General features: G+C 72.1%; 102 protein-coding genes, 4 tRNA genes and 1 riboswitch (1 of these 107 running past the window's edge). Of the genes, 55 read left to right on the top strand and 51 right to left on the bottom strand.

What is annotated here, in order from left to right; translation table 11 throughout:
- Together AB0398_RS08995 and AB0398_RS08990 are read left to right on the top strand one after the other, a co-directional pair.
- A protein-coding gene (locus tag AB0398_RS08995) for a transglycosylase domain-containing protein (protein ID WP_366373194.1) crosses the window boundary here: on the top strand, positions 1-567 show its 3' portion. The gene continues 2193 nt to the left of window position 1, outside the view; 567 of the gene's 2760 nt are visible here — the last part of the coding sequence; its start codon lies beyond the left edge, outside the window; its stop codon occupies positions 565-567.
- Positions 568-738: 171 nt separating this feature from the next.
- Complete coding sequence (locus AB0398_RS08990; protein ID WP_366373193.1) at positions 739-2244, top strand: glycosyltransferase 87 family protein; 1506 nt, start codon at positions 739-741, stop codon at positions 2242-2244.
- Positions 2245-2289: 45 nt separating this feature from the next.
- Here AB0398_RS08990 and AB0398_RS08985 read toward each other — a convergent pair whose 3' ends face one another.
- The 3 genes from AB0398_RS08985 to AB0398_RS08975 form a co-directional block, all read right to left on the bottom strand.
- Positions 2290-3321: an alanine racemase gene (locus AB0398_RS08985; RefSeq protein ID WP_366373192.1), complete on the bottom strand. Its 1032-nt coding sequence runs from the start codon at positions 3319-3321 to the stop codon at positions 2290-2292.
- Between the two features lie 110 nt (positions 3322-3431).
- Entirely contained in the window at positions 3432-4550 is a 1119-nt protein-coding gene (locus AB0398_RS08980; RefSeq protein ID WP_366373191.1) for a peptidoglycan bridge formation glycyltransferase FemA/FemB family protein, read from the bottom strand.
- A 221-nt stretch (positions 4551-4771) separates the two neighbouring features.
- Positions 4772-5086, bottom strand: a complete 315-nt coding sequence (locus AB0398_RS08975) for a hypothetical protein (protein ID WP_366373190.1) — start codon at positions 5084-5086, stop codon at positions 4772-4774.
- 295 nt (positions 5087-5381) lie between these two features.
- Between AB0398_RS08975 and rpsF the strand changes: the two genes are divergently transcribed.
- The 4 genes from rpsF to rplI all read left to right on the top strand — a co-directional run bounded on the left by rpsF (position 5382) and on the right by rplI (position 7102).
- Positions 5382-5672 carry a 30S ribosomal protein S6 gene (gene rpsF, locus AB0398_RS08970; RefSeq protein WP_015034882.1) on the top strand — a complete coding sequence of 97 codons (291 nt, stop codon included), beginning with the start codon at positions 5382-5384 and terminating at the stop codon, positions 5670-5672.
- Positions 5673-5746: 74 nt separating this feature from the next.
- Positions 5747-6343, top strand: a complete 597-nt coding sequence (locus AB0398_RS08965; protein WP_366373189.1) for a single-stranded DNA-binding protein — start codon at positions 5747-5749, stop codon at positions 6341-6343.
- Positions 6344-6400: 57 nt separating this feature from the next.
- Positions 6401-6637, top strand: coding sequence for a 30S ribosomal protein S18 (rpsR, locus tag AB0398_RS08960; protein ID WP_005315025.1), 237 nt, complete (start codon positions 6401-6403; stop codon positions 6635-6637).
- 18 nt (positions 6638-6655) lie between these two features.
- The gene (gene rplI / locus AB0398_RS08955; protein WP_053640001.1) at positions 6656-7102 is read left to right on the top strand and encodes a 50S ribosomal protein L9; all 447 of its coding nucleotides are present in this window, start codon (positions 6656-6658) and stop codon (positions 7100-7102) included.
- Positions 7103-7246: 144 nt separating this feature from the next.
- Here the strand turns inward: rplI and AB0398_RS08950 are convergent, their stop codons facing one another.
- Positions 7247-8584: an MATE family efflux transporter gene (locus AB0398_RS08950; RefSeq protein ID WP_366373188.1), complete on the bottom strand. Its 1338-nt coding sequence runs from the start codon at positions 8582-8584 to the stop codon at positions 7247-7249.
- Between the two features lie 439 nt (positions 8585-9023).
- Here AB0398_RS08950 and dnaB point away from each other — a divergent pair, with 439 nt between their 5' ends.
- Positions 9024-10484: a replicative DNA helicase gene (dnaB, locus tag AB0398_RS08945; protein WP_063885203.1), complete on the top strand. Its 1461-nt coding sequence runs from the start codon at positions 9024-9026 to the stop codon at positions 10482-10484.
- Between the two features lie 81 nt (positions 10485-10565).
- Positions 10566-11948 (top strand): serine hydrolase domain-containing protein, encoded by a 1383-nt coding sequence (locus AB0398_RS08940; RefSeq protein ID WP_366373187.1) that lies wholly within the window; start codon positions 10566-10568, stop codon positions 11946-11948.
- A gap of 69 nt (positions 11949-12017) precedes the next feature.
- Here AB0398_RS08940 and AB0398_RS08935 read toward each other — a convergent pair whose 3' ends face one another.
- The 3 genes from AB0398_RS08935 to AB0398_RS08925 all read right to left on the bottom strand — a co-directional run bounded on the left by AB0398_RS08935 (position 12018) and on the right by AB0398_RS08925 (position 14099).
- Positions 12018-12470: a GNAT family N-acetyltransferase gene (locus AB0398_RS08935; RefSeq protein WP_366373186.1), complete on the bottom strand. Its 453-nt coding sequence runs from the start codon at positions 12468-12470 to the stop codon at positions 12018-12020.
- A 71-nt stretch (positions 12471-12541) separates the two neighbouring features.
- Positions 12542-13000: a MarR family transcriptional regulator gene (locus AB0398_RS08930; RefSeq protein ID WP_366373185.1), complete on the bottom strand. Its 459-nt coding sequence runs from the start codon at positions 12998-13000 to the stop codon at positions 12542-12544.
- Positions 13001-13235: 235 nt separating this feature from the next.
- Positions 13236-14099, bottom strand: coding sequence for a GNAT family N-acetyltransferase (locus AB0398_RS08925; protein ID WP_366373183.1), 864 nt, complete (start codon positions 14097-14099; stop codon positions 13236-13238).
- A gap of 101 nt (positions 14100-14200) precedes the next feature.
- Here AB0398_RS08925 and AB0398_RS08920 point away from each other — a divergent pair, with 101 nt between their 5' ends.
- Entirely contained in the window at positions 14201-15577 is a 1377-nt protein-coding gene (locus AB0398_RS08920; RefSeq protein WP_366373182.1) for a globin domain-containing protein, read from the top strand.
- Between the two features lie 72 nt (positions 15578-15649).
- Here AB0398_RS08920 and AB0398_RS08915 read toward each other — a convergent pair whose 3' ends face one another.
- The 4 genes from AB0398_RS08915 to AB0398_RS08900 all read right to left on the bottom strand — a co-directional run bounded on the left by AB0398_RS08915 (position 15650) and on the right by AB0398_RS08900 (position 18875).
- A complete protein-coding gene (locus AB0398_RS08915) occupies positions 15650-16129 on the bottom strand; it encodes an NUDIX hydrolase (RefSeq protein WP_030206841.1) in 480 nt (159 codons plus the stop codon).
- 53 nt (positions 16130-16182) lie between these two features.
- Positions 16183-17079: a LysR family transcriptional regulator gene (locus AB0398_RS08910; protein ID WP_366373181.1), complete on the bottom strand. Its 897-nt coding sequence runs from the start codon at positions 17077-17079 to the stop codon at positions 16183-16185.
- Between the two features lie 236 nt (positions 17080-17315).
- A complete protein-coding gene (locus tag AB0398_RS08905) occupies positions 17316-18497 on the bottom strand; it encodes a cystathionine gamma-lyase (protein ID WP_366373180.1) in 1182 nt (393 codons plus the stop codon).
- The gene (locus tag AB0398_RS08900) at positions 18498-18875 is read right to left on the bottom strand and encodes a phage holin family protein (protein WP_366373179.1); all 378 of its coding nucleotides are present in this window, start codon (positions 18873-18875) and stop codon (positions 18498-18500) included.
- Between the two features lie 50 nt (positions 18876-18925).
- On the opposite strand from AB0398_RS08900, the gene AB0398_RS08895 reads away from it, so the two are divergent.
- The 4 genes from AB0398_RS08895 to AB0398_RS08880 all read left to right on the top strand — a co-directional run bounded on the left by AB0398_RS08895 (position 18926) and on the right by AB0398_RS08880 (position 21386).
- Positions 18926-19243 carry a cupin domain-containing protein gene (locus AB0398_RS08895; protein ID WP_030206848.1) on the top strand — a complete coding sequence of 106 codons (318 nt, stop codon included), beginning with the start codon at positions 18926-18928 and terminating at the stop codon, positions 19241-19243.
- Positions 19244-19450: 207 nt separating this feature from the next.
- Positions 19451-19669: a DUF5326 family protein gene (locus tag AB0398_RS08890; RefSeq protein ID WP_366373178.1), complete on the top strand. Its 219-nt coding sequence runs from the start codon at positions 19451-19453 to the stop codon at positions 19667-19669.
- A gap of 367 nt (positions 19670-20036) precedes the next feature.
- The gene (locus tag AB0398_RS08885; protein WP_366373177.1) at positions 20037-20807 is read left to right on the top strand and encodes a helix-turn-helix domain-containing protein; all 771 of its coding nucleotides are present in this window, start codon (positions 20037-20039) and stop codon (positions 20805-20807) included.
- Between the two features lie 138 nt (positions 20808-20945).
- Entirely contained in the window at positions 20946-21386 is a 441-nt protein-coding gene (locus tag AB0398_RS08880) for an SsgA family sporulation/cell division regulator (protein WP_053640100.1), read from the top strand.
- Between the two features lie 191 nt (positions 21387-21577).
- On the opposite strand, the gene AB0398_RS08875 is transcribed toward AB0398_RS08880, so the two are convergent.
- Positions 21578-23002, bottom strand: a complete 1425-nt coding sequence (locus AB0398_RS08875) for a YibE/F family protein (protein WP_366373176.1) — start codon at positions 23000-23002, stop codon at positions 21578-21580.
- Positions 23003-23073: 71 nt separating this feature from the next.
- A riboswitch (TPP riboswitch) is annotated at positions 23074-23220 on the top strand.
- Between AB0398_RS08875 and thiC the strand changes: the two genes are divergently transcribed.
- Positions 23214-25016 (top strand): phosphomethylpyrimidine synthase ThiC, encoded by a 1803-nt coding sequence (gene thiC, locus AB0398_RS08870; protein WP_366373175.1) that lies wholly within the window; start codon positions 23214-23216, stop codon positions 25014-25016. Its footprint overlaps the riboswitch before it by 7 nt.
- 10 nt (positions 25017-25026) lie before the next feature.
- Here thiC and AB0398_RS08865 read toward each other — a convergent pair whose 3' ends face one another.
- From AB0398_RS08865 to AB0398_RS08850, 4 genes are all read right to left on the bottom strand, one after another.
- A complete protein-coding gene (locus tag AB0398_RS08865; protein ID WP_366373174.1) occupies positions 25027-26130 on the bottom strand; it encodes a hypothetical protein in 1104 nt (367 codons plus the stop codon).
- A 96-nt stretch (positions 26131-26226) separates the two neighbouring features.
- On the bottom strand, positions 26227-26871 hold the full coding sequence (locus AB0398_RS08860) for a hypothetical protein (RefSeq protein ID WP_366373173.1): 645 nt from the start codon (positions 26869-26871) through the stop codon (positions 26227-26229).
- A gap of 173 nt (positions 26872-27044) precedes the next feature.
- Entirely contained in the window at positions 27045-28106 is a 1062-nt protein-coding gene (locus AB0398_RS08855) for a metallophosphoesterase (RefSeq protein WP_366373702.1), read from the bottom strand.
- Between the two features lie 805 nt (positions 28107-28911).
- On the bottom strand, positions 28912-30018 hold the full coding sequence (locus AB0398_RS08850; RefSeq protein WP_366373172.1) for a LacI family DNA-binding transcriptional regulator: 1107 nt from the start codon (positions 30016-30018) through the stop codon (positions 28912-28914).
- A gap of 369 nt (positions 30019-30387) precedes the next feature.
- On the opposite strand from AB0398_RS08850, the gene hisC reads away from it, so the two are divergent.
- The 5 genes from hisC to AB0398_RS08825 all read left to right on the top strand — a co-directional run bounded on the left by hisC (position 30388) and on the right by AB0398_RS08825 (position 39822).
- Positions 30388-31485, top strand: coding sequence for a histidinol-phosphate transaminase (gene hisC / locus AB0398_RS08845; protein WP_366373171.1), 1098 nt, complete (start codon positions 30388-30390; stop codon positions 31483-31485).
- Positions 31486-31850: 365 nt separating this feature from the next.
- A complete protein-coding gene (locus tag AB0398_RS08840; RefSeq protein ID WP_366373170.1) occupies positions 31851-33359 on the top strand; it encodes a cytochrome ubiquinol oxidase subunit I in 1509 nt (502 codons plus the stop codon).
- An 18-nt stretch (positions 33360-33377) separates the two neighbouring features.
- Positions 33378-34382, top strand: a complete 1005-nt coding sequence (gene cydB, locus AB0398_RS08835; RefSeq protein ID WP_366373169.1) for a cytochrome d ubiquinol oxidase subunit II — start codon at positions 33378-33380, stop codon at positions 34380-34382.
- A 26-nt stretch (positions 34383-34408) separates the two neighbouring features.
- On the top strand, positions 34409-38086 hold the full coding sequence (gene cydD, locus AB0398_RS08830) for a thiol reductant ABC exporter subunit CydD (protein WP_366373168.1): 3678 nt from the start codon (positions 34409-34411) through the stop codon (positions 38084-38086).
- 23 nt (positions 38087-38109) lie between these two features.
- Positions 38110-39822: a GAF domain-containing protein gene (locus AB0398_RS08825; protein WP_366373167.1), complete on the top strand. Its 1713-nt coding sequence runs from the start codon at positions 38110-38112 to the stop codon at positions 39820-39822.
- Between the two features lie 69 nt (positions 39823-39891).
- On the opposite strand, the gene AB0398_RS08820 is transcribed toward AB0398_RS08825, so the two are convergent.
- Complete coding sequence (locus AB0398_RS08820; RefSeq protein WP_366373166.1) at positions 39892-40782, bottom strand: Cof-type HAD-IIB family hydrolase; 891 nt, start codon at positions 40780-40782, stop codon at positions 39892-39894.
- Between the two features lie 322 nt (positions 40783-41104).
- Between AB0398_RS08820 and AB0398_RS08815 the strand changes: the two genes are divergently transcribed.
- On the top strand, positions 41105-41377 hold the full coding sequence (locus AB0398_RS08815; protein ID WP_366373165.1) for a hypothetical protein: 273 nt from the start codon (positions 41105-41107) through the stop codon (positions 41375-41377).
- A 48-nt stretch (positions 41378-41425) separates the two neighbouring features.
- Here the strand turns inward: AB0398_RS08815 and AB0398_RS08810 are convergent, their stop codons facing one another.
- The 6 genes from AB0398_RS08810 to AB0398_RS08785 all read right to left on the bottom strand — a co-directional run bounded on the left by AB0398_RS08810 (position 41426) and on the right by AB0398_RS08785 (position 47866).
- The gene (locus AB0398_RS08810) at positions 41426-42322 is read right to left on the bottom strand and encodes an LLM class flavin-dependent oxidoreductase (RefSeq protein WP_366373164.1); all 897 of its coding nucleotides are present in this window, start codon (positions 42320-42322) and stop codon (positions 41426-41428) included.
- 10 nt (positions 42323-42332) lie between these two features.
- On the bottom strand, positions 42333-43205 hold the full coding sequence (locus AB0398_RS08805; RefSeq protein WP_366373163.1) for a DUF72 domain-containing protein: 873 nt from the start codon (positions 43203-43205) through the stop codon (positions 42333-42335).
- 138 nt (positions 43206-43343) lie between these two features.
- Positions 43344-43886 carry an RNA 2'-phosphotransferase gene (locus AB0398_RS08800; RefSeq protein WP_366373700.1) on the bottom strand — a complete coding sequence of 181 codons (543 nt, stop codon included), beginning with the start codon at positions 43884-43886 and terminating at the stop codon, positions 43344-43346.
- Positions 43887-44063: 177 nt separating this feature from the next.
- Positions 44064-44993 carry a MerR family transcriptional regulator gene (locus AB0398_RS08795; protein WP_366373162.1) on the bottom strand — a complete coding sequence of 310 codons (930 nt, stop codon included), beginning with the start codon at positions 44991-44993 and terminating at the stop codon, positions 44064-44066.
- Between the two features lie 237 nt (positions 44994-45230).
- Positions 45231-47021, bottom strand: a complete 1791-nt coding sequence (locus AB0398_RS08790) for an SDR family oxidoreductase (RefSeq protein ID WP_366373161.1) — start codon at positions 47019-47021, stop codon at positions 45231-45233.
- On the bottom strand, positions 47021-47866 hold the full coding sequence (locus tag AB0398_RS08785) for a M24 family metallopeptidase (protein WP_366373160.1): 846 nt from the start codon (positions 47864-47866) through the stop codon (positions 47021-47023). Before AB0398_RS08785 ends, AB0398_RS08790 begins: the two co-directional genes overlap by 1 nt.
- Before the next feature lie 285 nt (positions 47867-48151).
- Between AB0398_RS08785 and AB0398_RS08780 the strand changes: the two genes are divergently transcribed.
- From AB0398_RS08780 to AB0398_RS08765, 4 genes are read left to right on the top strand one after another with little or no spacing between them, the layout of a single operon-like run.
- Positions 48152-49126 carry an ABC transporter ATP-binding protein gene (locus AB0398_RS08780; RefSeq protein ID WP_366373698.1) on the top strand — a complete coding sequence of 325 codons (975 nt, stop codon included), beginning with the start codon at positions 48152-48154 and terminating at the stop codon, positions 49124-49126.
- A complete protein-coding gene (locus AB0398_RS08775) occupies positions 49123-50034 on the top strand; it encodes an ABC transporter permease subunit (protein ID WP_366373159.1) in 912 nt (303 codons plus the stop codon). The genes AB0398_RS08780 and AB0398_RS08775 overlap by 4 nt, the downstream gene beginning before the upstream one ends.
- Positions 50031-50942 (top strand): ABC transporter ATP-binding protein, encoded by a 912-nt coding sequence (locus AB0398_RS08770; RefSeq protein ID WP_366373158.1) that lies wholly within the window; start codon positions 50031-50033, stop codon positions 50940-50942. The genes AB0398_RS08775 and AB0398_RS08770 overlap by 4 nt, the downstream gene beginning before the upstream one ends.
- Positions 50943-50956: 14 nt before the next feature.
- Positions 50957-51676, top strand: coding sequence for an ABC transporter permease (locus AB0398_RS08765; RefSeq protein ID WP_366373157.1), 720 nt, complete (start codon positions 50957-50959; stop codon positions 51674-51676).
- Between the two features lie 159 nt (positions 51677-51835).
- Here AB0398_RS08765 and AB0398_RS08760 read toward each other — a convergent pair whose 3' ends face one another.
- Both AB0398_RS08760 and AB0398_RS08755 read right to left on the bottom strand, forming a co-directional pair.
- Complete coding sequence (locus AB0398_RS08760; RefSeq protein WP_366373156.1) at positions 51836-53176, bottom strand: MFS transporter; 1341 nt, start codon at positions 53174-53176, stop codon at positions 51836-51838.
- On the bottom strand, positions 53173-53853 hold the full coding sequence (locus AB0398_RS08755) for an FCD domain-containing protein (protein ID WP_366373155.1): 681 nt from the start codon (positions 53851-53853) through the stop codon (positions 53173-53175). Before AB0398_RS08755 ends, AB0398_RS08760 begins: the two co-directional genes overlap by 4 nt.
- 123 nt (positions 53854-53976) lie before the next feature.
- On the opposite strand from AB0398_RS08755, the gene lpdA reads away from it, so the two are divergent.
- Together lpdA and AB0398_RS08745 are read left to right on the top strand one after the other, a co-directional pair.
- Positions 53977-55380, top strand: a complete 1404-nt coding sequence (gene lpdA / locus AB0398_RS08750; RefSeq protein WP_366373154.1) for a dihydrolipoyl dehydrogenase — start codon at positions 53977-53979, stop codon at positions 55378-55380.
- Positions 55381-55509: 129 nt separating this feature from the next.
- Entirely contained in the window at positions 55510-56115 is a 606-nt protein-coding gene (locus AB0398_RS08745) for a rhomboid-like protein (protein WP_366373153.1), read from the top strand.
- A gap of 109 nt (positions 56116-56224) precedes the next feature.
- On the opposite strand, the gene AB0398_RS08740 is transcribed toward AB0398_RS08745, so the two are convergent.
- From AB0398_RS08740 to AB0398_RS08700, 9 genes are all read right to left on the bottom strand, one after another.
- Positions 56225-57031: an HAD family hydrolase gene (locus tag AB0398_RS08740; RefSeq protein WP_366373152.1), complete on the bottom strand. Its 807-nt coding sequence runs from the start codon at positions 57029-57031 to the stop codon at positions 56225-56227.
- The gene (serS, locus tag AB0398_RS08735; RefSeq protein ID WP_366373151.1) at positions 57028-58317 is read right to left on the bottom strand and encodes a serine--tRNA ligase; all 1290 of its coding nucleotides are present in this window, start codon (positions 58315-58317) and stop codon (positions 57028-57030) included. The genes AB0398_RS08740 and serS overlap by 4 nt, the downstream gene beginning before the upstream one ends.
- 497 nt (positions 58318-58814) lie before the next feature.
- On the bottom strand, positions 58815-59750 hold the full coding sequence (pheA, locus tag AB0398_RS08730) for a prephenate dehydratase (protein WP_366373150.1): 936 nt from the start codon (positions 59748-59750) through the stop codon (positions 58815-58817).
- A gap of 159 nt (positions 59751-59909) precedes the next feature.
- Positions 59910-61181, bottom strand: coding sequence for an iron uptake transporter deferrochelatase/peroxidase subunit (efeB, locus tag AB0398_RS08725; RefSeq protein ID WP_366373696.1), 1272 nt, complete (start codon positions 61179-61181; stop codon positions 59910-59912).
- A 96-nt stretch (positions 61182-61277) separates the two neighbouring features.
- Positions 61278-63275, bottom strand: a complete 1998-nt coding sequence (locus AB0398_RS08720; RefSeq protein WP_366373149.1) for a copper resistance protein CopC — start codon at positions 63273-63275, stop codon at positions 61278-61280.
- Between the two features lie 89 nt (positions 63276-63364).
- Positions 63365-63832, bottom strand: coding sequence for a copper chaperone PCu(A)C (locus AB0398_RS08715; protein WP_366373148.1), 468 nt, complete (start codon positions 63830-63832; stop codon positions 63365-63367).
- Entirely contained in the window at positions 63829-64566 is a 738-nt protein-coding gene (locus AB0398_RS08710; RefSeq protein ID WP_366373147.1) for an SCO family protein, read from the bottom strand. The genes AB0398_RS08715 and AB0398_RS08710 overlap by 4 nt, the downstream gene beginning before the upstream one ends.
- Positions 64567-64605: 39 nt before the next feature.
- The gene (locus AB0398_RS08705) at positions 64606-65436 is read right to left on the bottom strand and encodes a YcnI family protein (RefSeq protein ID WP_366373146.1); all 831 of its coding nucleotides are present in this window, start codon (positions 65434-65436) and stop codon (positions 64606-64608) included.
- Positions 65437-65555: 119 nt separating this feature from the next.
- Positions 65556-66341: a hypothetical protein gene (locus AB0398_RS08700; protein WP_366373145.1), complete on the bottom strand. Its 786-nt coding sequence runs from the start codon at positions 66339-66341 to the stop codon at positions 65556-65558.
- 228 nt (positions 66342-66569) lie between these two features.
- Here AB0398_RS08700 and AB0398_RS08695 point away from each other — a divergent pair, with 228 nt between their 5' ends.
- Complete coding sequence (locus AB0398_RS08695; RefSeq protein WP_366373144.1) at positions 66570-67040, top strand: ATP-binding protein; 471 nt, start codon at positions 66570-66572, stop codon at positions 67038-67040.
- An 87-nt stretch (positions 67041-67127) separates the two neighbouring features.
- Here the strand turns inward: AB0398_RS08695 and AB0398_RS08690 are convergent, their stop codons facing one another.
- The gene (locus AB0398_RS08690) at positions 67128-68588 is read right to left on the bottom strand and encodes an aminopeptidase P family protein (RefSeq protein WP_366373143.1); all 1461 of its coding nucleotides are present in this window, start codon (positions 68586-68588) and stop codon (positions 67128-67130) included.
- 134 nt (positions 68589-68722) lie between these two features.
- The gene (locus AB0398_RS08685; protein ID WP_366373142.1) at positions 68723-70204 is read right to left on the bottom strand and encodes a PP2C family protein-serine/threonine phosphatase; all 1482 of its coding nucleotides are present in this window, start codon (positions 70202-70204) and stop codon (positions 68723-68725) included.
- A 534-nt stretch (positions 70205-70738) separates the two neighbouring features.
- Between AB0398_RS08685 and AB0398_RS08680 the strand changes: the two genes are divergently transcribed.
- Both AB0398_RS08680 and AB0398_RS08675 read left to right on the top strand, forming a co-directional pair.
- Positions 70739-71479: a bifunctional DNA primase/polymerase gene (locus tag AB0398_RS08680; protein WP_366373141.1), complete on the top strand. Its 741-nt coding sequence runs from the start codon at positions 70739-70741 to the stop codon at positions 71477-71479.
- Positions 71480-71682: 203 nt separating this feature from the next.
- Positions 71683-72315 (top strand): hypothetical protein, encoded by a 633-nt coding sequence (locus tag AB0398_RS08675; protein WP_366373140.1) that lies wholly within the window; start codon positions 71683-71685, stop codon positions 72313-72315.
- A 220-nt stretch (positions 72316-72535) separates the two neighbouring features.
- Here AB0398_RS08675 and AB0398_RS08670 read toward each other — a convergent pair whose 3' ends face one another.
- From AB0398_RS08670 to AB0398_RS08660, 3 genes are all read right to left on the bottom strand, one after another.
- Positions 72536-73513 carry a DUF5926 family protein gene (locus AB0398_RS08670; protein ID WP_366373139.1) on the bottom strand — a complete coding sequence of 326 codons (978 nt, stop codon included), beginning with the start codon at positions 73511-73513 and terminating at the stop codon, positions 72536-72538.
- A 245-nt stretch (positions 73514-73758) separates the two neighbouring features.
- Positions 73759-74361, bottom strand: a complete 603-nt coding sequence (locus AB0398_RS08665) for an ATP-binding protein (protein WP_366373138.1) — start codon at positions 74359-74361, stop codon at positions 73759-73761.
- 108 nt (positions 74362-74469) lie between these two features.
- Entirely contained in the window at positions 74470-75291 is an 822-nt protein-coding gene (locus AB0398_RS08660) for a glycerophosphodiester phosphodiesterase (RefSeq protein WP_366373137.1), read from the bottom strand.
- Positions 75292-75666: 375 nt separating this feature from the next.
- Here AB0398_RS08660 and AB0398_RS08655 point away from each other — a divergent pair, with 375 nt between their 5' ends.
- The gene (locus tag AB0398_RS08655) at positions 75667-77214 is read left to right on the top strand and encodes a trypsin-like peptidase domain-containing protein (protein WP_366373136.1); all 1548 of its coding nucleotides are present in this window, start codon (positions 75667-75669) and stop codon (positions 77212-77214) included.
- Between the two features lie 151 nt (positions 77215-77365).
- Positions 77366-77452 (top strand) — tRNA-Ser (locus AB0398_RS08650).
- A 76-nt stretch (positions 77453-77528) separates the two neighbouring features.
- Here AB0398_RS08650 and AB0398_RS08645 read toward each other — a convergent pair.
- A complete protein-coding gene (locus AB0398_RS08645) occupies positions 77529-78917 on the bottom strand; it encodes a hypothetical protein (RefSeq protein WP_366373135.1) in 1389 nt (462 codons plus the stop codon).
- A 429-nt stretch (positions 78918-79346) separates the two neighbouring features.
- On the opposite strand from AB0398_RS08645, the gene AB0398_RS08640 reads away from it, so the two are divergent.
- From AB0398_RS08640 to AB0398_RS08620, 5 genes are all read left to right on the top strand, one after another.
- Positions 79347-79871, top strand: coding sequence for an O-acetyl-ADP-ribose deacetylase (locus AB0398_RS08640; RefSeq protein ID WP_366373134.1), 525 nt, complete (start codon positions 79347-79349; stop codon positions 79869-79871).
- 314 nt (positions 79872-80185) lie between these two features.
- Complete coding sequence (locus AB0398_RS08635) at positions 80186-80317, top strand: hypothetical protein (RefSeq protein WP_366373133.1); 132 nt, start codon at positions 80186-80188, stop codon at positions 80315-80317.
- 219 nt (positions 80318-80536) lie between these two features.
- Positions 80537-81649, top strand: a complete 1113-nt coding sequence (locus AB0398_RS08630; protein ID WP_366373132.1) for a DUF1906 domain-containing protein — start codon at positions 80537-80539, stop codon at positions 81647-81649.
- A 124-nt stretch (positions 81650-81773) separates the two neighbouring features.
- Positions 81774-82319: a SigE family RNA polymerase sigma factor gene (locus AB0398_RS08625; RefSeq protein WP_366373131.1), complete on the top strand. Its 546-nt coding sequence runs from the start codon at positions 81774-81776 to the stop codon at positions 82317-82319.
- Between the two features lie 147 nt (positions 82320-82466).
- Positions 82467-84119 carry a long-chain fatty acid--CoA ligase gene (locus AB0398_RS08620; RefSeq protein WP_366373130.1) on the top strand — a complete coding sequence of 551 codons (1653 nt, stop codon included), beginning with the start codon at positions 82467-82469 and terminating at the stop codon, positions 84117-84119.
- 63 nt (positions 84120-84182) lie between these two features.
- On the opposite strand, the gene AB0398_RS08615 is transcribed toward AB0398_RS08620, so the two are convergent.
- Both AB0398_RS08615 and AB0398_RS08610 read right to left on the bottom strand, forming a co-directional pair.
- Positions 84183-88007: a PAS domain-containing protein gene (locus AB0398_RS08615; protein ID WP_366373129.1), complete on the bottom strand. Its 3825-nt coding sequence runs from the start codon at positions 88005-88007 to the stop codon at positions 84183-84185.
- Positions 88008-88223: 216 nt separating this feature from the next.
- The gene (locus AB0398_RS08610; protein ID WP_366373128.1) at positions 88224-88652 is read right to left on the bottom strand and encodes an SSI family serine proteinase inhibitor; all 429 of its coding nucleotides are present in this window, start codon (positions 88650-88652) and stop codon (positions 88224-88226) included.
- Between the two features lie 255 nt (positions 88653-88907).
- On the opposite strand from AB0398_RS08610, the gene AB0398_RS08605 reads away from it, so the two are divergent.
- A tRNA-Ser gene (locus AB0398_RS08605) sits at positions 88908-88998 on the top strand.
- 200 nt (positions 88999-89198) lie between these two features.
- Positions 89199-89271 (top strand) — tRNA-Arg (locus AB0398_RS08600).
- A 102-nt stretch (positions 89272-89373) separates the two neighbouring features.
- On the opposite strand, the gene AB0398_RS08595 is transcribed toward AB0398_RS08600, so the two are convergent.
- Entirely contained in the window at positions 89374-90498 is a 1125-nt protein-coding gene (locus AB0398_RS08595) for a LuxR C-terminal-related transcriptional regulator (protein ID WP_366373127.1), read from the bottom strand.
- A gap of 23 nt (positions 90499-90521) precedes the next feature.
- On the opposite strand from AB0398_RS08595, the gene AB0398_RS08590 reads away from it, so the two are divergent.
- The 15 genes from AB0398_RS08590 to AB0398_RS08520 all read left to right on the top strand — a co-directional run bounded on the left by AB0398_RS08590 (position 90522) and on the right by AB0398_RS08520 (position 104855).
- On the top strand, positions 90522-90848 hold the full coding sequence (locus tag AB0398_RS08590) for a hypothetical protein (RefSeq protein WP_366373126.1): 327 nt from the start codon (positions 90522-90524) through the stop codon (positions 90846-90848).
- Positions 90849-90973: 125 nt separating this feature from the next.
- Positions 90974-91123: a hypothetical protein gene (locus tag AB0398_RS08585; protein ID WP_366373125.1), complete on the top strand. Its 150-nt coding sequence runs from the start codon at positions 90974-90976 to the stop codon at positions 91121-91123.
- A gap of 212 nt (positions 91124-91335) precedes the next feature.
- Positions 91336-91938 carry a hypothetical protein gene (locus AB0398_RS08580; protein ID WP_366373124.1) on the top strand — a complete coding sequence of 201 codons (603 nt, stop codon included), beginning with the start codon at positions 91336-91338 and terminating at the stop codon, positions 91936-91938.
- 87 nt (positions 91939-92025) lie between these two features.
- Complete coding sequence (locus AB0398_RS08575; protein ID WP_366373123.1) at positions 92026-92553, top strand: stress protein; 528 nt, start codon at positions 92026-92028, stop codon at positions 92551-92553.
- A 141-nt stretch (positions 92554-92694) separates the two neighbouring features.
- On the top strand, positions 92695-93060 hold the full coding sequence (locus AB0398_RS08570; RefSeq protein ID WP_030204774.1) for a PH domain-containing protein: 366 nt from the start codon (positions 92695-92697) through the stop codon (positions 93058-93060).
- A gap of 128 nt (positions 93061-93188) precedes the next feature.
- On the top strand, positions 93189-94013 hold the full coding sequence (locus AB0398_RS08565) for a BRO family protein (RefSeq protein WP_366373122.1): 825 nt from the start codon (positions 93189-93191) through the stop codon (positions 94011-94013).
- A gap of 65 nt (positions 94014-94078) precedes the next feature.
- Positions 94079-94954: a DUF2797 domain-containing protein gene (locus AB0398_RS08560; RefSeq protein WP_366373121.1), complete on the top strand. Its 876-nt coding sequence runs from the start codon at positions 94079-94081 to the stop codon at positions 94952-94954.
- 142 nt (positions 94955-95096) lie between these two features.
- Entirely contained in the window at positions 95097-95432 is a 336-nt protein-coding gene (locus AB0398_RS08555) for an antibiotic biosynthesis monooxygenase (RefSeq protein ID WP_366373120.1), read from the top strand.
- A complete protein-coding gene (locus AB0398_RS08550) occupies positions 95419-96330 on the top strand; it encodes an amidohydrolase family protein (RefSeq protein WP_366373119.1) in 912 nt (303 codons plus the stop codon). Before AB0398_RS08555 ends, AB0398_RS08550 begins: the two co-directional genes overlap by 14 nt.
- A gap of 126 nt (positions 96331-96456) precedes the next feature.
- Positions 96457-97212 carry a response regulator transcription factor gene (locus tag AB0398_RS08545; RefSeq protein WP_366373118.1) on the top strand — a complete coding sequence of 252 codons (756 nt, stop codon included), beginning with the start codon at positions 96457-96459 and terminating at the stop codon, positions 97210-97212.
- 6 nt (positions 97213-97218) lie between these two features.
- Positions 97219-98733 (top strand): HAMP domain-containing sensor histidine kinase, encoded by a 1515-nt coding sequence (locus AB0398_RS08540; protein ID WP_366373117.1) that lies wholly within the window; start codon positions 97219-97221, stop codon positions 98731-98733.
- A gap of 138 nt (positions 98734-98871) precedes the next feature.
- A complete protein-coding gene (locus AB0398_RS08535; RefSeq protein ID WP_366373116.1) occupies positions 98872-100143 on the top strand; it encodes a bifunctional glycosyltransferase family 2/GtrA family protein in 1272 nt (423 codons plus the stop codon).
- A complete protein-coding gene (locus AB0398_RS08530) occupies positions 100140-102386 on the top strand; it encodes a glycosyltransferase family 39 protein (RefSeq protein WP_366373115.1) in 2247 nt (748 codons plus the stop codon). The genes AB0398_RS08535 and AB0398_RS08530 overlap by 4 nt, the downstream gene beginning before the upstream one ends.
- A gap of 139 nt (positions 102387-102525) precedes the next feature.
- The gene (locus tag AB0398_RS08525) at positions 102526-104055 is read left to right on the top strand and encodes an MFS transporter (protein WP_366373114.1); all 1530 of its coding nucleotides are present in this window, start codon (positions 102526-102528) and stop codon (positions 104053-104055) included.
- A gap of 35 nt (positions 104056-104090) precedes the next feature.
- The gene (locus AB0398_RS08520; protein WP_366373113.1) at positions 104091-104855 is read left to right on the top strand and encodes a TetR/AcrR family transcriptional regulator C-terminal domain-containing protein; all 765 of its coding nucleotides are present in this window, start codon (positions 104091-104093) and stop codon (positions 104853-104855) included.
- Positions 104856-104953: 98 nt separating this feature from the next.
- Here the strand turns inward: AB0398_RS08520 and AB0398_RS08515 are convergent, their stop codons facing one another.
- Together AB0398_RS08515 and AB0398_RS08510 are read right to left on the bottom strand one after the other, a co-directional pair.
- Positions 104954-106612 carry an MDR family MFS transporter gene (locus tag AB0398_RS08515; protein WP_366373112.1) on the bottom strand — a complete coding sequence of 553 codons (1659 nt, stop codon included), beginning with the start codon at positions 106610-106612 and terminating at the stop codon, positions 104954-104956.
- A 15-nt stretch (positions 106613-106627) separates the two neighbouring features.
- Complete coding sequence (locus tag AB0398_RS08510) at positions 106628-107071, bottom strand: MarR family winged helix-turn-helix transcriptional regulator (protein ID WP_366373111.1); 444 nt, start codon at positions 107069-107071, stop codon at positions 106628-106630.
- A 214-nt stretch (positions 107072-107285) separates the two neighbouring features.
- Here AB0398_RS08510 and AB0398_RS08505 point away from each other — a divergent pair, with 214 nt between their 5' ends.
- Complete coding sequence (locus AB0398_RS08505; RefSeq protein WP_366373110.1) at positions 107286-107516, top strand: hypothetical protein; 231 nt, start codon at positions 107286-107288, stop codon at positions 107514-107516.
- 115 nt (positions 107517-107631) lie between these two features.
- Here the strand turns inward: AB0398_RS08505 and AB0398_RS08500 are convergent, their stop codons facing one another.
- On the bottom strand, positions 107632-108285 hold the full coding sequence (locus tag AB0398_RS08500) for a TetR family transcriptional regulator (RefSeq protein WP_366373109.1): 654 nt from the start codon (positions 108283-108285) through the stop codon (positions 107632-107634).
- Positions 108286-108366: 81 nt separating this feature from the next.
- Here AB0398_RS08500 and AB0398_RS08495 point away from each other — a divergent pair, with 81 nt between their 5' ends.
- A complete protein-coding gene (locus AB0398_RS08495) occupies positions 108367-109305 on the top strand; it encodes an oxidoreductase (protein ID WP_366373108.1) in 939 nt (312 codons plus the stop codon).
- Between the two features lie 73 nt (positions 109306-109378).
- Here AB0398_RS08495 and AB0398_RS08490 read toward each other — a convergent pair whose 3' ends face one another.
- From AB0398_RS08490 to AB0398_RS08470, 5 genes are all read right to left on the bottom strand, one after another.
- On the bottom strand, positions 109379-110293 hold the full coding sequence (locus tag AB0398_RS08490) for an RNA polymerase sigma factor SigF (RefSeq protein ID WP_366373107.1): 915 nt from the start codon (positions 110291-110293) through the stop codon (positions 109379-109381).
- Positions 110294-110526: 233 nt separating this feature from the next.
- Positions 110527-111378, bottom strand: coding sequence for an RNA polymerase sigma factor SigF (locus AB0398_RS08485; protein ID WP_366373106.1), 852 nt, complete (start codon positions 111376-111378; stop codon positions 110527-110529).
- Positions 111379-111641: 263 nt separating this feature from the next.
- Positions 111642-111935 carry a Dabb family protein gene (locus AB0398_RS08480; protein ID WP_366373105.1) on the bottom strand — a complete coding sequence of 98 codons (294 nt, stop codon included), beginning with the start codon at positions 111933-111935 and terminating at the stop codon, positions 111642-111644.
- Between the two features lie 9 nt (positions 111936-111944).
- A complete protein-coding gene (locus AB0398_RS08475) occupies positions 111945-112109 on the bottom strand; it encodes a hypothetical protein (protein ID WP_366373104.1) in 165 nt (54 codons plus the stop codon).
- Between the two features lie 420 nt (positions 112110-112529).
- Positions 112530-112614 (bottom strand) — tRNA-Ser (locus tag AB0398_RS08470).
- Between the last annotated feature and the right edge of the window lie 20 nt (positions 112615-112634).

Genomic DNA, 112634 nt, shown 5'->3' with positions numbered 1-112634 from the left:
GTGGGCTACACCGCGCAGCTGGCCACGGCGATCGACATGTACCGCTACGACGACGACGACACGAAGAAGGACCGCAAGTTCGAGAAGATGTACGGCACCGGTGGTCGTGACACGATCCACGGTTCGTCGTTCCCCTCGGAGATCTGGCGCGACTACATGACCGTGGCCGTCAAGGGCGACAAGAAGGTCAAGTTCCCCAAGCCGGGGAACCTGGAGGGCGCCGAGCCCGTCTTCGGCGGCGGCGCGTCGAGCCCGACGCCGACGCCGACGGTGACCGAGTCGCCGACGACCACCCCGACGCCGACCGAGACCGTGACGCCGTCGACGACCCCGCCGACCACCCCGTCGACGACTCCCCCGGCGACCCGGACGCCGAAGCCGGGCAAGACGACGTGCAGCATCTGGAACCCGGACTGCTACAACCCGGGCGATCCGGGCGGCAACACCGGACAGCCCACGGGCACGCCGACGAACACCGGCGACCCGGACCCGACCGACACGCCGACGGACGACGGAGGCGGCAGGCCGGGCGGGAACAGGCCCGGAGGCGGGGCCTGGGTCCCCTAGGGCCCGTCCGACCCCGACCCGCCGGTACAGGCCCCGGGGCCTGTCCGGAAAGTCCCGCCGCCCCGTCCCGGGCGCTCCTCGGGGCCGTCGCGGCCGCTCCGTACCTTCCGTACGGATCCGGCCGCGGCGGCCCCCGCCGTTTTCCCGGGGGCGTACGGCAGGATGTCCCCCATGCCGAGCCTCCAGAAGACGAGCGCGCCGCGGGAGCGCTCGCAGACGGTCATCCCCACCCACCGGGACGAGGTGGCCGCAGCGGGCAGCGAACTGATCGGCGGTCCCTACGGGCGCCGGGCGCTGCCCGGCACCGGACGGCTGTCCCCGGTGCGGGTGGTCGCCCTCGTGGCCATCGGCATGTTCGCCCTGGGCATGGTGCAGAAGCTGCCCTGCTACAACTGGGCCTGGTTCCGGGGGGCGACCTCCCAGTACACCCACGCCTGTTATTCGGACATCCCGCACCTCTTCTCCGGGCGGGGCTTCGCGGAGGGTCTTGTCCCCTACTTCGACCGGCTGCCCGGCGGCATACCGTTCCTGGAGTACCCCGTCCTGACCGGGCTCTTCATGGAGGTCGCGGCCTGGATGACACCGGGCGGCGGCGACCTGACGGAACGCGAGCAGACGTACTGGCTGGTCAACGCCGGCCTGCTGATGGTCTGTGCGGCCGTCCTCGCGGTCTGCGTGGCCCGGACGCACCGCCGGCGCCCCTGGGACGGGCTCCTGGTCGCCCTCGCGCCCTCGCTGGCGCTCACGGCCACGATCAACTGGGACCTGCTCGCCGTCGCGCTGACCGCCGCCGCCGTCCTGATGTGGGCGCGGAGCCGGCCGTCGGCCTTCGGGATCCTGCTGGGCCTGGCCACGGCCGCCAAGCTCTACCCGGTCCTGCTGCTCCTCCCGCTGCTGCTGCTCTGCTGGCGTGCCGGGAAGTGGCGGGCGTACGGGGCCGCGGTGCTCGGTTTCGCGGGGGCCTGGCTGGTCGTGAACCTGCCGGTGATGCTGCTCGCGCCGGAGGGGTGGAAGCAGTTCTACCTCTTCAGCAGGCAGCGGAACGTCGACTTCGGCTCGGTCTGGCTGCTCGTCAGCCAGCGCACGGGCACCACGATCACGCCCGACCGGGCCAACCTGTACGCGCTGCTGCTGATGGGCATGGCCGTGATCGCCCTCGCCTACCTGGCGTTCATGGCCCCCCGCAGGCCCCGCTTCGTCCAGCTGGCCTTCCTGGCCGTCGCCGCGTTCGTCCTCGTCAACAAGGTCTACTCGCCGCAGTACGTGCTGTGGCTGGTCCCGCTGGCGGTGCTCGCCCGGCCGCGCTGGCGCGACTTCCTGATCTGGCAGGCGTGCGAGGTCATGTACTTCCTGGGCGTCTGGACGTACCTGGCGTTCACGATGGGCGGCAACAAGCAGGGCCTGCCGGTCGAGGGCTACCAGTTCGCGATCGTCCTGCACCTGCTCGGCACCCTGTACCTGTGCGCGGTGGTCGTGCGCGACGTCCTGGCGCCCGAGAAGGACCCCGTCCGGCAGGACGGCTCGGACGACCCCTCGGGGGGCGTCCTGGACGGCGCGGAGGACGTCTTCGTGGCGGGCGGCGCGGCGCGGCATCGCGCCCGGCACGCCGCCCCCGCCTCCGAGGAGGCGCAGCGGGTGCGGTGGGGCGCTCCGGAGGAGCAGGGCTCCCGGGGCTGAACGGCCGTCACCGGTCCGGGGCTCCGGGAGCCCCGGACCGGGTGATCAGCGCTCGACGATCCGGTCGAACTGCGTCGTGGTGTGGCGCAGGTGCGCCACGAGCTCGTCGCCGACCCGGGGCTCCTGGGCGTCGGCGGGCACGAACAGGATCGACACCTGCATGTGCGGCGGCTCGGCGAACCAGCGCTGCTTCCCCGCCCACACGAACGGCGACAGGTTCCGGTTGACGGTGGCGAGACCGGCCCGCGCCACGCCCTTGGCGCGCGGCATGACGCCGTGCATCGCCTTGGGCGCCTCCAGGCCCACGCCGTGCGAGGTGCCGCCGGCGACGACGACCAGCCAGCCGTCCGAGGCGGCCTTCTGCTGGCGGTAGCCGAACCGGTCGCCCTTGGAGACCCGGGTCACGTCGAGGACCGCGCCCCGGTACTCCGTGGCCTCGTGGTCGCCCAGCCAGAGCCGGGTGCCGATGCGGGCGCGGAAACGTGTCTGCGGGAACTGCTGCTGGAGCCGGGCCTGCTCCTCGGCCCGCAGGTGACTCACGAACATGGTGTGCAGCGGCAGCCGGGCGTTGCGCAGCCGGTCCATCCAGGCGATGACCTCCTCGACGGCGTCGGTGCCGTCCGGGCGGTCCAGCGGGAGGTGGAGGGCGAAGCCTTCGAGGCGTACGTCCTCGATGGCCGCGTGGAGCTGGTGGAGCTCCTCCTCGCGCACGCCGTGCCGCTTCATCGAGCTCATGCACTCGATCACGACCCGGGCGCCCACCAGGGCGTGGACGCCGTCCACGGAGGACACGGAGCGCACCACCCGGTCGGGCAGCGGAACCGGTTCCTCACCCCGGCGGAAGGGCGTGAGGACCAGCAGGTCGCCGCTGAACCAGTCCTTGATGCTCGCGGCCTCGTACGTGGTGCCCACGGCGAGCATGTCGGCGCCGAACCGGGCCGCCTCGTCCGCGAGCCGCTCGTGCCCGAAGCCGTAGCCGTTGCCCTTGCAGACGGGGATGAGACCGGGGAACTGGTCGATGACCGACTTCTGGTGCGCCCGCCAGCGAGCGGTGTCGACGTACAGGGAGAGCGCCATGGCCGGCCCGGAACCTTTCTGGTGGCTGCGGTGTGTCGCGGTGGTATCGGATGACTACGAGGGTACGGAACCGGGGGCGGCACGTCCTGGGCCGCGCCGCCCCGCGTCGGTCAGCGCCGGGACATGTACATGTCGAGCGCCTTGTGCAGCAGCTTGTTCAGCGGGAAGTCCCACTCGCCGACGTACTCGACGGCCTCGCCGCCCGTGCCGACCTTGAACTGGATGAGGCCGAAGAGGTGGTCGGTCTCGTCGAGCGAGTCCGAGATGCCCCGCAGGTCGTAGACGGTCGCGCCCATCGCGTAGGCGTCGCGCAGCATCCGCCACTGCATCGCGTTCGAGGGCCGGACCTCGCGCCCGATGTTGTCGGAGGCGCCGTAGGAGTACCAGACGTGCCCGCCGACGACGAGCATGGTCGCGGCGGAGAGGTTCACCCCGTTGTGGCGGGCGAAGTAGAGCCGCATGCGGTTGGGGTCCTCGCTGTTGAGGACGGTCCACATGCGCTGGAAGTACGAGAGCGGGCGCGGCCGGAAGTGGTCGCGGACGGCCGTGATCTCGTACAGCCGCTGCCACTCGGCCAGGTCCTCGTAGCCGCCCTGGACGACCTCGACGCCGGCCTTCTCGGCCTTCTTGATGTTGCGGCGCCAGAGCTGGTTGAAGCCCTTGAGGACGTCGTCGAGCGAGCGGTTCGCGAGCGGGACCTGGAAGACGTAGCGGGGCTGCACGTCGCCGAAGCCGGCGCCGCCGTCCTCGCCCTGCTGCCAGCCCATCTTCCGCAGCCGGTCCGCGACCTCGAAGGCGCGCGGCTCGATGTGGCTGGCCTCGACGTCCTTGAGGCGCTTGACGTCCGGGTTCTGGATGCCGGACTTGATGGCGGCCGAGTCCCAGCGGCGGATGACGACCGGCGGGCCCATCTTCACCGAGAAGGCGCCCTGCTGCTTGAGGTGCGCCAGCATCGGCTGCAGCCAGTCGTCGAGGTTGGGCGCGTACCAGTTGATGACCGGGCCCTCGGGCAGGTAGGCCAGGTAGCGCTTGATCTTCGGGAGCTGGCGGTAGAGCACCAGGCCGGCGCCGACGAGCTCGCCGTTCCTGTCGAACCAGCCGAGGTTCTCCGAGCGCCACTCCGTCTTCACGTCAGCCCACGCCGGGACCTGGCAGTGGCTCGCCGCAGGCTGGCTCTGGATGTACGCCAGATGCTGCTCACGGCTGATGGTCCTCAGGGTCAGGCTCATGCGGGGCGCTCCTCGGCAGGTGTGTCCCCATCGGTCAGGGGCTCCGGCTCTCGCGCCGAAGCCTACTGTGACCGGGGAGCGCCCCGTATGTCTGTACGGGCCCTGACGTGCCCGGGGGGTCGCCCGGATCGGCTCCGGTGCGGCCCTCCGGGCCCTTCGGCCCCGACCGGTGGCCCGGGGGCCGGTCGGGGGATCCGGGCCCGGTCGTCGAGGGGCCCGGGTCAGTTGATGACGCCGGTGAAGAGGCCGCCGTGGGCCATGCCGAGGTAGAAGCCGAACGCCGCCGCGCCGAGACCGACGATCAGGAGGAAGCGCTCGCGTGTCGTCGCGGAGATGAACTGGCCGTATCCGCCGGTCAGGATCCCGATCAGACCCGCCCAGGAGCTGAGCAGGTGGAGGCTGTGGAACTGTGCGGTGACGAAGGCGAGGACGCCGAGCACCAGCGTCACGCCGACCAGGGTGTCCTGGAGCGGGTGGGGCTTGCCGTCGGTGGCGAAGAGGGAATGGCCGGGGTCGCGTCGCATTGCCTGTGCCATGGGGCACCTCCTGGCGTGCTTGCCGGAAGGCGGCGCATCCTAGCGCCGCCCACATCCGTTGTGTACAGATTGCGTCCGTTCACCAGGGAATTTCAACCGGAAGCGGTTGTACGGGTACGCTGTACGGTCTGCACCGGTGTCTGCCCTGGTCCCTCCCGGGATCCCGGCGGTGTTCCTCGTCCGACGCGTTCGGCGAGGGGGACTGTCAGTGGCGGCGGATACCGTTGCTCACGCATCACGACCCTCCTGCCACGGAACGACCGTGGCCGCTGAGTCCAAAGGAGGTGGGTTCCACATGCGTCACTACGAGGTGATGGTCATCCTCGACCCCGATCTCGAGGAGCGCGCTGTCTCCCCGCTGATCGAGAACTTCCTCTCCGTCGTCCGTGAGGGCAACGGAAAGGTCGAGAAGGTCGACACCTGGGGCCGTCGTCGTCTCGCCTACGAGATCAAGAAGAAGCCCGAGGGCATCTACTCGGTCATCGACCTGCAGGCCGAGCCTGCGGTCGTCAAGGAGCTCGACCGACAGCTCAACCTGAACGAGTCGGTCCTCCGGACCAAGGTCCTCCGCCCCGAGACCCACTGAGCTTCTAGCTCAGAGGTCATCGGGTTCGAGTAGCAACACAGCAGCCAGAAGCAATCCCGCCGAGAGGTTCCCCCATGGCAGGCGAGACCGTCATCACGGTCGTCGGCAATCTTGTCGACGACCCCGAGCTGCGCTTCACCCCGTCCGGTGCGGCGGTCGCGAAGTTCCGTATCGCGTCCACCCCCCGCACCTTCGACCGCCAGACCAACGAGTGGAAGGACGGCGAGAGCCTCTTCCTCACCTGCTCGGTCTGGCGTCAGGCGGCGGAGAACGTCGCCGAGTCGCTCCAGCGAGGCATGCGCGTCGTCGTGCAGGGCCGGCTGAAGCAGCGGTCCTACGAGGACCGTGAGGGCGTCAAGCGCACGGTCTACGAGCTGGACGTCGAGGAAGTCGGCCCCAGCCTCAAGAACGCCACGGCCAAGGTCACCAAGACCACCGGTCGCGGCGGCCAGGGCGGATACGGCGGCGGTGGCGGCCAGCAGGGCGGCGGCGGTGGCGGCTGGGGTGGAAACTCCGGCGGTGGCCAGCAGGGTGGCGGCGGTGCTCCCGCCGACGACCCGTGGGCGACCGGCGCTCCCTCCGGCGGCGGCCAGCAGGCCGGTGGCAGCGGCGGCGGTGGCGGCTGGGGTGGGAACTCCGGCGGCGGCTACTCGGACGAGCCCCCCTTCTAGGGCATGCCCCGGAAGCAGCTCGTACCCAAAACTTCTTGATCACACAGGAGAAACACCATGGCGAAGCCGCCTGTGCGCAAGCCTAAGAAGAAGGTCTGCGCGTTCTGCAAGGACAAGACCGCGTACGTGGACTACAAGGACACGAACATGCTGCGGAAGTTCATTTCCGACCGCGGCAAGATCCGTGCCCGCCGCGTGACCGGCAACTGCACGCAGCACCAGCGTGACGTCGCCACGGCCGTCAAGAACAGCCGTGAGATGGCGCTGCTGCCCTACACGTCCACCGCGCGATAAGGAAAGGGTGACCGACTAATGAAGATCATCCTGACCCACGAGGTTTCCGGCCTCGGTGCCGCTGGCGACGTCGTCGACGTCAAGGACGGCTACGCTCGCAACTACCTGGTCCCGCGCGGTTTCGCGATCCGCTGGACCAAGGGCGGCGAGAAGGACGTGGCGCAGATCCGCCGCGCCCGCAAGATCCACGAGATCGCGACCATCGAGCAGGCCAACGAGATCAAGGCCCAGCTCGAGGGCACGAAGGTGCGCCTGGCCGTTCGCTCCGGCGACGCCGGCCGTCTCTTCGGCTCCGTGACCCCGGCCGACATCGCCTCGGCGATCAAGACCGCGGGTGGCCCGGACGTCGACAAGCGTCGCGTCGAGCTCGGTTCGCCGATCAAGACCCTGGGCTCGCACCAGGTGTCCGTGCGTCTGCACCCCGAGGTCGCCGCGAAGCTCGGCGTCGAGGTCGTCGCCGCGTAACGCTGCCCCCGGCAGTGCTTGTACATGTACGTGTGCAGGAAGGAAGGGCCGTACCTCGGGGTGCGGCCCTTCCGCCGTTTCACGTGAAACGAGCGGCGCGGAGCCGGAAGCCGGCGGTTGGTCCGACACCGGTTGCCCGGGTGGTCAGCGAGTGGCGCCCGTGACGATCCAGCGGCCCGAGCGGGAGCGGAACCACAGCGTCAGCATCCGGACCGTCATCATCAGCGTCATCGCCCACCACACCGCGGTGAGCCCGCCACCGAGGACCGGGACCAGAAGGGCGACCGGAGCGAAGACGGCGAGGGTCAGCAGCATGGCCCAGGCCAGGAAGGGGCCGTCCCCCGCACCCATCAGGACACCGTCGAGGACGAAGACCACCCCGGCGATCGGCTGTGAGACCGCGACCACGAGCAGGGCCGGGAGCAGGGTGTCCTGGACAGCGGTGTCACCGGTGAAGAGCGGGACGAACAGGGGGCGGGCGACCACCAGGAGCGCGCCGAGCACCACCCCGGAGACCACGCCCCACTGGACCATGCGGCGGCAGACCTGCCGGGCGCCGTCCGGGTCGCCCGCGCCGAGGTAGCGGCCGATGATGGCCTGGCCCGCGATGGCGATCGCGTCCAGGGCGAAGGCCATCAGGCTCCACAGGGACAGGATGATCTGGTGCGCGGCGACCTCCGTGTCCCCCAGCCGGGCCGTGACGGCCGTGGCGATCATCAGGACGGCCCGGAGCGAGAGCGTACGGACGAAGAGCGGGACGCCCGCCCGGGCGGACGCCCGGATGCCGGACGCGTCGGGGCGCAGGGAGGCGCCGTGGCGGCGGGCGCCCCGCACGACCACGGTGAGGTACGCGGCGGCCATGCCGCACTGGGCGATGACCGTGCCCCAGGCGGAGCCCGCGATGCCGAGCCCGGCCCCGTAGACCAGGCCGAGGTTGAGCGCGCCGTTGGCCGCGAAGCCGCCGATCGCCACGTAGAGCGGGGTACGGGTGTCCTGGAGGCCGCGCAGGACGCCGGTGGCGGCCAGGACCACCAGCATGGCGGGGATGCCGAGGCTGGAGATCCGGAGGTAGGTGACGGCGTGGGGGGCGGCGGTGTCGGAGGCGCCGAAGACGCCGACGAGCCAGGGCGCGGTGGGCAGGGTGAGGACGACGACGGCGGCGCCGAGGAGGAGGGCGAGCCAGATGCCGTCCATGCCCTGCCGGAGGGCGGCCGGCAGGTCGCCCGCGCCGACGCGCCGGGCGACGGCCGCCGTGGTGGCATAGGCGAGGAAGACGAAGACGCTGACGGCGGTGGAGAGCAGCGCCGCGGCGATCGCGAGCCCCGCGAGCTGGGGCGTGCCGAGGTGGCCGACGATGGCGCTGTCGACCATGAGGAAGAGCGGCTCGGCGACGAGGGCGCCGAAGGCCGGCAGGGCGAGGGAGACGATCTCGCGGTCGTGCTGACGGCGGACGGCCTTGGAGGTCGGAGGAGCCTGGCTCATGCGAGCAATCTAATCTTCCACAGGTAAGAGATGCAATAGGATTGCGACCCTTACCTGTGGAGGGCGGGGGACTTCACTTGTGGGCCGTTTGTTCTGATCTTGGCCCCGGAGGAAAACTTTTTCTCCCCCACAGCCGGTGGATGGCAAAAGTGCAGGTCATCCGGGTGTTGTGGAGAGCGGTATGAGTTTGTCCACAAGGCTGTCCCCCGCTCTGTGCACAGGATCCGGCAAGTTCTCCACAGCATCTGGGCGTTCACCCACAGGGCCTGTGGATAACCGGATTGGCTGGAGCTCTCCACAGGCCTACCCTGGTCCGTCGCCCGACCTCCTGGAAGCGGTCGTGAAGCCACCCTCTGAACAGGTCCGTGGCGTGAAAGAGTGGCACGGCTAGGTCCGCGGAGCGGACGGAGGAGGTGGCTTGGTGAGCGTTCCCGAGGCCCTGGACGACCCCTGGGCCGACAGCGGACCGAGCGACCGGCTGCCCACCCGTACCCGAGGCGAACGCGGTCGCGGCCGCGGGCGCGACGACCAGCACGAGCGGGGCGGCGAAGGCCCCTGGGACGGCGGACTCTCCGGGTTCGAGCGCGTCCCCCCGCAGGACCTCGACGCCGAGCAGTCCGTCCTCGGCGGCATGCTGCTCTCCAAGGACGCCATCGCGGACGTCGTGGAGATCATCAAGGGCAACGACTTCTACAAGCCCGCGCACGAGACCGTGTACGCGGCGATCCTCGACCTCTACGCCAAGGGCGAGCCGGCCGACCCGATCACGGTCGGCGCCGAACTCACCAAGCGCGGCGAGATCACCCGGGTCGGCGGGGCCTCCTACCTCCACACCCTGGTCCAGTCGGTGCCGACCGCGGCCAACGCCTCGTACTACGCCGAGATCGTCCACGAGCGGGCCGTCCTGCGCCGTCTCGTCGAGGCGGGCACCAAGATCACGCAGATGGGGTACGCGGCCGACGGGGACGTCGACGAGATCGTGAACTCGGCCCAGGCCGAGATCTACGCGGTCACCGAGCAGCGCACCACCGAGGACTACCTGCCGCTCGGCGACATCATGGAGGGGGCGCTCGACGAGATCGAGGCGATCGGCTCCCGCAGCGGCGAGATGACCGGTGTGCCGACCGGCTTCACCGACCTCGACTCGCTGACCAACGGCCTGCACCCCGGTCAGATGATCATCATCGCGGCCCGTCCCGCCATGGGTAAGTCGACGCTCGCCCTGGACTTCGCCCGCGCGGCCTCCATCAAGCACAACCTGCCCAGCGTCATCTTCTCCCTCGAAATGGGCCGCAACGAGATCGCGATGCGCCTGCTGTCGGCCGAGGCCCGGGTCGCGCTCCACCACATGCGCTCCGGCACGATGACCGACGAGGACTGGACGCGCCTGGCCCGCCGGATGCCGGACGTCTCCCAGGCCCCGCTCTACATCGACGACTCGCCGAACCTGTCGATGATGGAGATCCGGGCGAAGTGCCGGCGGCTCAAGCAGCGCAACGGCCTCAAGCTCGTCATCATCGACTACCTCCAGCTCATGCAGTCGGGCGGTTCGAAGCGTCAGGAGAGCCGTCAGCAGGAGGTCTCCGACATGTCGCGAAACCTCAAGCTCCTCGCCAAGGAGCTGGAACTGCCGGTGATCGCGCTCTCCCAGCTGAACCGTGGACCCGAGCAGCGCACCGACAAGAAGCCGATGGTCTCCGACCTGCGCGAGTCCGGCTCGATCGAGCAGGACGCCGACATGGTGATCCTGCTGCACCGCGAGGACGCCTACGAGAAGGAGTCGCCGCGCGCGGGTGAGGCGGACATCATCGTCGGCAAGCACCGAAACGGCCCGACGGCCACGATCACCGTCGCCTTCCAGGGCCACTACTCCCGCTTCGTGGACATGGCCCAGACCTGACGGGCCCTCTCTGCGGTTCGAGCGGCGGGACTGTGGCCCGGGTGGGGCTTGCGGTGGGTGGGATCGCGTTGGATGGGTGTCATGACGACATCTTTCGAAGCTTTGCTGCCCGGGACCGAGCGGGCCCTGCTGCACCGGGTCGCGGTGGCCCAGGCCGAGGGGCGGGCCCCCTCCCTCGTGGGAGCGGTGGTCCGTGACGGGGCGCTGGTGTGGAGCGGTGCGCGCAGCTGCGTGGACGGTCATGTGCCGGACGCCGACACGCAGTTCAGGATCGGCTCGATCACCAAGGTGTTCACCGCCGTCCTGGTGATGCGGCTGCGGGACGAGGGGGTCCTCCGGCTGGACGATCCGCTGGAACTGCACCTCAAGGGGACGGGCGTCGGCGAGGTGACGATCGCTCAACTCCTCGGCCACAGCGGGGGACTCGCGGCCGAGACCCCTGGCGCATGGTGGGAGCGCTCGTCCGCCGCGCTGCGGCCGGAGCTCTCCGACGTCCTGGGGGAGCGGCCCTTCCTCCGGACGCCGGGGCGGCGCCATCACTACTCCAACCCCGGTTACACGCTGCTCGGTTGTCTGGTCGAGGAGCTCCGTGGGCGGCCCTGGGAGGAGGCGCTGCGGCGCGAGATCCTGGAGCCGCTGGGGATGGACCGCACGACGGCCTATCCGGTGGCTCCGCACGCCGGCGGCTGGGCGGTGCACCCCTGGGCCGATGTGATGCTGCCCGAACCGTCCGAGGACCTCGGCCTGATGGCACCGGCGGGCCAGCTCTGGTCCACGGCGGCCGACCTCGCCCGGTTCGCCGCGTTCCTCGCGGAGGGGGACGAGCAGGTGCTCGACGCCGCTTCCGTGGCGGAGATGCGCGCTCCGGCCTCCCCGGGCGGCGAGGGCGAGTGGGAGGGCGGCTACGGGCTCGGGCTCCAGCTCCTCCGCAGGGACGGCCGGACCCTGATCGGTCACACCGGCTCCCTGCCGGGCTTCGTCGCCTGTCTGTGGGTGAGCGTGGAGGACGGCCTCGCCGGGATCGCCCTCTCCAACGCCACTTCGGGGCCGCTGGTGGGCGCCGTGGCCGCCGATCTCGTACGGATCGTGGCGGAGGCGGAGCCGAGGCTCCCGGAGCCGTGGCGCCCCCTTCCCGAGGCGGAGGTCGATGAGGAGCCGCTGTCCCTGACCGGCCCCTGGTACTGGGGCACGTACGTCTATGGGCTGAGGCTCGGTCCCGGGCGCGGTGTGGTGCTCGAACCCCTGCGGGGCGCCGGGCGGCAGGCCAGGTTCCGGGCGCTGCCCGACGGGGGCTGGGTCGGGCTAAACGGTTACTACGAGGGGGAGACGCTCCGGGTGGTGCGGCGCCCCGACGGGAGCGTGAGCCACCTCGACCTCGGCTCCTTCGTCTTCACCCGCGAGCCGTATGAGCCGGGGGACGCGGTGCCGGGAGGCGTGGACGAGGCGGGGTGGCGCGGCCTCTGAGCCACGGTGGATCGCTGTTTCACGTGAAACGCCCGGTTTCACGTGAAACGGCGCTCCAGGGCGGGAGGGTCAGAGCGTCTTCTTGAAGCCCACGTGGGAGTCCTCGAAGCCGAGCCGCTTGTAGAAGCGATGGGCATCGGTGCGGGTGGCGTCGGAGGTCAGCTGGACGAGGCTGCAACCCTGCCGGCCGGACTCCTCGACGGCCCACTCGATGAGCTGCGTCCCGAGGCCGCTGCCGCGCTCGTCGGCGTGGATGCGGACGGCTTCGATGATCGAACGGACGGTCCCACGGCGGGAGAGGCCCGGGATGATCGTCAGCTGGAGGGTGCCGACGACCTTGCCCTCGCGGACGGCCACGACGAGGTGCTGGTTCGGGTCGTTCGCCAGCCGCTCGAAGGCGGCGAGGTACGGGGCCAGGTCGTCGGGGGATTCGCGCTGGGCGCCCAGGGGGTCGTCGGCGAGCATCGCGACGACGGCCGGGAGGTCCTCTGCGGTGGTCGGGCGTATCTCAAGATCACTCATGGGACGCAGGGTACGCCGGGCCGCCTCCGCGCCGGGGCCGGCCCGAGGCCGGTCCGAAGTCGGGCCGGGGCTCAGGCGGGGACGCCCACGCCCTCCACGACCTGGACCAGAGGAGCCAGCTCGGGGTTCTTGGCCGCCTCGTCGAGAGCTTCGCGCAGGGCGCTGTCGTTGGTGGGGCGGGCCTCTTCGAGGAGTTTCAGGCCCTCCTCGGTCACGTCGGTGTAGATGCCGCGCCGGTCGGTGGCGCAGAGGTACCGGGTGAGCAGGCCGCGGTCCTCCAGGCGGGTGACGAGGCGGGTGGTGGCGCTCTGGCTGAGCACGACCGCGTCGGCGACCTGCTTCATCTGGAGGTGGCCGCCGGGGCCGCTGTGCTGGCGGCTGAGGACGTCGAGCAGCGAGTACTCCCGCACGCTCAGGCCGTGACGGGACTCCAGGGCGCGTTCGAGGTGGGACTCGATCCTGCCGTGCAGCAGAGAGAGGGCGCACCAGCGCTGGGAGAGCGCGGTGAGTGCGGGGTCCGTCGCGGTCATGTTCTCTCCTCGGTCTCTCCTCGGCGCCGGGGTGGCTCAGAACCAGGGTAAAGGATGAGGCGCAATAATGAGCGTCTGCAAGTAAATCTGTTCCCGGGCAGCCGGGCAGCCGGGCAGCCGGGCAGCCGGGCAGCAGGCGCCCGGCTGCCCGGAGCCTGTTTCCCGGAGTCGGTTGCCCGGAGCTGAGCAAGGCCGAGCCGCCCGGCTCCGGGCCGCCGCGCCGGAACGCTCCGGACTATCCGGCCGCGACCGTCAGGGGGGCGAAGCGGCGGCGCCAGTCGCCGGGGAGGTCCGGTACGGAGCGGACCATCACCGCGTTCGTGGCGATCGGGTCGAGGCCGTTCTCCTTCGCCCAGCTCAGCAGCGACGTATGGCGCACGTCGATGTCGGTGCGCAGGGGGCGGTCGGTGGCGGTGGCCAGGGAGGCGATCAACGCCTTGGCCGTGGCCGGGTCCCGGGCGATCAGCGGCCCGACGACATGGGTGTCCATGTTGGGCCAGGCCGCCGCGAAGCCCGTGATCCCGCCGTCCTCCTCCGCGACCCGGAGGTGGTCCGCGAAGGCGGGGAGCCGGGCGATCAGAGGGGTGCGGTCGAGACCGAAGACCTCCCTGTCCAGGCGGAGGATCGCCTGGAGGTCCTCCGCCGTCGCCGGGCGGACCGGGACGGCCGGGGCGGGCGCGGTGAAGGTGAAGCGTCCGCGCACCATCTCCGCACGGCTCGCCTGAGTGAAGCCCAACTGTTCGTAGAGGGGCTGTCCGTTCGCCGTGGCGTGCAGGGTGGTCGGGGTGTCCCCCAGCTCCTCCAGGACGTGCCGCATGAGCCGGCGCCCCACCCCTTGGCGTGCGTACCGCTCGGCGACGAGCACCATGCCGATCGCGGCGAGCTCCGGACCGTACGAGGTGACCACGCAGCAGGCGAGCAGCCCCTCGCCCTCGGGGTGGTCGATTCCGTGCCCGTTGCCGGCGGTGAGCAGGAAACCCCACTTGTGTTCTTCGCGGGGCCACTGCCGGTTCTCGGAGAGATCGGCGCAGGCGAGGAGGTCCTTGTGGGTGAGGCGCCGGACGGGGAGCTGTGCGAGGGGGGCGGGAGGAATCGGCATGTCTTTCAGGCTGTCCGACGCGTTGATCTTCCGTCCACCGCTTTACCGGATCCGGACGGTGCCGGAGCCGGGTTTTCATCCCATCCCGTGGCACGCAGGCGATGTTTCACGTGAAACCCGGTTCTGACCGGAGGAAGAAGCGTGGCCCAAAACAGCGGAGCTTAGCCAGAAACCCGGCTCTATGGACCGGAACGCCACTTTCCGTCCCCGAAGGCGGTCGGACCCCTCATGCTGCGTTTACGGAAGCCCGGCCGGACAAGGCGAGGCACATGATGGATGCTCCGACCCCCACGACGGACGTGAAGGACGCGGACGAGCACGAACCCTCGGCGGTGCACGGGCAGGAACCCCCGACACCCCGAGGACCCTCCGCCGACGCGGTTCTCGTCCGCCGCACCCTGGAGGAGATCGCACCGGTGGCCGACCGGGTGACCTCGTACTTCTACGCCCTGCTCTTCGTGCGGAACCCCGAGCTGCGCGACATGTTCCCCGTCGCCATGGACACCCAGCGGGACCGGCTCCTCAAAGCCCTCCTGACGGCGGCCGAGCACATGGACGACGCTCCGGTCCTCACCGCGTACCTGGAGAACCTCGGCAGGGGGCACCGCAAGTACGGCACCCGCTCCCTCCACTACCCGGCCGTCGGTGAGGCCCTCGTCGGAGCCCTCGCCCGGTACGCGACGAGGACCTGGAACGACCGGACCCAGGCGGCCTGGGTGCGCACGTACACGACGATCTCCCAGATCATGATCGACGCGGCGGCGGAGGACGAGCGGTCCGCCCCCGCCTGGTGGCACGCCGAGGTGGTCTCCCACGACCTGCGCACCCCGGACGTCGCCGTCGTCACGCTCCGGCCCGACCGGCCCTACTCCTTCCTCGCCGGGCAGTACACGACGCTGGAGACCCCGTGGTGGCCGCGGATCTGGCGCCACTACTCCTTCGCGTCGGCGCCGCGGCCGGACGGGCTCCTCTCCCTCCACGTCAAGGCCGTCCCGGCCGGCTGGGTGTCCAATGCGCTGGTCCACCGGGCGCGCCCCGGGGACGTACTGAGGCTCGGACCGCCGGGCGGCTCCATGACGGTCGACCACTCCACGGACACCGGGCTGCTCTGCCTGGGCGGTGGCACGGGGATAGCACCGATCAAGGCCCTGGTCGAGGACGTCGCCGAGCACGGGGACCGGCGGCCGGTCGATGTCTTCTACGGGGCGCGCAGCGGTCACGACCTCTACGACATCGACACGATGCTGCGGCTCCAGAAGACCTTCCCGTGGCTCTCCGTCCACCCGGTCACCGAGGCGCAGGGGCGCCTCCCGGACGCCGTCTGCCGCTACGGGCCCTGGGGGGAACGCGATGCCTATCTCTCGGGCCCGCTGGGCATGGTCCGGCGCGGGGTGGACGCGCTGCGGGGCGTGGGAGTCCCCTCGGAGCGCATCCGCCACGACTTCTTGGCCGAGCTGACCCCCGCGGCTTCCGGCTGACTCGGCTCCTGCCGACCCGACCCGATCCGACCTCGGTCAGCCCCTCGCCGACCCGGATCGGACCAGGTCGGGTCAGCCCAGGTCCGGTGCGTGCATCGCGCGGACGCCCTCGATGTTGCCGTCGAGGTAGTGGCGAAGGGAGAGCGGAACGAGGTGCACGGCCGCGATGCCGACCCGGGTGAAGGGCACCCGGACGATCTCGTACTCGCCGACGGGCTCCTCGATCTCGGGTCCGTGCCGCAGGGAGGTGTCCATGGAGCCGAGCCGGCACACGAAGAAGTGCTGGACCTTCACCCCGGAGATCCCGCCGTCGACGATGTGCTCGACGGTGTCGACGAAACAGGGCACCACGTCGGTGATCTTGGCGCCCAGCTCTTCGAGCACCTCGCGGTGCAGGGCTTCGACGACGGTGGAGTCGGTGGGCTCCACGCCCCCGCCGGGCGTGAGCCAGTAGGGATCCATCCCCGGCTTGGTCCGCTTGATGAGGATGAGGTCGTCCCCGTCGAGCAGGATGGCGCGTGCGGTGCGCTTGATCACGGGCCGTTCGGTCATGTGAAGAAAATGGCCCGTGAGGAGGGGGCTGAAACGCGACGGTCCCCTGCGGCTCACCAGTCCCCGGCGGCGTTCAGCAGCGCCTCGTGCGCCCTGGCGAGGTGCGCGAGCGCGAGCGTTCCCGTCCGCACGACCAGGAAGTAGGTCCGCAGCGGGGGCACCGGGGGATCGAGGAGCGCCACGAGCCGGCCCTGCTCCAGGGCCTCCTCGCACAGGTAGCGCGGCAGGACGGCGAGCCCCGACCCGGAGGCGGCGGAGTCCCGTACGGCCCGCAGGTCGGGGGCGATCACGGTGGCGGCGGCGGCCGGCCTGGTCTCGAAGACGCTCGCCCAGTAGCGGGAGACGAACGGCAGCGACTCGTGCACCTCGACCACCGGAAGCTGCTCCAGGATCACGGCGCCCCTGCTCAGGAGTGTCTCGGGGGAGAGCCGGGCGGCCCAGCGCGGGGCCGCGACCAGGACGTGCTCCTCGTCGCAGAGCGGGGTGGAGACGAGCAGGCCGCCGCGCGGGCGCGCGGTGGTGATGGCGAGGTCGTGGTGGCCGGCGGCGAGACCGTCGAGGATCTCCTCCGTGGTGACGGGGAAGGAGGTCCGTACGGCGAGGCCCTGGCCGACCAGCGGGGTGAGGGCGGGCAGCGCGCGGAGTGCGGTGAACTCCGGCGGTCCGGCGACGTGAAGGGTCCGGACGCCGCTCTCCTCGTCGAGTCCGGTCTCGGTGATCTCGACGAGGGCGTCCAGGTGCGGGGCGGCGCGGTGGGCCAGTTCGTCGCCGATGGTGGTCGGGGTGACGCCGCGCGCCCGTCTGAGGAAGAGGGGCCGCCCCAGCTGGCGTTCGAGCGTCCGGATCTGGCTGGTGACCGCGGGCTGGGAGAGGCCCAGGAGGGCCGCGGCCCGGGTGAAGGAGCCGGCCCGGTGCACCGTGACGAACGTCCGTAGTAGGGCAAGATCCATGTCCGCCCCCTCCCGGCCGTGGGGCCGTTCGACTCAGGCGGTCGGCTGACAGCGCCTCAGGACCGTCCAACTATAAATAAGTCGATAGGTCTCTGTCGCTACCGTGATTGGACACTGACGCACAGTCAATTAGCCTTGTGCAGGCGGTTTCCGCACATGGAACCGAGGGCGTTCCGAGCCACGAGGGGGGAGGCTCGGAGCGCCCTGTTCCACACGGGAAGACCTGTACCCGCTGTTCAGCCGGTGGAACCGGTCTCGTCGAGGGCGCGCAGCACATCGGCGATCAGGTCCTCGGGATCCTCGGCGCCGACGGAGAAGCGGATGAAGCCCTCCGCGACCGCGTCCCCGCCCCAGCGCCCGCGCCGCTCCGCCGTGGAGCGCACTCCGCCGAAGCTGGTGGCGTCGTCCACGAGCCGCAGCGCCTCCAGGAACCGGTCGGCCCGCTTCCGGTCCGCCAGTTCGAAGGAGACCACCGGTCCGAAGCGCCGCATCTGCCGGGCGGCCACCGCGTGCGAGGGGTCGCCGGGCAGCCCCGGGTAGCGCAGCCCGGTGACGTCGGCCCGTCCGGCGAGCGTCCGTGCCAGTTCCAGGGCGGTCGAGCACTGGCGGTCGATCCGCAGCTGGAGCGTGGCGAGCGAGCGGTGGGCGAGCCAGGCCTCCATGGGCCCGGGAATGGCTCCGACGATCTTGCGCCAGCGCCGCACCTCGGCGGCCCGCTCGGGATCGCGGCAGCTCACGTGGCCGAGCAGCACGTCGCCGTGGCCGGTCATGCCCTTGGTGTCGCTGGCGACGGAGAAGTCCGCGCCCAGCTCCAGGGGCCGCTGGCCGAGCGGGGTGGCGAGGGTGTTGTCGACGGCGACGAGCGCGCCCGCGGCGTGCGCCTCGCGCACCAGGCGGCGGATGTCGCAGACGTCGAGCCCGGGGTTGGACGGGGTCTCGATCCACAGCAGCCGCGCCCCTTCGAGGACGGCGAGCTGTCCGTCGCCCCCGGTCGGCGCGGTGCGGACCTCGATGCCGTACGCCCGCAGCTGCTCGTGGAGCAGGGGCAGCGCCTGATAGCCGTCGGTCGGGAGCACCACCGCGTCGCCGGACTTCAGCTGGGAGAGGAGGACGGCGGAGATGGCGGCCATGCCGGAGGCGAAGACCAGCGTCTCGACGCCTTCCTCCCCCGGTGCCTCCAGCTCGCCGATCGCCCGCTCCAGATGGGTCCAGGTGGGGTTCTCGTCGCGGCCGTAGGTGTATGGGCCGGTCGGCTCGCCCGGCAGGTGGAAGTGTGCGGCGAACACCGGGCCCGGGAGGGTCGGCTCGTACTTCACCGGCTCGGGCAGTCCGGCCCGCACCGCGCGGGTCCCGTCGCCCAGCGCGGCGGTCCCCCGGTCGGTGCCGGAGGCGTGTTCCTGGTGCGTCACGGTGCTCACTCAGTCCTGTTCGGGGAGCACGACGTTCAGTGCCCAGGAGACGACGGAGATGATCAGGGCGCCCAGGACCGCGGTCCAGAAGCCCTCCACGTGGAAGCTGAGGTCGAGCTTGTCGGCCAGCCAGGAGGTGAGGAGCAGCATCAGGGCGTTCACCACGAGGGTGAACAGGCCGAGCGTCAGGACGAAGAGGGGAAGCGTGAACAGCTGGACGACCGGCTTCACCAGGAAGTTCACCAGGCCGAAGACCAGTGCGACGAGAATGAGGGTCAGGACCTTCCTGCCGGTGCTCTCACCGGTCAGGGTGATGTCCTGGAGGAGCCAGACGGCGACTCCCAGGGCGCCCGCGTTCGCGAGCGTCTTGACTAGGAAATTCATCATGTGTCTGATCGTGGCAGACGTGATCGGGCCGAAGGCAGGGGCGACGGGCGATGAAGGCATTCCGGCTGGACGAACTGGAGGCGGAGCGTGCCGCGAACAAGGGCGCGTACCTCCAGTTCCTGCGGGAGCGGAACATGTCGGTCGGCCTGTACGCGCTGGACGCCGGGGAGCTCGACCCGCAGCAGCCGCACCGCCAGGACGAGGTGTACTTCGTGGTGAGCGGCCGGGCGGCGATCACGGTCGGGACGGAGACGACCCAGGTGGCGCGCGGCAGCGTGGTCTACGTGCCGGCCGGGGTGGAGCACAAGTTCCACCACATCAGCGAGGACCTGCGGGTCATGGTGGTCTTCTCGCCCCCGGAGGGCTGAGCCCCCGGAGGACTGAGCAGGTCCCGGGTCGGGGTTCGCCCCGGGCCCCGGGTCGGGGTTCGAGGGTCCGGCACACCCCTGGCCCCTAGGGGGCGGATCAGGGGAGAGCGGGGGCCCCGCGGCCCCCGACGGCCCTTTCCGACACCTAGCCTGGGGAGTGTTCGGCGCGGAGTGCGCGGGACGGATCTTCGGAAGCGAGGTAGGACGATGGCCGCACGGGAGATGCTCGCGGGAATGCCCTGGTGGGTGAAGTGGGTCGCCATACCCGCCCTCGCCCTGCTCGTCTTCGGCGGACTGATCACCAGCGTCCTGACCTTCGTGATCGGTCTCCTCTTCAAGGTGCTGCTCTTCGTGGCCCTCGTCGCCGGACTGATCTACGTCGTACGGAGGTTCAGCTCCTCCGGCCGGTCGCGCGAGGACTGGTAGCGGAGGCCCGGCGACACGGAACCGCACCGGCAGCCGGGGTCCGACCACCGAGGGCCGACCGGCGGGGGAACCGGCCGCCGACGCCTGACCGCCGAGGGCCGGCCACGGGGGACCGGCCGCCCGGCTCCGATAGCACAAGCTACTCATCGGTATGGCGGCAAGGGAGAGTGTTAGCCCGGGCGAGGGAACGGGCCGGACTGGACGGGTGGGGGTCCAAGGGCTGCCACTACAGTGGAATCTCTCCGCCGCGATGGGGACTACAGGCGTAGACCTCCTTACTGACCAGCGGTTTCCCAGGCCCGGCGGGCGCGGGGGCGGCCCCCGCGGGCGGGTGCGACGCATCCGTCGTCACGCCTGGGGGTGACCTTTGGCCACGGCTACGCAGACCACCGCTCCTACCCTGATCGGCTCGGTGCAGCGCGCGCTGAGACTCCTGGAGGCCGTCGCCTCCCATCCGGACGGCGCCCCGGCGAAACAGCTCGCCCGCGAGACCGGCCTCCAGCTGCCCACCACGTACCACCTGCTCCGCACCCTGACGCACGAGGGCTATCTGCTCCGCGAGAAGGGCGTGTTCGTCCTGGGGGACGCCGCCATCGGTCTGGCCGCCGGCGGAGCTGTGCAGAATCGTCGCATCAAGATCGAGAACTCTCTCGCCCGCTGGCGGGACGAGATCGGCGCCCCGATCTACTTCGCCGTCTACCGGGAGGGAGAGGTCGAGCTCGTCGCCGTCGCCGACACCCCCTCCGCCCCCGCAGTGGAGGAATGGGCCGATTTCCGCGAGACGGCGCACGCCCACGCGATCGGGCAGTGCATTTTGAGCCAACTTGATCCGAAAAGTCGTCAAGACCACCTTGACCGCCACCCGGTGGAATCCATCACCCCGTACACGGTGAGTAACCGGAGCATGCTTTTGGATCGTTTGGGCGGTTTGGGGAGAATGGAGCCCCTGGTGGAGCGTCAGGAATATGCGCTCGGCACGGTCTGTGCCGCAATCCCCCTCACGGTGGGGTCCGCGGCGGCCGCAATGGCCATTTCCCTCCCCCTCCACCAGCAAGAACGGTTGCTCCCAGCGATCGAGCAACTACGCAGCGAGATGGGAAGGCTCTTCAGGTCGCTCGCGTTCTCTATCAGTATCTGAAAAATCACTCCTTGTGATCTGCTAGTGCTTACAGCACGATTACGTCAAGAGGGCCACGGGGGATCATTCCTGGCCGTTTCGGTCACAGCTTTCAGCAGCTGTGTTTACACAACTGCTTCATCTACTGCGGGGTACATGATGCGAGAGTCGGTTCAGGCCGAGGTCCTGATGAGCTTCCTCGTCTCCGAGGAGCTCTCCTTCAAGATCCCGGTCGAACTGCGGTACGAGGCCCGGGACCCCTACGCGGTGCGGATGACGTTCCACCTCCCCGGGGACGCACCCGTGACCTGGGCCTTCGGCCGTGAACTGCTGCTCGACGGGATCAACCGGCCGAGCGGGGACGGCGATGTGCACATCGCCCCGACCGAGCCCGAGCGGCTCTCGGACGTCTCCATCCGGCTCCAGGTCGGCGGTGACCGCGCCCTGTTCCGGGCCAGCGCGCCACCGCTCGTCGCCTTCCTCGACCGTACGGACAAGCTGGTTCCGCTCGGTCAGGAACGGACGCTCGGCGACTTCGAGGACAACCTGGAGGCGGCGCTGGGCCGGATCCTGGCCGAGGAGAACGCCGGCCCGGCCTGAGGAACGAACGCACCGTCACCGAGCCGTCCTGATCCGGACCTTCTGCGTAGCCGACCCCCCGAGCCGGCACGCCGACGGACCGTACGAACGGACCGCGTGCACGGATCGCATGAACGGGCCGCATGTACGGACCGAGTGCAGGGCCGCATGCGCAGGCCGCGTGCACGCACCGTACGAACGGACCGTGCGCGTCACTTGGCGCGGCGGCGGCGTCCGCCCCGCGCGGACGAGGGCTTCCGGCCGCCGGTCCCCGGGCGGTCGACGCCCTCCGCGCGGTCGGCGGAGACCACCAGCGCAGCGAGCGCCGTGGTGACCGGCACGGACGCCACCAGACCGATCGAGCCGACCAGCGTCCGGACGATCTCCTCGGCCACCAGCTCGCTGTTGGCCACCGTCCCCATGCTGCTCTGCGCGATGGAGAAGAGCAGCAGCAGCGGCAGGGCGGCGCCCGCGTAGGCGAGCACCAGCGTGTTCACGACCGAGGCGATGTGGTCGCGGCCGATCCGGATCCCCGCCCGGTACAGGCCGCGCGGCCCCATGCTCGGATCGGCCTGGTGCAGTTCCCAGACGGCCGAGGTCTGGGTGACGGTCACGTCGTCGAGCACACCGAGGGAACCGATGATCACACTGGCCAACAGCAGACCGGACATGTCGATGTCCGGGTAGAGGCCCTTGATCAGGCCGGTGTTGTCGTCGGTGTTGCCGCTGAGCGACGCCCAGCCGATGAAGAGCGAGCCGAGCAGCCCGATGAGCAGCAGCGAGATCAGCGTGCCGAGCACCGCGACCGAGGTGCGGGCCGAGAGGCCGTGGCACATGTAGAGCGCGATCAGCATGATCGCGCTCGACCCGACCACCGCCACCACCAGCGGGTTCGACCCCTGCAGGATCGCGGGCAGGATGAAGAACATCAGCACCAGGAAACTCACGGCGAGCGCGACCAGGGCCATGAGCCCCCGCATCCGCCCGACCGCCACGACCGCGAGGGCGAAGATGCCGGCGAGCACCGCCAACGGCACCTTCCGGTTTACGTCCGTCACCGAGTACTGGAGGTCGTACGGGGCGTCGGGGGCGTACGCCACCACCACGCCCTGCCCCTCCTCCAGCTGGCGCGGTGCGCCCGGCTGCACGATCTCGGTGAACTCGCGTCCCTTGTTCGCTCCTGTCGTGACCTCGATCTTCGCCCTCTTGCAGTCCCCCTGCTGGGCCTCGACCGCCTCGCGCCCCTCCGGTGTCGAGGTGTCCCCGGTCGGTGGGACCTGACCGGCGTTCACGACCTTGCAGTCGACCTGCTCGACGGAGACGACCTTGCCCTGTTCGGTCTGGCGGTCGAAACCGACGCCGGTGCGCTCGTGCGGCGGGGCGCCGCCGGGCCACAGGACCGCGAGCCCGACCAGGACGGCGGTGGCGAAGGGGACCAGGACGGCGGCGATGACCTTGCGCAGGTGCCGGGAGACGGGGGCGGCGGGCCCGTGACTGTGGCTGTGCCCGTGTCCGGCTCCATGACCGGGGCCGTGCCCGGATCCGTGCCCTGCTCCGCCGCCGGATCCATGGCCGTGGGACGGGTCCGGGCCGTGGGAGTGGTCGTGGGGCTCGGGGGTCTGCTGGGGGGAAGTCACCGACCGATCATCGCAAGAACGGCGGGGGCCCACTGTTCAGCACGCCCGGGATGGCGCTAGCGTGGTGACACCTTTGCACACGCGGGAGCTCGGAGCACCGGGCTGAGAGGGCGCTGATCACCGTACGCGCGTACCGATGTACGTACGGGAGGAGGCTGCGCCGACCGCCGAACCTGTTACCGGGTAATGCCGGCGTAGGGAGATCGGTCTCATGACCATTCAGGACGCACGCACGCCTGCCTCCGACCAGAACGACCAGTCCGCCGGGCGCACGCCGGGCTGGCACAAGGGATACGTCCAGGGCTCGCGCCCCGACCTGCGGGTGCCGGTCCGTCAGGTGCACCTCACCAACGGCAGGGACGTCACGCTGTACGACACCTCCGGCCCGTACACCGATCCCACCGTCGACACCGACGTGCGGCGGGGCCTGCCGCCGCTGCGCGAGAACTGGATCATCGCGCGCGGCGACACTGAGGAGTACGCGGGCCGCCCGGCCCGCCCCGAGGACGACGGCATCAAGCACACCTCGCCGCGCGGCGGCGGCCTCAAGAACCTCGACGCGGTCTTCCCCGGCCGCCCCCGCCTGCCGCGCCGGGGCCGCTCCGGCCAGGCGGTGACGCAGCTCGCGTACGCCCGCCGTGGCGAGATCACGCCGGAGATGGAGTACGTCGCGATCCGCGAGAACGTCTCCCCCGAGGTCGTGCGGGAGGAGATCGCGGCGGGCCGGGCCGTGCTCCCGGCGAACGTCAACCACCCGGAGATCGAGCCGATGATCATCGGCAAGCGGTTCCTGGTGAAGGTCAACGCCAACATCGGCAACTCCGCCGTCACCTCCTCCATCGAGGAGGAGGTGGAGAAGATGACCTGGGCGACCAAGTGGGGCGCCGACACGGTCATGGACCTGTCCACCGGCCGCAACATCCACACCACCCGCGAGTGGGTGCTGCGCAACTCCCCCGTGCCGATCGGCACCGTGCCGCTCTACCAGGCCCTGGAGAAGGTCGACGGCAGGGCCGAGGAGCTGAGCTGGGAGATCTACAAGGACACGGTGATCGAGCAGGCCGAGCAGGGCGTGGACTACATGACCGTGCACGCCGGCGTGCTCCTGCCGTACGTGCCGCTCACCGCGCGCCGCAAGACCGGCATCGTCTCGCGCGGCGGCTCGATCATGGCCGCCTGGTGCCTCGCGCACCACCGGGAGAACTTCCTCTACACGCACTTCGAGGAGCTCTGCGAGATCCTGGCGGCGTACGACGTCACGTACTCGCTCGGCGACGGCCTGCGCCCCGGCTCGATCGCCGACGCCAACGACGCCGCCCAGTTCGCGGAGTTGAGGACGCTCGGCGAGCTGAACACGATCGCCAAGCGCCACAACGTGCAGACGATGATCGAGGGCCCGGGACACGTCCCGATGCACAAGATCAAGGAGAACATCGACCTCCAGCAGGAGATCTGCGAGGAGGCGCCGTTCTACACGCTCGGCCCGCTGACCACGGACGTCGCGCCCGCGTACGACCACATCACCTCCGGCATCGGCGCGGCGATGATCGCCTGGTGGGGCACGGCGATGCTCTGCTACGTGACGCCCAAGGAGCACCTGGGCCTGCCCAACCGCGACGACGTGAAGACCGGTGTCATCACGTACAAGATCGCGGCCCACGCGGCGGACCTCGCCAAGGGGCACCCGGGCGCGCAGGAGTGGGACGACGCGCTCTCGGACGCGCGCTTCGAGTTCCGCTGGGAGGACCAGTTCAACCTGGCCCTCGACCCGGACACCGCGCGCGAGTTCCACGACGAGACGCTGCCGGCGGAGCCCGCGAAGACCGCGCACTTCTGCTCGATGTGCGGTCCGAAGTTCTGCTCGATGAAGATCTCCCAGGACATCCGCCGCGAACACGGCGGCACGGAGCAGGAGATCGAGGCCGGCATGGCGGAGAAGTCGAAGGAGTTCGCGGCGGCGGGCAACCGCGTGTACCTGCCGCTCGCGGAGACGGGCGGCGGCTCGGCCGGCTGATCAGGCCGTCTCAGCGGAGGGGGGCCCGCCAGGTCACCAGGCCCGGTCGGCCCGCCTCCGCGAAGCCCACCGCGAACGGCTTGTCGCCGTCGTCCGTCACCAGGTGGACGCTGCACTCCGTCACGCTGTCGCCCGGCGGGACCATCCGGGCGACCCAGTCGGACGGGCAGCCGGGGATCTTCCTGCCGAACCTGTCGAGGGGGAAGGGGGTCTTCCCTCGTATCTGCCGACCGCCCTCGGTGAGCAGGCTGACGTGGCCCGCCTGGTCGGGGTAGAGGTTTTTCGGCCCGGGGTTGGTGTAGGTGACCGACACGTAGTACGGGACGCCGCGCCGCTCGTTCTCGTTGAGGAGGAGGTCCAGGACCGCGAGGTCGGACGCGTTCCCCCGGCGTACGGAGACCAGCGTGGCGGGCAGTTCGAGGATGCCGTCCTCGCGTGCGTCCCACCGGACGCGGACGACGTCGCCCGGCTCCGCCAGGTCGGCGGACGCCGCCTTGAGGCCGCCCTCGACGGGCCAGATGGCGACCGCCCCGCCTTCGTCGAGGTAGCCGTCGGCCTTGTGCGCCAGCGACAGCACGCCGACGCCCTCGGGCAGTACATAGGTCACGCAGGTGTCGTACGAGTCGCCGGGCGCCAGCGTCTTCGGCGCGGTGTCCGCGCAGGGCAGGTCGGCCCCGTCCGATCTGCCGCCGCTGACGTAGACCTTCTCCCCGTGCGTCCAGTCGGTGCCGTTCAGGGCGAGGTCGCTGCTCACCAGGTAGGCGTCGGGGAGCTCCTTCCGGCCGGTGTTGGTGACCCGGAAGGTGAGGTAGTGGGGGACCATGCCCTTCAGCTCCTCGTCCACACGGGCGCCCCGCATGTCCTCCTCCGAGCCCCGGACCAGGCTCTTGACCGTGATCCTGGCCTCGTACGACCGGTGGACGACGTCCCGCGCGCCGGTCCACACGGGCAGGTCCGTCCAGGAGGCGGGTCTCTTCGCGGTCCGCTCCGAGGCGGACCTCTCCGCGGTCGGCTCCACGGTCCCGCCCGCGACCTGCTGCCCCGCGCACCCGGCGAGGAGGGGTATCGACGCCGCGCCCATGGCGGCCTTCCCGATGTAGCTGGACAGGCGCATGGATTCCCTTGGCCGCACGATGATCCGGTTCCACCGGAGGACCGACGCATCGTAGGACGTCACGGCGGGTGCGGAGGCGGCGGGTGGGGCCTCTCGTCAGGGTTCGGAGGGGTTCGTGGCGGCGAGGGCGTTGCGCAGGAAGGGGAGGATGCCGCGTTCGAGGAGGGCGTGGCGCCAGGCCTCGCGGGCGCGCGAGAGTTCGTCGTCCGGAGCGGCGGGCGGGCCGCCCGTGCTCACCTCGACCGGGCTGTTGCGCAGGGCCGTCACGAGGATTCCGACGGCCGCGCAGAGCAGCCCGGCGGCGGCGAGGGAACCGAAGACCAGACCGGCCGTGAGCAGGGTCGCGCCGAACGCCACGGTGGGGGCCAGGGCGTGCAGCACCGCTCCGACCAGCAGGAAGATCACGGCGGCGGCACCCGCGAGGACGGGGACCATGACGGTGAAGATCGCGACGACGCCCGCGCCGGGGCCGGGACGGTCGTACGCGGCCGGGGGACGGGCCCCGACGGCCGCGCGGTTCTGCTCGCGGACCTTCACGAAGTGGTCGTACTCGCTCGCGGCCGCCGAGGTGACGAGCGCCGTCGCGTTCAGCGTCATCGCGCGTAGCTGCGCGACCGTGAGCCGGGTGCCGACCCCGGCGAGTTCCGGACGTGCGTGGGCGGTGCTCAGTGCGTCGTCGAGGACCCGCTCGTACTCGGCGCGGTCCTCGGTCAGCAGGTGCGGAGCCACGTTCATGTGCATCCCCCGATGCTCCGTAGGCCCGTGACGGCCGCGAAAAGGCGGCCGGGCGGGCGGAAACGGAGGAGAGCCTGCTACGGATGCACCCGATGGTATTGCGGCGACGCAGCGGGCTGACAGGGTGTTTCCGGAAATCGCCCTCCCCGGATGCGCAGGGTGATAGGCCGGGCGTCCGGTCAGCCGTTCAGGGGGAGTTGGACCACCAGCAGCTTTCCGGCCATGGTCACTCCACCGTCCATGGCGATCGCGAGCCCGTCGGCGTACACGTGCGGTCCGTGGACGACCGGGCCGCCGCCGTCCTCGCCGTCCTCGGTGCCGACCTGGCCGAGGAGGTACGGGATCGGGCTGTGGCCGTGCACGATCCGGCTGCCGCCGTAGGTGGAGAGCAGTTCCTGGACGGCCTGCGGCCCCCCGTCGTCGCGGAACGCGAAGCGCTTGGTGAACTTCCGGAACACGTCCCAGACCTCGTCCGCGTCGTTCCGGTTGAGGATCTCGTGGACCGTGTCGTTGACGTCCTCGATGGTCTCGCCGTATTCGAGGTACGCGGTGGTGTCCGAGTGCACGAGGAGGTGGTCGTCCTCCCGCACCACGGCGTCGAGCCGGGACATCCACTGGAGGTGGACGTCCTGGAGCCGGTCCATGTCCTGCTTCTGGCCGCCGTTGAGCAGCCAGGCGGCCTGGAAGGTGGCGGTGCCCGCGCCGGAGTTGACCGGGGTGTCGCCGAAGCGCTTGGCGCCGATGAGCAGCAGTTCGTGGTTGCCCATCAGGGCCTTGCAGTAGCCGCCGGCGGCGGCGGCCTCGGCGGAGAGCCGCATGACCAGGTCGATCACGCCGATGCCGTCGGGGCCGCGGTCGGTGAAGTCGCCGAGGAACCAGAGGCGGGCGTTGCCCGCGGCCCAGCCGCCGTTCTCGTCGATGAGCCCCTGGGCGCGGAGGGCCGCGAGGAGTTCGTCGAGGTAGCCGTGGACGTCCCCGACGACGTAGAGGGGGCCGGGTCCGTCGCCGGCCGGGACCTCGCCGGCGGGGGCGGGCACGGGGGAGACCTTCACCTGGACGGTGTCGCCGCGGTTGATGACGGGCAGGTCGCGCTCGGTCGGCGTGTACCCCTCGGGCAGCTCGTCCTCGGGGAACGCGTTCCCGGGGTGACCGGAGGCGGCGGGGGCCGCGGGGGCCGCGGCGGCGGGGTACGGGGGCACGGTGGTGCGGTGACCGAGGTGGAGGGTCGGGTCGGCGGGCATGGGCGCGGGTGCGGGTGCCTGCGGCGGGAGCGGGAGCGGGGGCGCGGGCGGCTGCGGCGCGGCTTCGGCGGCCGGGGGGTGCGTCGGCATCGGCGCCGGAACCTGCGCTGCCTCGGCCGGGGAGGGCGCGACCGAGGGCAGCGGCCCGGCGGCGGCCGGACGCGGGTCCGGAGCCGGGGCCAGCTGTTCGACCGGGGCGGAGTGCGACTCCGGGTGTTCGGCCGGGACGAAGCGCGGTGCCGGGTGTTCGACCGGGGCGGAGCGCGGCTCCGGGGCGGAGCGCGGCTCCGGGGGGGAGTACGGCTCCGGGTGGGCGCCCGGGGCGGAGTGGTGCGCCGGGGCCGGCTGGTGCGCCGGGTGTTCGGCGTGCCCGTGCTCCGTCGGCGCGGACGCCGGCAGCGGCTCTGGGCCCGACGGCTCGACCGCATGGCTCTGTACGGGCACGCGTGCGTACGGCGGTACGCGGAAGTCACGCAATGTCGCCGTGCGTACCACGGGCTCCTGACCGGCCCCCTGAGTCATCGACCCCTCCACCACCGTCGCGATGCCCTGCACATCGCGGACCGGCCTGGTCGGGGTGGTCCGCGGTGTCGTCCGCCCATCATAGGAATGAGCGTCCTCCTGTGTGACGCACCAGGGGTGGTGAATCCGGGTCCACTCCGGGTTCACCGGTCGTTTCGCCCGAATTAGGAAGGTCCGGTCCAGGGTTGGGGCAGGTGCGGTGATCGGTTTGGCCGCTCCCGCCCACGGGCAGGGACGGGAACGGCGTGTTCGAAGACGTCCCTCTCGGGGTCGGTCCTTCGGGTCAGTCCTTCGCGGGCGAGCGCGGCGGACTGACCGTCGTGCGGGGCGGACGGCGCTGTGAGGAGGTGCGGACGATGAGTTCGGTCGGTATCACCTGCTCGACCGGCCCGTCGGTCTCGACCCCCTCGATGGCGTCGATGAGGAGCTGGACGACGGCCGTGCCGATCCGGCGCGGTTTGAGCGAGAGCGTCGTGATGGGCGGTTCGGTGGTGGCGTAGCCGGCCGACTCGCTGCAGCAGACCAGCAGGAGGTCGTCCGGGACGCGCAGGCCGTAGCGGCGCGCGGCCGCGAGGAGGTCGGTTCCGTTGGGGTCGAAGAGGCCGTACACGGCGTCGGGCCGGTCCGGGCGGGCGAGCAGCCGGTCGGCCGCGACGGCGCCCGCGCACGGGTCGTGCGCCGGATAGGCCTCGTAGACGGGATCCTGTCCCACCCGCGCGCACCAGTTGAGGTAGGCGGTGGTGGACAGGCGGGTGTACGTGTCCGTGCTGGTGCCGGTGAGGAGGCCGATGCGGCGGGCGCCGGCGTCGGCGAGGTGGTCGAGCAGGTCGAGTACGGCGGCTTCGTGGTCGTTGTCGACCCAGGCGGTGACCGGGAGGGTGCCGGCGGGGCGCCCGTCGGAGACGACGGGGAGGCCCTGGCGGACCAGTTCGGTGACGACGGGGTCGTGGTCGGAGGGGTCGATGACGACGGTGCCGTCGAGGGCGACGTTCGACCAGACGTCGTGACGGGAGGTGGCGGGGAGGATGACCAGGGCGTAGCCCCGGGCGAGCGCGGCCGACGTGGCCGCCCTGGCCATCTCCGCGAAGTACGCGAATTCGGTGAAGGTGAAAGGTTCATCCCCGTACGTGGTCACGGTCAGGCCGATGAGGCCCGACTTGCCGGTACGGAGCGTTCGGGCCGCCGCGGACGGGCGGTAGCCCAGTCGGTCGGCGACCTCGCGGACGTGGCGGCGGGTGGCGTCGGGGAGCCGGCCCTTCCCGTTGAGCGCGTCGGAGACAGTCGTGATGGAGACCCCGGCGGCGGCGGCCACGTCCCTGATGCCCGCCCGGCCCTGCCGGCTTCCCCGGGTCTGTGCCCGGCTCACCTGGTGCTTCCCTGCTGCTGTCATGGCGAGCCGATAGTAGGGCGATGAGGGGCGGTCGGGACGATCGCATATGCAGATGTTGACAGGCACGTTTCTGCATGATCAAGATCTATTAAATGGCTTTGAATCAAAGGGAGTTGTCTGATTAGACCTGCGGCTTGTGGTTGTTGGGTGGTGTAGGCCTGGCGAGGGGGTGAAGTCTCGTAGAGGTCTCAACTCACCTCTACGGGGGACGCGCGCCACGGCGCCCGCCACCGGCGCGCGCCACCCGGGCGCGCGCCCCCGCTCTCCGTAAGCCGTGTCCCTCCTGTTGTCCACAGCCCATTCGCAGCGGAGGCGAATCCTCTTAAGGTGAGCAGTATTGGCGGTACGGACGGTCGAGGAGGCCACACTGTGAGCGAGACCAGCGGGACGAGCACCGGCAGCCCCAAGCTGCGCGCCGAGCTGGACGGCGTCCCCACCTACAAGCCGGGCAAGCCGGCCGCCGCGGGCGGGCCCGTGGCCTTCAAGCTGTCCTCCAATGAGAACCCCTACCCGCCGCTGCCGGGGGTCCTGGAGAGTGCGCTGGCCGCCGCCCACAACTTCAACCGGTACCCGGACATGGCCTGCACCGGTCTGATGGAGGAGCTGGCCGAGCGCTTCGGCGTGCCGGTCTCGCACCTGGCCACGGGCACCGGCTCGGTCGGGGTCGCGCAGTCGCTGCTCCAGGCGACCTCGGGCCCGGGCGACGAGGTGATCTACGCCTGGCGCTCCTTCGAGGCGTACCCGATCATCACGCAGATCAGCGGGGCCACCTCGGTGCAGGTGCCGCTGACCGACGGCGAGGTGCACGACCTCGACGCGATGGCGGCGGCGATCACCGACCGGACCCGGCTGATCTTCGTCTGCAACCCCAACAACCCCACGGGCACCGCGGTGCGCCGGGCGGAGCTGGAGCGCTTCCTCGACCGGGTGCCCTCCGACGTCCTGGTCGTGCTCGACGAGGCGTACAAGGAGTTCGTGCGGGACCCCGAGATCCCGGACGGCATCGAGCTGTACCGCGACCGGCCCAACGTCGCCGTGCTGCGCACCTTCTCCAAGGCGTACGGCCTGGCCGGGCTGCGGGTCGGCTTCGCGGTCGCCCACGAGCCGGTGGCGGCGGCGCTGCGCAAGACCGCGGTGCCGTTCGGCGTGAGCCAGCTGGCGCAGGACGCGGCGGTGGCCTCGCTGCGGGCCGAGGACGAGCTGCTCGGCCGGGTGGGCTCGCTGGTGGCCGAGCGCGAGCGGGTCCGCGCCGCCCTGGTGGAGCAGGGCTGGACCGTTCCGGACACACAGGCGAACTTCGTCTGGCTGCGGCTCGGCGAGCGGACGGCGGACTTCGCGGCGGCCTGTGAGCGGCACGGCGTCGTGGTGCGCCCGTTCGCCGGCGAGGGCGTGCGCGTCACGATCGGCGAGGGCGAGGCGAACGACCTGTTCATCCAGGCGGCGGAGGGCTTCCGCAAGGAGCTCTGAGCAGAGCCGGGCCGGGCCGACTGGAGCCGAGCCGAGCAGGGCGGAGTCAGGTAGAGCCGGGTAGGGCCGAACCGGACCGGGCCAAGACGGGCAGAGCCGAGGCCGGTAGAGCCGGGCCGGGCAGAGCCGAGCCGGGCCGAGAGGCGTTTCGACGGCCCCCGTGAGCAACCGCTCACGGGGGCCGTTCGCGTGTGAGGAAAGAGACTCCCTGTAAAGGGCCCCCGGAGACAAGTACGGATTTCGTATGAGCCATAATGCTTGTGAATGTGAACGCGTTCACAAGCGCGCCCCGGTTGGTCCCTCTATGAGGTGATTCGCCAGGGCGGACTGCCGATGTGACCACGGCGATGTAAGGAGAAAGCGACGTGGACCTCGCTCTTGCGCCAGAGACCCTGGCGCGCTGGCAGTTCGGTATCACCACCGTCTACCACTTCCTCTTCGTCCCGCTGACGATCTCCCTCGCGGCGCTCACCGCCGGCCTCCAGACCGCCTGGGTGAGGACGGAGAACGAGAAGTACCTCAGGGCGACGAAGTTCTGGGGCAAGCTCTTCCTGATCAACATCGCCATGGGCGTCGTCACCGGCATCGTGCAGGAGTTCCAGTTCGGCATGAACTGGTCCGACTACTCGCGCTTCGTCGGCGACATCTTCGGTGCCCCGCTCGCGTTCGAGGCGCTCATCGCCTTCTTCTTCGAGTCGACCTTCATCGGCCTGTGGATCTTCGGCTGGGACAAGCTGCCGAAGAAGATCCACCTCGCCTGCATGTGGATGGTGTCCATCGGCACCGTCCTCTCCGCGTACTTCATCCTGGCGGCCAACTCCTGGATGCAGCACCCGGTGGGCTACCGCATCAACGAGGAGCGCGGCCGGGCGGAACTCACCGACTTCTGGCTCGTGCTCACCCAGAACACGGCCGTCACCCAGTTCTTCCACACCATCACGGCGGCCTTCCTGGTCGGCGGAGCGTTCATGGTCGGCATCTCCGCCTTCCATCTGGCCCGCAAGAAGCACATCCCCGTGATGCGGACCTCGCTCCGGCTCGGCCTGATCACCCTGATCATCGCCGGACTCGGCACCGCCATCAGCGGCGACCTGCTCGGCAAGGTCATGTTCAAGCAGCAGCCGATGAAGATGGCCGCCGCCGAGGCGCTCTGGGACGGCGAGGCGCCCGCCCCCTTCTCGATCTTCGCCTACGGCGACGTCGACAAGGGCCACAACAAGGTCGCCGTCGAGATCCCCGGCCTGCTGTCCTTCCTCGCGAACGACGACTTCAGCTCGTACGTCCCCGGCATCAACGACGTCAACAAGGCCGAGCAGGAGAAGTACGGCCCCGGCGACTACCGGCCCAACATCCCCGTGGCCTACTGGGGCTTCCGCTGGATGATCGGCTTCGGCATGGCCTCCCTGACCCTGGGGATGATCGGCCTCTGGCTGACCCGGAAGAAGTTCATGCTGGCACCGGGGCTGCGGACGGGCGAGGACGAGGTGCCGAACCTGGTCCTCTTCAAGAGCAAGGCCCTCAGTCCCCGTATCGGCAGGTGGTACTGGATCGTCGCGCTCTGGACGATGCTCTTCCCGCTGATCGCCAACTCCTGGGGCTGGATCTTCACCGAGATGGGCCGTCAGCCGTGGGTCGTCTACGGCGTGCTGCGCACCCGGGACGCGGTCTCCCCCGGCGTCTCCCAGGCCGAGGTCCTCACCTCGATGATCGGCTTCACCCTGCTCTACGCCGTCCTCGCGGTCATCGAGGTCAAGCTCCTCGTCAAGTACGTCAAGGCGGGGCCGCCCGAGCTGACCGACGACGACCTCAACCCGCCCACCAAGATCGGCGGGGACACCCGTGACCCCGACCGGCCCATGGCCTTCTCGTACTGAGGCTCAGGAGACCGAGGCATGGAACTTCACGACGTCTGGTTCGTACTCATCGCCGTCCTCTGGACCGGCTACTTCTTCCTGGAGGGCTTCGACTTCGGGATCGGCATCCTGACCAAGCTGCTGGCGCGCGACCGGCCCGAGAAGCGGGTCCTCATCAACACCATCGGTCCCGTCTGGGACGGCAACGAGGTGTGGCTGCTCACCGCCGGCGGCGCCACCTTCGCCGCGTTCCCCGAGTGGTACGCGACGCTGTTCTCCGGTTTCTACCTGCCGCTGCTGCTCATCCTGGTCTGTCTGATCATCCGGGGCGTGGCCTTCGAGTACCGGGCGAAGCGGCCCGAGGAGAACTGGCAGCGCAACTGGGAGCAGGCCATCTTCTGGACCTCGCTGCTCCCCGCGTTCCTCTGGGGCGTGGCCTTCGGCAACATCGTCCGGGGCGTGAAGATCGACGCGGACATGGAGTACGTGGGCACCTTCTTCGACCTGCTCAACCCGTACGCGCTCCTCGGCGGACTGGTCACGCTCACCCTCTTCACCTTCCACGGCGCGGTCTTCGCCGCGCTGAAGACGGTCGGGGACATCCGGGTACGGGCCCGGGCGCTCGCGCTCAAGCTGGGTCTGGTCACGGCGGTGGTCGCGCTCGTCTTCCTGCTCTGGACCCAGGTCCACACGGGCGGCGCCGCCAGCTTCGTGGCGATGGTGGTCGCCGTGGTGGCGCTCGTCGGCGCGATCGTCGCCATAAGGGCGGGGCGCGAGGGCTGGTCGTTCGCGCTCTCGGGCATCACGATCGCCGCCTCGGTGGCGATGCTCTTCCTGGCGCTCTTCCCGGACGTCATGCCCTCTTCGCTCGACCCCGAGTGGAGCCTTACCGTGACGAACGCTTCGTCGAGCCCGTACACGCTCAAGATCATGACGTGGTGCGCCGCGATCGCGACCCCGCTGGTGCTGCTCTACCAGAGCTGGACCTACTGGGTGTTCCGCAAGCGGATCGGTACGCAGCACATCGCCGACGCCGCCCACTAGGGCCGGCCGGCGCTCAGAGAAGGGGCATGTTTCACGTGAAACCGATCGACCCGCGTCTGCTCCGGTACGCCCGTGCCACCCGTCTCTTCCTGATCGCGGTGGTCGTGCTCGGCCTCGTCGGAGCGGCGCTGGTCGTCGCGCAGGCGATGCTCGTCGCCGAGGTCGTGGTGGGCTCCTTCCAACAGGGCCGGTCGGTTTCCGCCCTGGCCACGCCCCTGCTGCTGCTCGCCGGAGTGGCGGTGGCGCGGGGGCTGGTCTCCTGGCTGACCGAGCTCGCCGCCCACCGGGCGAGCGCGGCGGTCAAGTCCGAACTCCGGGGGCGGCTCCTCGGCCGTGCCGCCGCGCTCGGGCCGGGATGGCTCAGCGGGCAGCGGACCGGTTCGCTGATCGCCCTCGCGACCCGGGGGGTGGACGCGCTCGACGACTACTTCGCCCGCTACCTGCCCCAGTTGGGCCTCGCGGTGGTCGTGCCGGTGGCGGTCCTGGCCCGGATCGTCACCGAGGACTGGGTCTCGGCGGCGATCATCGTCGTCACGCTGCCGCTGATCCCGCTCTTCATGATCCTCATCGGCTGGTACACCCAGGCCCGGATGGACCGGCAGTGGAAACTGCTCTCGCGGCTCTCCGGCCACTTCCTGGACGTAGTGGCCGGCCTCCCCACCCTCAAGATCTTCGGCCGGGCGAAGGCCCAGGCCGAGTCGATCCGCGCGATCACCTCCGAGTACCGGCAGGCGACCATGCGCACGCTGCGGATCGCCTTCCTCTCCTCCTTCGCCCTCGAACTCCTCGCCACCCTGTCGGTCGCCCTCGTCGCCGTGACCATCGGCATGCGGCTCGTCCACGGCGACCTCGACCTCTACACCGGGCTCGTCATCCTGATCCTGGCGCCCGAGGCGTACCTCCCGCTGCGACAGGTGGGGGCGCAGTACCACGCGGCGGCGGAGGGGCTCGCGGCGGCGGAGGAGATCTTCGACGTCCTGGAGCGGCCGGTACGGGATGGGGGAACGGGCGCGGCCCCGGACTCCGTGCGCCTCGCACTGGACGCCGTGACGGTACGGCACGCGGGGCGCGCCGAGCCGTCGCTCGACGCGGCGACGCTGACGGTCGAGCCGGGCGAGACGGTGGCCCTGGTCGGACCGAGCGGTTCGGGCAAGTCGACGCTGCTCGACGTGGTCCTCGGGTTCACCGCCCCGGAGCCGGGCGGCACGGTCCGGGTCGGCGGCGAGGACCTCGCGGGGCTCGACCCGGAGGCGTGGCGGTCACGGATCGCCTGGGTGCCGCAGCGCCCGTACCTCTTCGCGGGGACGATCGCCGAGAACGTACGGCTCGCCCGCCCGGACGCCTCCGACGAGGCGGTACGGAAGGCCCTGCGGGACGCGGGGGCGGACGGGTTCGTCGCGGAGCTGCCGGACGGGACCGAGACCCCGCTCGGCGAGGACGGCGCCGGACTCTCGGCGGGGCAGCGGCAACGGCTCGCGCTCGCCCGCGCGTTCCTGGCCGACCGGCCCCTGCTGCTGCTCGACGAGCCCACGGCCGCGCTCGACGGGGAGACGGAGGCGGGCGTGGTCGACGCGGTCCGACGCCTCGCGGCCGGCCGGACGGTCCTGCTCGTGGTCCACCGCCCGGCGCTGCTCGCGGTGGCGGACCGGGTGGTGAGGCTGGGAACGGACACCGGGACACCGGTGGCGTCGCCGCCGACCGGTGACGCGGCCGGAGCCGGGGCACCCGGCACGGCAGAAGCGGTGGTCTGGTCCGGCACCGCGACCGGTCCGGTCGGTGGGGCCGGGGTGGCCGACGCGGCCGAGACGGTCGCTGCCGCCGCCGACGCCGTGGCTCCGGGCGGTGTGCTGCGGCGGATCCGGGACATGGCCGGGGAGCTCAAGGGGCGCATGGCGCTCGCGCTGCTGCTCGGGAGCCTCGCCCTCGGGTCCGCCGTCGGACTCATGGCCGTCTCCGGCTGGCTCATCTCCCGGGCCTCCGAACAGCCCCCCGTCCTCCATCTGATGATGGCGGTCACCGCCACGCGCGCCTTCGGCATCGGCCGGGCCGTCTTCCGGTACGCCGAGCGGCTCGTCTCGCACGACGCCGTCCTGCGGATGCTCGCCGACCTGCGGGTCTCCGTCTACCGGCGCCTGGAGCGGATCGCCCCGGCCGGACTGCGGCGCACGCGGCGCGGTGACCTGCTCGCCCGGCTCGTCCAGGACGTCGACGCGCTCCAGGACTACTGGCTGCGCTGGCTGCTCCCGGTGGGCGCCGCGCTCGCCGTGGGCATCGGTGCCGTTGCGTTCACCGCCTGGCTGCTGCCCGAGGCCGGGGCCGTCCTCGCCGTGGGCCTGCTGGTCGCGGGGATCGCCGTACCGGCGGCCGGCGGGGCCCTCGCCCGCCGGGCCGAACGGCGGCTCGCCCCCGCGCGCGGCGCCCTGGCGACCTCCGTGGCCGACCTGCTGCGCGGCTGCGCCGAGCTGACGGTGGCCGGCGCGCTGCGGAGCCGTACCGAAAGGGCCCGGGAGGCCGACCGCGTCCTCACCGGCATCGCCTCCCGGCAGGCCGCCGCCACCGCGCTCGGGGCCGGGCTCTCCGCCCTGGTCTGCGGCCTGACGGTCGCGGCCGCCACGTTCGTCGGCGTCCAGGCCGTGCGGGACGGGCGGCTCGACGGGGTGTCCCTCGCCGTGGTCGTCCTGACCCCGCTCGCCGCCTTCGAGGCCGTGACCGGGCTTCCGCTCGCCGTCCAGTACCGGCAGCGGGTCAAGCACAGTGCCGAGCGGGTCTTCGAGGTGCTCGACGCCCCCGTGCCCGTACACGAGCCGCACACGCCCGCCGCTCCCCCGGTGGGTCCGTTCCCCCTCGAACTCTCCGGGGTCTCCGCCCGGTACGCCGGGCAGGAGCGTCCGGCGCTCACCGGCTTCGGGCTCACCCTGGAGGCCGGGCGCCGGGTCGCCGTCGTCGGCGCGTCCGGCTCGGGCAAGACCACGCTCGCCCAGGTGCTGCTGCGGTTCCTGGACGTGGAGCACGGCACGTACCGGCTCGGCGGCGTGCCCGCCGGGGAACTGGACGGGGACGCGGTCCGGCGCCTGGTCGGCCTCTGCGCCCAGGACGCGCACCTCTTCGACAGCTCCGTCCGCGAGAACCTGCGGCTCGCCAGGGTCGGCGCGGACGACGGGGAGCTGCGCGACGCGCTGCGCCGGGCCCGGCTGCTCGACTGGGTGGACGGGCTGCCCGAGGGGCTCGACACCCTCGTGGGCGAGCACGGCGCGCGGCTCTCCGGCGGCCAGCGGCAGCGGCTCGCGCTCGCGCGGGCCCTCCTCGCCGACTTCCCGGTCCTCGTCCTCGACGAACCGGCCGAGCACCTGGACCTCGCCACCGCCGACGCGCTCACCGACGACCTGCTCCGGGCCACCGAGGGCCGCACCACCGTCCTCATCACCCACCGGCTGCACGGCCTCGACGCCGTCGACGAGGTGCTCGTCCTGGACGGGGGCAGGACCGTGCAGCGCGGCTCGTACGCCGAGCTCGCGGCGGAGGACGGGCCGCTGCGCCGGATGCTGGAGCAGGAGCGGGCGACCGACCTGCTGGCGACCGCCGTCACCGCGACCGCCGTCACCGCGACCACTGCCACCGCGACCACTGCCACCGTCATTGCCACTGCCGCCACGACCACCGCCGTCTCCGCCGCGGCGACCAGCGCAGCCGACTTTTCTCGCTAAATAGGACTTACTAGGCTCAAGCCATGACCGCCACCGAGTCCGGCCCCCCGGACCCCCTGGAAGCCGCCACCCGGGCCACCCGCAGCCTCCAGGGGCTCTCCACGGAGCTCACCGCCCGCGTACCGCAGCTCCTGGAGGCCATGCGCTCGGTCGGCACCGGGCTCGAACTCCACTCCACCCTTGACCGCATCTGCGAGACCGCCGCCGAGCTCGCCGACGCCCGGTACGCGGCGATCGGCGTCGTCGACGACGAGGGCGACGGCCTCTCCGACTTCGTCACCTTCGGCGTCGACGAGGACACGGCCCGCCGGATCGGGCGCCGCCCCGACGGCCACGCGGGGCTGCTCGGCGCGCTGATCCGCGATCCGCAGACCATCCGCCTCGCCGACCTCTCGAAGGATCCGCGCGCGGCGGGCTTCCCGCCGGGGCACCCGCCGATGGGGTCCTTCCTCGGCGTCCCCATCCGGGTCCAGGGCGAGATCTTCGGCAATCTGTACCTCGCGGAGAAGCGCGGCGGGGACGGGTTCAACGACTACGACGTGCACATGGTCCGGGTGCTCGCCACCGAGGCGGGCATCGCCATCGGCAACGCCCGTCTGTACGAGGCGGCCCGGCAGCGCGAGCGGTGGATCGACGGCTCGGTCGCCGTCACCACCGCCCTGCTCTCCGGCGGCGACGCCGACGACGCCCTCACGGTCGTCGCCGAGCAGGCCCGCCGGCTCGCCGACGCGGACGCCGGCATCGTGCTGCTCCCCGCCGAGGAGGGCGGCCTGGAGGTCGTCGCCATCTCCTCGCCCCGGTCCACGAAGTGGCTGGGCACGGTGATCCCGCCCGAGAGCGACGTGGTGGAGCTGCTCTTCGAGGGCGAGGCGGTCTTCGTCCCGGACGCCTCCTCGGATCCGCGCATGAACAGCCCGATGACCTCGGTCTACGGGCCGAGCATGATCCTTCCGCTGCAGAGCGGCGGGCGGGTGCTCGGGGCGCTCGCGATGCCGCGCGCACGGGACGGCCGCCCCTTCACGGAGTTGGAGCGGACGCTCGCCACCCAGTTCGCCTCGCAGGCGGCGCTCGCCCTGATGATGGCCGACGCGCAGCGGGACCGGGAGCGCCTCGCCGTGTACGAGGACCGCGACCGGATCGCCCGTGACCTGCACGACCTGGTCATCCAGCGGCTCTTCGCCACCGGCATGATGCTGGAGAGCGCCCAGCGCAGATCGATCGTTCCGGCGGTGCGCGAGGGCGTGGGCAAGGCCGTGGACGAGCTGGACGTGACCATCCAGGAGATCCGCACGGCGATCTTCGCGCTCCAGCAGGGACCCGCCGAGGCCCCGTCGGGGCTGCGCACCCGCGTCCTGCGGGAGATCAACATGGCGGCCGTGCCGCTCGGCTTCAAGCCCGCGCACCGCTTCCTCGGCGCGCTCGACTCGACGGTCGGCGAGCTCACCGGCAAGAACCTCGTCGCCGCGCTGCGCGAGGCGCTGTCCAACGCGTTCCGGCACGCCGACGCGAGCCGGATCGAGGTGGTGGTCGACGCCGGTGTCACCCTGCCCGACGGCTCCGCCGGGGTGCGCCTGTCGGTCGCCGACGACGGCGTCGGCATCCCGGCGGGCGGCCGGCGCAGCGGCCTGCGGAACCTGGCGCGCCGGGCGGAGTCCCTGGGCGGCGCGAGCTGGTGCGGGCCGGGGCTCGGGGAGGACGGCGGAGGGACGACGGTCGTGTGGGAGGCGCCGCTGTAGGACCGGTCGGTCGTGCCCGGTGCGGGGGCGTGACCAGGTCCCGGGGAGGCCCTGTGCGCCAGGCGGGCCCTAGTGCGGGCCCGCGGTTCCGGCGAGGGCCTCGGCGACGAGCTGTTCGATGACGACGGCCACTCCGTCCTCGTTGTTGCCGGTCGTACGGCCCGAGGCGGCGGTGATCACGTCCGGGTGGGCGTTGCCCATCGCGTACGAGCGGCCCGCCCAGGTGAGCATCTCGATGTCGTTCGGCATGTCGCCGAAGGCGACGACCTCCTCGGCCGTGATGCCGCGCTCGGCACAGCACAGGGCGAGCGTGGAGGCCTTGGAGACGCCGAGCCCGCTGATCTCGATGAGGGCGGTCGGGCTGGACCGGGTGAAGGCGGCCCGGTCGCCCGCGGTCGCCCTGGCCACCGCGAGGAACGCGTCGGGGTCCAGCTCCGGGTGCTGGGCGAGCAGCTTGAGCACGGGGGCCGCGGCGCCGGCCTCCTCCTCGAAGAGGAGCTTCTCGGCGGTGGCGACGGTGGCGCCGGGGTCGAGGAAGAAGGGCGGGTAGTGCGGCTCGTAGTGGATGCCGGTGGTGAGCTCCACGGCGAAGGAGGTCCCGGGCGCGGAGGCGCGCAGGGCCTCGACGACGTCGAGGGCGACCGGCCGCTCCAGCGGGCGGACCTCCAGGAAGGTGCCTCCGGAGTGGAGGTCGACGACGGCGGCGCCGTTGGCGCAGATCGCCATGCCGTGCCCGTGGACGTGCGCGCTGACGACGTCCATCCAGCGGGCCGGGCGGCCGGTGACGAAGAAGACCTCGATCCCCGCCCGCTCGGCTGCGGCGAGGGCGGCGACCGTGCGCTCGGAGACGGTCTTGTCGTCGCGGAGCAGCGTGCCGTCGAGGTCGGTGGCGATCAGCCGGGGCGCCGGGACGGAAGGACGCGGAGACCGCGGGGAGCGCGGAGAACGGGGAGAGGTCACCGTCCCATTCTTCCGCACGACGCGCACGGGCGTGCGGGGAGCCGCACATATGAGTGGGAGAAAGGGGGACGGAGGGCCGGATTCGAGCCGTCGGAGGGGTCTTCCGGTCACAGCGACTCGCGCCGGGCCCCGCCCGTCCCGATCCACGGCCTCCCGCCAAGGGAAAGGCTCCCGCTCCCCGTCACCCGCGCGTCCGCCCGGATCACCGTTCCGCGGACGTGCCGCATCCGGCTCGTTCCGACATGGCCGTAAACATCCGTTCGTTTTTACGGGTGGCGGGGAAGACTCCGGAAGGCTGACGGCGTCTCTGAGGGGCGGGGGCATGGTCGCGGGACGGCGGAGCGAGGAGTGCGACTTCTGCGGCGCTCCGTACGGGGTGTGGGTCGCGAGCCTGGGCATGGCCCTCTGTTCCGCGTGCGAGCGGACCGGAGCGGACCGACCCGCTCGCGAGCCGGTCCTGGTGGGCGACATCCTGGCGGGCCTGGCCGATGCCCTGGAACCGCCCGACGACATGGTCCTGCCCGCCGCCCTGGCCCTCACCAAGCTCCCGGCCCTGCCCGCCCAGAAGCGTCGCCCCACCGGGCGGGAGGCCTGACCGGAGGCTCCGATCGGGGCCGACCGACGGGCACGGGGGCGCCGTGCGTCATCCCAGCCGGGACAGGGCCTCCGTGGCGATGGACTCGAAGACGGCCTGGTCGGCGGCGAAGTCGGAGTCCGGAATCGGCCAGTGGACCACGATCTCGGTGAAGCCGAGCTCGCGGTGGCGTCCGGCGAAGTCCACGAAGGCCTCCACGGACTCCAGCGGCCGGTTGCGGTCCGGGGTGAAGCCGGTGAGCAGGATCTTGCCGAGTTCGGCGACGTCCCGCCCGGACTCGGCGCAGGCCTTGCCGAGCCGGTCGATCTGGCCGCGCAGCGCCGCCACCGACTGCTCCGGGGCCCCCTCCTCGTACAGCTTCGGGTCACCGGTCGTCACCCACGCCTGCCCGTACCGCGCGGCCAGCCGCATCCCGCGCGGCCCGGTCGCGGCCACCGCGAACGGCAGCCGGGGCCGCTGGACACAGCCCGGGACGTTCCGCGCCTCGTCCGCCGCGTAGAACGTGCCCCGCTCCGTCACCGCGTCCTTGGTGAGCAGCCGGTCGAGCAGCGCCACGAACTCCCCGAACCGGTCCGCCCGCTCCTTCGGCGTCCACGCCTCCTGTCCGAGCGCGGTGGCGTCGAAGCCGTTGCCGCCCGCGCCGATGCCGAGCGTGATCCGCCCGTCGGAGACGTCGTCCAGGGTGATCAGGTCCTTGGCGAGCGTCACCGGGTGCCGGAAGTTCGGCGAGGTGACGAGCGTGCCGAGCCGGAGCCGCTCGGTGACCGCCGCGGCGGCGGAGAGCGTGGGCACCGCGCCGAACCACGGCCCGTCCCGGAAGGTCCGCCAGGAGAGGTGGTCGTAGGTGTACGCGGTGTGGAAGCCGAGTTCCTCGGCGCGCCGCCACTTGGCGCGGCCTCCCTCGTGCCAGCGGTCGGTCGGCAGGATCACAGTGCTCAGTCGCATGGGGACGACCCTACGAGAGGCCGAGCAGCTGTCGCATCGACTCCGCCGCGCGGACGGCCGCGTCGCCGCAGCAGTTGTTGAAGAGGACGTGGACCTCCCGCGCCCGCCCGGACATCTCGCGGACGCGCGGGACCCACTCCGAGAGTTCGCCGGGCGTGTAGTCGTGGCGGAACCTCTCCTCCTTGGTGCCGGTGCCCCACGCGGTGTTGCGGCCGTGGAAGCGCACCAGGGCGAGGTCCGGGGAGGTGACCCGTACGACCGGGGGCACGGAGGCGGGCAGTGTCTGCGTCATGTCCACGGCCACGGCGGCCGCGTCCAGCTCCGTCAGGAGGGCGGCCGTCGCGTCGGCGTTCTCCCCGTGCCACCAGCCGGGGTTCCGGAACTCCACGGCCACCGGCCATCCGGCGGCGCGCTCGCGGCACCGGCGCAGGAACTCCACCGCCGGCCCTCCCGGTACGAGCCGGTGCGGGAACTGGAACAGCAGCGTCCCCAGGCGCCCGGCCTCGCGCAGCGGTTCGAGGGCCGCGGCGTACCGGTCCCACACCTCGTCGAGCAGCCCGGGGTCGACGCCGTCCCGTCCCCGTTGCCGCGCGAAGGCCGGTCGGAGGTCGGCGGGCAGTGCCTCCTGCCGGGTCGGATGCCCGGTGAGCAGCGAGAACGCCTTCACGTCGAAGCGGAAGCCCTCGGGGGTGCGCTCGGCCCACAGCCGGCTGTTGCGGGTGCTGGGCAGCCCGTAGTACGTGGAGTCGACCTCCACCACCGGGAACCGGGTGGTGTAGTGCCGCAGCCTGCCCTCCGCGTCACGCCGCCCCGTCGGGTACCAGCCGCTGGCCACCAGCGCCTTGTCCGTCCACGAGCAGGTTCCGACCCGGATCTCTCCCATCCGGCCAGTGTTCCCCGGGACCCGTGGCGGATTCGTCCGGCACGCGGGGGTTTCCGCGGGCCCGGAGGCGTTGTCCTCCGGACACGTGGACCTTCGGTCGCGTGGGCCCGGTCGCGTCGCTCTTCGGTGACATCGGGGTCAGGACGGGAGGCGGAGGAACTCCGGCGGGACGGCGTCGGTCAGCCAGACCCCGTTGGCGCTGACGTGGAAGACGTGTCCGGCCCGGTGCATGGCTCCGGCGTCGACGCTCAGGACGACCGGCCGGCCCCGGCGGGCGCCGACCCGGGTCGCGGTCTCCCGGTCGGGGGAGAGGTGCACGTGGTGGCGGGCCATGGGCCGCAGCCCCTCCGCCCGGATCGCGGGAAGCCGGTCCGCGACCGTGCCGTGGTAGAGGTACGCGGGCGGTTCGGCGGCCGGCAGGTCCAGGTCCACCCGCACGGTGTGGCCCTGGCTGGCGCGGATGCGGGTGCCCTCGATCGCGAAGCGCTTCTTGTCGTTGGTCGCGACGACGTGGTCGAGCTCTTCGCGGGTGATCGGGAAGCCGTGCTCGGCGGTGGCCCGGAGCAGCGCGTCGATCTCGGTCCAGCCCTGTGCGTCGAGGACGAGACCGATGCGCTCGGGCTGGTGGCGCAGGTGCTTGGAGAGGTACTTGGAGACCTTCACCGTGCGGCGCTCGTCCATGGGTGGTCGTGGGGTCATCCGGTCAGGATGCCGAAGCCGGTGCCGCCCCGGCCAATGATTTCCGATGATTTTCGCAGGCAGGTTTGATCCACAGCCAAGCCGGGTTATCCACAGGAGAGTTGGTCTTTCTGTGGACAACGAGGCCTTCATTTCAAGGCAATTGGGCGTTTTGTTCAGCTATGTCTTCTCGTGGTGGCTTGAGGTAAGGGCGTCCAACGTCCTCTTGTGGAGCTCCCGTTCCGTCGCCGCCGCGACGAAGGCCGCGACCCCCTCCGCCCCGACCAGGCCCTGTACGGCCCGGACCGTCCCGGCGGGCAGCGCCACCGGGCGCGGCTCGTCGTCCTGCGCGGGCGGCGCCTCCGGAGAGAGGTGGATCTGGAGGTGACGGGTGGCGAACAGACGCATGGCACGCGCCAGTTCGGCGTCCACCGTCTGCTGGGCGAGCGGCCTGAGCCGTCGCACCATCGCCGCGGCCTCGGCCGCGTCCGCGTCCGTCGGCGGCCGGTGCTCCAGATAGCGGGCGAAGACGTACTCGGTCGTGAACTCCAGGAACCGGGAGGCGATGTGCTCGACCTGCCCCCGCAGCTCCTTCAGGTGCCCGGTGATCGCCGGCAACGGCACCCCGGCCGCGTACAGCTCGGCCGCCACCGCCAGCTCCTGGGGGCTCGGTACGAGGTACTCCTCCGTCTCCCGGTCCGGGATCCGCTCCAGGACGCCGAGCTCCACGGCCTCCCGGACGGCCTCCTCGTCCGGTGTGCCGCCGAAGCGGGCGTCCAGCTCCGCGCGCGATATCCGGGTCGCCTCCTCGTCCGTCCACGGCCCGTGGACCTCCGCGACCAGGCCGAGCACCCCGCCGAGCCCCCGGCCGGTGTCCCACGCCTCCAGGAGCTCCTTGATCGAGGCCAGGGTGTAGCCCCGGTCGAGGAGGTCGGCGATCCGCCGGAGCCGCGCGAGGTGCGCGTCCCCGTAGACGTTCGCCCGGCCCCGCCGCTCCGGACGGGGCAGCAGGCCGCGGTCCTGGTAGGCGCGGATCGTCCGGACCGTGGCCCCGCTGAGACGGGCGAGATCCTCGATCCGGTACTCCGGCTGTGCTGACTGCTCGGACAAAACCGCTCCCACCGCCCGCTTCCACCACCCCGCCGCCGCGGGGCCCGTCCTGCGAGGGATCGTACGACCGCCGCTCCCCGCCCTGCGCCGCGCCCGCTCCCGTCCTCCGTCCCCCGTCGGCTCCCTGCGTCGTCCGTCCTTGCCCCCGCCCTCGACGGCCACCCCTCTACGGCTCCCCGTCGGCCACCCCTCGACGGCCCCCGTCGCCCGCCCCTTCTCCCTTTCCCCGTCGGCCTCCTACGCCGGCGGCTGCCACCGCGCGAGGGCCCGCAGCGCTCCCGGGCTCAGCCGGGAGAGGAAGCGGGCGCCCCGGGCCTCAGGGGTCACCGGCACGACGGCCCGGTCGTGCAGGACGGCCCCCAGGATCGCGTCCGCGACCTTCTCCGGCGGGTAGTTCCGCAGCCCGTACAGCCGGGACGCCTTCTTCTGCCGCCGCTTCTCCTCCGCCGCGTCCGACACCCCGGCGAACCGCGTGGTCGCGGTGATGTTGGTGTTGACGATGCCGGGGCATATCGCGGACACCCCGATGCCCTGGTCGGCCAGCTCCGCGCGCAGGCACTCGCTGAGCATCAGCACCGCCGCCTTCGAGGTGCTGTACGCGGGCAGGGCCCGGGAGGGCTGGAAGGCCGCGGCGGAGGCGGTGTTCACGATGTGGCCGCCCTGGCCCCGCGCGACCATCCGCGCCCCGAAGTGCCGGCACCCGTGGATCACGCCCCACAGGTTGACGTCCAGGACGCGCCCCCACTCCTCGCTCGACGTCTCGAAGAAGGAGCCGGCGAGCCCGATGCCCGCGTTGTTGACCAGGACGTCGACGACCCCGTACTCGTCCTCCACCTTGGCGGCCAGTTTCTCCACCGCCTGCTCGTCGGAGACGTCGACCACCTCGCCCCAGGCCTCCTGGGCGCCGATCAGCCGCGCCATCTCCGCCGTCCGGGCGGCCCCCTCGGCGTCCCGGTCCACGGCCACGACCCGGGCGCCGGCCTCCGCGAACGCGAAGGCGGTGGCCCGCCCGATGCCGCTGGCCGCCCCGGTCACCAGGACGAGCTGGCCGCCGAACCGCTCCGCGTACTCCGGCCGCACCCCGCTCTTCGCCGCCGTCGCGACCGGCTTCGACGTCCCGGCCGCCGGCTCCTCGTGGGTCCTGACGAACTCGGCTATCCAGGAGGACAGCTGGTCCGGCCGGGTGCGCGGCACCCAGTGCTTGGCGGGCAGGGTGCGCCGGGTCAGCTCCGGCACCCAGGTGCCCAGGTCGTCGTAGAGCCGGTCGGAGAGGAAGGCGTCGCCGGTCGGCACGATCAGCTGCACGGGCGCGTGCGCGTACGCGTCGGGGCGCGGCCGGGAGAGCCGGGCCCGGACGTTGTCCCGGTAGAGCCAGGCCCCGTGCGCCGCGTCGTCCGGCAGCGAGGACGTCGGGTAGTCGCCGGCCGGGACCTTCTCGACCCGCTCCAGGATCGCCGGCCAGCGCTTGCCGAGCGGACCGCGCCAGGCCAGCTCCGGCAGCACCGGGGTGTGCAGCATGTACACGTACCAGGACTTGGCGCCCTGGCCGAGGAGCTGCCCTATCCGGCGCGGGGTGGGCCGGGTCATCCGCCGCTTGATCCAGTGCCCGAAGTGGTCGAGGGAGGGCCCCGACATCGAGGTGAAGGAGGCGATCCGGCCCTCGGTGCGCGGCACGGTGACGAACTCCCAGGACTGCACGGAGCCCCAGTCGTGGCCGACGAGGTGGACCGGCCGGTCCGGGCTGACGGCGTCGGCGACCGCGAGGAAGTCGTCCGTCAGCTTCTCCAGGGTGAAACCGCCGCGCAGCGGGGCCGGGGCCGTCGACCGGCCGTGGCCCCGGACGTCGTACAGCACCACGTGGAACTCCTCGGCCAGCCGGAGCGCGACCTCCGACCACACCTCCTTGGAGTCCGGGTAGCCGTGCACGAGCAGGACGGTCGGCCGGCCCGTCTCGCCGAGCTCGGCGACGCACAGCTCGATCCCGCCCGTACGGACCCGGCGCTCCCGGGCTCCCTTGAGCTCCGTCATCAGACCGCTCCCTCGTTCCAGCGCCGCACGTGCGGCAGATCGTCGTCCAGCCAGAACGCGCTCTGCTCGGGGTCCCGGGAGTCGGTGACGACCAGGATCTCCTCGAACTTCGCGCCCGTACCCCGGAATCCGAGGTGCGGCTCGACCGCCCACAGCCCGGGCGTGGGCGGGTGGTCGGAGAACTTGTACGGCGACCAGAGCGGCGACCAGCCGTCCCGGTGCCCGTGCAGGGCGTCGCTCGCCAGGCCCTTGAGCGCCTGGGTGCCGAAGCCGAAGAGCGTCGGCGACCAGCGGCGCTCCCCCACCCGGTCGATCTTGTGGGCGATGACGCCGAAGGGGTAGGCCCGGTGCCGGTTCGCGTACCCCTGGCGGACCATGAGCCGGTCCACGTCCTCGTATATCTCACGCAGCGTGCGGCGCTCGCGCACCTCGCGCAGGATCAGCTCGCGGTGGGCCGCCAGGTCGGCGAGCAGCCTGTCGTGCAGGGGATCGAGCCCGAGGCAGCCGCTGTAGCCGATGTCGGCCGTGTACCCCTTGTAGACCGGGGCCATGTCGAGGATGAACGGCATCCCCGGCTCCAGGCGCCGGTTCGTCGGGAAGAACTGGAGCGGGATCCTGAAGTCCACGAAGGCCGTGCGGTCCCCGAACCAGGCGAACGGCCGGTGGAACCAGTCCCGGACGCCCCGCTCGTACAGCCACTCCCGCTGCATCCGGGCGGCCTCGCGCTCGGTCACGCCCGGCTTCAGCTGCGCCGCGACGGCTTCCGCGCACGCGTAGGAGAGCCGCTGCACTTCCCTGAACCCCCGCAGCTCCGCCGAGAGTTCACCTGCCACTGCCGTTGCCATGCCATCCGCCGTCCCCTGTGAGCGCCCGGCTGCGCTACGCGTTCGTAACTTGACATCGATGAATGTGACAATGCTCGGCGGCTGAGTCAAGGGGTCGGACGACGGCCTGTGGAAAACCCGATGGCAGATCTGTCGGAAGTCCCCCTGGGGTGTCCCGGCCGATCGGGGAGGTGACGACTTTCGTCGTTCCGCCCCTACGGCCTTGTACTCCTGTAGTCGGACAGAGATCGAGCCGTTGGTCTGACGACACATGTGGCGCACACCACTACCTTCGTGGGTGTGACTGTGATCGCGACCGAAAGCCTCAGCAAGCGGTTCCCCCGGGTGACCGCTCTCGACCGGCTCTCCCTGGACATCGGGCCCGGTGTGACCGGACTGGTGGGTGCCAACGGAGCTGGCAAGTCCACGATGATCAAGATCCTGCTCGGACTCTCCCCCGCCACGGAGGGCCACGCGGAGGTGCTGGGCCTCGACGTCCGCACCTCCGGCGCCCAGATCCGCGAGCGCGTGGGATACATGCCCGAGCACGACTGCCTCCCCCCGGACGTCTCGGCCACCGAGTTCGTCGTCCACATGGCGCGCATGTCCGGGCTGCCCGCGACCGCCGCCCGCGAGCGGACGGCCGACACCCTGCGCCACGTCGGCCTGTACGAGGAGCGCTACCGCCCCATCGGCGGGTACTCGACCGGCATGAAGCAGCGGGTGAAGCTCGCCCAGGCGCTGGTCCACGACCCGAAGCTGGTCCTCCTCGACGAGCCGACCAACGGCCTCGACCCGGTGGGCCGGGACGAGATGCTCGGACTGATCCGCCGGATCTGGACCGACTTCGGCATCTCCGTCCTCGTCACCTCCCACCTCCTCGGCGAGCTGGAGCGCACCTGCGACCACGTCGTCGTCATCGACGGCGGACGCCTCCTGCGCTCCAGCTCCACCAGCGACTTCACCCGGATCACCACGACCCTCGCGGTCGAGGTCACCGACTCCGACGAGCGGCCCGACGGCACGGCGGCCCTCCGCACGGCCCTCGCCGCCGCCGGCGTCACCATCCACCCGGGCATGGAGGACGGCCTGCCCGGCGCCGGCCACGTCCTGCTCCTGGAAGCGGCGGGCGAGGAGACGTACGACCTCGTGCGCGACACCGTCGCCGAGCTCGGCCTCGGGCTCGTCCGCATGGAGCAGCGCCGCCACCACATCGCCGAGGTCTTCCGCCCGGAGGCCGCCGAGGCGTCCACGCCCCACGAGGAGGTGCCGGCCCGATGAGCACCAGGATCCCCCAGCCCTCCCAGGCCGCTCCCGACACGACCCGGATCCACAACATCGGGTACCGGTCCTACGACGGCCCGCGCCTCGGCCGGGCGTACGCGCGCCGGTCGCTCTTCTCGCAGTCCCTGCGCGGCGCGTACGGACTGGGCCGCAGCGCCAAGTCCAAGGTGCTGCCGATGCTGCTCGCCGGCGTGATGTGCGCCCCGGCGCTGATCATCGTCGCCGTCGCGGTCGCCACCAAGCAGACCAAGCTCTCGATCGAGTACACGCAGTACGCGATCTTCCTCCAGGTCGTCATCGGCATCTTCCTGGCCTCGCAGGCGCCGCAGTCCGTCTCCCGCGACCTCCGGTTCAGGACCGTGCCCCTGTACTTCTCCCGTCCGATCGAGCGCGCGGACTACGTCCTCGCCAAGTACGGGGCGATGGCGTCGGCGCTCTTCATCCTCACGGCCGTCCCGCTGCTGATCATGTGGATCGGCTCGATGCTCGCCAAGATGGACTTCGCCGAGCAGGCCAAGATGTTCGGCCAGGGGATCGTCTCCGTGGCGCTCCTCTCGCTGCTCTTCGGCGGCATCGGCCTCGTCATGGCGGCCCTGACCCCGCGCCGCGGCTTCGGCGTCGCCGCCGTCATCGGCGTCCTGACCATCTCGTACGGCGCGGTCTCGACGCTCATGGGCATCGCCTACGCCACGGAGAACCCGGGCGCCATCGAGTGGCTCGGCCTGTTCTCGCCGATCACCCTGGTCGACGGCGTGCAGACCGCCTTCCTGGGCGCACCGCCCATGTTCCCCGAGCTCGGAGGCCCGAGTGCCGGAGTCGGCGTGGTCTACCTGCTGGTCGTCCTCGCGCTGATCGCCGGCTCGTACGGCATCCTGATGCGCCGCTACCGAAAGGTCGGACTGTGACCACGCTCCACATCGACCACGTCTCCCGCTGGTTCGGAAACGTCGTGGCCGTGAACGACGTCACGATGGCGGTGGGTCCCGGCGTCACCGGTCTCCTCGGTCCCAACGGCGCCGGGAAGTCCACCCTGATCAACATGATGGGCGGCTTCCTCGACCCCTCCACCGGCACCGTCACCCTCGACGGGCGGAAGATCTGGGGGAACGAGTCGGTCTACCGCGACATCGGCGTCGTGCCCGAGCGGGAGGCGATGTACGACTTCCTGACCGGCCGCGAGTTCGTCGTGGCCAACGCCGAACTCCAGGGCCTCGGTGCCAAGGAGGCCCAGCGGGCCCTGGCCACGGTCGAGATGGAGTACGCGCAGGACCGCAAGGTCTCCACGTACAGCAAGGGCATGCGGCAGCGCGTGAAGATGGCCTCGGCCCTCGTCCACGATCCGTCGGTGCTCCTGCTCGACGAGCCGTTCAACGGCATGGACCCGCGCCAGCGCATGCAGCTGATGGATCTGCTGCGGCGGATGGGCGCGGCCGGTCGCACGGTCCTGTTCTCCTCGCACATCCTGGAGGAGGTCGAGCAGCTCGCCTCCCACATCGAGGTGATCGTGGCCGGACGGCACGCGGCCTCCGGCGACTTCCGCAAGATCCGCCGCCTCATGACGGACCGGCCGCACCGCTACCTCGTCCGCTCCAGCGACGACCGGGCCCTCGCGGCCGCGCTGATCGCCGACCCGTCCACGGCCGGCATCGAGGTCGACCACGCGGACGGCGGACTGCGCATCCAGGCGGTCGACTTCGGGCGGTTCACGGAACTGCTGCCGAAGGTCGCGCGCGAGCGGGGGATCCGTCTCCTGACGGTCTCGCCCTCGGACGAGTCCCTCGAATCGGTCTTCTCGTACCTCGTAGCGGCCTGAAAGGAGCCTGACCGATGTACAACCCCACAGTCGCCCGGCTCACCTACCGGGCCCTCCTCGGCCGCCGCAGGGCCCTGATCCTCTTCCTGCTGCCCGCCATGCTGCTGGTCATCTCGGCGGCGGTCCGCATGTTCAACGGCGCGGACGACCAGGTCGCGGCCGACGTCCTCGGCGGCTTCGCCCTGGCCACGATGGTCCCGCTGATCGGTGTCATCGCCGGCACGGGCGCGATCGGCCCCGAGATCGACGACGGCTCGATCGTCTACCTGCTGTCCAAGCCGGTGAAGCGGCCCACGATCATCTTCACGAAGCTGATCGTGGCGATCGCGGTGACGATGGTCTTCTCGGCGGTGCCGACGCTGATCGCCGGGTTCATCCTCAACGGCAACGGCCAGCAGGTGGCCGTGGCGTACACGGTGGCGGCGCTCGTGGCCTCCATCGCGTACAGCGCCCTGTTCCTGCTGCTCGGCACGGTCAGCCGGCACGCCGTGGTGATCGGCCTGGTCTACGCCCTGGTGTGGGAGGCCCTCTTCGGCTCCCTGATCGCGGGCGCCCGCACCCTGAGCGTCCAGCAGTGGGCGCTCGCCCTCGCGGAGAAGGTCACCGGCGACGGCCTGGTCACCTCCGAGGTCGGACTCCCCACGGCGGTGGTCCTCCTGGTGGCGGTCACGGTCGCGGCGACCTGGTTCGCCGGCCAGAAGCTCCGCCGACTGACCCTGGCGGGCGAGGAGTAGCCCCGAGGCCGGACACGGAAGCGGTACGGCTCCGAGGGGTGTCGCCCCCGGATCCGGGAGGCCCGCCCGGAGCCGTACCGCCACTCCCGTCCGTTCCTCGCCCGGCCGGATCGGCTCGGCCCGGCCCGGCCCGGTCCAGCCAGGGGCTCGGCCCGTTCCTCAGACCGTCCGGTTCCGGGCCGCGAGGAGCCCCACGGCCAGGGCCGTCGCGCAGACGCCGAGGACCGCGCAGATCGGCGGGGTCCAGGAGCCGGTGGCCTGGTGGAGGGTGCCGGCGGCCAGCGGGCCCGCGGCGGCGAGCAGATAGCCGACCGTCTGGGACATCCCCGAGAGTCCGGCCGCGGTCACCGCGTCCCCGGAGCGCAGCACGATCAGGGTCAGGGCGAGCCCGACCGCGCCGCCCTGACCGACGCCGAGGAGCGCCGACCAGAGCCAGGCGCCCTCCACCGGCGCCACCATCAGACCGGCGTAACCGGCCGCGACAAGGGTGGTGACGAGCACGATCAGCGGACGCTGGCTCCGCATCCGTCCGGCGAGCAGCGGCACCACGAAGGCGCCCGCCACCTGCACCAGGTTGTTGAAGGCGAAGACCACGCCGGCGGTGGAGCGGTCCATCCCGTGGTCGACGAGGATCGTCGGCATCCAGGCGATCAGCACGTACGTCCAGAGGGACTGCAGGCCCATGAAGAGGGTGACCTGCCAGGCGAGCGCCGAGCGCCAGACGTTCACCGGGCGGGTGCCGCCGGCCGGGACGGCCCGTACCGCGTGACCCGTACGGCCGCGCGCGATCAGCACCTGGGGGAGCCAGGCGAGCGCCGCCACCGCGGCGAGCAGCGACCAGAAGCCGAGGGAGGCCTCCCAGCCGCCGCCCAGGGCCTTCTCCAGGGGGACGGCCGCCGCCGCGGCCACCGTGGCGCCCGCGATCATCGCGCCCGTGTAGACCGAGGTCATCGTCGCGGCCCGGTCCGGGAAGTCGCGCTTGATCAGGCCCGGCATGAGCACGTTGAGCAGGGCGATCGCCGTTCCGACGAGGACCCCGCCGCCGTACAGCGCGTACACGGACGGCAGGACGCGCGCGAGGATGCCGGCGCCGAGCAGCAGGAGCGCCGCGAACAGCACGCGTTCGGCGCCGAACCGGCGCCCCAGCCACGGCGCGACCGCCGCGCCCGCGCCCAGGAAGAGCACCGGCACCGAGGTGACGAGCGAACTCGCGGCCGCGGAGAGCCCGAAGGCGGCGGATATCTCGCCGGCCAGGGGCGCCACGCTTGCCAGGGCGGCCCGCATGTTGAGCGAGGCCAGCACGATCCCGACGAGGAGCAGCGCCGGATGCGCGAGCAGGGCGCGCCGGGCCGCCGCCCCCGTCACCGAGGGCCGGACCCCGGCCTCCGCGTCGACGAGCACGGGCGCCGCCGCGCCGCCCGCCTCCGAACCGGACGTACGCGCTCCGGACGTAGGGACTTCGGACGTGCGGGCTCCGGACGTGCGCGCTCCGGTGCTCATCGGGACCGCTCCGTCAGCGCCGCGACCGTCTCCATCGGCACCCGCAGCAGTTCGCGGGCCTGGCGCTCCGCCGCCTCCGGGTCGCCCGCCTCGACGGCGGCCACCAGGGCCTCGTGGGCGTCGATGTCGACCGGCGGCATCTCCCGGTCGCCGAGCGCCTCCACCAGGACCTCGTGGACCTGGGCGGAGAAGAAGCGGTACACCTCCACGAAGGCCGCGTTGTGGGTCGCGCCGACGACCGCCAGGTGGAAGGCGAGGTCCGCGTCGGCGTCCCGGTCGCCCTCCTCCCGCAGGGTGGTCAGGGCGGCCCGCAGCCGCAGCAGGTCGTGGGTGTCGCGCCGGGCCGCCGCGAGCCGGGCGGCCTCGGCCTCCAGGGCGACCCGCAGTTCGAGCACGTCGGCCGCGCCCGCGTGCCGGACCCCGCGCAGGACGGCCGCCGGGTCCGCGGTGGACCGGACGAAGGTGCCGTTGCCCTGCCGGGACTCCAGGAGACCGGCGTGGACGAGGACCCGGACGGCCTCGCGGACGGTGTTGCGGCCCACGCCGAGCTGCTGCGCGAGTTCGTGCTCGGTGGGGATGCGGTCGCCGACCGCCCACTCCCCGTCCGCGAGCTGACCGCGGAGCTGCTCCACCGCGGAGTCCACCAGTGAGGTCCGTCCCGCCGCCCTGAGTGCCATGCCGTTCCGCCCTCTTCGTTCGCCCGGTTGCCCGGTCATCCTACAACTCAGTATCCCGAGGACACGGAGCTACTGTGGGGCCGTACGCGGACCGCACACCCTCATCACCCTCGGGAGTCAGTCATGTCAGACCGCTTCGACGTCGTCGTACTCGGAGCCGGCCCCGGCGGTTACGTCGCCGCCATCCGCTCCGCCCAGCTGGGCAAGCGGGTCGCGGTCGTCGAGGAGAAGTACTGGGGCGGCGTCTGTCTGAACGTCGGCTGCATCCCCACCAAGGCGCTGCTGCGCAACGCCGAACTCGCCCACATCTTCCAGCACGAGGCCAAGACCTTCGGCATCAAGGTCGACGGCACCGTCTCCTTCGACTACACGGAGGCGTTCCGCCGCAGCCGTACGGTCGCGGACGGCCGCGTCAAGGGCGTCCACTACCTGATGAAGAAGAACGGGATCACCGAGTTCGACGGCCGGGGCACCTTCCTCGACGCGAACACCCTCCAGGTGGCCAAGTCCGACGGCACCACGCAGACGATCGCCTTCGACAACTGCATCATCGCCACCGGCGCCACCCCGCGCCTGCTGCCGGGCACCTCCCGCACCGACCGCGTCGTGACGTACGAGGAGCAGATCCTCGCCGAGGACGCCCCGAAGTCGATCGTCATCGCCGGCGCCGGCGCGATCGGCATCGAGTTCGCGTACGTCCTGAACAACTACGGCACCAAGGTCACGATCGTCGAGTTCCTCGACCGCGTCGCCCCGCTGGAGGACGAGGACGTCTCCAAGGAGCTGGCGAAGCAGTACCGCAAGCTCGGCATCGACGTCCTGACCTCGACCCGCGTCGAGTCCATCGACGAGTCCGGCCCGCAGGTCCGCGTCACCGTCACCGCCAAGGACGGCTCCCAGAAGGTCCTGGAGGCCGACAAGGTCCTCCAGGCGATCGGCTTCGCCCCGAACGTCACCGGCTTCGGCCTGGAGAACACCGGCGTCGCCCTGACCGAGCGCGGCGCGATCGACGTCGACGGCCGCTGCCGCACCTCCGTGCCGCACATCTACGCCATCGGCGACGTCACCGCGAAGCTGATGCTCGCGCACACCGCCGAGGCCATGGGCGTCATCGCCTCCGAGACCATCGCGGACGCCGAGACGATGGAGCTCGACTACCCGATGATCCCGCGCGCCACCTACTGCCAGCCGCAGATCGCCAGCTTCGGCTGGACCGAGAAGCAGGCGCGCGAGAAGGGCTTCGACGTCAAGGTCGCGAAGTTCCCCTTCACCGCGAACGGCAAGGCGCACGGCCTCGGCGACGCCACCGGCTTCGTCAAGATCGTCGCGGACGCGAAGTACGGCGAGATCATCGGCGCCCACCTGATCGGCCCCGACGTCACCGAGCTGCTGCCCGAGCTGACCCTGGCCCAGCAGTGGGACCTCACGGTCCACGAGGTCGCCCGGAACGTCCACGCGCACCCGACCCTGGGCGAGGCCGTGAAGGAGGCGATCCACGGGATCGCCGGACACATGATCAATTTCTGAGGCGCCTCCCGTGGCCTGACAGGTCCGGGTGATAGGCACTGAGAGGTGCCGAGCGAACGGGCGCCGCACGAGAAGGCGCCGAGCAGAACCCCTCCGGGTGGCGAACCGTCCCGGCCGATCAGGTCGTGGGTGCGTTCGTCACCCGGCACGCACGCGTGGCTGGCGGTCATCGCGCTCACCAGCCTCGTCCTCGCACTCGCCCCCACCGGCGTGCGGGACTACTTCCTCCACGGCAACAGCAGCAACCTGCACCAGCTCGCGCACCATCCGGTGCGGGCCCTGATCGGCAGCGCGTTCTGGATCGAGGACCCGGCCGGCATCGTGCTGTACGCGGCGCTCTTCGAGCTGCTGCACGCGCCCGTGGAGCGGTGGCTCGGCACCGCGAAGTGGCTCTTCACCGTCGCCGCCGCGCACGTCACGGCGACGCTCGTCAGCCAGCAGGTGGTCCTGGCGGCCATCCGCCTCCACGACGTGCCGCGCAGCATGGCGCACGTCGTCGACATCGGGGTCAGCTACGGGCTCGCCGCCTCGGCGGGCGTCCTCGCCCACCGCCTCGCCCGCCCCTGGCGCTGGTTCTACCTCGCGGGCGTGACCGCGTTCTTCGCCGTCCCGCTCGTCACCGACCGCACGTACACCGATCTCGGCCACGTGATCGCCCTGGCCGTCGGCGTCGCCTGCCGTCCGCTGACGCGCGGAAAACCGGTCGCACACGAACAGCGACCCGGCGCACACTAGTCGTACGGGGGACACGGGGGATCTCCCGGAGGAGAGGGGCGGCCGCTTCGAGCGCGCGGACCGAGGTCCGCGCGGGCCGCCCCCTCCTTTTCGAACGCTTCGGGCCGGTTCAGCCGGCCAGCAGTCGCTCCAGGACGATCGCGATGCCGTCCTCCTCGTTCGAGGTGGTCACCTCGTCGGCCACCGCCCGCAGCTCCGCGTGCGCGTTGCCCATGGCCACGCCGTGGGCCGCCCAGCCGAACATCGGGATGTCGTTGGGCATGTCGCCGAAGGCGATCGTCTCCGCCGCCTTCACGCCCAGCCGGCGCGCGGCGAGCGAGAGTCCCGTCGCCTTGCTGAGGCCGAGCGGGAGGATCTCCACGATGCCGGGGCCCGCCATGACGATGTCCACGAGCCCGCCGACCGTGGCGCGGGCGGCCCGGGTCAGCTCGTCGTCGGTCAGCACCGGGTGCTGGATGTAGAGCTTGGTCAGCGGCGCCGACCACAGCTCCGACGGGTCCTCGTACGGCACGTACGGCAGCGGACCCTCGTGGACCTGGTAGCCGGGGCCCATCAGGACCTCGCCCTCCAGGCCGTCGCGGCTCGCGGCGAGGGCCAGCGGGCCCACCTCGGCCTCGATCTTGGACAGGGCGAGCCCGGCGAGCTGCCGGTCCAGGGTCAGCGAGGTCAGCAGCCGGTGCTCACCGGCGTGGTAGACCTGCGCGCCCTGCCCGCACACCGCGATCCCCTCGTAGCCGAGGTCGTCGAGGATGTGCCGGGTCCAGGGCACCGCCCGGCCGGTGACCACGATGTGGGCTGCGCCCGCCGCCGTCGCGGCGGCGAGCGCGTCCCGCGTACGGGCCGAGACGGACTCGTCGGACCGCAGCAGCGTCCCGTCGAGGTCCGTCGCGACCAGGCGGTAGGGGAAGGCGCTCACTTGGCGATCGGCTCCAGGACCTCGCGGCCGCCGAGGTAGGGCCGGAGCACCTCGGGCACCCGCACCGAACCGTCGGCCAGCTGGTGGTTCTCCAGGATCGCCACGATCGTGCGCGGTACGGCGCACAGCGTGCCGTTCAGGGTGGCCAGCGGCTGCACCGTCTTCTTGCCGCCCTGCTCGTCGCGCATGCGGACGGAGAGGCGGCGGGCCTGGAAGCTGTCGCAGTTCGAGGCCGAGGTCAGCTCGCGGTACTTGCCCTGCGTCGGGATCCACGCCTCGCAGTCGAACTTGCGGGAGGCGGAGGAGCCGAGGTCACCGGTGGCGACGTCGATGACCTGGAACGGCAGCTCCAGACCGGTCAGCCACTGCTTCTCCCAGTCCAGGAGGCGCTTGTGCTCGTTCTCCGCGTCCTCGGGCGCGACGTACGAGAACATCTCGACCTTGTCGAACTGGTGGACGCGGAAGATGCCGCGGGTGTCCTTGCCGTACGTGCCGGCCTCGCGGCGGAAGCAGGGCGAGAAGCCCGCGTACCGCAGCGGCAGCTTGTCGGCGTCGATGATCTCGTCCATGTGGTACGCGGCGAGGGGGACCTCGGAGGTGCCGACGAGGTAGTAGTCGTCCTTCTCCAGGTGGTACACGTTCTCCGCGGCCTGGCCGAGGAAGCCGGTGCCCTCCATGGCGCGCGGGCGGACAAGCGCGGGGGTCAGCATGGGGATGAAGCCGGCCTCGGTGGCCTGGGCGATCGCCGCGTTGACCAGGGCCAGCTCCAGGAGGGCGCCGACGCCGGTCAGGTAGTAGAAGCGCGAACCGGAGACCTTGGCTCCCCGCTCCACGTCGATGGCGCCGAGCGCCTCGCCCAGCTCCAGGTGGTCCTTGGGCTCGAAGCCCTCGGCCGCGAAGTCGCGGATGGTGCCGTGCGTCTCCAGGACGACGAAGTCCTCCTCGCCGCCGACCGGGACGTCCGTGTGGACGATGTTCCCGAGCTGGAGCAGCAGGCGCTTGGCCGTCTCGTCGGCCTCGTTCTGCTCGGCCTCGGCGGCCTTGACGTCGGTCTTGAGCTGATCGGCCTTCTTCAGGAGCTCGGCGCGCTCCTCCGGGGTGGCCCTGGGGATCAGCTTGCCGAGCGCCTTCTGCTCGGATCGGAGCTCGTCGAAGCGGACGCCGGACGACCTGCGCCGCTCATCGGCGGAGAGCAGGGCGTCGACGAGGGAGACGTCCTCTCCACGGGCGCGCTGGGAGGCGCGAACACGGTCGGGGTCCTCACGGAGCAGGCGAAGGTCAATCACCCCACCAGGCTACCGGTGCGCGTTCGCACGACCCCACCGGATAAGAGGGCGTGTGCCGTTTCACCCGAATTGCCACATTCGGAAATTCCGGGTGCGAGGCGAGCGCGTCTAGTTATCCACAGGCTGTGTGGAAAATCTGTGGACTACGGAAAGAGTCCCAGGCCTTTCCCTCTCCGCGCCTGAGAAATCCGTGATCGAACGGCATCGAGACACTCATTCGGGTGGGAATCACTCACTCCGAAGAGTGGGTCCATCGGGGGATGCTGACGAAGGCGCAGGTGGAGCGCTGTGGATGGCGTCCCGGTCGAGGGGGGAGTTGAGAGAGTGGTCAGGGTGATTTGTCGACCTTGCCGGAGTGCGGTGTCGACTTGTCCCCAGGTCCGGTGGAATGCCTGTGGATAACCTCTGTGGGTAACCGAAAAGTATGCAGGTAGGACTAGTGGTTCGCACCTGTGGACGACCGCGCACGCTGCCGGGGGCGATCCGCCATTCTCGGGTCAGGCCCGACCGTCCTGGGCCCTCGCCAACCAGTCGGAGGCCGCCATGAACTCCTCGTCCGAGGTGCCGCGCCGCAGCGCCCGCACGTCCTCGACCGCGACGCCCGCCCTCGGGTACGAGCCGAGGAACCGCACCTTGGGGCACATCCGCTTGAGCCCCATCAGCGCCTCGCCGACCCGCCGGTCCGCGATATGGCCCTCGGCGTCCACGGCGAAGCAGTAGTTCCCGATCCCCGCCCCCGTGGGACGGGACTGAATCAGCATCAGGTTCACCCCGCGCACCGCGAATTCCTGGAGCAGTTCGAGGAGGGCACCCGGATGATCGTCACCCAGCCACAGCACCACCGAGGTCTTGTCCGCGCCCGTCGGGGCCGCGGGCCGGGCCGGCCGGCCCACCAGCACGAACCGGGTCTCGGCGTTCTCCGCGTCGTGGATCTCGGTGACCAGCGCTTCGAGCCCGTACGTCGCCGCCGCGAACTCCCCCGCGAAGGCGGCGTCGAAGCGGCCCTCCCGCACCAGCCGGGCCCCGTCCGCGTTGGACGCGGCCGACTCCCACACCGCTTCGGGCAGGTGCTTCCGCAGCCAGTTCCGGACCTGCGGCTGTGCCACCGGGTGGCCCGTGACCGTCTTGATCTCCGAGAGCGCGGTCCCGGGACGCACGAGCAGCGCGAAGGCGATCGGCAGGAGCACCTCGCGGTAGATCACCAGCGGCTCGCCGGAGGCCAGTTCGTCCAGGGTCGCGGTCACCCCGCCCTCGACCGAGTTCTCGATCGGGACGAGCGCGGCGGCGGCCTCCCCGTTCCGTACGGCGTCGAGGGCGGCCGGGACCGAGACCATGGGGACGAGTTCCCGTGTCGCGGCCTCGGGCAGCGTGCGTAGCGCCGCTTCGGTGAAGGTGCCTTCGGGGCCGAGATAGGTGTACCGGGTGGCGGACATACCGTCACCCTAATGGTCGCCGGGGGCCATCGACGGCCGTCCGCCGGACGCCGCTCCCCGTCGGCGACCGCCCGCCGGCTCCCTGTCCTGTCACCCGTACACCGGCGCGCCACCCGGTCGTCGGCCGGGCGTCTCGCGTCGCTCGCGGCCCGGGCGGCCTCACGCCTCCAGGAGGCGCTGGCCCACGTACTCGCCCTCGGCGGGACCGCCCGGCACCGCGAAGAGGCCGCTCGACTCGTGACGGATGAAGGGGGACAGCGCGTCGCCCCGGTCGAGCTTGCGCTGCACCGGGACGAAGCCCCGGAGCGGGTCCGCCTGCCAGCAGATGAAGAGCAGACCGGCGTCCGGCGTCCCGTCCGGACCGATGCCGTCGTGGAAGGAGAACGGCCTGCGCAGCATCGCCGCCCCGCCGTTCTGTTCGGGGGCGGAGATCCGGGAGTGGGCGTTGTCGGGGATGACCGTCCCGCCGTCGGGGCCGCGCTTGTCCAGGTCGAGTTCGGTGGTCTCGGTGCCACCGGTGAGCGGGGCCCCGTCGGACTTCCGGCGCCCGATCACCTTCTCCTGCCCGTCCAGCGGCAGCTTCTCCCAGTCGTCCAGGAGCATCCGGATCCGGCGCACCACCGCGTACGAACCGCCGGCCATCCACTCCTGGGCGCCGGTGGCTCCGGCCGGCACGAAGATCCGCCGGTCGAAGTCGGGGTCGGCGGGCTTCGGATTGCGGGTGCCGTCGACCTGGCCCATGAGGTTGCGGGTGGTCATCGGCCGGGCGGTGGCCCCGGCCGAGCGGTTGAAGCCGTTCATCTGCCACCGCACCCGGGCGGCGTCGCCCGCGTCCTTCTGCACGGCGCGCAGGGCGTGGAAGGCGACGAGGGCGTCGTCGGCACCGATCTGCACCCACAGATCGCCCTCCGAGCGCCGGGGATCCAGGGCGTCCGAGGAGAAGGCCGGCAGCGGGTCGAGCCCGGCGGGGCGCCGGGCGGCGAGACCGGTGCGGTCGAAGAAGGTGCGGCCGAAGCCGAAGGTGACCGTGAGGGAGGAGGGTCCCGCGTCGAGCGCGACCCCGGTGTCCTGGGCCGGAGCCTTGCCCGACATCAGCGTCTTCGCCGTGGCCGACCAGCGGCGCATCAGGGCGACGGCCTCCTTGCGTCCGGCGCCGGGAGCGAGGTCGAAGGCGACCAGGTGGCCGCGGGACTGGAGGGGGGTGGTGATGCCCGCCTGATGTTTCCCGTGAAACATCACCTCGGTCGAGCCGACGGTGGTCAGGGCCTCCGGACCGCCGGAGCCGTTCGCGGAGGCGGTGCCGTCACCGGACACGGCCGCCGAGATCCCGGCGCCGCCAGCCACGCCGACGGCCAGACCGGCCGCGCCCGCCGCACCGACGGTGCCGAGCAGCCGCCGCCGGGAGATCTCGACCCGGGTGGCCTCGGTCAGGGGGGCCGCGGCCCGAGGGGTCTCGGGGCCGGAGGTCTCGGGCCGGGACGTCTTGGTCCGGGACGCCTTGAGGTTGTCGCGCTCGCTCACGGGGGGTCAGCCGATCTTCACGTTCTTGTCGATGGTGGTCTGATCGATGTCGGAGGTACGGACGGTCACCTGGATCCGCCACTCGCCGGGCATCGGGATCTGGACGCCGCTCGCGCTCCAGTGTCCGGCCTGGATGCGGTCGGGGGCGACGGGCAGCGGGCCCACGGCCTTGGCCTCCAGGGTGAGGGCGACCTTGATCTCGGGTACGTCCAGCGGCTTGCCGTCGGGGCGCTCGACGTAGAGGTGGAGCCCGTTGGCGCCGGTGCGGCCGGGGTCGAGGCTGAGCCGGACGACGCCCTTGCCGTCGACGCCGCCGGTGTCGAAGGGAAGCCGGATGTCGACGGGCCGGTCGGGCACGGCGGCCGGGCCGGAGGCGGCGGTGGACCGCCCGGCCTCCTCCTCGGTGCGTCCGGGCTCGGTCGCGGTGAGGACGGTGGTCACGACGAGGAGGACGACGGCGACGGCGGCCTCGGTCAGCACCGAGCGGCGCAGTCCGGACCGCTCCGGGTCGGCGTCCCGCTCCCGCTTGCGCCGGGCGGTGGCGACGGCGGCCCGCTGCCGGGCGAGCTGGGCGGCCCGCTCGGGGGCGATGTGGCGGTCGGCGTCGGAGTCGTCCGGGCCGGCGCCGGAGTCGACGGAGGGGTCGATGTCAGGGTCGTCGTCGGGGGCGGCTCCGGAAGCCGTGTCGGCCTCTTCGGTCTCGGAAGTCTCGTCGTTCTCGATCCCCTCTACCGCCTCCTCGTCCGTCTTCTCCGCCGAAGGCAGGTCCGCGAGCCGTTGGGTCCAGCGGCGGGAGATCCAGGCGATCCCGACGAGAACGCCCATCAGGCTGATCTTGACGAGCAGGAGCTGTCCGTAGCGGGTGCCGGTCAGGGCCGACCAGGAGCCGACCTGGCGCCAGGACTGGTAGATCCCGGTGGCCACGAGGACGGCCACGGAGGCGAAGGCGACCTTGGAGAAGCGTTCGACCGCGACGCGTTCGACGGAGGGCGTCCGGTAGAGGGCGACGAGCAGCACCGTGAGGCCGCCGAGCCAGGTGGCCACGGCGAGGAGGTGCAGGATGTCCACGGGCATGGCGATGCCCGGCTGGATCCCGGTCGAGGCGTGCTCGGCCAGGGCCCAGGTGCCGGCGATCCCGGCGGCCACCACGGTGCCGCCGATGCCGAGGCCGAAGACGAGGTCCTTCTTCTCCTTCGGGTCGGTGCGCCGGGTGTAGGAGCCGAAGAGGACGGCCACGAAGAGGGCGGCCGCGCCGAGCAGCAGCAGCCGGGAGGTGAGCGCGGCCCCGGTCTTCGTCTCCAGGACGCTCTTCAGGCCCGCCAGGTCGAAGGCGTCGGCGAGTTCGCCGGAGCCGGTGTACGGGTTGCGCAGGAGCAGCATCACCAGCGTGGCGCCGGTGAGGGTGAGCCAGGCCCGTACCACCGTCCGCTGCACCGGGCGGACGCCCGCGCCGCGCGGCCAGCAGACCAGGACGAAGGCGCCGCCGCCGACGAGGACGGCGAAACCGGCGTACGAGAGGTAGCGCGCGATGCCGTAGAGGGCGCCGACGAGCCCGCCGCCGGGCTCCCGGTCGGGCAGGGCGACGGAGGTCGCGGACGGGGCGCCGATGGAGAAGGTGAAGGCCCCGGCGATGGGGTGGCTGTCGGCCGAGACGGTCTGCCAGGCCACGGTGTACGTGCCGTCGGGCAGTCCGGCGCGGAGCTCCACCCCGTACCGGACGATGGAGCCGCTGCACAGGTCGCGTATCTCGCCGGTGTCGGCCCGCCGCCCCGCCGGGTCGAGGACCCGGATGGAGTCGGCGCTCATGGCGACCTGCTCGGAGAAGGTGAGGTTGACCTCCTTGGGAGCGGTGGCGACCACCGCCCCGTCCTGCGGGTCGCTGCCGGTGAGCGCCGCGTGCGCGGAGGCGGGCGCGGCGCCGGCGAGCAGCGTGCCGAGGAGCGCGGCCGCGAGGATCAGCAGCCGTGCCAGGGCGGTACCGAGGCGCGGGGCGGTGGTTGTCATCTCTGGGTCACTCCGTCAGTTCTGTGCGAACCGGCTCTGTATGAACCGGCTCCGTCCGAACCGGTTCTGTGCGGACTCCGTCAACGCGTTCAGTGCTGCTTCGGGTTGTGGTTGGCGGCCTCGACGGGAAGGTCGACCTTGATCGGGTCGGACTTCTCGAAGTGGAGTTCGACGCTGACCTTGTCGCCCTGCTCGGGCTTCTCCTTCAGCGTCATGAACATGATGTGGTTGCCCCCGCGTGCCAGGGAGAGCTTCCCGTGCGCGGGGATGTCGAAGAACTTCACCTCCTGCATCTTCTGGTTCTTCGTCTCGTGGATCGTCACATCGTCCGAGATCGGGCTGGTGACGGAGGTCAGCCGGTCGGCCGTGTCGCCGTCGTTGGTGATGGTGAGGAAGCCGCCGGCCATGTCCATCACCGGCTGCGGCATGAACGCGCCGCTGACCTTCAGATCCGGCTTCCCGTCCCCGGCCGCGTCGGACGAGGACGAGCACCCGGTCAGCGCGAGCGAGGCGGCGAGCGCCACGGCGGCGGACAGGGCGGTGGTGCGGCGGTTCACGGGTTCTCCCCCTTGACGAGCTTCGGCAGGTCCTCGGTGTACTGCTCGGCGGTCGTGTCCTCGCCGTACAGGACGTAGCCCTGGTCGGTGGTGGGCGAGAAGGCGATCACCTGGGCGCCGTGCATGGAGACGACCTTGCCGTCCTTCTCCTTCTTCGGCGGGTCGATGCCGATGCCCATCTGCCGGGCCCCCGCCTGGATGGCGGAGAACTCGCCGGTGAGACCGGTGAACGACGGGTCGCCGGCGGCGGGCAGCCACTTGGCGAGCTCGGCGGAGGTGTCCCGCTCGGGATCGGTGGTGACGAAGACGACCTGGAGCTTGTCCTGGTCGGCCTTGGGGAGCTGCTTCCTGGCGATGGCGATGTTGCTCATCGTCATGGGGCAGACGTCGGGGCAGTGCGTGTAGCCGAAGTAGATGAGCGTCGGCTTGCCCTTGGTGCGCTCGCGCAGGTCGTACTTCTCGCCCTTGGTGTCGGTGAGGACGAGCGCGGGCTTGTCGTACGGCCGGTCCAGGACGGTCGCGGCCACGGTGGAGTCGGTGCCGCCGGAGACCTGGGCGACGGGACCCTTGCCCGTGCCGGAGGTCTCACCGTCACCGAGGCCGACGGCCGCAGTGATGCCGATCGCCGCGACGATCGCGGCGGCGGCGATGACCAGCGGGGTGCGCCGGCCGGGGCGGCCCGGACGAGCCGGACCGCCCTGGGACTCGGGGGTGTGCGTCTTCTGTGCGGACATGCTGTTTCTTTCCGTGTCCTTCGGGAGGAAGTACGGCCGTCAGGCCGAGCGGCGGCGACCGGCGAGGACGCCGAAGGCCACACCGGCCACGCCGACGAGGATGCCGACGACGCCGAGGATCCGGGCGGTGGTGTCGGAGGAGGAAGAGGAGGAGGCCGACGCGGTGTTCTTCTCCGTCTTGTCGCCCGCCTTGTCGTCGTGACCGTCCTTCTCCCCCGCCGAGGCGGAGGCGGAGGCGGAGGCGGTCGCGGTGGCGGACGGCGCGGCGCCGCCGCCGTGGTGGTCGTCGGACGCGGCGGAGAGCTTCAGGACGGGGGCCGGGTTCTGCGGCTCCTCCGCGCCCTCCTTCTGCTCCTCGATCCAGCGCACGACCTCCTTGTTGGAGTACGTCTGGACCGACTTCAGGACGAGCTCGTCGGCGTTCTCGGGAAGCTGACCGAGGGAGAGCGGGAACTGCTGGAACTGGCCGGGGCCGATCCCCGCGCCCTCGGCGGTCCAGGTGACCTTGGAGACGGCCTCGTTGATCGTCCTGCCGTGCAGCTCCAGCGGCTTGTCGAGCTTGCTCTTCGTGACCTCGGCCTTCCAGCCGGGAACGGGCTGCGGCATGACGGAGGCGAGCGGGTGGTCGAGCGGGAAGTTGACCTCCAGCTTCACGGTGGAGGCGTTGTCGCGCTCGTTCGGCACCTTGATGTTGACGGTCGCGTAGCCGCCCTTGGCGGCCTCGCCCTGCGGCTGCACGCTGACGTGCGCGAAGGCGGTGCCGGAGAGGAGCGCGACGGAGGAGAGGGCGATGCCCCCGGCGAGGGCGGCGCGGACGGCGGAGACGCGGCGGACGGAGGCGCGGCGGGCGGGGGTACGGGAAACGCTCATGGCGAAGACACTCCGGTTCGGAGAGGAACGGAACAGGACGGTGACGTCCGGCACGCCGGGGCGGAGGCCCGGGCGGGCGTGCGGACGAACGCGGTCCCGCTCCTGTCGAGCGGACCGCGTCAGGCTGCGAGGACGCAGTCGGCGGCCGGCGGGCCGCGCCTGATCACCGTGTCCCTGAGCGCCTCGGCCACCGGCGGCGGCGAGGAGTCGAAGGCCGTACGGGGGGTCCGGCGGGGCGCGGTGCGCGCCGCCGACGGCAGCCCGGCGAGCAGGGCCCGTACGAGCCGGAGCGCGGCCCGCAGCGAGCTGACCCGGGCGTGCTCAGCGAGTTCCGCCGCGCCCTGTCCGGAGAGTTCGACGAGCCGGCCGAGGGCGCGGTCGCCGCGCCGCAGCAGCCAGCCCGTGGCCAGGGCGGCGAGCAGGTGCCCCAGGAGCATGGGCAGGTCGGGCAGCAGGTTGTCGGCCGGGACGGCCGGTGCGACGGCCGCGCCGTGCCCCGCGTGGGCGTGGGCGGCGGCCGGGTCGAGTCCGGCGTCGGTGAGGATCCTGGTGGCGTCGGTGGGGGTGAGGGACGTGGCCCCCGCCCCGCAGACCAGCCGCGCCGCCATCCGGACGAGGGCGTCGTCGGCCTGGGCACCCAGGGTGAGCCGGTGCTGTCCGAGGCCGAAGAGGACGTGCAGGCCGAGCTGCCCGGCGGCGAGGGCGCCGACGACGGAGCCGAGGGAGCGTTCGCGTCCGCCGAAGAGGACGGCGACCCCGAAGACGCCGAGGAAACCGGCGGCCAGGGACCACGGGGCGACGCCCGCGCACGCCGCGAGGGCGTGGCCCAGCGCGGACAGCACGACGCAGACCGCGGTGAACACCGCGGCCCTCAGCAGCCGTGGAGCGAGCTCGGGGGCAGACATGGCGGGCCCATCATCGCACCACGCCCCCCACCGCGGTACGGCAGGTCCGGAAGGTCGCCCTTGGGGTTCTTCGGGGTGACATACACCGGCCCGCGGGCTCCGGGCATCCGCCGAACGAGCGCTCTTGACGCTCCCGGGGGCTTACGGAGCCGCCCGCCCGGCAATAGGTATCGGTACGTCGTGCCGCAGGACCACTGGTCCGCCGAGCCGATGCCGGGAGGCTGGAGCATGAGCATCTGGTGGTCACTCCATCTGCGGCGCGAAGCCGCGAGCGTGCCGCTCGCGCGCCGGCTTCTGCTGGGCACGATGGAGACGGCGGGGGTCGATCCCGACGTGTCGTACGAACTGTCGGTGGCGCTGACCGAGGCATGCGCGAACGCGGTCGAGCACGGCGGCGCGGGCGCGGATCCCGACGCGGGACAGGCGGGTCCGGGCGGGACGCTCCCGGGGGCGTACCGGGTGACGGCGTACCTGGACGGCGAGACCTGTCGCATCGAGGTGGCCGACTCGGGCCCCGGCTTCCCGTACGCGGAGGTTCGCGCGGCCGCCTCGGACGCCGAGCACGGGCGCGGGATGCGGCTGATCGAGGAGCTCTCCGACCACGTGCAGTTCGGCAACCGCTCGGCCCGGGGCGGCGCGGTGGTCAGCTTCGACAAGATCCTGAAGTGGAAGGACGCCCCATCCCTCCTCATGGCGTAGCCCCGGGAAGCGGGGGCGCGCGAGTACGGAGAAGGGCCCCCGCCGGTCGGTCGGCGGAGGCCCTTCGTGTTCCAACGTACGCGGTGGTCAGCCCTTCAGCGAGGCCATCCACGCCTCGACCTCGTCGGAGCGGCGCGGCAGCGCGTCCGAGAGGTTCCGGTTGCCGTCCTCGGTGACGAGGATGTCGTCCTCGATCCGGACGCCGATGCCCCGGTACTCCTCCGGCACGGTCAGGTCGTCGGCCTGGAAGTACAGACCCGGCTCGACGGTCAGGCACATGCCCGGTTCGAGGGTCGTGTCGACGTAGGCCTCGGTGCGCGCGGCGGCGCAGTCGTGGACGTCCATGCCGAGCATGTGGCCGGTGCCGTGCAGGGTCCAGCGGCGCTGGAGACCGAGCTCCAGGACGCGCTCGACCGGGCCCTCGACCAGGCCCCACTCGACGAGCTTCTCGGCGAGGACGCGCTGCGCGGCGTCGTGGAAGTCGCGGTAGGCGGCGCCGGGCTTCACCGCGGCGATGCCGGCCTCCTGCGCCTCGTACACGGCGTCGTAGATCTTGCGCTGGAGGTCGGTGTACCGGCCGTTGATCGGCAGGGTGCGGGTGATGTCGGCGGTGTAGAGCTCGGTGGTCTCCACTCCGGCGTCGAGCAGCAGCAGGTCGCCGGAGCGCACGTCGCCGTCGTTGCGGACCCAGTGCAGGGTGGTGGCGTGCGGGCCGGCGGCGCAGATGGAGCCGTAGCCGATGTCGTTGCCCTCGACGCGGGCGCGCAGGAAGAACGTGCCCTCGATGTAGCGCTCGCTGGTGGCCTCGGCCTTGTCGAGGACCTTGACGACGTCCTCGAAGCCGCGGGCGGTGGCGGCGCAGGCCTTCTCCAGCTCGGCGACCTCGAAGGCGTCCTTCACGAGGCGGGCCTCGGAGAGGTACACGCGCAGCTCTTCGTCGCGCTCGGCGGTGACCTTGTCGGTCAGCGCGGCCTCGATGCCGGCGTCGTGGCCGCGGACGGCGCGGACGGGGCCGGTGGCCTCCTTGAGCGCGTCGGCGAGCTCGCGCACGTCCTTGGCCGGGATGCCGAGGAGCTGCTCGGCCTCGGAGAGGGAGTGGCGGCGGCCGACCCACAGCTCGCCCTGGCCGTCGAGCCAGAACTCGCCGTTCTCGCGGTCGGAGCGCGGCAGCAGGTAGATCGTGGCCTTGTGGCCGTCCTTCGCCGGCTCCAGGACGAGGACGCCGTCCTGCGTCTGGTCGCCGGTGAGGTACGCGTACTCGGTGGAGGCGCGGAAGGCGTACTCGGTGTCGTTGGACCGGGTCTTCAGCTTGCCGGCCGGGATCACCAGGCGCTCGCCCGGGAAGCGGGCGGAGAGTGCGGCGCGGCGCTCGGCGGTCTTGTCGGCCTGGGCGATCGGCTCCAGGCCGTGCAGCTCGGTGTCGGCCCAGCCGGACTTCATGTTCTCGGCCAGCTCGTCGGACACGCCCGGGTAAAGGCCGTTCTTGCGCTGCTTGATCGGCTGGTCTTCGGTCTCTTCCGGGGTCTCCGGGGTGAGCTCCTCGGCCACGGGTCTGCCTCCTCTGGTACGACACTGAACCCCCACCATCGTACGGTCGTGCGGAAGGGGGCCCAGGGCCGGAAGACCCATTACCGGAACGTCACGGTCCGCTTACTCGGCGGACCCGGCACGCGTGCGCGTCCTCAGTCGAAACGGGCCGCGAGCAGCACCACGTCCTCGCCCTCCACGGCCGGGTCGATCCCCTCGGGCAGCAGGGTCCGCAGGACGTGGTCGGCGACGGCGCCCGGGTCGGACCGGTCCGGCTCCGGCACGCTCGCGGCCGCCGCGTGGAGCCGGGCGAAGGCCCGGTCGGTGGTCTCGCCGGTACGGCGCAGCAACCCGTCCGTGTAGAGCAGCACCGTTTCTCCCGGCGCGGGGGACAGCTCCACGCTCGGCGCCTCCCAGCACGTCAGCATCCCGAGCGGGGCCGACAGCGAGGTCTCGACGAACTCCGTGCGCCGGTCGCCGACGACCAGCGGCGGGGCGTGCCCGGCCCCGGCGAGGACGATCCGGCGCTGCGCGGGTTCGGCGTAGGCGAAGAGCGCGGTCGCGGAGCGGGCGGGTTCGGTGAGCCGCAGCAGGAGTTCCAGGTCGGAGAGGACGGCGACCGGGTCCTCGCCCTCCATCACCGCGTACGCCCGCAGGGAGGCGCGCAGCCGGCCCATGGCGGCGAGCGCGCTGGGGCCGGTCCCGGAGACGGAGCCGACGGCGAGCCCGAGGGCGCCCTCGGGCAGCGGCAGCGCGTCGTACCAGTCGCCGCCGCCCTGGGGGCCGGTGCGGTGGCGGACGGCGAGCCGGACGCCGGGGACGCGGGGGAGCCGGCTCGGGAGCAGTTCCTCGGCGATGGTGGCGACCCGCACGCGGGCGCGTTCGACCTGGAGGAGGCGGGCCAGGTGCTCGGTGGCGAAGCGGCCGTAGAGGCCGATGAGGTGGCGCCGGCGTTCGTCGGGTTCGGCGGGTTCGTCGTAGAGCCAGACGACCGCGCCGAGCCGGCCGGCCTCCTCGGTGGCGAGGGGCAGGGCGTAGCTGGCGGCGTAGCCGAGGCGGGCGGCGACCTCGCGGTGGCGCGGGTCGAGTCCCTCCTCGGTGCGCACGTCGCGGATGGCGATCGGCTCGGGCACGCGCGCGGGGCGGGCGGCGGCGGAGGGGCCGGGGGCCGTGGGGCCGGCTTCGGGCAGGCCGTCGAGGAGGCGGCCGTAACTCCCCGAGCCGCGCGGGACGGTCTCGATGGTGCCGAGGTCGGCGTGGGCGAGACCGAGCCCGATGGTGCTGGTGGGGCCGAGGCCGTCGGCGGGTTCGAGGACGGCCATGCCGCGCCGGGCGCCGACGAGGGCGGCCCCGGCTCCGAGCGTTTCGCGCAGGGCCTCGTCGAGGGAGTCGGTCTTGATCAGGCGCTCGGTGAGTTCGTGGAGGGTGGTGAGGTCGGAGACCCAGGAGGCCAGCCGGTCCTGGATCAGGACTCCGGGAGGGAGGGCCGCGTCGGAGGGGGGCGCGGCCGAGGGGACCCCGGGGAGGGGCGCCGGAGTGTGCGGTGGCGCGGGAACCGTTGAATCGATTCCAGCCACTTTCGGCAGACGTGGGGCGCTCATGTCGGCCGGCTTTCCGACCGGTGCGTTTGACGCCATAGCATCGCAAACCCCCATGTCATTCTGCGCCGCTCGATGTACCCACATGTACACGCACAAGAGGAGCGATGTCCAGCATTGTCCCCACGGGAAAAGTGGTGTCCGTGAGGTTGTGCGAGAGGGTTGAAGTAAGCGGGAAGTTGGCTGAAAATTGCCCCCGGTGTGCACCTTTTGCGGTCGACTGGCGTCGTTTGAAAGCGCGTCATCCCGAGCGTGCGGGGTACGTAAACGGTGACAGGCGGGGGCAGTTGAAGCTGCCCCGGAACGTGATGCGGGACCCCGGCGTCTTCCATGCCGCAGGCCGCTGCCCGCCACCGACTGGCGGGGAACGTGCTTTGAACCGCTCTGGCTCTGACCTGGCTCCACTGGGCTCCATCCGGCTCCACCGGGTAGTACGCGGTTTTTCCGGCCCGACCGGCCCCGCTTCCCTGCGGTCCGGCACCCGCCAACCCGGTACGCGTTGATGCGCACGGTGAATGAATCTGCACGTGTTGTGATGGGAATTCGGCGTTCAACGGAAAGGAACGAGCGCTCATGCGCGAGATCCTCGGAAGGCGACGCAGGCTCCGGTTCCGGAGCAGGGCGAGGACCGCACGCCTCGACGCGGCGGTCACCTTCGCCGTCGAATGGAACTGGCCCGTCCTGCCGGGCGCGGACCTGAGAACGACGACCCGCGCGACCACGGGCCTGAGGACGCTGGCCCGCGCGGCCGCGAACCTGATGACGGCGACCCGTACGGACATGGAGCCCGCCTGCTCCTGTCCCGACCCCGACTGCGTCGTGCCCGGCGCGCACCCCTACGATCCCGGGCTGCTCGCCGCCACCACGGACGAGCGCATGGTCCGCTGGTGGTGGACCACGCGCCCGGACGCCCCGGTGGTCCTCGCCACGGGCGGCGGCGCGCCCTGCGCGGTCAGTCTCCCCGCGCCGGCGGGCGCCCGGGCCCTCGCCGCGCTCGACGCGACGGGCATGCGCCTCGGGCCGGTGGTCGCCACCCCCACCCGGTGGTCGATCCTCGTCGCCCCGTACGACCTGGAACGGCTGGGCGAGCTGCTGTACGCGAAGGACAGCGTGCCCAGTTCGCTGCGGTTCCACAGTGAGGGCGGCTATCTACTGCTGCCGCCCTCGGTCGCGGGCTCCGGGCAGGTCCGCTGGGAGCGGGCCCCCCTCGCGGGCTCGGCCCGGCCGTGGCTGCCGGACGTCGAGGCGGTGGTCGACGCCCTGGTGGAGGCGAGCACGAGCACCCCGGGCGGCGGGAGCCGGCTGGCGTACTGAGGACGGGGCGCCACCCTGTTGTGGAAGAACGCCGAGCACGCGCCGCCCTTCGTCACGGCGGGCGGCGGGCGTTCACCCGAACGGGTGCGTCCCGGCCCGACTCGTACGGGAAACGGGTGCGCGGCCGTCCGGGTGCCCGCCGTCCGCCGCTATGTTCGCCCCACCGTTCAGGATCTCCAGCCGAGCAGGAGCAGGTGGGCCCGATGACTCCGGTGAACCTCCGCGTGGTCGCACTCGGGGCCGCCGTCACGGTCGCCGTGCTGCTGCCGCTCGTCGCGACGGCGGGACCGGCCGGGGAGGCCGTACGCTCTCTCGGCGCCCGGAGCGAGGGGGACGGGAAGGCCGGGGACGACGGAGGGGCCGGGGGGCTGTGGAAGGGCCTCGGCCTCGGGCCCCGTACGCCGGAACCGACCCCTTCCGAGACCTCCGCAGCCCCTCCCGCTCCTTCCGTCCCTCCGGTCGCCGTCGCGCCGGTCGCTCCCGAGCGGGTCGCGCGCTGTGGGCCGGAACTCGCCTCTCCCGGAGGTGCGGAGGCGCAGACGTGTGTCCTGAACGAGGGGGGCGATGTCTGGGCGCGTACCTACTACCGCAACGCCACGGGGCGGGAACTCGACGCGTTTCTGACCCTCATGGCCCCCGGCGGGCGGACCGTTCACGTGCGGTGCGCGGTTCCGGCGCAGGATGAACCGGGCACCTGCGAAACGCCCCGGGAGCGCGGCGCGGGCGTGGTCACGGCGTATACGGCGGTGGCGGAATTCGCCGGCGCCAGCGGGGACGGCGGCACTCCGCTGCTGCTGCGAGCAGGCAGCAACATGGTGGAGCACGAAGGAAGTTGAGCGTCGGACGCCCCGGCCGGGCCGGAAGCGGACATGGAAAGGCCCGATCGCTGGCGACGGGGGATGCACCAGCGACCGGGCTTCCAGAACGGTAACAAGAGATCTGCTGTTCGCAAATTCGATCTCGGTTATTCGGACAGGGATTTACCTGTCCGAAGAGCGGGTTGTGGTGGAAGTCACCGACTGGTCGGTCTGTCAGTCACCGATACCACCTGGGGTATCAGCTGAGAGTGACCTGACGGTTCGTGAGGCCGCCGCGCGCCCGTCGCTCCTCCGCCGTGAGCGGAGCGTCCGAGGCGAGCGCTCCGGTCAGCCGCTCGAAGAACTCGGCGGCCGGCTTCTCGCAGTCCTCGGCGGTCATGGACGTCGGCAGGTCCCACACCGGCACCACGAGGCCGTGGGCGCGGAAGGAGCCGACGAGCCGGGTGTCCGGGCCGAGGGAGGTGCCGCCGGCGGCCTGGAGCCGGGCGAGCGCGTCGAGGAGCTTCTCCTCCGGGTACGGCATGACCCAGCGCAGGTGGTTCTTGTCGGGGGTCTCGCACCAGTACGCGGAGTCGACGCCCGTCAGGCGGACGGTCGGGATCGCGGCGGCGTTGGCCCGCTCCAGGGAGGCGGCGACCTCCGGGTCGGCGCCGTCCGCCGACTGCGGGATCCAGAACTCGAAGCCCGTGTGCACCTCGGGCGCGAACGCGGCGTCGGCGTCCAGCAGGTCCTGGAGGCGCGGGCCCTCGGCCGGCACGCGGCGCGCGGGGACGGGGGTGCCGGGCTCGACCTCCAGGGCGCGCTGGAGGGTGTCGGCGAGGTCGCGGGCCAGGTCGCCGGAGGTGGAGTCGTTCTGCAGGGCGAGCAGGACGGAGCCGTCGTCGCGGCGGAGCGCCGGCCACGCCATCGGCAGCACGGTCGCGAGCGTCACGGACGGCACGCCCTCGGGCAGCCCGTCCTTCAGGTTGAGCGGCACGGTGGCGGCGGGCACCAGTTCGCGCAGCGCGACCCAGTCGCACTCGCCGGGCAGGCCCTCGAAGGGGCGCTGGACGAGCTCGGTCACGGCGTGCGCGGCGGCCCGGCCGTGACACGCCTTGTAGCGGCGGCCCGAACCGCACGGGCACGGCTCGCGCGCGCCGACGACCGGGATCTCCCCGCTCGTGACCTGTGCCTGGCCGGCCTTGCCGGCCTTCGTCTGGGGGCGCTTCTTGGCCATGGTGTGGCTTTCTCCCGATCGCGGCGGTGCTTGTCAGCGGTGCTGTTTCGGGCGCGAGCCTAGCCGCCCCGGCCGCCACCGCCCCTCAGGCGGGCCGCACGCCGGACGGAGGCGGCCGCTCCGGAGAACCCGCAATGCCTGCCCTTCGGCGGGGCCGGATCGGGACGGTGCGGCCGTGGGGCCGCAGGGCCGTGGAACCGATCCGGACCGGGGCGTGCGCGATCAGTCCAGGTCGTCGTACGTGATCAGTCCAGGTCGTCGTACGCGTCCAGGAAGTCGAAGCTCGAACCGCCGCCCACGTGCGTCGCGAAGTCCTCGCGGCGGTGCCCCTCGGTGACGACCACCCAGACGGTGACCTCGCCGGTCGCGCTGTCGCGCACGCCCCAGTCCTGGGCCAGCGCACCGATGATGTTCAACCCGCGACCGCCCCGTGCCGTGACCGAGGGCGTCGACGGGACGGGTCGCGTCGGACCGCCGCCGTCGGTGACCTCGACCCGCAGGCCGCCTCCCGGGTCGACCCGCCAGGCCGCCCGTACGTCCCCGTCACCACGATCCGCCCGTCCCAGCGGCCTGCCGTACCGACAGGCATTGCTGAGCAGCTCGGAAAGGATCAGCACCGCGTCGTCGACGACCGATTCCGCGACCCCGCTGCGGTACAGCTCGTCCCGCATCCGGTGCCGCGCCTCACCCACGCCCGCAGGGCCATGGGGTACGGCCATGCTCGACGACGTGGGCACCTCTTGTGCCACCACCAACGCCACCCCCGAGACCTCCTTTGCCCCACGCCACGGTGTGAATGCCCCGATGACCTGGACCGGAAACCGGCCAATCGGCGTGGGATGAGGCACTCGTGACGATCGCGTACGGATAGAACGCGCCGGTGCACTCCCTGTAACCCGTGATGCTCCCTTTGTCCCCTGTGGCGGATGGGACGGAAGTGAGGAAAACGGAAGGGATCAGTCGCGGCCCAGCTGGGTCAGCACCTGCTTCGGGCGGTTGGTGATGATCGCGTCCACGCCAAGACGCTCGCAGAGTTCGACGTCCTCGGGCTCGTCCACCGTCCACACGTGGACCCGGTGCCCCGCCTTCTGGAGCCGCAGGATCACCGCCGGGTGGTGCCGGACGATCCGGATGGAGGGGCCCGCGATGCGCGCGCCCGCGGGGAGCCGCCCGTCGCGCAGCCGGGGTGAGACGAACTGGGCGAGGGAGACGGTGGGCAGCGTCGGCGCGGCGGCGGCGATCCGGTGCAGGGAGCGGGCCGAGAAGCTCATGACCCGTACGGGGGAGTCCTCGGGGGACGCGGGCGCGTGGAGGTCGAACCTCTTCAGGAGCTGGAGCAGCCGTTCCTCGACCTGGCCCGCCCAGCGCGTGGGGTGCTTGGTCTCGATCGCCAGCTCGACCCGGCGCCCGGTGTCGGAGACCAGCTCCAGGAGGCGCTCCAGGGTGAGGACGGAGGTGGAGCCGGGGGCCCGCCGGTCGGGGCTCTCCGCCGACTCCCCCCGGCCCTTCCAGGTGCCGAAGTCGAGCTCGGCGAGGGCGGCCAGTTCGAGGGTGGAGACGGCCCCGCGGCCGTTGGAGGTACGGTCGACGCGCCGGTCGTGCACACAGACGAGGTGCCCGTCGGCGGTGAGCCGGACGTCGCACTCCAGGGCGTCGGCGCCGTCCTCGATGGCCTTCACATAGGCGGCCAGGGTGTGTTCCGGTACGTCCTCGGACGCTCCGCGGTGGGCGACGACCTGGACGGGGACGCGGTTCGGTTGCTGCCGTGCGTGAGTCACCGCGTCATGGTGCCATTGGCGGGGCGCGGCGGGCACACCGAGACTGTCCGTTCTGTCCTTTATAAAGGATGGAGAGAGAACGCACAGCTCCGTCTTACAGCGGCCTGACGTCCGGTGGGAAAAGCTGGTCGCAGCACCCTGGAGCCGGAGCGACCACAACCTCACGCGGTCGACGACAGTCACACGCAGGGCACGCGTGGTCGGACGGCGGGTACTCACGGGTACCCACGGCCGAACGCGGGCAGGCGGTCGAAGCAGTCCAGTAGTCCGCGCAGTCCCGGAGGACCTGGCAGATCCGGCGGATCCGACAGGTCCGGCGGATCCGACAGGTCCGGCAGTCAATGCAGTCAACGCAGTCAACGAGGAGAGCGAGCTGTGAGCACCGAGAACGAGGGCAAGGCGGTTCAGGGGGATCCGGCTGCCCCGTCCGTCCCTCCGACGCCTCCCGTACCCCCGTCGGCCCCTCCGACCCCTCCGGCCCAGACTCCGGACGCGGCCCAGACTCCGGACGCGGCCCAGGTCCCGGGCACGGGCCCGGCCTCCGAGCCGCCCGCCGCGCATCCGGCGGACGCGGCGCACCCGCCCACCGCGCACCCGGCGGACGCGAACGCCCAGGAAGGGCCGGTGACCCAGGAGGCCCCGACGGTCCAGGCGGCCCACGTGGCCCCCGAGGCCCACCACGCGGCCCCCGGGACCCACGCCGCCCACGCCGCTCCGGTCGGCGGCTGGCCGCCGCCCCCGCCGGCCGTGCCCTCCTGGGGCGCCCAGCACGCGCACGTACCCCCGGCTCCCGCCGCACCGCGCAGGCGGACCGGCGGGCTCGTGGCGGCCGTCCTGGCGGCGGCGCTCCTCGCGGGCGGCATCGGCGGCGGCATCGGTTACTGGGCGGCCGAGCGCGGCGACAACGGCGTCAGCTCGACCACGGTCTCCTCGGGCGAGGCCCCGGCCTCCTTCAAGCGCGACCCGGGGACGGTCGCGGCGGTCGCGGCGCAGGCGCTGCCGAGCGTGGTCACCATCCAGGCGAAGTCGGGCGGTTCCCAGGGCGAGGGCGGCACGGGCACGGGCTTCGTGTACGACCAGGAGGGCCACATCGTCACCAACAACCACGTGGTGGCGTCGGCGGCGGACGGCGGCACGCTCTCGGTGACCTTCTCCGACGGCAAGTCGTACGACGCGGAGGTCGTCGGCCGGGCCGAGGGCTACGACGTGGCGGTGCTGAAGCTCACGAACGCCCCGAAGAGCCTCAAGCCGCTCCCGCTGGGCGACTCCGACAAGGTGGCGGTCGGGGACTCGACGATCGCGATCGGCGCCCCGTTCGGCCTGTCCAACACCGTGACGACGGGCATCATCAGCGCCAAGAACCGTCCGGTCGCCTCGGGCGACGGCTCCGGCGCAAGCAACTCGTACATGAGCGCCCTGCAGACGGACGCCTCGATCAACCCGGGCAACTCCGGCGGCCCGCTGCTCGACGCGAGCGGCGCGGTGATCGGCATCAACTCGGCCATCCAGTCGGCCGGCAGCGGCTTCGGCCAGTCCCAGGCGGGCTCGATCGGCCTCGGCTTCGCGATCCCGGTCAACCAGGCGAAGAACGTCGCCCAGCAGCTGATCAAGACGGGCAAGCCGGTCTACCCGGTGATCGGCGCGACCGTGAACATGAACGAGAAGGGCGAGGGCGCCGAGATCGCCGCCCGGGGCACCGGCGGCACGACCTCGGTCACCCCGAACGGCCCCGCGGCGAAGGCGGGCCTGAAACCGGGCGACGTGATCACCGCCTTCGGCGGCCACCAGATCGACAGCGGGCCCTCCCTCATCAGCGAGATCTGGACCCACAAGCCGGGCGACTCGGTGGAGATCACCTACGAGCGCGACGGCAGGACCGCCACGACCACCGTCGTCCTGGGCGAGCGCACCGGCGACAGCTGACGCGCCCGCGCACGGCACGCTGCGGCTTCGAGCCGGGCTCCGGGCGGTGGGTACGACCCCGCCGCCCGAAGGGCCCGTTGCCTGGCTTCCGCGGGCAGGTCGTCCAGCCGGTACGCTGTAGCCCGCTCCACCCCAGGTGGTCCGGAGCGGAGGTGGGTTGCCCGAGCGGCCTAAGGGAACGGTCTTGAAAACCGTCGAGGCAGCGATGTCTCCGTGGGTTCAAATCCCACACCCACCGCCGACGCCACGGCCCCCGACCGGGAGAAACCGGTCGGGGGCCGTCGTGCGTCCCGCGGAGCCGGGACGCGGCGCGATCAGGAGTGGTTGCGGGCCGGGGGGTTGTTGAGGCAGAGCGCGATGTTGCGCACGGCCGCCGTGAGTTCCTCGATGACGCGGGCCGCCTGCTCCGCGTTGTGGAAGGCCGGGCGGTCGGTCAGGGTGCGGCTCAGCTCCTCCGCGGCCCGGACCGCGTGCCCCGCGGGACCCTGGTCCGGGGTCGGGACCGGAGTCGGGACCGGATAGGCGTCGGCCGTCGGGTAGGAGTCGGCGGTCGGGTAGGGGTCGACCGCCGGGTAGGGATCGGCCATCGGGTACGCGTCGGCCGTCGGGTAGAGGTCGGGGTACGGCTCGGGGTCCTGGCGGTAGCCCTCGAAGGAGGGCGAGAAGGTGCCGGAGCCCGTCGTCCCCACCGTGAGGGCGGCGGCGTGCGCCTCCTCCCCCGGCCGGGGGCCCGTGGCCGACAGGAGGACGTGCGAGGCCGGGAGCGGGGCCTGGGGGGCCGGTGCGGCGTGGGTCTGCGGCATCGTCTGCGCGTGCGGGGCCTGTGCGTGCGGGGGTTGGGGCTGCGCGGCCTGCCCCGCGTGTCCGGCCTGCCCCGCCTGCGCGGTCTGCGAGGGCTGCGGGGCCTGGAGTTGTGCCACCGGACCCTGCTGGGCCTGCGGTGCGGACTGGCGGGCCCGGGGGAGCACGAAGTGGTCGAAGCCCGGGAACGCGGAGGTGTCGGGCCGCGCGGTCGGCGGCTCGTACTCCTGCTGCCACCGCGCGCGGTAGCACTCCACCTGGTCCTCGCAGGAGGAGCGCGCGTGGAAGACCGCCGTGTCCTCGCCCAGGTCCGGGTACCAGAGGTTGGGTCCCGGGAAACGGACCGTCCTCATACGGGGCTTGATCTGCTCGGCACATCCCATGCAGCAGCCCTTCGGCACCAGGAACGGGATGCCGCCGCTCTGTTCGGGCCTGCGCGGACCCTCCTCGCGCGGGTACTCCCCGTGGTGGCAGGGCGGCAGTTCGCCGCAGGCGCGGCAGACCGCGTAGTGCTCGGGGAGCACCTGCCAGTCCTGGCTGGCGGGGGCGCACCAATGCTTCGGCGCGGACCGGGGCAGGTTGTCGTTGCGCAGGACGAGCACCACCGGACGCTTGTAGAACTCGGCGCGTTCCGGAGCGGGTTTGACCGCCTGGTTGTTGGCCCGCCGCAGCTCGTTGGCGTGCCACCACAGCTCCACGTGGTCCCGCCAGGCCTTCTCGTACGCCTCCGGCCAGTGGTCGCCGGGGTACCCGGTGATCTCCAGGACGCGCCAGGCCTGTCGGTCGAGTACGACGATGGAGCCGGCCCGCAGTCGCAGATGAGTTCCCTCGCCGCCCTCGTCCGGCCAGTCATGGCGGCCGATGCTGGTGGGCTGGTCAGGGAGCCACCTGCGAACCTGCATGACACGCTCCTCGGCAACGAAACTTCGTAGTTTCAACTGGGGCAGTAAGTGACATTCTGAACAATTTACGCGTCGGCTTGGGGTTAGACACGCGCACGCCGCTGATCCATGAGGGCCGGAAACGCCTTTCCCACCGGCTATTTCACCCGCAGTGACCGACCTCGCCCGGATTCGCCGTCTTCGTCGTCACGGCGGCCCCGTACCCGCTCCGGGGGCTCCTGATACCCACCCGTACGTGTGACACCGCTTCGGCGCGTGACATCCCGTACGTATGCATCTGTTCACGCGCCCGCGTGCGCGTCGCTTTGTGCGTCCGGCCGTTCGGTGTCGTCCGGGGGCCGGTCTCCGGCCGGGGAGGTGGTAAGGGCGATGCCGCTCGGTGAGGGGCGGCGTAGGGTCCGGAGGACTTCGGGAGAAGAGGAGCGTGGGATGCGGATCGTGCTCGTCCGGGGCGACATCACCGCCGAGGCGGCGGACGCGGTGGTCAACGCCGCGAACTCCTCGCTGCTCGGCGGCGGCGGGGTCGACGGGGCCATCCACCGCAAGGGCGGGCCGGAGATCCTGGAGGCCTGCCGTGCGCTGCGCCGCTCGCACTACGGCAAGGGCCTGCCGACCGGGCGGGCCGTGGCGACCACGGCGGGGCGGCTGCCCGCCCGGCACGTGATCCACACGGTGGGCCCGGTCTGGTCGCGGGGCGAGGACCGTTCGGAGCTGCTGGCCTCCTGCTACCGGGAATCCCTGCGGGTGGCCGACGAGTTGGGGGCCCGTACGGTCGCGTTCCCGGCCGTCTCCACCGGGGTCTACGGCTGGCCGATGGCGGACGGCGCCCGGATCGCCGTCGAGACGGTGCGGGCGGCCCGCACCGGGGTCAAGGAGGTGCGGTTCGTGCTCTTCGACGAGACGGCGTACCAGGCCTTCGAGGGAGCCGTGGGGGACGCGGGGGACGTCTCCTAGGGGCCCGGGAGCCCCGACCGCGCCGAAACGCGAATTCCGCCGCCCCCGCGAGCTGCTTCTTTTCTCGTCTCGACCGGGTTTATCACGCTGTCCTCATGCTTGAGAGGGAACGTCCGCTGCGGGGCGGTTCGCCGGGGATTCCGTGGGCAACTCTGCATTTGCGACGTCGAGCACAACGGCCGGGGCGGCGGGCCAACTGCCCCGGAAACAGAGTTGTTTCAGTCCCGCTCCACGCTTCAGGTATTCGCCGGGCTCCCATGAGCTCCCGCTTCTCGGTTCCCAGTTCTCGGTTCTCGTTTCCCGGAGGAAGAGCCATGACAGGCATCCGCACCGACCTCACCCGCACCGACCCCGTCCGCCCCGCCTCCGCCGGCGCCACCTCCGTCCGTGCCGCCTCCACCCGCGCCGCCCGGTCCCTCCCGGTGCTCGACTTCCCGCCGTGGTGACGGCCGGGGGAGGACCGGCCCGAGGGGGGCCGTACGGCAGCGTGAAGGACGCCCCGCGCGGCGGTACTTCGGTACCGGTGTGCGGGCGCCCGCGCCGCCGGACCCGGGGCCGGGGCTCTCGCGCCGGGGTTCCCACGTACGGGTCGTTCCCCGGTGCGTACGGCGGAGGCGGCGGCCCCAGCGGTGGCCGGGCGCGGCGGGCGGACCTTCACTCGCGTCATGAGCACAAGCACGCCGCCCCCGCCCCGGCCCGCCTCGGCCTCCGCACCGGCGCGTCCACGGTCCGCGCCTCCCTTCGCGGGGGCGCGGGCCGTGGCCGCCGTCCTGATGGCGGCGGTGGCCGGGACGGCGCTCCTCGACGCGCCCGCACCGACCGCCGCCCTGCCTCCACCGCCGCCCTCGGCCGCAGCCCCAGCCGCGGCCGCAGCCCCGGCCTCCGCCGTCACGGCGGCAGCCGTGAGCAGGACCGCCGCTCCCGCCGCTCCTGCTCCCGCCGCTCCCGCTCCTGCTCCCGCCGCTCCCGGCGCCCCCACCTCCACCACCCCCGTCCACTTCACCGGCAAGGCCTTCGACACCTGCGAGGCGCCCTCCGTCGAGACCATGAGGGCCTGGCGCGGTTCGCCGTACGGGGCCGTCGGGATCTACTTCGCCGGGCGGGGCCGGGGCTGCCCCGGCCAGCGGGAGCTGGACTCCGGCTGGGTCGCCTCGGTGCAGGCGATGGGCTGGCGGCTGCTGCCCCTCTTCGTCGGCTCCCAGGCGCCGTGCGTCGAGGCCCCCGCCAAGAAGCCCTTCGCCATCGGCTCCGACCCCTGGGGCCAGGGCACCCGGGAGGCGGGCGACGCGGTGCGGGCCGCGCGGGCCCTCGGTCTGGGCACGAGCAGCCCGCTCTACCTCGACATCGAGGCCTACCGGCGCGGTGACGCCCAGTGCGCCGCGACCACCCTCTCCTTCGTCCGGGGCTGGAACCGCGAGGTGCGCCGCCTCGGCTACCTCCCCGGCTTCTACAGCAGCGCGGACACGGGCGTGCGGGACATCGAGGCGCAGCGGAGGGCCGGCACGGCGGACCTGCCGGCCGTGATGTGGTTCGCGCGCTGGCTGGGGACGCCCGCCCTCGCCACCGAGGCCACCCTGGCCCCGGCGGCCTGGACGCCGCACGCCCGGATCCACCAGTACGCGGGCAACGTCACCGAGACGTACGGCGGCCACCGCATGGTGATCGACCGCAACGCGGTGGACGCCCCGGTCGCCCGCCCCACCACGGCCCGCGCGGGTTCCTCCCCCTCCGGTCCCGTCTCCCCGCTCGCCGGGACACGGGCCCTGCCCCGACCCTGAGCCGGGCCTCGGGGGCCTCCACCCAGAGGAGGTCCGGGCGTCCCCACCCCTACAACCTGAGGCGGACGGTGGTTCGGGACCTGGGGCCGATCCGCCGGACCCCCGCCGCTCCTAGCGTGGAGTCATGACTCCGCCACCCTCTGGCCCCGTCTGCGCCGGTGCCTCGCAGTACGCGTCGTACACGAGCTTCTCCTCGTACGTACGGGCGCGTGGGCCCGTGCTCCTGCGCACCGCCCGCTCCCTGACCGCCAACCCCTCGGACGCGGAGGACCTCCTCCAGACCGCGCTCGCCAAGACCTTCGTGGCCTGGGAGCGGATCGAGGACCACCGCGCCCTGGACGGTTACGTCCGCCGGGCGCTGCTGAACACCCGCACGTCGCAGTGGCGCAAGCGCAAGGTCGACGAGTTCGTGTGCGAGGAGCTGCCCGAGCCGGTCGGCCTCCCGTCGCCCGACCCGGCCGAGCGGCAGGCGCTGCACGACGCCATGTGGCGCGCGGTGCTCAAGCTGCCGGAGCGGCAGCGCCAGATGGTGGTCCTGCGGTACTACGAGGACCTCAGCGAGGCCCAGACCGCCGAGGTGCTCGGGGTGTCGGTCGGCACGGTCAAGAGCGCGGTGTCCAGAGCGCTCGGCAAGCTCCGCGAGGACCCGGAGCTGACCCCGGTGAGGTGAGAAACCGCCGCATACCCGCCCGGTCCTCCTCCCGTCGCCAGTGATCACTGGCAATTTCCGTACTCCCAGGTAGTGACATACCGCTCGGTACGTGCGCAGAATCTCCACACCCTTACTGCCACGTAGCGCCCACCGGGAGGACGCCCCGTGTACAGCACCATGCAGGACGTACAGCTGACCGTGAGCCGCATCCTCGAACACGGGATGAGGATCCACGGACAGTCCACCATCACCACCTGGACGGGCGAGTCCGAGCCGCAGCGCCGCACGTTCGCTGAGACCGGGGCCCGCGCGCACCAGCTGGCCCACGCCCTGCGCGACGAACTCGGCGTCACCGGCGACCAGCGGGTCGCCACCCTGATGTGGAACAACGCCGAGCACGTCGAGGCGTACTTCGCGATCCCCTCCATGGGCGCCGTCCTCCACACCCTCAACCTCCGGCTTCCTCCCGAGCAGCTGGTGTGGATCGTCAACCACGCCGCCGACCGGGTCGTGATCGTCAACGGCTCGCTGCTCCCCCTCCTCGCCCCGCTGCTCCCGCACCTGCCGACGATCGAGCACGTCGTCGTCGCGGGCCCCGGCGACCGCTCCGTCCTGGACGGCGCGGCCCCGCGCGTGCACGACTACGAGGAGCTGCTCGCCGGCCGCCCGACCACGTACGCGTGGCCGGAACTCGACGAGCGCACGGCCGCGGCCATGTGCTACACCTCTGGCACCACGGGCGACCCGAAGGGCGTCGTCTACTCCCACCGGTCGATCTACCTGCACTCGATGCAGGTGAACATGGCCGAGTCGATGGGCCTCACCGCCAAGGACACGACCCTGGTCGTGGTGCCCCAGTTCCACGTGAACGCGTGGGGGCTGCCGCACGCCACCTTCATGACCGGCATCAACATGCTCATGCCGGACCGCTTCCTCCAGCCGGCCCCGCTCGCCGACATGATCGAGCGCGAGAGGCCGACCCACGCGGCGGCCGTCCCCACCATCTGGCAGGGCCTGCTCGCCGAGGTCACCGCCAACCCGCGCGACCTCTCCTCCATGGCCCAGGTCACCATCGGCGGCGCGGCCTGTCCGCCCTCCCTCATGGAGGCGTACGACAAGCTCGGCGTCCGCCTCTGCCACGCCTGGGGCATGACCGAGACCTCCCCGCTGGGCACGATGGCCCACCCGCCGGCCGGCCTCACCGCCGACGAGGAGTGGCCCTACCGCGTCACGCAGGGACGCTTCCCCGCCGGCGTCGAGGCGCGGCTCGTCGGCCCCGGCGGCGAGCACCTGCCCTGGGACGGCGAGTCGGCCGGCGAGCTGGAGGTGCGCGGCACCTGGATCGCGGGCGCGTACTACAGCGGCGTCGACGGCGAAGCGCTCCGCCCCGAGGACAAGTTCAGCGAGGACGGCTGGCTCAAGACCGGCGACGTCGGCGTGATCAGCACCGACGGCTTCCTCACCCTCACCGACCGCGCCAAGGACGTCATCAAGTCCGGCGGCGAGTGGATCTCCAGCGTCGAGCTGGAGAACGCGCTGATGGCGCACCCGGAGGTCGCCGAGGCCGCCGTCGTCGCCGTGCCCGACGAGAAGTGGGGCGAGCGCCCGCTCGCGACCGTCGTCCTCAAGGAGGGCTCGACGGCGGACTACGAGACGCTGAAGGCCTTCCTCGCCACGGAGGGCGGCATCGCCAAGTGGCAGCTCCCGGAGCGCTGGGCGGTCGTGCCCGCGGTGCCGAAGACGAGCGTCGGCAAGTTCGACAAGAAGGTCATCCGCAAGCAGTACGCGGAGGGCGGGCTGGACGTGACCCAGCTGTAGGGACCCGGAAGTGAGGAGGGGGAGGGCGCCGGGCGCCCTCCCCCTCCTTCGTGCCGTTCCGTACTAGTTGGTGCCGATCTTCGCGAGCAGGTCGACGATCCGGGCCTGGACCTCGGCGCTGTTCGCGCGCTCGGCGAGGAAGAGGACCGTCTCGCCGGAGGACAGCTTCGGCAGCTCCTCCTCGACGAGGTCGGCCGAGGTGTAGACGACGAGCGGGGTGCGGTTGAGCTGCCCGTTCGCCCGCAGCCAGTCGATGATCCCGGCCCGGCGGCGGCGCACCTGCATCAGGTCCATCACCACCAGGTTCGGCTGCGTCTGCGTGGCGAGCGTGACCGCCTCCGAGTCGGTGGCCGCCCGCGCCACCTGCATCCCGCGCCGTTCCAGGGTGGCCGCGAGCGCCTCCGCGATGTCCTCGTTCTCCTCGATCAGCAGGACCCGGGACGGGTGCTGCTCGCTGTCGCGCGGCGCGAGCGCCTTGAGGAGCACGGCCGGATCGGCGCCGTACGCCGCCTCGCGGGCCGCCTGCCCGAGCCCGGCCGCGAGCAGCACCGGCACCTCGGCGGCGACGGCCGCCTGGCGCAGCGACTGGAGCGCGGTGCGGGTGATGGGGCCGGTCAGCGGGTCGACGAAGAGCGCGGCCGGGAAGGCGGCGATCTGCGCGTCGACCTCCTCGCGGGAGTGCACGATCACCGGCCGGTAGCCGCGGTCGCTCAGCGCCTGCTGCGTGGAGACGTCGGGCGCGGGCCAGACGAGGAGCCGGCGCGGGTTGTCGAGGGGCTCCGGGGGCAGCTCGTCGTCGACGGGGCGCGGGGCGGGCCGGTTGGCGACCTCGACCGCGCCGCCGGGACCGTCGAGCGGCTCGGGACCCTCCGCGGAGCCCTCGGCGGGCGCTCCTATGGCGTACGCCCGGCCTTCGGACGCGGGGGACACGGAGGACGCGGAAGACGTCGCGGGAGCCGGGGAGACAGAGGGCGGGGCGAGGGGCGTGAGCCCCGGCGCGACCTCCGCCTCCGGCCGCGACTGCGGAGGGGGCTTGGCCTCGGTCCCGGCGGGCGCCGCCGGGACCGGCGGGTCGGCCTCGGGCGGGGTGGCGAGCCTGCGCCGCCGCCCGGATCCGTTGGAAGGCGCGGCGGGCGCGCCGGAAGCGGCGGGGACGGGCGTCGGAGCCGTCGGAGCCGGGGCGGTCGGGGGAGTGAAGGGCACGCCCTGCCCGAGGGTCCGGACGCTGAACGCCCGCCCCTGGGTCGACTCCCTCGACATGGGCAGCTCGGGCGGCAGCGGTACGGAGCCGGTGCCGGTCACGTTGCCGGGCTGCGACGGGGGCTGGGGCTGCGACGGCGGCTGGGACCGCGGTGCCTGCCGAGGCTCCGGTTCCCGCTCCGGCGGCGGGGGAGCGACGGCCCGGCGCCGCCCGGTCGGCTCGACGGACGCGGGTACGGGCACCGGCGCGCCTGCGGAGGCGTCGGGCGCCTGGGCCGGCAGCGGCGTCCGGACGTGCGGGTGCGGCTGCGGCGGCGTGTGGTCCGCGCCCGGGACACCCCGTACGGCCTCGTGCCGGCTCTCGTCGGAGACCGGCAGCGGACCGGCGGACGGGCTGGCCGGCGGACCGGCCACGGGCGCGGCGGGCAGGGGCACTTCGCGGTCGGCGTCGGCGGGCGGCAGCGCGAACGGGGTCCGGGGACCGGCCTCGGCCGCGGCCGCCCGCTCCTGCGCGGCGGCCAGCGCGCGCCGGCGGCGCCCGCTCGGCTGCGCCGGGGGCTCCTCGGAGGCGACGGCCGGCAGGGCCAGGGCGGCGGGGGAGGACTCGGGGGCGGGTCCGGGGATGCCCGAGGGATCGACGGGGACCCCCTGCGGCGGTACGGCCGCGCCGAGCGCGGCACGTCCCTGCGCCCCTTCGGCGGCGGTCACGACGGAACCCTCGGCGGGCCGTCCGCGGCGGCGCCCGGTGGGCTCGACGGCCGGGCCGGCCGGGGCGGAGGGCTCGGGGGGAGCGATCGCGTTCTGCTGGGCCGGGATCAGGTCCGCCGCGGCGATCCCCCCCGTACGGGCACGGCGGCGTCCACTGGGCTCGGCGCCGGACGGGGCGTCGCCCCCGGCCGGGACCGCGCTCTCCAGGAAGGCGTCCGTCGAGCCGCGCCGGGCTCGCCGCCGCCCGCCGCCGGGAGCCTCCGCGTCCGGCCCCGCGCCCGGGGCGGGGACGACGGGGACGGCAGGGGCGGGAACGGGGACCGGAGCCCCGTCGACCGGGCCCGAGGCCTGCGCGGGCAGCGCGAGGGCCTCCCGGCCGCCCGCCCGCCCGTCGTTCCGGGGCGCGGGCTCCTGCGCGGGGACCGTGCCCCGGCCCGCGCCGACCGGCACTTCGAGGACGTACGCGCCGCCGCTCGTGCCCGGCACCTCGTGGGTCTGCACGACACCGCCGTGCGCCGCCACGATCCCGCGCACGACGGGCCCGTGGACCGGGTCGCCGCCCGCGTACGGGCCGCGGACCTCGATCCGTACGACGTCGCCGCGCTGTGCGGCCGCCACGACGACGGTGGAGTCGGCGGGCGCGGCGCCCGGGACGGCGGCCCGGTTCCGGCCGGTCGCGTCGACGCCCGCGACGTCCGCGACGAGGTGCGCGAGGGCGGTCGCGAGCCGGACCGGGTCCACCTCGGCCTCGATGGGCGGGGTGTGCACGGCGAACTGCGCGCGGCCGGGCCCGATCAGCTCGACGGCCCCGTCGATGCCGGCGGACACGACCCCGTCGAGGAGCGTGACGTGCTTGTCGAGTTCCTCGGTGCCCGCGTCGAGGCGCTGGTAGCCCAGGACGTTGTCCACGAGCGCCGTCATCCGGGCGTACCCGGCGGCGAGGTGGTGGAGGATCTGGTTGGCCTCGGGCCACAGCTGCCCGGCGTCGTCGGCGGCGAGGGTGCCGAGCTGGGTGCGCAGCTCCTCCAGGGGGCCGCGCAGCGACTCGGCGAGGACGGCCGTGAGCTGCTCGTGGCGGGCGGCGAGCGAGGCGTACCGCTCCTGCTGCGCCTCCCGTTCCGCCGCCGCGCGCTCGGCGCGGTCGGCCAGCTCGGCGGCGTGCTGCTCGGCGAGCTGCTCGTACGGCCTGCGGTCGGCGAAGGTCATGACCGCGCCGACGAGCTGGTCCCCGTCCCGCACCGGAGCGGTCGTCAGGTCGACCGGGACCCGCTCGCCCTTCTTCGTCCACAGGACCTGGCCGCGCACGCGGTGCTTCCGCCCGGACTTGAGGGTGTCCGCGAGCGGCGACTCCTCGTACGGGAAGGGCTCGCCGTCGGCGCGCTTGGCGAGGATCAGCGGGTGCAGCTCCCGGCCGCCGAGCTCGCCGGCGCGGTGGCCGAGGATCTGCGCGGCGGCGGGGTTCACGAGGACGACCCGGCCGTCGGTGTCCGTGCCGACGACGCCCTCGGAGGCGGCGCGCAGGATCATCTCGGTCTGCCGCTGCGAGCGGGCGAGTTCGGCCTCGGTGTCGAGGGTGCCGGTGAGGTCCCGCACGACCAGCATGAGCAGCTCGTCGCCGGTGTAGCCGCCGTACGAGTCGTAGGCCTCCCGGCCGTCCTCCAGGCTGGCGCTGGTCACCTCGACGGGGAACTCGCTGGCGTCGGTGCGGCGGGCGATCATCCGGGCCGGCTTGGTGCGGCCGTGCTCGTCGGCGTTGTCCGGGCGGCGCATGGAGCCGGGGATGAGACGCGAGTCGAATTCGGGCAGCAGGTCGAGGAGGCCGCGCCCGACGAGGGCGGTGCCGGGGGTCTCGAACATGCCGAGGGCGATGGTGTTGGCGTTGACGACCGTGCCGTTGCAGTTGACGAGCACGAGGCCGTCGGGGAGGGCGTCGAGTATGGCTGCGAGGCGAGCAGCGCCTCGGGATGGCCTGCTGCTCACGACGACGCTTCCTCCCTGACGCACTGCACGCGCTTGGCCTGTGGACCGGCCGGCCCCATCTTGCCCCTCGGGCCGTGGCCTGTCACTGAAGGGAGTCTAAGGGAGCCTCCGGCCGGCCCTTCCTGACGCCGCCCCCGAGCGCCGTCCCCACACGGCATCTCCCCACGTCATCCCCGTACGCCGCCTCCGGGAGGCGGCGTACGGAACGGGCGGTCGTCAGCGCCGGACGAACGGAAGAAGGGGTTCCAGATTCTCCCAGCGGTCGATCTCGCAGCCGTTCGCGCGGGAGAAGCGGGCGTCGACCTCGTGGCCCCGCCAGGTGCCGGTCACCCGTGCGAGGACGGATCCGCCGTACACCTGTGCGCACACCTGGTCCTCGGGGACGGGTCGGAACGGGTCCTCGTCCGCCGCCGCGAGCCGCTCCAGGCGCTCGCAGGCGCGCTCGGCGGCCGGGTGGTCGCCCCCGGGCCGGTCGCCGCACGTCAGCTCGAAGGTGCCGTCGGCCTCGGGGTACCCGCTCCCGGAGATCGCCACGGTCAGGGCGTCGGGCGCCGGCGCGGGGAACAGCGGCAGCGGCGGCAGGGGGCCGAGGCCGGCGGTTCCGGCGGCGGTGGCGAGGGACGCGAGGACGATACGGCGCAGCATGCGGATCTCCAGGAACGCGGGTGCACGGCGGACTCGGCGGGCACGGGCGCACGGCGCGCCCGTCCGGTCTAACGCTCCGGACGCGGCGGCGTTGCGCGGACGGGGGAGTGCGCCCGGCGGGCGCGCGGGTCCGTACGCGCGCCGGTGGGCTTTGCCCTGGACCCCGGAGGACTAGTACGGTGAGAATCGATTGGTGACAGCAGGTTCGCCTGTGTCATCATCTGCACGCACCACTCGCGTATGCGCGAGGTGCATGGAGGCGTCGCCTAGTCCGGTCTATGGCGCCGCACTGCTAATGCGGTTTGGGTTTTAAAGCCCATCGAGGGTTCAAATCCCTCCGCCTCCGCCCCACACCGAAGCCCCGGCCCCAAGGCCGGGGCTTCGGCCGTTCCCGGGCCCGCCCTCACATCGACCGCAGCGACGTTTTCGCAGGTCACAAGGGGTGGGGCAATCGGATTTCACATGACGGCGGCAGTCATGTAATGTTCTTCCTGTCGCCGCGAGCGGGTCGAAAGACCGGGGAGCGAAGACAAGAACTGAAAACAAGCACTCGTAGCTTAACGGATAGAGCATCTGACTACGGATCAGAAGGTTGCAGGTTCGAATCCTGCCGAGTGCACAGAGTCGAGAGGCCCCGGACGTCGAGTCCGGGGCCTCTCGCGTTGTCGGTACCCGGAAACGGTCGGTTCGTGGGCCTCTTCTGATCGTGGGCCCGGTCGGGTCACGGGCCCGTCGAGGTTTCCGGAGGGGTGGGGCGGGCGGGGTCGCGGGTCTGGAGGGCCAGGAGGTAGCCCGCCTGGAAGCGGCTCTCGGCGCCGAGTTCCTCCATCAGCTGGGCGATGTGGCGGCGGCAGGTGCGCAGGGACATGCCGAGTCTGCGGGCGATCTGCTCGTCCTTGGCGCCGGTGACCAGGCGGGCCGCGATCGAGTCGCGGAGCTGGATCGAGGTCGCCGTGGTGTACGAGGTCGAGAACGGTTCGGCCAGGTTCCAGACGTGGGTGAAGACCGAACGGAGGAACGCGACGGCCGAGGGCTCGCGGAGGACGACGGCCGAGTCCGGGTCGTCCCAGACGGGCAGGAAGGCCAGGGACCGGTCGAAGACGACCATCTTGCCGAAGAGTTCGCCCAGCGTCCGCACCTCCGCGCCGGCCTCGACGACCGCGGCGACGTACTCCTGGGTGCCGGGGTTGTAGCGCGCGGTGTGCTGGTAGAGGGTGTGCAGCCGTACGCCGCGGCGCAGCATCTCCAGATCGCGCGGGAGCGCCCGCTCCAGGTGGCCCGCGGGGCGTCCGCCGCCGGGTTGCACGGTGAGGACCTCCTCGGTGCAGCGGGCCGCCGCGTCGGAGATGAGGAGCATCACGCGGTCGCGGGACGAGACCGTCTCGACGGCCGCCGAGTCCGTTCCGCCGCGCCGGGCGTCCTCGTACAGCGGCGTGAGGGAGTCGAGCCGGGCCCGTGTGCGTTCCAGGTCCTCCAGGCGGCGGCGCAGCCTGCTCTCCTCCGGGCCGACGATCTCGGCGGCCGCGGCGTAGGGGCTGATGGCGTGCCAGGGGCCGTCGGGATCGTCGGGCGCATGGGTGAGGAGACGGTGCCGGGACAGCTCCAGGGACGCCTTCCGGACGCCCTCCGGAGTCAGGCCGAGCGCGCCGGCGAGAGCGGTGAGCGGGGCCGGGCCGTGGCGGAGGAGGTGGGTGTACAGCCCGATCGCCGTGGGGGCGAAGCCTTCCGCCTCGCCGGTGGTGGCCACCGGAGGAGAAGCGGCCGAAGTGGGCCCGGGCGGGGCGGAGTCGGGCTCCCCGCCGGGTCGCACCTCGATCAGGGTGCCTGTTTCTGAGTGGTTGTCCATCTTTGCCCCCTCCCTTTCGTGCCATGCACGTTGCTGACGCCCCGGAAGCCTGGTCCGGGCATTCCTGCCGGGCGATCCTTGAATCACCGAAGGGGGAACCCCCGAGAACGGGAATCCGGACCAGGGAGAACACCATGAAGCTTTTTCGATTCATGTGCGCCGCGGCTTTGACGGCGAGCATGGTCGGGGCCGGCGTCGGCGCGCTTTTCCCGGCCCCGGAACCGGTCACGGCCGTAGCCGCGGACGGGAAATCCGTCCGGATCTCGGCGGAGAGCACCGAGCGGTGCGAGAAGCCGGGCGACACCGAGTGGAGCGCCCCCGCCTCCGTCTGCCCGAAAGACCTCCTGTGACAGCCGGAACGACCGGGGCCCACCGGAACCGCCGGATCTCCGCCGGCCTTCCCGCCCTACGCCCACAGCCCTGCTCACGCCCACGTGACCGCCGTACGAACGGGGCGCGCCGGCTCCTCCGCCTCGTGGCGCTCCTCGGCGTCGGCGCCGGATGCGCCGTCGTCCTGGTGGCCGGACGGTCCGCCGGACGCCGGGCTCCCGAGCCTCCGAGAGCCCGCCCGGCCGGGCGCCCGCTCCCCGACGACGCGCTCGACCACCTCACCACCTCCTGGTGACCCGCGTTCCGCCTTCTGGAAAAGCCGCCGTACGCAAGGGCGGCGCGGAAGCCGGTATTCGCGACTTCTCCACCGGTCCCGTACGGGATCCCATCATCCCGGCCGCCGCGCACGACGCGGCACGGCCGAAAGGGCAATTCTTCCTGCCCGAAAGAACATTTCCCGCTCGACGAAGAACGTCGAAACCCACCACGCAAGGAAGTGCATCAGAGATGAAGAACAACAAGCGCGCCGCCTACGCCGTCATCAGCGCCATCGTCGCCGCGGGCGTCCTGCTGCCCTCCACCGCCTCGTACGCCGCCTCCGTCGCTCCCGTGTCTCCCGTCTCCTCGGTCTCCTCGGCCCCGAAGCCCCTGGCCTCGTACGCCACCCCCGCTCCCGTCCACGTCCCGGGCGCCGGGCAGGTCCGGGCCGCCGGGCTCGCCGCGCTGCCGAAGACGCAGGGCTTCGCCGTCGCGGTCGAGGTGATCGTCGCGGTCGCCGGCATCGCGGAGAAGATCTACAACATCACCGTCGACGCCCTGGCGAGGAAGCAGAACCGCGACGGGTACGTGAAGTCCCTGATGGAGGGGTCCTTCTACGACAACGGCCAGCGCTACAACGTCATGGTCATCAACGACGCCAACCGCTACTCGATGAACCTCCAGGGCGTCAGGTCCGACGTCAAGGTCACGAGCGACTACGGCACCTATCGGGTCATCGCCTTCGAGTCCGGGACCTTCACCAACCACGGCGACGGCGGCTGGATCAACTGGGGCTTCAAGGGCTGGTTCGACCGCAACGGCGGCTCCGTGACCTTCTACCGGTCCTGGTGACGTCCGGGGCCTTCCCTTCCCCACCCTCCCTCTCGGCTCGTTTCCCGTGCCCTCCCCTTCCCTTTTATTCGAACAGGAGTTCCCCTCATGCGTCGCATGACCTCGCTCGCCGGTGTCGCCCTCGCCTCCCTCGCCCTCACCGCGGTCGCCGCGCTCCCCGCCCAGGCCGCCGAACGCTCCCCGGCTCCCGCCCCCGCCAAGCTCTCCGCCCCCGCCACCGTCGGGGCGCAGGCGGCGAAGCCCGGCGAGGCGGGTGCCCTCGGCACCGTCCCGATCGTCTCCGTGCACGGCGACGCCCCGTTCAAGGGCGCCGTCGAGAGCGCGCTGAAGAACATCGACACCGACGACCGCGGGTCCTACGTCCAGCAGGCGGTGGACAGGGTCTTCGACGCGGCCGGCAGCCGGTACAACGTCATGGTGTTCAACCTGAGCCAGGGGTACGAGAACGGCCTCCACGACGTGAAGCTCTACGCCAACGTCAAGTTCGGGAAGGTCTACTACGGCGTGTGGATCTTCGGGGCGGGCGGCACCTTCAAGAACACCGGTGACGGCGGCTGGATCAACTGGGGCTTCAAGGGCTGGTTCCACCGCGACGGCGGCACGGTGACCTTCTGACCCGGCGCACCCTTCCCGCCCCTTCCCCTCCCGCCCTTCCCGCGCCCCGGTGGCCCCGCGTCCGCCGGTGGCGGGAACGGCTAGGGTCGACGGACCGTTCTTTCATCGCACAGGGGCTTCCATCGCCCAGGGGGTTGGACCATGGCACTCTTCGGGAACGCGCACGCGATCGACCCGGCGCAGGCGCAGCAGGACTTCGCGCGGCTGCTCGGTCCGGGAGAGCAGGTGCACGCCGCGTACCTGCTGATACGGGACACGATCTTCTTCACCGACCGGCGGCTCGTGCTGGTCGACAAGCAGGGGATCACCGGCAAGAAGGTCGAGTACCACTCGATCCCGTACCGGAGCATCACCCACTTCGCCGTCGAGACCGCCGGCACCTTCGACCTCGACGCCGAGCTGAAGATCTGGATCTCGGGCAGCCAGCTGCCCGTGCAGAAGACCTTCACCAAGGGCGTCGACATCTACGAAGTGCAGGCGATCCTCACGCAGTTCGTCGCCAAGTAGCCGGCACGGAAAAGGGGAGGGTCCCCGGGGAAATCCCCGGGGACCCTCCCCTTTTGGGTGAACCTGTCTTATTTGCATGTCAGTTGAATATGCCTTCGGACTAACTTGCGAGGCGGAGGTGATGATCGATGGACGCGATCGACATCGATGACGTGGTGTACGCCGCCACCGGGGAGCGCCTGCGGAGGCTGACCGCGCCGGACGGGGCCCACTGGTTCCCGGTGGCCGAGGTGGCGAAGCGGCTGGGGTACGCGGGGACGAGGGAGGCCCTGCGGACGGTGGCGCTGCCCGGGGAGTGCCTGGCGTCCGCGCGGGAGATCGCCGGCGACGACGCGTACCTCCGCCGGAGCGGGATCCGCGCGTCGGCGCGGATGGTGAGCCTCCAGGGGCTCGTCCAGCTCGTCGGCGCCTGCCGCAGACCGGAGGCCGGGCCGTTCCGGGCGTGGGTGGCCGATGTCGTGGCAGCGGTCCAGCGGTACGGCGGGTACGGGCTCGAACCCTCCCCGGTGCACGCCGGGTTCCTGCTGCCGTCGGAGCTCGTCGACGTCCTCGTGCGCCTGGAGGGCCGGATCGACGAACGGGCCCTCGCGCACACCGGGCAGGTCGAGTACGCGGAGCTGCTCCGCGAGACCCGGCAGAGCCTCTCAAGGGTCGCCGAATCCCTTGAGCGGCTCGCCGTGCCCCGCCAGCGCAGCGGCTCCGCCGTCGCGCTCAGCCCGCAGGAGCTCGTTGAGTCCTGGGCCATCACCGGGGACGTGCGGACGGTCGCCGACTGTCTCGCTCCCGGGCTCGTCCGGGGCGGGGTGCGCTACCGGGCCCAGGACGTCACCCGCCGCACCGGGCTCTCCGGCGAGCGCGTCCGCGACTGCGTACGGCTCCTGCTCGAACGCGGCTGCATGCGGCAGGTCGGAGAGCCCGACCCGGACGGGACCAGGATCTACGTGCTGCCCTGATCCGGGTGCCGCCGGTCGTGGGTGGCGGAGACTGGGTGTCCGGGGCGGTCGGGAGTGCGGGAGGCGTGGGCGTGGAGTGGCGGTGCCGGGGGATCACCTGGAGCGGCGGAGCGCCGGGGCTGAGGTGGCGGGGCGGGAAGGTCAGCCCGCTCGTGTACGGGGGGCCGCTCGCCTTCCGTGCCGTCGGGGAACGGTGCTGCCCCGGGGCCCGGGGCAACCCCTGCCCCTTGGCGGCCGCCGTGTCCGGCCGGGCCACCGGAGGGCGGTGCGCGGAGTGCGCGCGGCTCGACCGGGCCCACTCGGTCGCGGCCGACACCGTCGCCGACGACCCCCAGCCGTACCGCGTCTACCTGGCCTGGTTCGGGCCCGGCATGACCAAGGTGGGCATCACCGCCGAGGCCCGGGGCGAGGCCAGGCTCCTGGAGCAGGGGGCCGTCGCGTTCAGCTGGCTCGGCCGGGGGCCGCTGATGGCGGCCCGCCGCACCGAGGAGGTCCTGCGGCAGGCGCTCGGCGTGCCCGACCGGGTCGCGTACGAGCGCAAGCGGGCCGCCCGGCACGCCCTGCCGCCCGCCGCCGACCGGGCCCGGGAGGTCGAGGAGCTGTACCGGCGGGCCCGCGAGGTCGGGGGCTGGACCGAGACCCTGGAGCCGCTGGAGTTCGCCCCGCGCGACCACGCCGGGGCCTTCCGCCTCGACGGTCTGCCGCCGCTCGCCGGCACGGTCACCGAGCTGACCGACGGCGGCACCGTCACCGGACGGCTGCTCGCCGCCGCCGGGCCCGACCTGCACCTCCTCGCCCCCGACGGGCGCTGCCTCGCCCTCGACACCCGGCTCATGGGCGGATGGGTCCTCGGGAAGGCCGGAGCGGGGGACGGTTTCTCCGTACCGGTGACGGCGGCGGCTCCCGCGAGCGACCCGAACGAGCAGGGGGAGCTCTTCTGAAACGGCTCCCGGGGCGGCTTCCCGGACGCCTTCCCGAAGGCTCCCCCGGAGCTTTTCGTCGCTGAACGCGCTTCGTAAAGTCTTGGATCCCTTTGGCCGGGGGCCGTGGACATCCCGGCCCGGCCCCGGCGAGGGTGATCGCATGACCCCGAAACTGGTGGCGGGCATCGAACCGCCCTACTACACCGCTGTCTTCACCTCGGTCCGCCCCGACGCGCCCGAGGGGTACGCCGAGACCGCCTCCCGGATGCAGGAGATCGTCCAGGACATCCCCGGCTACCTCGGATACGAGTCCGCCCGCACCCCCGGCGGCATCGGCATCACCGTCGCCTACTTCCGCGACCTGGAGTCCCTCGACGCCTGGCGTCTCCACGCCGAGCACCGGGAGGCCAAGGCGTACGGGCGGAAGCACTGGTACGACAGCTACAGCGTCCACATCGGCAGGGTCGAGCGGAGTTACGGTCATGAGCGCGGGTGACGGTACGGGCGGGGCGGTCGGCGTCGTCGACATCCCCGCGCTCCTCGCGCGGCTCGGAATCCCCGGACTCGTCGACGTGCACACCCACTTCATGCCGAAGAACGTCCTCGACAAGGTCTGGGCCTACTTCGACGCGGTCGGCCCGCTGACCGGTCTGGACTGGCCCATCACCTACCGCGAGGAGGAGGACCGCAGGCTCGCCCTCCTGCGCGGGTTCGGGGCGGTCGCCTTCACCGCGATGCTCTACCCGCACAAGCCCGGCATGGGCGCCTGGCTGAACTCCTGGGCCGCCGACTTCGCCGCCCGCACCCCCGACTGTCTGCACACCGCGACCTTCTTCCCCGAGCCGGGAGCCGACGGCTATGTCCGCACGGCGCTCGACGCCGGGGCCCGCGTCTTCAAGGTGCACCTCCAGGTCGGAGGGTTCGACCCGAACGACGACCGGATCGACGGCGTGTGGGGCAGCCTCGCGGACAGCGGTACCCCCGTCGTCGTCCACTGCGGCTCCGGACCTACCCCGGGGAACTTCACCGGCCCCGGCCCCATGAGGCGGCTCCTCGCCCGCCACCCCCGGCTGCGGGTGATCGTCGCGCACATGGGGATGCCCGAGTACGGCGACTTCCTCTCCCTGGCCGAGCGGTACGAGGGGGTCCACCTCGACACCACCATGGCGTTCACCGACTTCAGCGAACGGCTCGCGCCCTTCCCCGAGGAGGAGCGCAAGCGGCTGCTCGACCTCGGCGACCGGATCCTCCTCGGCTCCGACTTCCCCAACATCCCCTATCCGTACGCCCATCAGCTCCACGCCCTCGAACGGCTCGGGCTCGGGGACGACTGGCTCCGGAAGGTGCTGTACGAGAACAGCGCCGCGATGTTTCACGTGAAACCGGCTCGTTGAGCCACAGAGCGTGCTGTTTCACGTGAAACGGGCCCCTGCGGGCGTTCGGCCGTCGGCATCCGTTTCTCAGGGAATTCACAGGAAAGCGAAAGAGGCCTTTCAGTGGCGGCGGCCAGCCTGGATTCCATGACCGTCACCCCGCACCGCACGAGCAACCGCCCCGGCACCCGCGCCGACATGCTCCGCGCCGACGGAACCGCCGTCCGGGTCCTCGTCGTCGACGACGAGGCCTCGCTCACCGAGCTGCTCTCCATGGCCCTGCGCTACGAGGGCTGGCAGGTCATGAGTGCCGGGGACGGGGCCGCCGCCCTGCGTTCCGCGCGCGAGTTCCGGCCCGACGCCGTGATCCTCGACATGATGCTGCCCGACGTCGACGGGCTGAGCCTGCTCGGCTCGATCCGGCGCGAACTGCCCGATGTGCCGGTGCTCTTCCTGACGGCGAAGGACGCCGTGGAGGACCGGATCGCCGGGCTCACGGCGGGTGGCGACGACTATGTGACCAAGCCCTTCAGCCTGGAGGAGGTGGTGGCCCGGCTGCGCGGCCTCATCCGCAGGTCCGGGGCCGCACAGGCGCGCAGCGAATCGCTGCTGACCGTCGGGGACCTGACCCTCGACGAGGACAGCCACGAGGTCACCCGGGGCGGCACCTCGATCCACCTCACGGCGACCGAGTTCGAGCTGCTGCGCTACCTCATGCGCAATCCGCGCCGGGTGCTCAGCAAGGCGCAGATCCTCGACCGGGTCTGGTCGTACGACTTCGGCGGCCAGGCCAACGTGGTCGAGCTCTACATCTCCTATCTGCGCCGGAAGATCGACGCGGGACGCTCCCCGATGATCCACACCCGGCGCGGGGCCGGCTACCTCATCAAGCCGGGGGAGTAGGCGCCGGTGACGCGAGGCACGCCACCGGGCCGGGGCGCGCGGCGGCCCTGGTCGCTGCGCACCCGGCTCGTCGTGTCGGCGGTCGCGCTGATCGCGGTCGTCGCGGCCGTCATCGGCACGGTCACGACGATCGCGTTCCGCTCGTACCTGTACGACCAGGCCGACGAACAGGTCCGGGGGCTCTCCCAGCGGGCCGCCGGGCCGCCGGTCGTCATGTCCGTGCCCGAGCCCGGCCGGGACCGGCAGCCGTTCGCCTTCCTCGGCGGTCCGGGCGCCCCGATAGGGACCCTCGGCGCCGTCCTGACCGACGGGAAGATCACCTCCGCCGGGTACTCGACGGAGGTGGCCGGGGGCAGCGGTGCGGACGGGCCGAGGTTCCCCGTCGAGGAGCTGGACGCGGAGCAGCGGGCCGCCCTCGCCGCCGTCCCGCGCGACGGCCGGCCGCACACCGTGGAGCTGCCCGGCGGCCTCGGCTCGTACCGGGTCGCGTACGCGCAGGGCAGCCGGGGCGCCTTCCTCACCGGCATCCCGCTCACCGAGGTCGACGGAGCCCTCTCCACCCTCGTCCTGGTGGAGCTGAGCGTCACCGGCGCCGGGCTCGTCGCGGCCTCGATCGCCGGGACCGTGCTCGTCCGGGTGGCCCTGCGCCCGCTGCGGCGGGTCGCCGCCACCGCCTCCCAGGTCGCCCGGCTCCCGCTGCACAGCGGCGAGGTGGCGCTCCACCAGCGGGTCCCGGAGACGGAGGCCGATCCGCGCACGGAGGTCGGCCAGGTCGGCGCGGCCCTCAACCGGATGCTCGACCACGTCCACTCGGCCCTCGACGCGCGCCAGCGGAGCGAGACCCGGGTCCGGCAGTTCGTCGCGGACGCCAGCCACGAGCTGCGCACCCCGCTCGCCTCGATCCGGGGATACGCGGAGCTGACCCGGCGGGGCCGCGAGGAGTGCGGCCCCGACACCCGGCACGCGCTCGGCCGGATCGAGTCGGAGGCGACCCGGATGACGGGTCTGGTGGAGGACCTGCTGCTGCTCGCCCGGCTCGACGCCGGGCGCCCCCTCGCGGACGAGCCCGTCGACCTCGTCGCCCTCGTCCTGGACTCCGTGAGCGACGCCCGCGCCGCCGGGCCCGGCCACCACTGGAGCCTCGAACTCCCCGGGGAGGGGGCGGAGGTGCGGGGGGACGGCGCCCGGATCCGGCAGGTGCTCCTCAACCTCCTCGCCAACGCCCGTACCCACACCCCGCCCGGCACGAAGGTCACCGCCCGCGTCCGCGCGGAGGGGACGGACGCGCTCGTGGAGGTCGAGGACGACGGGCCCGGCATCCCGGAGGCGCTCCTGCCCTCCGTCTTCGAGCGGTTCGCGCGCGGCGACGCCTCCCGCTCCCGCACCGCCGGCTCCACCGGTCTCGGCCTCGCGATCGTCCGCGCGGTCGTCCTCGCCCACGGCGGCGAGGTGACGGTGGAGAGCGCCCCCGGCCGGACCGTCTTCGGCGTCCGGCTGCCCCTGGGCCCTCTCCGATCCTGATCCGCCGGACAGACTCCGGGCCTTGTCCGGCGGATCGAGGTCGGACAGGGCCATGGAAGACGGCCCGCGCGGAGACTCACAGGCGGGGCACAGGCTCGGCACACAGCCGTGACAGCCGCCCCGGCGAGTGTCTGGGGCATGCGAACCCCAACGATCGCGCGGCCCGTGCCCGGCGCCCTGCCCGCCCGGGAGCACCTGCCCGTGGACGTCGCCGGACGGCCCGTCCTGGACGTGGTGATCCCCGTCTACAACGAGGAGAAGGACTTGGAACCGTGCGTCCGCCGGCTCCACGCGCACCTCTCCCGGACCTTCCCGTACGGCTTCCGCATCACCGTCGCCGACAACGCCTCCACCGACACGACGCCCGCCGTCGCCGCCGCCCTCGCCCGCGAGATGCCCGAGGTGCGCTCCGTACGCCTCGAACAGAAGGGGCGCGGGCGGGCCCTGCGCACGGTGTGGTCGGCGTCGGACGCGCCCGTCCTCGCCTACATGGACGTGGACCTGTCCACCGACCTGAACGCGTTGCTCCCGCTGGTCGCGCCGCTCATCTCCGGCCACTCGGACCTGGCGATCGGCTCCCGGCTCTCCCGCTCCTCGCGGGTGGTGCGCGGCCCGAAGCGCGAGTTCGTCTCCCGCGCGTACAACCTGATCCTGCGTTCCTCGCTCGCGGCCCGGTTCTCGGACGCGCAGTGCGGGTTCAAGGCCATACGGCGCGAGGTCGCCGAGCGGCTGCTCCCGATGGTCGAGGACACCGGCTGGTTCTTCGACACCGAGATGCTGGTCCTCGCCGAGCGGGCCGGCCTGCGGATCCACGAGGTGCCGGTCGACTGGGTCGACGACCCCGACTCGACCGTGCACATCGTGAGGACGGCGACGGACGACCTGAAGGGCGTCTGGCGGGTGGGGCGGGCCCTCGCGACCGGCTCGCTGCCGCTCGACCGGCTCGCCCGGCCCTTCGGGGACGACCCCCGGGACCGCGACCTCAGCGGCGTGCCGGGCGGTCTCGCCCGCCAGCTCGTCGGCTTCTGCGCGGTCGGGGCCCTGTCCACGCTCCTCTACCTGGCGCTGTACTCGGCCTTCCGGCTCGGCCTCGGCCCGCAGCTCGCCAACGCCGCCGCGCTCCTCGTCTCGGCCGTCGCCAACACGGCGGCCAACCGGCGCCTCACCTTCGGGGTGCGGGGCCGGGACCGGGCGGTCCGCCACCAGGCGCAGGGACTCGTGGTCTTCGCCATCGGCCTCGCCCTGACCAGCGGTTCGCTCGCCGCCCTCGGAGCGGCGACCGGCGATCCCTCGCACTCCACCGAGCTGGCCGTCCTGATCGTCGCCAACCTCGCCGCGACCGTCCTGCGCTTCCTCCTCTTCCGGCTCTGGGTCTTCCCCGAGCGGGCCACCGCAAGGAACGAACGATGACCACCCCGAACCCCGCGGCCCCCGCCCTCCCGGAGGGCGGCCGGCTCGCCCGGCTCCGGCGCGGACGCGCCGAGGACGCCCCCTGGGTCCGCCCCGCCTTCCTCGGCCTGCTGGCCCTGACCGGCGTGCTCTACCTGTGGAACCTGAGCGCCTCCGGCTACGCCAACTCCTTCTACTCCGCGGCCGTCCAGGCCGGCGGCGAGAGCTGGAAGGCCTTCTTCTTCGGCTCCCTCGACGCGGCCAACGCCATCACCGTCGACAAGCCGCCGGCCGCGCTCTGGCCGATGGCCCTCTCCATCCGCCTCTTCGGCCTGGGCTCCTGGCAGATCCTCGTGCCCGAGGTGTTCATGGGCGTGGCCACGGTCGGCGTCCTGTACGGGGCCGTCCGGCGCCGGTTCGGCGCGGGCGCGGGCCTGATCGCGGGCCTGGTCCTCGCGCTGACCCCGGTCGCCGCCCTGATGTTCCGCTTCAACAACCCGGACGCGCTGCTCGCGCTGCTCATGACGGTCGCCGTGTACGGGGTGCTGCGCGCCCTGGAGGGCGGGCCGGGCGCGGCGAAGTGGCTGGTGGGGGCGGGAGCGGCCTTCGGCTTCGCGTTCCTGGCGAAGACCCTCCAGGCCTTCCTGATCCTGCCGCCGCTCGCCCTCGTCTACGCGGTGTGCGCGCCGGGCGGGATCGGGCGCCGGATCCGCGACCTGGCCCTCGCCGGGCTCGCCATGCTCGTCTCGGCGGGCTGGTGGGTGGCCCTGGTCGAACTGTGGCCGGCGTCCTCCCGTCCGTACGTCGGGGGCTCGCAGAACAACAGCTTCCTGGAGCTGACCTTCGGCTACAACGGCCTCGGCCGGATCAACGGCAATGAGACCGGCAGCGTGGGCGGCGGCGGCCCCGGCGGAGGCATGGGCGGCGGCGGTGGCACGGGCGGTGGCCGGTGGGGCGAGACCGGGATCGGCCGGATGTTCAACGACTCGGTCGGCGGCCAGATCTCCTGGCTGCTCCCGGCCGCGCTGCTCCTGCTCGTCGCGGGGCTCGTCGTCACCCGGCGGGCGCCCCGCACGGACACCGCGCGCTCGGCGTTCCTGGTGTGGGGCGGCGCGCTGCTGATGACCCTCGCGGTCTTCAGCTTCATGGCCGGCATCTTCCACGAGTACTACACGATCGCCCTGGCCCCGTATGTCGCGGCGCTCGTCGGCACGGGCGCCTCCGTGCTGTGGGAGGAGCGGACCCGGTTCGCGGCCTCGGCGGCGCTCGCGGTGACGGCGGCGGTGTCGGCCTGGTGGGCCTGGACGCTGCTCGGCCGTACGCCGGACTGGCTGCCGTGGCTGCGCTGGACTGTCCTGGTGGCGGGCCTCGCGGCGGCACTCGGACTGCTGGTGGCGGGCCGGGTCGACCGGCGCCTCGGGCTCGCGGCGGCGGGCCTCGGTCTGGCGGCGGGTCTCGCGGGCCCCTTCGCATACACCCTGGCGACGGTGGACACCGGCCACCAGGGCTCCATCGTGACGGCGGGCCCGGCGGGCCCGGCGGGCGGCCGGGGCCCGGGCGGCTTCGGCGGACGCATGCCGGGCGGCTTCGGGGGCCGGACGCCGGAGGACGGGACGGCGTTCCCGGGCGGTCAGGGGGGCCGGGGAGGCCAAGGCGGCCAAGGGGGACAGGCCGGCCAGAACGGCCAGGGCGGGTTCGGCGGCCATATGCCCGGCGGCCCCGGCGGTCCCGGCGTACAGGGCCAAGGCCAGAACCAGGGCCAGATGCCCGGTGGCACCCCGCACCAGGGCATGCCCCAGGGAGCACCCCAGGGCAACGCCCAAGGTGCGCGCGGCGAGCGCCCCGGCTTCGGCGGTGGCGGTGGCGGCGGCATGGGAGGGCTCCTCAACGGCGCGAGCGTCGGCGCGGAGGCCGAGGCGGCGCTCCTGAAGGACGCCGGCTCCTACATCTGGGTCGCGGCCACGGTCGGCGCGCAGAACGCGGCCAGCTACCAGCTCGCCACGGAGAAGCCGGTCATGGCGATCGGCGGCTTCAACGGCAGCGACCCGTCCCCGACCCTCGCGCAGTTCAAGCAGTACGTCGCCGAAGGGAAGATCCACTACTTCATCGGAAGCGGCGGCGAGGACACGGGCGAGAGCGACGGGCGCACCGGCGGCAGGGGTGGCATGGGCGGCAACTCCGAGATCTCCACCTGGGTCTCGGAGACCTTCGAGAAGGTCACGGTCGGCAGCGCCACCTTCTACGACCTGACCAAGAAGACCTGATCAGAAGACTCGACCAAGAGGAAGTGACCAAGAAGAAGCGACCGGACATCGTGGCCGGAAATAACCGCTATACAGCGTAAGAGAGCCCTTGTACGGTGTACGAGCCCTGGTCCCGTACACCGTATAAGGAGTTCTGCCCATGACGGCGACGACCGCAGCGAACGAACCGTCCGCCGCCACCGGCGGCCACCCGCAGCGCTGGCTGATCCTCGGCGTCATCTGCCTGGCCCAGCTCACCGTGCTGCTCGACAACACCGTGCTCGGCGTCGCCATCCCCTCGCTGACCTCGGAGCTCCACGCCTCCACCGCCGACATCCAGTGGATGATCAACGCGTACTCGCTCGTCCAGTCCGGCCTGCTCCTGACTGCCGGCAACGCCGCCGACCGCTACGGCCGCAAGAAGCTCCTCGCCGCCGGACTCGCGCTCTTCGGCCTCGGCTCGCTCGCCGCCGGACTCGCCGGGTCCGCCGCCCAGCTGATCGCCGCCCGCGCGGGCATGGGCGTCGGCGGCGCGCTGCTCATGACCACCACGCTCGCCGTCGTCATGCAGATCTTCGACGACTCCGAGCGGGTCAAGGCCATCGCGCTGTGGGCCACCGTCAGTTCGCTCGGCTTCGCCGCCGGGCCGCTGATCGGCGGCGCCATCCTCAACCACTTCTGGTGGGGCATGATCTTCCTGATCAACATCCCGGTCGCGCTCGTCGGCCTGGTCGCCGTGGTCAAACTGGTCCCCGAGTCCAAGAACCCCCAGGGCGAGCGGCCCGACCTGGTCGGCGCGCTGCTCTCCACCGTGGGCATGACCGCCGCCGTGTACGCCATCATCACCGGCCCCGAGCACGGCTGGACCTCCGCCGAGGTGCTGGTCCCGGCGGGCATCGGCGTCGCCGTCCTCGCCGCCTTCGCCCGGTGGGAGCTGCACGTCCCGTACCCGATGCTCGACATGCACTTCTTCCGCGACCAGAAGTTCGTCGGCGCGGTCGCGGGCGCGATCCTGGTCATGTTCGGCCTGGGCGGCTCGCTCTTCCTGCTCACCCAGCACCTGCAGTTCGTCCTCGGCTACGAGCCGCTGGAGGCCGGTCTGCGGATGGCGCCGCTCGCCCTGACCGTGGTCGCGCTCAACCTGACCGGCGTCGGCCCGCGGATCGTGATGAAGCTCGGCACCGCGCCCACCGTGGCCGTCGGCATGACCCTCGTCGCAGCCGGTCTCGCCTCGATCGCCCTGATCGGCGGCGGGACGAACAGCAGCTACTGGGGGATGCTCCTGGGCCTGGTCCTGATGGGCGTCGGCCTCGCGGTCTCCAACCCGGCCATGGCCAACGCCATCATGAGCGCGATTCCGCCGGAGAAGGCCGGTGTGGGCGCGGGCGTCAACGGCACCCTCGCCGAGTTCGGCAACGGCCTGGGCGTCGCCGTCCTCGGAGCCGTGCTCAACGCGCGCTTCGCCGCCCTCGTCACGGTCACCGCGACCTCACTGCCCGCGGCCCTCGCGGCGGCCGGGGACGACGCCGAACGGGCCCGGGTCTCTGACGCGTTCGCCTCCGGCCTCCAGACCAGCCAGCTCGTCGGCGCGATCGCCGTCCTCGCGGGCGGCCTGCTCGCCGCGGTCCTGCTGGCCCGGGCCGAACGGGCGGAGAAGGCGACGGCCCCGGATCCGGCGGCGGCTGCCTAGCATGGTCACGGACCGCTGACAGACGGAGGAACGCGATGGTCAAGGCAGCCGACAGGGCCAGGGACCCGGCGCGTTCCAGCGTCTGGCTGGAGGACCGGGCCCCCCGCCGCGGCAGCGGTCCGGCCAGCCTCGACCGGGACCGGATCGTCACCGCCGCGATCCGGATGCTGGACGAGGAGGGCCTGTCCGGCCTCTCGATGCGCAAGCTCGCGACCGAACTCGGCGTCACGGCCATGTCCCTCTACTGGTACGTGGACACCAAGGACGACATCATCGAGTACGCCGTCGACTCCGTCTACGCGGAGGTCGACCTCGCCGCGGTCGCCGTCGCCGGCGACTGGCGCGACCGGCTCAGGACCCTCGCCCTGGAGTACCGGGGGATGCTGGTCCGCCACCCGTGGATGTCGCCGTGCGCCGGGAAGTACCTGAACATCGGACCGAACGCGGTTGCCGTCGGCGCCGGGATCCACGAGGCGATCCGGGACACCGGACTGCCGATGCGCCGCCGGCCGAGCGCGATGTCGGCGGTCTTCCAGTTCGTGTACGGCTACGGGACGATCGAGTCGCAGTTCCAGCGGCGGGCGGCGGAGGCCCACATGTCGCAGGACGACTTCTACGGGAAGTCGATCAGGGCCTTCCGCGACGACGCGCGGTTCGAGGAGACGCTCGGACCGATGACGGAGCTCCTCGACGAGCGGGCCTCGCACGGCAGCGTCAGCGAGATCTGGGACCGGGACTTCGCGTACGCCCTCGACGTCCTGGTCGCCGGCATCGAGGTGATGGTGGCGCGGGGCGAGTAGGAACACGACGGAGCGGCGGGCCGTCCCCTGCCCGCCGCTCCGTACCCGACCCGGCCGCGCCTCCGCTCGAAGCGCGGCCGGGAGCTTTTCCGCCGGTCCTACCGGGCGTCCGCCGAGACCTTGGCGTCGGCCGGGGCCTTCGCGGCGTCGACGCCGCCGGTCTTCTCGTCCGTCTTCGCCGTGCCGCTCTTGAGGGCGACCTCCTTGATGAACAGCGTCACCACGAAGGCGAGCAGCGCGAACGGCGCCGAGTAGAGGAAGACGTCCGCGACGCCGTGGCCGTACGCGTCCTCCATGACCGTGCGGATCGGGGCCGGCAGCTTGTCCATGTCGGGGATGGCGCCGCCCGTGCCGCCCTGGCCCATCGCGCCCGCGGCCTTCGGGCCGAGCTCGGTCAGGCCCTCCTTGACGTAGTCCGTGACCCGGTGGGCCATGACCGCGCCGAGCGCCGAGACGCCGACCGCACCGCCCAGGGAGCGGAAGAAGGTGACGACGGAGGAGGCGGCGCCGAGGTCGGCGGGGGCCACCTGGTTCTGGGTGCAGAGCACCAGGTTCTGCATCATCATGCCGAGGCCGAGGCCGAGCAGCGCCATGAACAGCGCGATGTGCCAGTACTCCGTGTCGTAGCGGATCGTGCCGAGCAGGCCGAGGCCGCCGGCGGCCAGGGCGCCGCCGCTGACCAGCCACGCCTTCCAGCGGCCGGTCTTGGTGATGACCAGACCGGAGACCGTGGAGGAGACGAACAGGCCCGCGATCATCGGGATGGTGAGGACGCCGGACATCGTCGGCGACTCGTTGCGCGCCAGCTGGAAGTACTGGCTGAAGAAGACCGTGCCGGCGAACATCGCGACGCCCACGAAGAGCGAGGCGAGCGAGGCGAGGGTGATCGTGCGGTTGCGGAAGAGACGGAGCGGGATGATCGGCTCGCTCGCCCTCGACTCGATCAGGACGAAGACCGCGCCGAGCGCGACGGCGCCGAGGACCATGGCGACCGTCTGCCAGGACATCCAGTCGTACTTGTCGCCCGCGAAGGTGACCCAGATGAGGAGCAGGGAGACGGCGGCGCTGATGAAGAGGGCGCCGGCCCAGTCGACCTTGACCTGTCGCTTCACGACGGGGAGCTTCAGGGTCTTCTGCAGGACGACCAGGGCGATCATCGCGAAGGGCACGCCGACGTAGAAGCACCAGCGCCAGCCGAGCCAGTCGGTGTCGGTGATGACGCCGCCGAGCAGCGGGCCGCCGACGGTGGCGACGGCGAAGGTCGCGCCCAGGTAGCCGCTGTACCGGCCGCGCTCGCGCGGGGCGATCATGGCGGCCAGGATGATCTGGGAGAGGGCGGTCAGACCGCCGACGCCGATGCCCTGGACGACGCGGCAGGCGATGAGCATGCCGGTGCTCTGCGAGAGGCCGGCGACGACCGAGCCCGCGACGTAGATGAGCAGGGCTATCTGGACGAGCAGCTTCTTGGAGAAGAGGTCCGCGAGCTTGCCCCAGAGCGGGGTGGTCGCGGTCATCGACAGGAGGGCCGCGGTCACGACCCAGGTGTAGGCGGACTGCCCGCCGCCCAGGTCGGTGATGATCTGCGGCAGGGCGTTGGAGACGATCGTCGAGGACAGGATGGCGACGAACATGCCGAGCAGCAGCCCGGAGAGCGCCTCCATGATCTGCTTGTGCGTCATCGGGGCGCCGCCGGAGGCGAGGTCCCCCTCCTTGGCGCTCCCGCCGCGCACACCGGTCTCTGGTGCGGTGCTAGCCATCAACTTCCTTCGTTCTCAAGCGTGGTGGGCCCGGCAGTCCCCGAAGGAATCGCGGAGGCGGGCGAGCAGGGTGGTGAGCAGTTCGACGTCTTCGTCGGACCACTCCACGAGGGTGCGGGCGAGCATGTCGGTCAGCCGTCGGTCGAGGACGGCGAGCATGGACTCGCCCGCCGGGGTCAGGTGGAGGATGCGGGAGCGCCGGTCGGCGGGGTCGGGCAGGCGCTCGACCCACCCGCGGTCCACGGTGTGGGCCACGTGACGGCTGCTGACCGACACGTCGACGGCCATCAGCTCGGACACGCGGCCCATCCGCATGTCCCCGTGGTGGTTCAGCAGGGCGAGGACGATCGCGGATCCGCCGGGGCACTCGGCGGGCAGGGTCCGCGCGAGTCCGCGCTTCACCGCTCCGATGGCGCTCACCTGGCGGGCGAGGTTCTCGTACCGATTGCCTCTGTCCATTGCGTACTCCACCGCGTGGTCCACCGCGTGCTCCACATATCTTGTTGCTTAGGGCAACCATAGAGATGGATGGTTGCTCCAGGCAAACTAAATCGGTCAAACGGCGCTAAAGAATCGGCAAAGGGGGGCCCGGGGAGCCGTACGCGGCCCCTCGCGCGGGCCCCGGGGCGGCCGGGGTTGGGCGGCCCGGCCGACTTCGCTAGGGTCCTGGCCCATGGCACACAACCCCCAAGCACCGTACGGCCAGGGCCAGGGCCCCGAGGGCTCCTACGACCCCGCCGGCAGCACCCAGATGTTCCGCGCCTTCGTCGACGAGGGCGCCCCGCAGCAGCAGCCACAGGCCGTCGCCGCCGCCTCCTCCTCGGGCCCCCGGGTCGGCCTGATCGTGGGCGTGGTCGCGGCCGTCGTGATCCTGGCGGCCGTCGCCTGGCTCGCGCTCGGCTGACCGTTCCGTACGTCCCGCACACCCAGGGTGGGCCGGCTCCGCACCACGCGGACCGGCCCGCTCTTCTTTTCGCCGACCGGGCCGCGCGGCCCACCGACCGGCCTACGCGGCGTTTTTACGGAGCCGTCCGCTCCGTCACGGAGTCCAGCGACGGCGCCAGCACCTCGAAGGCCCGCTCGATCAGCGCACCCGGATCCTCCGCGCCCTCGCCCTCGCTCCACCGGCGCAGTACGGCGTCGAAGGCGGCCAGCGCCATGCCCGCGGCGAGCCGGGGATAGAGGTCGGCCCCGGGGTCGCGCCCCAGGCGCGCGGCCAGTTCCTCGGTCAGTTCCTCGCGCCACCGCGCCTGGTGCTCCAGGAAGCGGGCGAGCAGCGCGGGCGTCCGCAGGATCAGCCGGACCACCGGCAGCGCGCGCTCGGCGTGGTCGCCGCAGGTGGTCAGGGGCACGGAGACGGCACGCAGCAGCGCCTCGGAGGGGCGCTCGGCCGCGTGCCGGGCGGCGAGCGCCTCGCGCATGTCGGCCCCCATCCCGGCCAGGAACTGGACGACCACGTCCTCCTTGGACGCGAAGTACCGGAAGAAGGTCCGCTTGGAGACCCCGGAGGCGGAGGCGATCTCGTCCACCGTGACCGCGTCGAAGCCCTTGAGGGCGAAGAGCTGGAGGGCCGCCTCGGTGAGCTCGGTCGCGACGAGCCGGCGCTTGCGCTGGGCGAGGGAGAGGGGAGCGGCGACGGGGCCGGTCTCGGTACTGCCGGGGCGGGTGCTCACCCCGGAATGGTAACGCGGTGCCTCCTCTGTCATCTAGGCGCATGCTTGACACTCGGTGACAAGGGCGGCAACGTATGCCGCATGACCAAGAAGCAGCGCCGGACCGCAGACCGGATCCCGGACCAGACCGGCCGGACCTCCGTCGTCACGGGGGCCAACAGCGGCCTCGGCCTCGCCACCGCCCGGGAGCTGGCCCGCCGGGGCGGGCGCGTGGTCCTCGCCGTACGGGACGGGGAGAGGGGCCGCCGGGCCGCCGAGGGCCTGGCGGCGGAGGGGATCGCGCCGGACCTGCTCGACGTGCGCCCGCTCAACCTCGCCGACCTCGACTCGGTGCGGGCCTTCGCCGGGCGGATGCGGGAGGAGCACTCCCGCCTGGACGTGCTCGTCAACAACGCGGGCGTGATGGCCCCGCCCCGTACGCTCAGCCCTCAGGGCCACGAGCTCCAGTTCGCCGTCAACCACCTCGGGCACTTCGCCCTCACGGGGCTGCTCCTCGACCTGCTGGCCGCCGGGCGGGACCCCCGGGTGGTCACCGTCAGCTCGATCAACCACCGTCAGGGCGGGACGCGCTTCGACGACCCGAACGGCGAGCGCGGCTACGCGCCCATGACCTTCTCCAACCGGTCGAAGTTCGCGAACGCCGTCTTCGGGCGGGAGCTGCACCGGCGCCTGACGGAGGCGGGCAGCCCGGTCCGGAGCGTCCTCGCCCACCCCGGCTACACCGCCACGGGCCTCCAGACCAAGGCGTCCGGCCCGGCCAAGGTGGTCTTCGGGTACATCGGCAATCCGCTGTTCGCCCAGCGCCCGGAGCGCGGCGCGCTGTCCCAGCTGTACGCGGCGACCGATCCGGCGGTGGAGGGCGGCGAGTTCATCGGCCCCGGCGGGCCGGCCGAACTGCGCGGCGACCCGACCCGCGTACGGCTCTCCGACGCGGCGGCCGATCCGGAGACGGGCCGCCGGCTGCGGGAGCTCTCGGAACGCCTGACCGGGGTGCGGTTCCCGGTGGCCGCGGCCGGATAGCGGTCGCGGCCGGACGGCGACCGGCCCCTTCGGTCGGCGGCGTACCGCCGTCCGAAGGGCCGTCAGGCGGCGGTCAGTCGGAGATGAGGCCTTCCCGGAGCTGGGCCAGGGTGCGGGTGAGTAGACGCGAGACGTGCATCTGGGAGATGCCGACCTCCTCGCCGATCTGCGACTGGGTCATGTTGGCGAAGAAGCGCAGCATGATGATCTGCCGCTCGCGGGGCGGGAGCTTGGCCAGCAGCGGCTTGAGCGACTCGCGGTACTCGACGCCTTCGAGGGCGGTGTCCTCGTAGCCGAGGCGGTCCGCGAGGGAGCCCTCGCCGCCGTCGTCCTCGGGCGAGGGGGAGTCGAGCGAGGAGGCGGTGTACGCGTTGCCGACGGCGAGGCCGTCGACCACGTCCTCCTCCGACACCCCGAGCACGGCGGCGAGTTCGGGGACGGTGGGGGAGCGGTCGAGCTTCTGGGCGAGCTCGTCGCCGGCCTTGGTGAGGGCGAGGCGCAGCTCCTGGAGGCGGCGCGGGACCCGCACCGACCACGAGGTGTCGCGGAAGAAGCGCTTGATCTCGCCGACGACGGTCGGCATCGCGAACGTCGGGAACTCCACGCCCCGTTCGCAGTCGAAGCGGTCGATCGCCTTGATCAGGCCGATGGTGCCGACCTGGACGATGTCCTCCATGGGCTCGTTGCGGGAGCGGAAGCGGGCGGCCGCGTACCGGACGAGGGGGAGGTTGAGCTCGATGAGGGTGTCGCGGACGTAGGTCCGCTCCGGGCTGTCGGCCGCGGCGCCCTCCGTGTCCAGGGCGCGCAGCCGCAGGAAGAGGGAGCGGGAGAGGGTGCGGGTGTCGAGGGCGCCGGTCGTGACGGGCATCGGCGGCGGCGCGGGCTCCGTGCTCTCGGGCGCCGTCGGCGCCGTCGTCTGCGTGGGCACGGGAACGACGGGAACGGGCGTGAGCGTGAGCACCTTGGAGCTGTCCAGTTCTGTGGACATGCCACCCCCTTGAGGTCGCGGACGGTCGCGGTGCCGCGACCATCTGAGGAACGCAGCCACCACCTGAATACCGGCGGCGGGGCTGCGGCAAACGCGGTTCCAGCAGAATGTCACATGTCGGCAACACGCTGTAGTGACTTGTCGACACAATGCCCGCGCAAATCCGCAGGAAACAAGGGGTGTTCGGCATCCGGTGCGTGCGGAACTGCTCCGAACCGGTCTACCCGTTCCGGTTACGCTTCGATCCTGTTTGCGGATCTCAATCGCGCGAAGCTGCGTGCGAGGAGCCTTGACACGTGCATCTGGGAGACGCCGAGTTCCTGGCTGATCTGAGACTGGGTCAAGTTGCTGTAGTAGCGCAGCATCAGGATCCGCTGTTCCCGTTCGGGCAGTTGTACGAGAAGGTGCCGGACCAGGTCCCGGTGTTCCACCCCGGCGAGCGCGGGGTCCTCGTAACCGAGCCGGTCGAGCAGTCCCGGCAGCCCGTCGCCCTCCTGCGCCGCCTCCAGGGAGGTGGCGTGGTACGAGCGTCCGGCCTCGATGCAGGCGAGCACCTCGTCCTCCCCGATCCGCAGCCGCTCGGCGATCTCGGCGGTGGTGGGGGAGCGCCCGTGGGCGGTCGTCAGGTCCTCGGTGGCGCCGTTGACCTGGACCCACAGCTCGTGCAGCCGGCGGGGCACGTGCACGGTCCGCACGTTGTCCCGGAAGTAGCGTTTGATCTCGCCGACGACGGTCGGCATCGCGAACGTCGGGAACTGCACGCCCCGGTCCGGGTCGAAGCGGTCGATGGCGTTGATCAGGCCGATGGTGCCGACCTGGACGACGTCCTCCATGGGCTCGTTGCGGGAGCGGAAGCGTGCGGCCGCGTAGCGGACGAGCGGCAGGTTGGCCTCGATGAGGGCCCCGCGCACCCGGTCGTGCTCGGGGGTGCCCGGGTCGAGGCCCTTGAGCTGCCCGAAGAGGACCTGGGTGAGGGCGCGGGTGTCGGCGCCGCGGGTGCTCTGGGGGCGCGTGCGCGGGGCCTCCGGGCCGCCTGCCTCGTGCTGGGGCGGTACTTGAGGTGCTGTACTGGCCGGCACGTTCACGCCACCTCTTTTGGCTGGTCCTGCTGGTCGACTGGTGTCAACTACGGTCAACTCATCCGTCAAAAGCGGTCATAGCATCACAAGACATGTCCACTGTGCGCAAGCACCCCATAACCACGTGTTGAGGGCGCGGAGGGAGGGAAGAGAGGGCCGGATGGGGGTCGGCGCGGAACCGGCGCGGTACGGGCGGGGGCGGGTGAAGGGGCCGGAAAACGCCGAGGCCCCCCGCCGTGAGGGCGGGGGGCCTCGGCCGTGACCGGGGGTCAGAAGGCGTAGTCGGCGATCACCCAGGTGGCGAACTCCCGCCACTGGGCGACACCCGCCTGGTGGGCGGGGTGCTCCAGATAGCGCTGGAGGGCGTCGGCGTCATCGACGGCCGAATTGATGGCGAAGTCGTACGCGATCGGCCGGTCCGTGATGTTCCAGTCGCACTCCCAGAACCGCAGCTCCGGAATCTGGCCGCCGAGCGCCCGGAAGGCCTCGACACCCGCGACGACGCGCGGCTCGTCACGGGAGACGCCGTCATTGAGCTTGAACAGGACCAGATGGCGGATCACGGAGGGCTCCTAATTGATGAGTTCGGTCATGAACTCGCCGACACCCTGGGCGGCGCCGGAAATGCCCTCGAACCCTACCTGGACCAGATCCGCCGCCCTCGCCGGGGACGTGACGATCGTGTACAGCACAAAGACCACGACCGCGTACAGCGCGACCTTCTTCGCCTGCGCCATTTCCAGCCCTCCCCTGTTCCCCCGCCGTACGACCGCGCCACTCTAACCGAGCCTTTACGGACCAAGGGCCCGGAGAACGAGGACTTTTGCCGCCCGCCGGAAGGGTGCCGGGCGCGCAGTATGGATGCCGGGCCCGGAGGATCGGGCAGGAATCCGAGGGCCCGGAACCGGCCCGCACTGCGGGGTCCGCGCCGCGAGGCTTCCCCCGGCGGCGGCACGGACCGGACGGCCCGGTTCTCACCGGGGGGGAGAGCGGCTTGTCCCCCCGATGCCGCTCCCCCCGACCTGCGTCACCCTGCGGGAAGGCCCCGGCCCGCGCACGCACGCGGGCCGGGGCCCTTTTTTCCGTACGGGGAGCCCCCACGGGGCCCGCACACGCCGAAGGGCCCGGCGCTGATGCGCCGGGCCCTTCGATCGAAGCGGTAGCGGAGGGATTTGAACCCTCGGTGAGTTTCCCCACACTCGCTTTCGAGGCGAGCTCCTTCGGCCGCTCGGACACGCTACCGAGGGAGAGCTTAGCCGAAA

The sequence above is a fragment of the Streptomyces sp. NPDC086147 genome (genome assembly GCF_040702165.1).
Taxonomy (GTDB): Bacteria; Actinomycetota; Actinomycetes; order Streptomycetales; family Streptomycetaceae; genus Streptomyces.
The sequence above is the reverse complement of the archived record's forward strand: the minus strand, read 5'-3'. Positions and strand labels throughout refer to the sequence as shown.

What these genes read in the sequence shown, in the direction of transcription:
- AB0398_RS08990 (WP_366373193.1), top strand. Translation starts at nt 739, where the DNA reads ATGCCGAGCCTCCAGAAGACGAGCGCGCCGCGGGAGCGCTCGCAGACG.
- AB0398_RS08590 (WP_366373126.1), top strand. Translation starts at nt 90,522, where the DNA reads ATGCACGTTGCTGACGCCCCGGAAGCCTGGTCCGGGCATTCCTGCCGG.
- AB0398_RS08755 (WP_366373155.1), bottom strand. Translation starts at nt 53,853, where the DNA reads ATGGCACTCAGGGCGGCGGGACGGACCTCACTGGTGGACTCCGCGGTG.
- AB0398_RS08975 (WP_366373190.1), bottom strand. Translation starts at nt 5,086, where the DNA reads ATGGCACAGGCAATGCGACGCGACCCCGGCCATTCCCTCTTCGCCACC.
- AB0398_RS08925 (WP_366373183.1), bottom strand. Translation starts at nt 14,099, where the DNA reads ATGCCGATTCCTCCCGCCCCCCTCGCACAGCTCCCCGTCCGGCGCCTC.
- AB0398_RS08805 (WP_366373163.1), bottom strand. Translation starts at nt 43,205, where the DNA reads ATGGGAGAGATCCGGGTCGGAACCTGCTCGTGGACGGACAAGGCGCTG.
- AB0398_RS08680 (WP_366373141.1), top strand. Translation starts at nt 70,739, where the DNA reads ATGCGCGAGATCCTCGGAAGGCGACGCAGGCTCCGGTTCCGGAGCAGG.
- AB0398_RS08800 (WP_366373700.1), bottom strand. Translation starts at nt 43,886, where the DNA reads ATGGACGAGCGCCGCACGGTGAAGGTCTCCAAGTACCTCTCCAAGCAC.
- AB0398_RS08880 (WP_053640100.1), top strand. Translation starts at nt 20,946, where the DNA reads ATGCGAGAGTCGGTTCAGGCCGAGGTCCTGATGAGCTTCCTCGTCTCC.
- AB0398_RS08570 (WP_030204774.1), top strand. Translation starts at nt 92,695, where the DNA reads ATGGCACTCTTCGGGAACGCGCACGCGATCGACCCGGCGCAGGCGCAG.
- AB0398_RS08685 (WP_366373142.1), bottom strand. Translation starts at nt 70,204, where the DNA reads ATGGCGTCAAACGCACCGGTCGGAAAGCCGGCCGACATGAGCGCCCCA.
- AB0398_RS08965 (WP_366373189.1), top strand. Translation starts at nt 5,747, where the DNA reads ATGGCAGGCGAGACCGTCATCACGGTCGTCGGCAATCTTGTCGACGAC.
- AB0398_RS08930 (WP_366373185.1), bottom strand. Translation starts at nt 13,000, where the DNA reads ATGACCGCGACGGACCCCGCACTCACCGCGCTCTCCCAGCGCTGGTGC.
- AB0398_RS08915 (WP_030206841.1), bottom strand. Translation starts at nt 16,129, where the DNA reads ATGACCGAACGGCCCGTGATCAAGCGCACCGCACGCGCCATCCTGCTC.
- thiC (WP_366373175.1), top strand. Translation starts at nt 23,214, where the DNA reads ATGACCATTCAGGACGCACGCACGCCTGCCTCCGACCAGAACGACCAG.
- AB0398_RS08555 (WP_366373120.1), top strand. Translation starts at nt 95,097, where the DNA reads ATGACCCCGAAACTGGTGGCGGGCATCGAACCGCCCTACTACACCGCT.
- cydD (WP_366373168.1), top strand. Translation starts at nt 34,409, where the DNA reads ATGTTTCACGTGAAACCGATCGACCCGCGTCTGCTCCGGTACGCCCGT.
- AB0398_RS08595 (WP_366373127.1), bottom strand. Translation starts at nt 90,498, where the DNA reads ATGGACAACCACTCAGAAACAGGCACCCTGATCGAGGTGCGACCCGGC.
- AB0398_RS08520 (WP_366373113.1), top strand. Translation starts at nt 104,091, where the DNA reads ATGGTCAAGGCAGCCGACAGGGCCAGGGACCCGGCGCGTTCCAGCGTC.
- AB0398_RS08475 (WP_366373104.1), bottom strand. Translation starts at nt 112,109, where the DNA reads ATGGCGCAGGCGAAGAAGGTCGCGCTGTACGCGGTCGTGGTCTTTGTG.
- lpdA (WP_366373154.1), top strand. Translation starts at nt 53,977, where the DNA reads ATGTCAGACCGCTTCGACGTCGTCGTACTCGGAGCCGGCCCCGGCGGT.
- AB0398_RS08950 (WP_366373188.1), bottom strand. Translation starts at nt 8,584, where the DNA reads ATGAGCCAGGCTCCTCCGACCTCCAAGGCCGTCCGCCGTCAGCACGAC.
- AB0398_RS08855 (WP_366373702.1), bottom strand. Translation starts at nt 28,106, where the DNA reads ATGCCCGCCGACCCGACCCTCCACCTCGGTCACCGCACCACCGTGCCC.
- AB0398_RS08675 (WP_366373140.1), top strand. Translation starts at nt 71,683, where the DNA reads ATGACTCCGGTGAACCTCCGCGTGGTCGCACTCGGGGCCGCCGTCACG.
- AB0398_RS08760 (WP_366373156.1), bottom strand. Translation starts at nt 53,176, where the DNA reads ATGAGCACCGGAGCGCGCACGTCCGGAGCCCGCACGTCCGAAGTCCCT.
- AB0398_RS08545 (WP_366373118.1), top strand. Translation starts at nt 96,457, where the DNA reads ATGACCGTCACCCCGCACCGCACGAGCAACCGCCCCGGCACCCGCGCC.
- AB0398_RS08670 (WP_366373139.1), bottom strand. Translation starts at nt 73,513, where the DNA reads ATGGCCAAGAAGCGCCCCCAGACGAAGGCCGGCAAGGCCGGCCAGGCA.
- AB0398_RS08940 (WP_366373187.1), top strand. Translation starts at nt 10,566, where the DNA reads ATGACGACATCTTTCGAAGCTTTGCTGCCCGGGACCGAGCGGGCCCTG.
- AB0398_RS08765 (WP_366373157.1), top strand. Translation starts at nt 50,957, where the DNA reads ATGTACAACCCCACAGTCGCCCGGCTCACCTACCGGGCCCTCCTCGGC.
- AB0398_RS08710 (WP_366373147.1), bottom strand. Translation starts at nt 64,566, where the DNA reads ATGTCCGCACAGAAGACGCACACCCCCGAGTCCCAGGGCGGTCCGGCT.
- AB0398_RS08645 (WP_366373135.1), bottom strand. Translation starts at nt 78,917, where the DNA reads ATGCAGGTTCGCAGGTGGCTCCCTGACCAGCCCACCAGCATCGGCCGC.
- AB0398_RS08640 (WP_366373134.1), top strand. Translation starts at nt 79,347, where the DNA reads ATGCGGATCGTGCTCGTCCGGGGCGACATCACCGCCGAGGCGGCGGAC.
- rpsF (WP_015034882.1), top strand. Translation starts at nt 5,382, where the DNA reads ATGCGTCACTACGAGGTGATGGTCATCCTCGACCCCGATCTCGAGGAG.
- AB0398_RS08775 (WP_366373159.1), top strand. Translation starts at nt 49,123, where the DNA reads ATGAGCACCAGGATCCCCCAGCCCTCCCAGGCCGCTCCCGACACGACC.
- AB0398_RS08910 (WP_366373181.1), bottom strand. Translation starts at nt 17,079, where the DNA reads ATGGATCTTGCCCTACTACGGACGTTCGTCACGGTGCACCGGGCCGGC.
- AB0398_RS08635 (WP_366373133.1), top strand. Translation starts at nt 80,186, where the DNA reads ATGACAGGCATCCGCACCGACCTCACCCGCACCGACCCCGTCCGCCCC.
- AB0398_RS08920 (WP_366373182.1), top strand. Translation starts at nt 14,201, where the DNA reads ATGTTTCACGTGAAACCCGGTTCTGACCGGAGGAAGAAGCGTGGCCCA.
- AB0398_RS08890 (WP_366373178.1), top strand. Translation starts at nt 19,451, where the DNA reads ATGGCCGCACGGGAGATGCTCGCGGGAATGCCCTGGTGGGTGAAGTGG.
- AB0398_RS08850 (WP_366373172.1), bottom strand. Translation starts at nt 30,018, where the DNA reads ATGACAGCAGCAGGGAAGCACCAGGTGAGCCGGGCACAGACCCGGGGA.
- AB0398_RS08825 (WP_366373167.1), top strand. Translation starts at nt 38,110, where the DNA reads ATGACCGCCACCGAGTCCGGCCCCCCGGACCCCCTGGAAGCCGCCACC.
- AB0398_RS08610 (WP_366373128.1), bottom strand. Translation starts at nt 88,652, where the DNA reads ATGCTGCGCCGTATCGTCCTCGCGTCCCTCGCCACCGCCGCCGGAACC.
- AB0398_RS08985 (WP_366373192.1), bottom strand. Translation starts at nt 3,321, where the DNA reads ATGGCGCTCTCCCTGTACGTCGACACCGCTCGCTGGCGGGCGCACCAG.
- AB0398_RS08695 (WP_366373144.1), top strand. Translation starts at nt 66,570, where the DNA reads ATGAGCATCTGGTGGTCACTCCATCTGCGGCGCGAAGCCGCGAGCGTG.
- AB0398_RS08565 (WP_366373122.1), top strand. Translation starts at nt 93,189, where the DNA reads ATGGACGCGATCGACATCGATGACGTGGTGTACGCCGCCACCGGGGAG.
- AB0398_RS08505 (WP_366373110.1), top strand. Translation starts at nt 107,286, where the DNA reads ATGGCACACAACCCCCAAGCACCGTACGGCCAGGGCCAGGGCCCCGAG.
- AB0398_RS08575 (WP_366373123.1), top strand. Translation starts at nt 92,026, where the DNA reads ATGCGTCGCATGACCTCGCTCGCCGGTGTCGCCCTCGCCTCCCTCGCC.
- AB0398_RS08495 (WP_366373108.1), top strand. Translation starts at nt 108,367, where the DNA reads ATGACCAAGAAGCAGCGCCGGACCGCAGACCGGATCCCGGACCAGACC.
- AB0398_RS08490 (WP_366373107.1), bottom strand. Translation starts at nt 110,293, where the DNA reads ATGTCCACAGAACTGGACAGCTCCAAGGTGCTCACGCTCACGCCCGTT.
- AB0398_RS08625 (WP_366373131.1), top strand. Translation starts at nt 81,774, where the DNA reads ATGACTCCGCCACCCTCTGGCCCCGTCTGCGCCGGTGCCTCGCAGTAC.
- AB0398_RS08525 (WP_366373114.1), top strand. Translation starts at nt 102,526, where the DNA reads ATGACGGCGACGACCGCAGCGAACGAACCGTCCGCCGCCACCGGCGGC.
- AB0398_RS08515 (WP_366373112.1), bottom strand. Translation starts at nt 106,612, where the DNA reads ATGGCTAGCACCGCACCAGAGACCGGTGTGCGCGGCGGGAGCGCCAAG.
- AB0398_RS08980 (WP_366373191.1), bottom strand. Translation starts at nt 4,550, where the DNA reads ATGAGCCTGACCCTGAGGACCATCAGCCGTGAGCAGCATCTGGCGTAC.
- AB0398_RS08550 (WP_366373119.1), top strand. Translation starts at nt 95,419, where the DNA reads ATGAGCGCGGGTGACGGTACGGGCGGGGCGGTCGGCGTCGTCGACATC.
- AB0398_RS08860 (WP_366373173.1), bottom strand. Translation starts at nt 26,871, where the DNA reads ATGCACATGAACGTGGCTCCGCACCTGCTGACCGAGGACCGCGCCGAG.
- AB0398_RS08720 (WP_366373149.1), bottom strand. Translation starts at nt 63,275, where the DNA reads ATGACAACCACCGCCCCGCGCCTCGGTACCGCCCTGGCACGGCTGCTG.
- rpsR (WP_005315025.1), top strand. Translation starts at nt 6,401, where the DNA reads ATGGCGAAGCCGCCTGTGCGCAAGCCTAAGAAGAAGGTCTGCGCGTTC.
- AB0398_RS08510 (WP_366373111.1), bottom strand. Translation starts at nt 107,071, where the DNA reads ATGGACAGAGGCAATCGGTACGAGAACCTCGCCCGCCAGGTGAGCGCC.
- rplI (WP_053640001.1), top strand. Translation starts at nt 6,656, where the DNA reads ATGAAGATCATCCTGACCCACGAGGTTTCCGGCCTCGGTGCCGCTGGC.
- AB0398_RS08705 (WP_366373146.1), bottom strand. Translation starts at nt 65,436, where the DNA reads ATGAGCGTTTCCCGTACCCCCGCCCGCCGCGCCTCCGTCCGCCGCGTC.
- AB0398_RS08530 (WP_366373115.1), top strand. Translation starts at nt 100,140, where the DNA reads ATGACCACCCCGAACCCCGCGGCCCCCGCCCTCCCGGAGGGCGGCCGG.
- AB0398_RS08815 (WP_366373165.1), top strand. Translation starts at nt 41,105, where the DNA reads ATGGTCGCGGGACGGCGGAGCGAGGAGTGCGACTTCTGCGGCGCTCCG.
- AB0398_RS08580 (WP_366373124.1), top strand. Translation starts at nt 91,336, where the DNA reads ATGAAGAACAACAAGCGCGCCGCCTACGCCGTCATCAGCGCCATCGTC.
- AB0398_RS08935 (WP_366373186.1), bottom strand. Translation starts at nt 12,470, where the DNA reads ATGAGTGATCTTGAGATACGCCCGACCACCGCAGAGGACCTCCCGGCC.
- AB0398_RS08630 (WP_366373132.1), top strand. Translation starts at nt 80,537, where the DNA reads ATGAGCACAAGCACGCCGCCCCCGCCCCGGCCCGCCTCGGCCTCCGCA.
- pheA (WP_366373150.1), bottom strand. Translation starts at nt 59,750, where the DNA reads ATGTCCGCCACCCGGTACACCTATCTCGGCCCCGAAGGCACCTTCACC.
- AB0398_RS08810 (WP_366373164.1), bottom strand. Translation starts at nt 42,322, where the DNA reads ATGCGACTGAGCACTGTGATCCTGCCGACCGACCGCTGGCACGAGGGA.
- AB0398_RS08865 (WP_366373174.1), bottom strand. Translation starts at nt 26,130, where the DNA reads ATGCGCCTGTCCAGCTACATCGGGAAGGCCGCCATGGGCGCGGCGTCG.
- AB0398_RS08785 (WP_366373160.1), bottom strand. Translation starts at nt 47,866, where the DNA reads ATGGCAACGGCAGTGGCAGGTGAACTCTCGGCGGAGCTGCGGGGGTTC.
- AB0398_RS08535 (WP_366373116.1), top strand. Translation starts at nt 98,872, where the DNA reads ATGCGAACCCCAACGATCGCGCGGCCCGTGCCCGGCGCCCTGCCCGCC.
- cydB (WP_366373169.1), top strand. Translation starts at nt 33,378, where the DNA reads ATGGAACTTCACGACGTCTGGTTCGTACTCATCGCCGTCCTCTGGACC.
- AB0398_RS08895 (WP_030206848.1), top strand. Translation starts at nt 18,926, where the DNA reads ATGAAGGCATTCCGGCTGGACGAACTGGAGGCGGAGCGTGCCGCGAAC.
- AB0398_RS08700 (WP_366373145.1), bottom strand. Translation starts at nt 66,341, where the DNA reads ATGTCTGCCCCCGAGCTCGCTCCACGGCTGCTGAGGGCCGCGGTGTTC.
- AB0398_RS08790 (WP_366373161.1), bottom strand. Translation starts at nt 47,021, where the DNA reads ATGACGGAGCTCAAGGGAGCCCGGGAGCGCCGGGTCCGTACGGGCGGG.
- AB0398_RS08900 (WP_366373179.1), bottom strand. Translation starts at nt 18,875, where the DNA reads ATGATGAATTTCCTAGTCAAGACGCTCGCGAACGCGGGCGCCCTGGGA.